Consider the following 111,180-nt stretch of genomic DNA (forward strand, 5'->3'; position numbering starts at 1 on the left):
GAACATGGCCATGAAGAAGCTGTCGGTGGCCAGCACGACGATGTCGAAACCGGCCCAGAAGGCCGGATCGGTGTGACCGAAATAGGTGTAGGGAATGACGGCGTGGTGCAGCAGCACCACCAGCGTGAGGAAGGTGCGGGCACGATCGAGCGACAGGTTGCGCGCCTTGGCCCTCGGCGCCGCGTGCACCTCTGCCCCGATCGTCGCTGAATGTGACATCGTCATCGTGGCCGCCCCGGTCGCGCTTCTATCCCCGCCGGACTTTGCCGCCGGGAACCGGATTCAGCAAGGGTCGTTTGACACGTCTGCAGGTCCCGACACCCTAGGAACCAGTTCCCTGCGACGAAGTTAGCGTTCGCCAAAAGGGCTTGAGGCCGTGGCAAGGCGGTACAATTTCGGAGCTGGCGATGACGATCCTGAAATGGGCGCTGATCTTCTTACTGGTCTCGATCGTGGCCGGCGTGCTCGGCTTCACCGGCATCTCGGCCGCTTCCGCCGACATCGCCCGCTTCCTGTTCTATGTGTTCGTCGCGATTTTCCTGGTGCTGCTGATCCTGGGGCTCACGATCTTCAGGGCGTAGCGGGGCTCGCGTCAGCCATCGCTGCCGTCATGGCCGGGCTCGTCCCGGCCATCCAGGCCATCCGCGCATGACCAAGAACGTGGATGCCCGGGCCTTCGCCTCGCCGAAGCGGCTTTGGCCGCGCAGGCGGGACAAGCCCGGGCATGACGAACTCTCAGCGGCTACCCCACTTCCTCGATCTTCACCTTGTCCGGGTAGAAGGCGAGGTGACCGGAAATCTCCGTCATCGCGGGGAAGGGCGCCTCATAGGTCCAGATCGCGTTGTCCAGCGTCTGGCCGTCGGCCTTGACGCTGTAATAGCTCGCATCCCCCTTGTAGGGGCAATGGGTGACGCGGTCGGTGCGCTCCAGCAGCGCCATGTTAGCGTCCTGTCGCGGCACATATTGCACCGCCGGATATTTCGCCTCTTTCAGCGTCAGCGCCTTGCTGGTCTCGGCGATCACGATATCGCCGGCCGTGACGCGGACGCGTCGGGGATTTGGGGTGATGGTGATGGGGTGGTCGGGCCCTGGAAGCTTCATGATTTGATGCCTTTTCGATCAGTCTGCCGCGCGCGGCACTTTGTCGTGGCTTTATCGCAATGGGATCACGGATATAGTGCCTCAAGGCGTGACGTAGAAGGCCGTTCACGCTAAGTTTGGCCCCGCCGGCAAGATCGGCTTTGCGGATCCGGACCCCGGCAGCGATTCGACGACAAGGCTGATTGCAGCCGAGACAGGAGCACGACCCGAATGCCAATGGACGCCCACGATATCGAGGCGATGATCAAGGCGGCGATCCCCGATGCCGAGGTGACCATCCGTGACCTCGCCGGGGACGGCGATCACTATGCCGCGACCGTGATCTCGGAATCCTTCCGCGGCAAGTCCCGCGTCCAGCAGCACCAGATCGTCTATCAGTCCCTGCGCGGCCAGATGGGCGGCGTGCTGCATGCCCTGGCGCTGCAAACAGGCGTCCCGGGCGCTTGATCTGATCGTGACGGGGGGATGACGATGGCTGCGGACAATCCGCGCGGCGCGATGTTCCGCGTCATCCTGCCGAACCAGCACAGCCGCGTCACCAATGCAGAGCTGTTCTTCGACCTGGTTTTCGTTTTCGCGATCACGCAGGTCTCGCACACGCTGCTGCACCATTTTACGCCGCTCGGTGCGGTGCACGTCGCGGTGCTGTTTCTCGCGGTATGGTGGGTGTGGGTCTACACCGCCTGGGTCACCAACTGGCTCGATCCCGAGCTGACGCCGGTCCGGATCCTGCTCTTCCTGATGATGCTGGGCGGCCTCGTGCTGTCGACGACGATCCCGACCGCGTTCGAGGGCCGGGGCCTGTGGTTTGCGATCGCCTACGCAACGATGCAGGTCGGGCGCACGGCCTTCTGGATGTTTGCAACGCCGCGGCATCGAATGGCGGTCCGGCACAATGCGATCCGCATCCTGACGTGGCTCTCGGTCTCCGCGATCTTCTGGATCCTCGGCGGCCTCGCCCATGACGAGGCGCGGCTATGGTTCTGGATCGGGGCGTTGTCGATCGAATACGTCTCGCCGGCGGTGCGCTTCTGGGTCCCGAAGCTGGGCTTCTCGTCGGTCGAGGCTTGGGCGGTCGAAGGCGGCCACATGGCCGAGCGCTGCTCGCTCTTCGTCATCATCGCGCTTGGCGAGGCCGTCGTCGTCAACGGCGCGACCTTTGCCGAGCTGGACTGGACCGCGGACAACATTTCGGCCTTCGTCTCCGCGCTGGTCGGCGCCATCGCGATGTGGTGGGTCTATTTCCACAAGGGCGCCGAGGCCGGCGCCGAGCGCATCTCGAAATCCGCCGAATCCGGTCGGTTGGCGCGGCTCGCCTATACCTATCTGCACATGCCGATCGTCGCCGGCATCATCCTGACCGCGGTCTCCGACGAGCTGGTGCTGAAGCATCCGGTCGGCCATTCCGATATCAGGACCATCGTCAGCACGATCGGCGGTCCCTTGCTGTTCCTGGTCGGCACCATCCTGTTCAAGCACGCGATCCGGGGCTTCCTCCAGCTCTCGCACGGGATTGGCATCATCCTGCTTCTGGTGCTGTCGTGGTTCGCCGCGGAGCTCTCGCCGCTATGGCTGTCGGTCGCCGCGACAGTGATCATGATCGTTGTCGCGGTATGGGAGTCGGTCTCGCTGGGATCGACGCCGGAAGAGGCCGAAGAGCATTGAGCCGGCGCCAATTGGCCCGGAGCCGTTACTCCGCCGCCTCCAGCGCGTGCACCGAGAACATCTTCGCCGCATCCGTCCAGCTCTCGCGCACTTTCCAGCCGGCGCCTTGCGCCAGCGCGGCAAAACGCTCGAGGCTGTATTTGTAGCTGTTCTCGGTGTGGATGCTCTCGCCCGCGCGGAACGAGAAGCTGGTGCCGAGCAGGCGCACGGTCTGGCTCTTTTTGCTGATCAGGTGCATCTCGATGCGGTGCCGCTCGCGATTGTAGATCGCGCGGTGGGTGAAGGCGGAGAGGTCGAAATTGCCGCCGAGCTCGCGATTGATCCGCACCAGCACATTGAGGTTGAAACGTGCGGTGACGCCGGCGGCATCATTATAGGCGTCGTGGAGCAGGCGCTCCTCCTTCTCGAGGTCGGCGCCGATGATCATCTGCGCACCCCGGCCCAGAATAGCGCGCGCGCTCTTCAGGAAGGCCTGCGCTTCATGCGGCTCGAAATTGCCGATGGTGGAGCCCGGGAAGAATCCGACCTTGGGCATGGTCGCCACTGCCTTGGGAAGCTCAAAGGGCGTGGTGAAGTCGGCCGCCACCGGGTAGATGCCGAGTGATGGAAAATCCCGCTTCAGGCCGTTCGCCTGCGCCTTCAGGAAATCGCCGGAGATGTCGACAGGCACATAGGCCGCGAACTTGCAGTGGTTGAGCAGCAGCCGGACCTTTGTGGTCGCGCCCGCGCCGAACTCCACGAGAGCCGCGTGCTCCGGAATGATTTTCGCGATCTCGCTGCCGCGCTCCTTCAGGATCGCAAGCTCCGTGCGCGTCGGGTAATATTCCGGCAGCCGTGTGATCGCTTCGAACAATTCCGATCCGGCCGCATCGTAGAAATATTTCGGCGACAGTTTTTTCGGCTGCTGCGAGAGGTCCCCGATGGCCTCGCGGGCAAAGGCGGTGGTCTGCTCGTCGGGAAGATGGGCTTCGGCCAAGGCGCTGGCGTGCACATTCATGATACTCTCCTGAACGCGCTGTCCGGCGCGCATTTGTCGTCGGATGAGAATTTTACTCGTAGTCGGCGAGCCGCAGTCCCGTGAATTGCCAGCGGTGGTGCGGATAAAAGAAGTTGCGATAGGTGATACGGCTGTGCCCTTCCGGGGTTGCAAGCGAAGAGCCGCGCAGCACCAGCTGGTTGACCATGAACTTGCCATTGTATTCGCCGAGGGCGCCTTCGATGGCGCGATAGCCGGGGTAGGGCGAATACGAGCTGCGGGTCCACTGCCAGGCGATGCCGAAGGCATCGTTGAGCTGGCCGGCGCGAGCCGCGACCTCCCACTCCATCTCGGTCGGCAGATGTTTTCCCGCCCAGCGCGCGAAGGCGTCGGCCTCGTAATAGCTGACGTGGCAGACCGGCGCGTCGGGATCGACCGGCTTGAGGCCGGCCAGCGTCATCACATGCCATTGGCCGTCGATCTCGCGCCAATGGCCGGGGGCGTCCCAGCCCTCGTTGTTCACGGCCGCAAAACCGTCCATCAGCCACAGCGTTGCGGTCCGGTAGCCGCCGTCGCGCATGAAGGCGAGCCATTCGCCATTGGTGACGAGATTGCGTGCGAGCTTGACCGGGCCGACGAGGGCACGATGGGCCGGCTTCTCGTTGTCGAAATGAAAACTGTCGTCGACATGACCGACGGTGTGGATGCCTTCGTTCAGCCTCAGCCAATCGTCGCCGGCCGGCGCCGCGGTCGGGAAGCGCCAGTCCGGATCATAGGCCGGCGGGATCGGATTCTGCGCGAAGGCGTGCAGGATGTCGGTGACCATCAACTCCTGATGCTGCTGCTCGTGGTTGAGGCCGACCTCGACCAGTGGCGCGATCTCGCGAAGCTTGTCCTCGCCCGCGTCGCCGAAGAATTTCACGACGGCAGCGTCGACATGTTTTCGATAGGCGCCGACCTGATCGGCGCTCGGACGGGTGATATCGCCGCGGTGATTGCGGGAATGGCGCGGGCCGGCGCTGACGTAATAGGAATTGAACAGGAAGGCGAAGTCGGGATGAAAGGGCTGGTAGCCCGCACAGTGCTCGCCGAGCACGAACTGCTCCCAGAACCAGGTGGTGTGCGCCCGGTGCCATTTCGTCGGGCTCGCGTCCGGCATGGACTGGATCTGCTGGTCCTCCGGCGACAGCGGCGCGGCCCGGCGCTCGGTCTCGTCGCGGACGGCGAGAAACGCGTCTTCCAGCCTCTGGGCAAGGCCGCCCAAATCGGCCGACGGTGACGGGGCGGGGGCCGTAGCGGAGCCTTGTTTCGTCACGTTTTTCTCCAGACAGGACAAGAGAACGTTGTTGGCGTTGTCGGGTTCCAAAACGCCGGGTTCGTCCTAGATAGGGGCTCCGTGACGGTATGAAAGTCCTCCCCGGCGATGATATTCGTGCCATCATGCAATGGGCCGCTGCTGCCGAGAGCGGTCCGCCCAGGGGCCGCTCGCCGCCATTTTACTTTGGATGCACAACGGTTTGGGCTACATATATGGGGAGGGATCGGGTTAAATCGGCTGAGCCAGCCCGAAGCAATTGGAGTGGGCTCCGCCCCATAAGGACACGGATATGAGCATCGAGGAATTCATCGCTAACGAAGTGAAGTCGAACGACGTGGTTCTGTTCATGAAGGGTACGCCGCAATTTCCGCAGTGCGGGTTCTCCGGCCAGGTCGTCCAGATCCTCGACCACATCGGCGTCGGTTATAAGGGCCTCAACGTTCTCGAATCCGCCGAACTGCGCAACGGCATCAAGGACTTTTCGAACTGGCCGACCATTCCGCAGCTCTATGTGAAGGGCGAGTTCGTCGGCGGCTGCGACATTGTCCGCGAGATGTTCCAGGCCGGTGAGTTGCAGCAGCTCTTCTCCGAAAAGGGCGTCGCTGTCGCGGCCTGATACGTGACCGGGCTGACGCGCCGGATCGGAGGCGCGGAGCTCAAGGTCATTGTTGCTGACATCACCACGCTGAGCGTTGACGCCATCGTCAACGCGGCCAACACGTCGCTCCTGGGTGGGGGCGGCGTCGATGGTGCGATCCATGACGCTGCCGGTCCCGAGCTTCTAGCCGAGTGCCGGAAGCTTGGAGGATGCCCGACCGGCGATGCCAAGATCACACGGGGCTACCTTCTCCCTGCGCGTCATGTGATCCATGCAGTCGGTCCGGTCTGGCACGGCGGCACTCGTGGTGAGGCTGAGGCGCTGCGCTCCTGCTACCGCCGTGCGCTTGAGCTCTGTGAGGCTAATCAGCTGACCTCCGTGGCGTTCTCCGCGATTTCGACCGGGGTTTACGGCTTTCCGGCCGACCAGGCCGCGACGATTGCGGTCCATGCGACCATTGAAGCCCTGCCGACCGCGCCGCTGGTCGTCGAGGTCATATTTTGTTGTTTCTCGGAAAAGAGCGCGGTTCTGCACGCGGACGCTTTGGCGCGGCACAGCAGCCCTTGTGCCTGATGGCGCTGCCGGTACACTCCGCCGGGCCATGTTCCGGGGAGGGGATATGATTTCACAGTCTGGACTGCGTGCGCTGGTCTGCGCCGCGCTTGTGTCGTTGGGTACGATGTCGTTCGCGCGGGCGGAGGGCACCTACGAGATTCCGGCCGGCGCGCATTTCAACAAGGACAAGCTCGCCAGGATCACCGAGTTATTCAAGAACGAGGTCGCGACCGGCAAGATCGCCGGCGCAAACGTGCTCATCAAGCAACATGGCAAGCCGGTCTACCACGAAGTCTTCGGCGTGCAGGACGTAGTCAGTAAGGCGCCGATCACCGACAAGACGATCTTCCGCCTGTTCTCGATGAGCAAGGCGATCGCTTCCGTGGTCGCAGTGAAGTTGATCGAGGAAGGTACGATCAAGCTCGACGATCCCGTCTCGAAATACATTCCGTCCTTCGCCAACGTGAAAGTCGGCGTCGAGAAGAAGGCCGAGGACGGCACCAAATCGCTCGAGCTCGTGCCGCCGAACCGGCCGATGACGGTGCACGATTTGATGACGCACACCTCGGGCGTCACCTACGGCTTCTACGGCGACAGTCTGGTCCGCAAGGCCTATCGCGAGGCCAACATCTATGCCGGCGATTTCGACCTCGCGGAGTTCGCCGAGCGCATCGCAAGACTGCCGCTGCACAACCAGCCGGGCGCGCTGTGGCAATACGGCCATTCCACCGATATCCTGGCCCGGGTCATGGAAGTCGCGGCCGGCAAGCCGCTCATCGAGATCGAACGGGAGAAGCTGCTCGATCCGCTCGGCATGGTCGATACCGGCTTCTTCGTCACCGATCCCGAGAAGCAGAAGCTGCTGGCGCAGCCGGTGCCGAACGACAGCGATTTCCGGGTCGGACGGATCAACGATCCGACGGTCGCCAAGAAAATCCAGTTTGCCAGCGGCGGTATGGTTACGACCATGGCGGATTATGAGCGCTTTACGCAGATGCTGCTCAACGGCGGCAGCCTCGACGGCAAGACGATTCTCAAGCCCGAGACGTTCAAGCTGATGGCGACCGACCAGATCGGACCCAAGTCGGGTGTCGATCGCGATTATTTCTACTTCCCCGGCGATGGTTTCGGCTTCGGTCTCGGACTTGCGGTCCGCACCGATCCCGGCAACGCAAAACCGCCGCCGCCCGGCGATCTCGGCGAATTGAAATGGGACGGCGCCTCCGGCTGCTATTTCGTGATCGACCCCAAGCAGGACATGTTCTTCGTGCTGCTGGAGCAGACCCCGACCGAGCGCCAGCGCGTGCAGCGAACATTGAAGCAGCTGGTTTATGAAGCGATGGAGAATTGACATGGTCGGGCGCCGCGCATTGATCGCGGCGCTCGTCCTTCTCGCCGGCGGCATCGTTGCAAAGGCAGGCTCGGAGAGACCTGAGGTTCGCACGCTCTCGCCCGCGGGGCTGGCGAAGGTTTCCGACTACATCCGCAACGAGGTCGCCACCGGCAAGATCCCCGGCGCCATCCTGCTGCTTCAGCAGCACGGCAAGCCGGTGTATTACCAGAATTTCGGCGTCCGCGACGTCGCGACCGAACTCTCGATGAGCGCAGACACGATCTTCCGCCTCTACTCGATGTCGAAGCCGATCACCTCCGTGATGGCGATGATGCTGGTCGAGGAGGGCAGGCTTTCGCTCGACGATCCCGCCTCGAAATACATTCCGGCCTTTTCCGGCATAAAGGTCGGTATCGAGAAAAAGGCCGAGGACGGCAAAGTCGCCCTGGCGCTGGAGCCGCTGGAGCGACCAATCACGATCAAGGATCTGCTGCGCCACACCTCAGGGCTGCCTTACGGCTATTACGGCGGCGGTATGGTGCGCGAGCTCTATGCGGACGCCAATCTCTTCAACAGCAATCTGACCAACGCCGAATTCGTCGCCAAGATCGCCACGCTGCCGCTGGTCGAGCAGCCCGGCACGGTGTGGGACTACGGCTATTCCACCGACGTGCTCGGCCGCATCGTCGAAATCATCACGGGAAAGACGCTGCTGCAGTTCGAGAAGGAGCGGCTGCTCGATCCGCTCGGCATGACCGAGACGGCTTTCTTCGTCGCCGATCCCGCCAAATTCCCGCGCATCGCCGAGCCGATACCGGAGGATCGCTACATCAATCCATCGACGCAGCTCCGCGACATCAGGCGGCCGGCGACATGGGAATCGGGCGGCGGCGGCATGGTCGGTACCGTCGGCGACTACGCCCGCTTCGCCCAGATGCTGCTCAACGGCGGCACGTATGAGGGCCGGCGCTATCTCAAGCCAGAGACCATCGCGCTGATGGCCTCGGATCATATCGGGTCGGAGACGAAGATCGCGCGCGACCAGAACTATTATCCGGGCGGATCTTCCGGCTTCGGTCTTGGCTTCGCCGTGCGCACCTCGGTTCCCCCTGGAACGGCGTGGCCGCTCGGCGAATATCGCTGGGACGGCGTCGGCGGCACGTTCTTCTTCATCGATCCCGAGGACGATCTGTTCGGAATCTTCATGGTGCAGACCCCGACGCAGCGCGGCCGGATTCAACTGGCACTGAAGACGCTGATCTACCAGGCGATGGGGCGGTAGCCTTTTCGTCTAGCCCCGCTGTGGTAGCCCGGATGGAGCGAAGCGCAATCCGGACCGCTGCCGATGTCGCCCCGGATTTCGCTGCGCTCCATCCGGGCTACGGGGCTACAGGACTTACGCTCCGCGCGCGATCTCGCGCACGTAGCCGATCGTCTCCTCGATCTGGCTCGCATTGACGTCGAGATGCGTGCAGGCGCGAATGCGGCCGTCCATCATCGCAAGCGTCACGCCGCGCTGGCGCAGTGCCGCGACCATCTTGTCGCCGGGAATGCCGGCTCCATCGGGCTTGAAGAACACCAGGTTGGTCTCGGGCTCCTGCACTTCGACGCCAGGGATCTGCGACAGACCGCGGGCGAGCGCGCGCGCGTTGGCGTGATCGTCGGCGAGCCGGTCGACGTGATGGTCGAGCGCGTAGATGCAGGCCGCCGCGCAAATTCCGGCCTGCCGCATCGAGCCGCCGAGCCGCTGCTTCCACTGCCAGACCGCATCGATGAAGGCGCGCGATCCCGCCAGCACACCGCCGATCGGCGCGCCCAAGCCTTTCGAGAAGTCGATCCAGGCCGAATCCCACCCCGTGGTCATGTCACGCGGGGAGATGCCGCTCGCGACAGTGGCGTTGAGCAGACGCGCGCCGTCCATGTGAGTGACGAGGCCATGTTGTTTCGCGATCGCGACGATCTCGTCGAGCGCGGCTTTCTTCCAGATTGTGCCGCCGCCGATATTGGCGGTCTGCTCGACGCTGACCACCGTCTGCGGCGGCTGATAGCGGGTGCGTGGATGCAGCGCTTTGCGGAACGTCTCCGGCGTGAACTGGCCGTCGGGTCCCTTCAGCTGCGTGACCTGGAAGCCGCCGATCGCAGCATGCGCGCCGCCTTCGCGCGCGATAATGTGGGCGCTCTCATGCGCGAGGATCTCGTCCCCGGGACGGCAATGCACCAGCGTCGCGGTGACGTTGCACATCGTGCCGGAGGGCATGTACACGGCGGCTTCCTTGCCGAGCAACTCGGCGACGCGCTCGCATAGCGCGTTCACGGTCGGATCATCGCCGACCTGCTCGTCGCCGACCTCCGCGCGCGCCATCGCCTCGCGCATCGCAGGTGTCGGCTTTGTCTGCGTGTCCGAGAGCAGATTGATGCGCACCGGCGGCGCCTTGGGGTCGATCGGGGGAGGGGTGTAGAGCATGCGACGCCTCCTGAAGGCAAACGGCCAATGAAGTGTGGCTCTTAAGCAAAAAGGCCCCGGCGAACCGGGGCCTTTCGATATTCAGATCTTAGCGCGAATAGAATTCGACGACCAGATGCGGCTCCATCTGCACCGGGAACGGCACGTCCGAGAGGTGCGGGATGCGAATATATTTGGCGGTCATCTTGCCGTGGTCGACTTCGAGATAGTCGGGGGTGTCACGCTCGGAGAGCTGGCTGGCTTCGAGGACGTGGGCGAGCTGCTTGGAGGCTTCCTTGACCTCGATCACGTCGCCGATCTTGACCAGATAGCTCGAGATGTTGACCTTGCGGCCGTTCACCTTGACGTGGCCGTGGTTGATGAACTGGCGCGCGGCGAAGATCGTCGAGACGAACTTGGCGCGGTACACAACCGCGTCGAGACGGCGCTCGAGCAGGCCGATCAGGTTCTCGCCGGTATCACCCTTGAGGCGGCTGGCCTCGACATAGATGCTGTGGAACTGACGCTCGGAGATGTTGGCGTAATAGCCCTTCAGCTTCTGCTTGGCGCGCAGCTGCACGCCGAAGTCGGAGAGCTTACCCTTGCGGCGCTGGCCGTGCTGGCCGGGGCCGTATTCGCGGCGGTTCACGGGGCTCTTCGGGCGGCCCCAGATGTTCTGGCCCATACGGCGATCGAGCTTGTACTTCGCCTCACTGCGCTTAGTCATCGCGTCCTCTTCAGGTACATGGTTTGAGGAAACGCGCCCTCCTGTGTGACGGGCTAGGCCGGCACTGACAGGTCCGATCCCAAAGCTTGAGGGACAGGACCACGGGTCGCGAAACGCATCGCGGGCCGAAATCGGCCCGCGAGCAAGCGGCTTTTAGGAGGATTTGGGGCTCGCTGTCAATGCGAATGGCCCGGAATCACGTCCCGACTGCCCGGATCGGCTTCGACCCGGCCGCCCGTAATTCGGCAGCAATTTCAGTGTTCAGGACCTGTTCCAGCCGGGTCAGGACCCGGGCGATCGGGGCGGCGTCGGTCACCCGGTGATCCCAGCGAATCACGACATGGATGGTCTGGTCGGGCCCGACCACCCCATAGCTGACGATGAAGGGGCCGGGCGTGATGGGGTGAAGCTCGCCGCCGCCATAGGCTGCCACCGAGCTCACCGCGAAGCTGCCGAACCAATTGCCGCGCTGCCGGCCGAATTTCAGCCCGATAGCCCAGGACAGCCGCCGCAGCGGCAGCGGCAGGCGGGTCACCCGCATGATCTTGCGGAACATGGGAATTTCGTCGATCGGGGCGGTCTTGGCGCGCCGGATCTCGGCGTCGACCGCAGCCAGCGTCATGGCCTCGGGAGCCACGATTCGCTGCGGGATCACGCATTCCTCGCCGCCCTCGACCCGGGCAATGGCCACCGACGCGACGCTCTTCGGCAGCTCGTAGAGCGACGGCCAGGGCCATTTGGCATAGACGGTACGCAGGACCGGCTCGTCCCTGGCGACGAGGGCAAAAGCCTTGACGAACATGGCCGCCCAGCCGGCTGGCGCCATCGCGCCCGCGCGGGCCTCCAGCAGGCGGCCGATATCGAGCGAACGGGACAGGGACACGAAGGGCACGCCCATCGAGGCGTGCATGAGGTCGACAATCAGGCGACGCGGCAGCGAAATGGTCTTGGACGTCCCGCGCATCGCTCTTTGGTTTCCCCTGATTAAAGTTTGTGCAGCGAGCGGAGTTCCCGCCCGCCGCCTGCTCTAGCACGAACCAACCCGCGTGGGGCCGGTCGGTTCGCCGCATCAGGGCGCCGGCGAGGCCAGCGGCTTGGTCTTGTCGACGACGTAAACTCCGAGCACTTTCATAGCCTTGTCGCCGTGGGCTTTGGCGTCATGCACGACACCTGCCGGGATCTGGTAGGAATCGCCGGCCTTCAGCGTCTTTTCCGGCTGCCCGTCGATGAGGAGATTGAGCTCGCCTTCGAGCACGTAGCCGGTCTCGATGCCAGGATGGGTATGGCGACCGGCCGCGCCGCCCGCCGGGACTTCCGCGATGGCCGTGATGGTGTTGTAGCCATCCGGAAATTCGACCTTCTGGAGCGGGGTGCGCTTGATGCCGGGCTGCTGGGCGAAGGCGGCAACGGCAAGGCCGGTGAAGGCAAGAGCGAGCAAAGTCTTTTTGAACATGGTTTTTCCTCCCTGGAACGACCGACCCTAGCAGCGCGGTGGTTCCCGGCAAAACTCCCGGCAAGACTCAATGGCTAGCCCTTGATTCCGTCGAACGCCGCCATGATGCCGCGCTGGAACAACGACCAGTCGAAGCCGAGCGCGATCGCGCGGTAGCCGCGGTCGACCAGAGCGTTGGCCTGGTCTGCGGTACGCGCCACGCCGCCAATCGGCACGCCGCTTCTGAGGATGCCCGCCTCGGCCCGCGCCACCAGCTCCAGCAATTCCGGATCGTCCATCTGGCCGCGCTTGTTGATGGAGGTGGCGAGATCGCCGGGGCCGATCACAGCGACGTCGATGCCGGGCGTCGCCATGATCTCGTCGATGCGGTTGACGGCGTCGACGTGCTCGATCGTGATCATGCAGATCATCTCGTCATCCGCGCTCGCCATATAGTCCGGCATCGACTGGCCCCAGCGGAATGGCGCATGGAACGGACCCCAGAGCCGATCGCCGCGTGGCGGATAGCGCACGCTGCGCACCGCTTTCTCAGCCTCCGCGCGATTGGTGATCATCGGGAAATTGATGCCGAAGGCGCCGATGTCCATCGGTGCCTTCGCAAGCCATGGCTCGTTCGCCGCGATCCGCACCAGCGGCGTGCACGGTGTGCCGGTGGTGGCCGCGATCATCGCATGTGCTTCGGTCAGTCCAATCGGGCCGTGCTCGAGATCGACGATGATCCAGTCGAGCGAGCGCGCCATGATCTGCACGGTCTGCACGCTCGGGATCGTCGCGATCGCACCGAAGGCGGGGCGACCCTCGCGCCAGAGCTGGCGGAGACGGTTGAGCGGCGTTGCGGAGACCGACATGGGAAGAACCTGCAGGAAACGACGACGGCGGAGCCTAGCAGCGCGCCGTCGAGGCGCAAGGTCAGGCTGGAATGCGGCCGCCGAAGAACGGCATCAGCACGGCCGAAAGGCCATGCACGCGGTTCGAGGTGAAGATCATCTCGGCGCCGGATTGCGCGATACCATCGGTGTGCGGGCCGAGCAGATCCGAGACGCGGCGGGCGATCGCGGGCGCCGGATCGATCCAGTCGACCGGCCAGGGGGCCAGCTTTCTCAGCCGGTCGAGCAGCAGCGGGTAATGCGTGCAGGCGAGCACCACGGTGTCGGTGCGTGCGCCTGCGTCGCCGGCATCGCCGACGAAACACGGGGCGAGCTCGGCGAGGATGGCGTCGTCGCTGACGGGAGAGCCGTTGAGCTCTGCTTCGGCCAGCGCCGCCAGCTCGGGCGAACCGACCAGTGTCACCTCGCAGCCTTGCGCGAAATCGCGGATCAGCGCCTTGGTGTATTCGCGCTTCACCGTGCCCTTGGTGCCGAGCACCGACACCCGCCGGCTCCTCGACTGCGCGCAGGCTGGCTTGATCGCCGGCACCGTGCCGACGAAGGGCAGGGAATAAGCGGCGCGCAGATGCGATAGGACCAAGGTGGACGCCGTGTTGCAGGCGATGACGACGAGGTCAGGATCGTGCGTGCCGATCAATTCCCCCATCAGCGGCACCACGCGGGCGATGATCGCGTCCTCGCTGTGGTGGCCGTAGGGGAAGAAGGCGTCATCCGCGACGTAGACGTAATGCGCATCGGAGCGCGCGGCCACGACCTCACGCAGGACCGTGAGCCCGCCAAGGCCGGAATCGAACACCAGAATCGTCGGGGAATTGGTCACGTGATCACTCTAGCCCGACATGGTTACCATTCGGTTTTTGGGGCGGTTTTGCGGCAGGGGCGCTTAAGGCTAATTTGCAGCGATTCGATTTCGCGATTGCCGCATGGGTTCCGGTATCAGCTGCCGTACTGCGGTGCGGATAGGGACAGGCCCGCAAAACTCCGGAGAGCCGACATGATCAGAAATACCAGTCACGGCTGGGGCAGCATTTCCCGATGGCTGCACTGGAGTCTGGCGCTGACCATCATCGGCATGATCGGCTTCGGGTGGTGGATGAACCACATCCCGGCGCGTCCCGACCGCTTCTTCTACCGCTCGATCCACGCCGATATCGGCTATGTGATCCTGCTGCTCACCGTGCTGCGCCTGGTGTGGCGCCTCGTCAACCCGACACCGACCATGCCGGCCGAGACCTCGCGCTGGCAGAAGGTCGCGGCCCATATCAGTCACGGCGCGCTCTACCTCGCCGTCATCGTGGTCACCATGTTCGGCTGGGCACATTCCGGTGCGCACGCACCTGATTATTCGGACTTCTTCGGCCTGTTTCACGTGCCGCAATTCACCGCTCCCGACCGCGCGGCGGCGGGCGCCTATGAAGACCGCCACATTCTCTTTGCCTATGTGCTGCTCGCCTTGATCGCGGTTCACGTGATCGCCGCCCTCTGGCACCATTTCATCCGCCGCGACCGCGTGGTAGCGCGGATGGTGACGGACGAGGCGTAGTCGCAACCGCACCTGTGCGTTCTCGTGGCACATCCTATGTTCTGCTTCATGTCTTCAGGAGGCCTCATGCTCACCGTCCATCATCTAGGCAAGTCGCAGTCCGAGCGAATCGTCTGGCTGTGCGAGGAGCTGGGAATTCCCTACGAGCTGAAGCGCTATACGCGCGATCCCGTCACGATGCTGGCTCCGGCCGAGTACAAGGCGCTGCATCCGGCTGGTACGGCGCCTGTGATCACCGACGGCGAGCTGGTGCTCGCGGAATCCGGCGCTGTCGTCGACTACATCGTTGCAAAATATGGCAACGGAGGACTCGTGCTCGGTCCCACTGATCCCGCCTTCGCGCAATTTCTGTATTGGCTTCATTTCGCCAATGGCACCCTGCAACCCGGCATAGACGAATGATGATCCTGAGCCGGCTCGATCTCGCCAAGGACAATCCGACCCTGCTCGCGATGAAGGGGCGTCTCGATCGGGCCTACGATCTACTCGACGCAAGGCTTCGCGAGGCTGAATATCTTGCGGGCAGCGCCTTCACGACTGCCGACATCATGACGGTGTTCTCACTCACCACCATGCGCTACTTCCAGCCCTACGATCTCCAGCGCTGTCCGAACGTGGTCGAATATCTCGGCCGCATCAGTGCGCGGACGGCCTATCGACGTGCGATGGAGAAGGGCGATCCGGGCATGGCGTTGCTGCTGAGCTGAGCGGCGACGCGCACTCGATCACGCGATCCTGTTCGTGGTGGCCGCCCGCTCGGACGCCAGCTGATTCTGCAACCGATCGATGTTCTGCAGCAGGCGCTGGCTGGTCAGCACCAGGAAGTAATAGCCGAACTGCGGATCCTGGAAGTAGATCTCGAGCAACCGGTCATAGGTAATCGTCAACACCTGCCCGTCTTCGATGCATTCAATCGTTCCGGTGCGCCGGTTGCCCGGCGTGAGGAAGCCGAGCTCACCCATCAGCGCGCCCGGCATGATCTCGATATTGATCTCCTTGACCAGGAACTTACCGGTGACCGTGAGGAGCATCTCCTTGGCTGGATCGCCGAGTTTGAAGAGCGTGTCGCCGCGGCGATATTTGCGTTCGGTCATGAACGGCTTGAGCCATTCGATCGACATGTCGCCTTCGGCCGCATGGCGCGCCTTCTTGACGAGTTTGAGCATCTGCCGCAGGCGCAAGGCGTTGATGGGTAGCAGCAGGAGATAGAGCAGGAAGGTCGAGACGTTGGCGGAGAGCGCGCCGAAGACGGCGAAGAACGCGCAGCCGATCATGTTGGCGACGCGCAGCGGCACCATCGTCCGCATCAGGAGGGTGGCGACGAAGAAGCCGGCGCCCACCGCGGCGAACATATTGGCCAGCGTGATGTTCTGGACGAAGATCTCCAGCATCCGATTGAAGATCGAATCGTAGGTGACGTTGTTCGGATCGAGGCCCATCTGGACCAGGATCTTCGCGATCCTGAGGTTATCCGTCGCCGCCTCGAGGATGCGGTCGAGGATCGACGAAATGTCTGCGCTGCCGGACGGCATGGTACTATCCCCGCGTAAGGCCTTCAGTCACGGTCGTATTCTCGACACCTATAGCCGAAATCGAACGACGACCGCTTGATGAAGCTTTCGGCCGCCGTGCCGCAAGAGGCAAATTTTAGCCTGATCGGGCGTTTCGGCAATTGCCTGTTTGACGGTGTGTATGGCCGTGGCGCGCCCGCGATTCGGGGTCCACCGGGTACGAGCCTCTGTGTGGTGGATCTCGGCTGCCGACGGGGCGGGGCGGGACCAGGCGTGGGCGTGGGGCGAGCCCCCGCCTTAGGGTTTGGCGGCGGGCTGCACGACCTGCTGCTCGACCAGGCCGAGGTGCCCGGGCAGCGAACCGGCGCGCAGCAGCATGGCGACGCTGTTTGCTTCCTCCAGGGTGAAATTGCCGGAGATCTGGCCCGAGCCGCCGGTGATGGGCTCGCGGATCACGGGGGCGGAGATCACCTTGCCGTCGAGCACGATGGCGAAGGGCTTTGCGATATTCTCCTCGGTGATGTGGGCAAAGCGCCGCGTGCCGCGGCCATTGAAGCGGAACGAGGCGATCGGCTCTTTCGTGGCACTCGCAAACCCAGGGCCCGCATAGCTGATGTCGTCGCCGTCGAGCGCGCTGTCCTTGGCGACCAGATAAAGGCTCTTGTCCTTGAAGCCGGGCAGGACTTCCGTGCCCGCCGGCGGCGTGCCGGATTGCGCATGCTCAGGCTGCATCGAGAGGTCGATCAGGCGGAAGCCGACCTTGACCCTTCGGGCGAAGACTGTGGTGACGCGCTCGGGCTCCATCACCCCGGGCAGGAAGATGCGGATGCGGTCGGTCCCATCGGGCTGGACGCTGGCGAGCTGGACGCCGGCCTCCTTCAGACGCTGCTCGATCATGGCGATGGAATCTTCGACGAGCTCGTGCAGCCGCGCGGCGGATGCTGCATCGGTCGGCGCGAGCCTGACCATTCCGTCGCTGCCGTTGGTCACGGCGAGTGCATGCGACGGCAATCCTTCCGCGGCTGACGCGAGCTTGCGTGCAAGCTGCTCGCGGCCCTTGACGTCGGCGATCTTCAACTCGACGCCGCCGTCGCGGATCGTAAGACCGGAGAAGGCGATCTTGCCCTCGCGCAGGGTCTTGTAGACGTCGTCGCGCAAATCCGTGACGACGCTCTCGCGCAGGCCATCGGTGTCCACCTTGTAGACGATGCGCGATCCGCCGAGCTTCTCCATCTTGTCGCTGATGAAGGCCGAGATCTTGGCGCGCATCTTGTCGATCTGGCCGTCCTCGGCGTGGGCCGCGCGGGGCAGAGCGAACGCCGGTGTCAAGATCGCCGCTGTCACGGCGAACGCGATGAACAGCCGGGTGGCGCAATCCCGCGGGGGCGTAGTCATGATCACCTCAAGTCTTGCGGCAGGACGCTGGCAACGGCTGGCAAGCATGCTGGCATGTGAGTCCGATGCCAGTTCTTGGTCCCCGGATCGGCCGCACAGGTTCAAAGGCTTTGCCGGAGCCCCATCGTCGCCGACGTTAGGTCATGGACGAACGCCAAATCATCGATCATTCTGCCCGTGCTCGGCCGGCCATCGGTCGAGGCCCGCGGGCCCAAAAAGTCAAAAGACAGGGCGTGGGGACATGCATCTGAGGGAGAACGGAATTCCATGGCGGGCATCCATGCGCTCGATCGGTTCATCGGCAACGACTATCCGGAGCTGGCAACGGACGCGGAGGTTCGAGCCTTCGAGCAAGTCCCTTACGCCGATCGCGTCGCGGCCGAGAGCACTTACGACGCCATCAGGCTGGGTGCGGCCCGTAACCCCGACGGGCCGGCGCTCCAGTTCCTGCAAAACGCCGATCCGGCCGACACGCCGGTCGTGGTCACGTACCGCGACTTCATCGCGCGCGTCACGCAGGCCGCCAACATGTTTCACGCGCTTGGTGTCGAGAAGGGCGACGTCGTCAGCTTCATGCTGCCGCTGGTGCCGGACGCCTTTGTAACGCTGTTCGGCGCAGAGGCCGCCGGCATCGCCAATCCCGTCAATCCGCTCCTGGAGCCGCACCAGATCGCGGAGATTCTGGAAGCGGCGAACACAAAAGTCCTGGTGGCGCTCGGGCCGATGCCGGGCACAGACATCTGGCAGAAAGTCGAGCAGATCAAGCCGCAGCTCAAGCATCTCAAGGCGATCGTACAGGTGTTCGGTGGCGGTGACCCGGGGAAGGGAGTCTTTGCCTTCAGCGACCTGATCAAGCAGCAGCCTTCGGACCGCCTTATCAGCGGGCGCAAGATTCTGGGCAACGACATCGCCGCCTATTTCCACACCGGTGGCACCACCGGCACGCCAAAGCTGGTGCGGCACACGCATGCCAACCAAGTCTATCAGGCCTGGGCGCTCAATCTGCTGCTGAAGTCGAAGCCGGGCGCCAACATGCTGTTCGGCATGCCGCTGTTTCACGTCGGGGGCTCGTTGACGCAGGTGCTGACGACGCTGTCGGCCGGCGGTTCGCTGGTAGTGCTGTCGCCGAGCGGATGGCGCAATCCGAGTGCGGTCAAGAACATCTGGCAGCTGGTCGAGCGCTTCAAGCCGGAGGCGCTGTCGAGCGTGCCGACGGTACTCGCCGCAACACTCGCGGTGCCGCCTGGCAACGCCGACATCTCCAGCCTGAAATATGCAGCCGGTGGCGGCTCGGCGATCCCGGTCGCGGTGGGGTCTGCGATCCAGGACAAGCTCAAATTGCCGGTCGTCGAGGTCTACGGCATGACCGAGACCTCGAGCGTGCACACGCTGGCCTATCCGTCACGGCCGATCCGGCTTGGTTCGGTCGGCCTTCCGATGCCTTACGCGCGCGGGCGCATCGTGCAGCTCGATGCCGATGGCCACCTGATCCGCGACTGCGCGCCGGACGAGATCGGCGTCGTCATCATGGCCGGGCCCGGCGTGTTCGGCGGCTATCTCAACGACGAACACAACAAGGGCGCCTTCGTCGACGAGGTCTGGGTCAATTCCGGCGATCTCGGCCGGCTCGATGCCGACGGCTATCTCTGGATTACCGGCCGCGCCAAGGATCTCGTGATCCGCGGCGGCCACAACATCGATCCGGCGCCGATCGAGGAGATCATGTTCCGCCATCCTGCCGTCGGCTTTGCCGCAGTGGTCGGTCAACCCGACGCCTATGCCGGCGAGCTGCCGGTGGGCTACGTGCAGCTGAAGCCGGGGGCGATCGTCGAACCGGGCGAGCTGGAGACATGGGTGCGCGAGCGTACGCCGGAGCGCGCGGCTGTCCCGGTGCAGGTCATCCCGATCGACCCGATGCCGGTGACGGGCGTCGGCAAAGTGTTCAAGCCGCAGCTGCGCTGGGACGCAGCCCAGCGCGTGTTTACGAAGGTGCTGACGCCGCTCGCCGAGCGCGGCATCGACTGCAAGGTCAGGGTCGGCGCTCACGGCAGCCACGGTTCGATCGCCACTGTGACGCTGGCGGGCCTGCCGGCGGATCAGCGCGAGGCGGTTGCGAGCGAGGTGCGCGCACTGCTTGCACCGTTCGTGATGCGCCACGAGGTGGTGCAAATGTAACGGACCCGACGGGCGGCTTTGGCGTCAGCCGAAAGCAGAGCGACGCTTCGCCGCATTATCCATCCCCCCGATAGAGCCCCTTATGTGACAAGTATCACATAGGAAGAATTGGTAATTGAGCGATGGTCCGAATAGTCTCGTGGAATTGCATCCGGGGGGACGCAAGTGATTCCGTTTCGGATATTTGCTTTGTTGATTTTGGCCATTGGCCTCGCCTGCGGACCGGCCCATGCGGACCGGCGGGTTGCGCTTGTCATCGGCAATTCCGCGTACAAGAGCGCGCCCAAGCTCGGCAATCCCGTCAACGACGCCACTCTGGTTGGCGGCATGTTCAAGAAGGCGGGATTTGATTCCGTCGACGTCAGGCTGGATCTCAGTGCCAGCGAGATGCGGCGCATGTTGCGTGAGTTCGCCGGCAGGACCCGCGATGCGGACATGGCGGTGATCTATTACGCCGGCCACGGCATCGAGCTGGAAGGCACCAACTATCTCATTCCGATCGACGCGACGCTGGAGACCGATGGCGACGTGCTCGACGAAACCATCCCGGTCGAGCGCGCGCTGTTCGCGGTCGAGCCGGCCAAGCAGCTGCGCCTGATCATCCTGGACGCCTGCCGCGACAACCCGTTTTCCAAGACCATGAAGCGGACGCTGGCCTCGCGCGCGATCGGACGCGGGCTTGCCAAGGTCGAGCCGACCAGCCCCAACACCATGATTGCGTTCGCGGCAAAGGCCGGTTCGACCGCGTCTGACGGCGATTCCAGGAACAGCCCGTTCGCCGTCGCTTTGGTCGAGCACCTTCCGAAGCCGGGCCTCGACCTGCGCAAGGCGTTCGGCTTCGTGCGCGACGACGTGCTCAAGAGCACCGGCTACAAGCAGGAGCCCTATGTCTATGGCTCCCTCGGCGGCGACGATGTGCCGCTGGTCGCGACCAAGCCTGCCGCGACCGGTCCGCAGGCCAATCCGCAGGATTCTATTCGCAGGGATTACGAACTCGCGCTGCAGCTTGCCACGCGCGACGGCTGGGAGGCCTTCCTGGCGCAATATCCCGAAGGTTTCTACGCCAATCTGGCCAAGGGCCAGATGAACAAGATCGCCGCTGAAGAGACGCGCGCGTCGGCCGAGCAAAAAGCGAATGCGGCCGAGCAGCAGAAGGCAAGGCTCATTGCCGAACGCGCCCAGAAGGCCGAGCAGGACAAGGCGGCCGCGGCCGCCAAGGCTGCCGAAGAGGCCCGGATCGCGGCCGAGAAGCAGAAGCAAATCGAGCAGGCGAAGGCGGACGCAGCGGAGCACCAGCGCAAGCTGGCCGAGGCTGCCGCAGCGAAAGCACAGGCAGAGAAGCAGGCCGCGGAGAGGGCCAAGGCCGAGCTTGCCGCCAAGCAGGCCGCAGAGAAGGCGGAGCAGGCTGCAAAGCCTGTGGCCGATCGGCAGATTCCTGAGGTCGAGCAAAAAGTTGCAGCCCTTTCACCGGCGCCGGCATCCACATTGTCGGCGGCTGATCTGACAAAATCCGTGCAGAGTGAATTGCGCCGCGTTGGCTGTCTGTCCGCCACCGCCGACGGCGACTGGAGCGCCGCCTCGCAGCGCTCGTTGACACTGTTCAACAAATATGCCGGTACACAGTTCGACGCCAAGCTCGCCAGCGTCGACGCGCTCGATGCGCTGAAAGCGAAGCCAGGCCGGGTTTGTCCGCTGGTTTGCAATTTCGGCTTCAAGGCGGATGGTGATCAATGCGCGAAGATCACCTGTCGCGCCGGCTATCGCGTCGGTGACGACAACGAGTGCGAAAAGATTCAGGAGAAGAAGCCGGTCGCCACGCGTGAGGATTCGCGGAGGCGGGATACGGACCGGAAGGACACAGAGTCCACGCCATCGAAGCCGCAAGCATCTGGGCAGATATTTTGCAATGCCGCTGGCTGCCGCCCTGTCGGCAAGGGATGCAGAATAGAACGCGCCAGCACCTCTGATGCGAGCTCAGTGATGTCTGGCCGGACGAAGGAAGTGTGCAATTAGGGTATCTCCTGAGTGGCCGCATAGGTCTGGGCGTTTTTCATGATTGTTCGAAGCCTATCGATATTGATGTGCGGTCTGTGGCTCGGGTGCGGCGCTGCCCTGGCCGACAAGCGCGTTGCGCTCGTCATCGGCAACTCCGCCTATAAAAACGCGCCGCGGCTCGCGAACCCGGTGAATGACGCCGGCCTAGTCGGCGGCATGTTCAGGAATGCGGGTTTCGATACGGTTGAGATCAGGCTGGATCTCAATGCCAGCGAAATGCGGCGATCGCTACGAGAGTTCGCGGCCAGGACGCGCGATGCCGACATGGCGGTGATCTACTATGCAGGCCACGGCATCGAACTGGACGGCAGCAACTATCTCGTTCCGACCGATGCCATGCTGGAAACCGACGGCGATGTCCTCGACGAGACGATCGCGCTTGATCGCGCGCTGTATGCTGTCGAACCAGCCAAACAACTCCGTCTCGTCATCCTCGATGCGTGCCGTGACAATCCCTTCGCCAAGACGATGAAGCGCACACTGGCCTCGCGCGCGATTGGGGGCGGCCTTGCCAAGGTCGAGCCGACCAGTCCGAACACGATGATCGCGTTTGCGGCCAAGGCGGGATCGACGGCGTCGGATGGCGACTCCCGCAACAGCCCGTTCGCGGTCGCGCTGACCGATCATCTGCCGAAGCCCGGGCTCGACTTGCGCAAGGCGTTCGGGTTTGTCCGTGACGACGTCTTGAAGAAGACCGGCAACAAGCAGGAGCCGTATGTCTATGGCTCTCTGGGTGGCAGCGATGTGCCGCTGGTGCCGGTGAGGCCGGCCGCCGTAGCCGGTCCGCAGGCAAATCCGCAGGACAGTGTGCGCAAAGACTACGAGCTTGCCCTTCAGGCCGGCCTGCGTGAAGCTTGGGAGGCATTCCTCCAGACCTATCCGGACGGCTTTTACGCCAACCTCGCCCGCGTGCAGTTGAAGAAGATTGCTGCCGAGGAGGATCGCACGGTGGCGACCGAGAAGGCGCGTCTGGCCGAACAGGAGAAGGCGAGGCTCGCGACCGAACGAGCCCAGAAGGCCGAGCAGGAGAAAGCCGCCGCCGCTGCCAAAGCCGCGGAAGAGGCGCGGATTGCGGCCGAGAAGGCCAAGCAGATCGAGCAGGCCAAGGCGGAGGCGGCCGAACGAGATCGCAAGGCGGCGGAAGCTGCCGCGGCCAAGTCGCTCGCGGAGAAGCGGGCGCTGGAGAAGGCGGCAGCTGAGGCGGCAGCGAAGCAGGTAGCGGACAAGCAGGCGGCTGATTCCGAAGGCAGGAAGGTCGCCGCGCTGTCGCCGCCGCCGCCAAGCGCTCCGCCACCCGGCGACCTCGCGAAATCCGTCCAGAACGAATTGCGCCGGGTCGGCTGTCTTTCGTCCGCCGCTGACGGCGACTGGAACGCTGCAACGCAGCGCTCGCTGACACTGTTCAACAAATATGCCGGCACCCAGTTCGACGCAAAGCTCGCGAGTGTCGACGCGCTCGATGCGCTGAAGGCGAAGCCGGGGCGGGTCTGCCCGCTGGTATGCAATTTCGGCTTCAAGGCCGACGGCGATCAATGCGCGAAGATCACCTGCCGCGCCGGCTATCACGTCGGCGACGACAACGAGTGCGAGAAGATTCAGGAGAAGAAGCCGGTCGCGGCGCGCGAGAATTCGAAGAGGCGCGACAGCGACCGCAGAGATGCTGAGTCTACGGCGCCAAAGTCACAAGCCTCCGGCCAGATGATCTGCAACGGCGCCGGATGCAGACCGGTCGCGAAGGGCTGTCGCCTTGGGCTCGTGCCCAATGCGAACGCCAGCTTAAAAATCACCGGTGAGGTCTGCAACTGAGGTCTAGGCAGCGGTGATGTCCGGCCGGACTAGACACGCCTGCGATTGAGGTGAGGAGACGACACGAGCCTTGCATGCCTCGCCGCAAGCGATCATCATCCCCAAAAAAATGGGGGAAACCGATGCCACAACTCTCTCGCCGCCGCCACCTTCAGCAATTGTCGGCCGTGTTCGGATCCGCGGCGCTGGCCGGGTGGTCAAGGCCGGCATCGGCTTCGGAGGCAGACATTCCTCCCGAGGGCATCGGCAAGGGCATCAAGCACATCACCTATAGCGACATCGGCGGACGGCCCGACAGCGTGCAGGTGATGTTCAACCGGCAGCACGTCTATGTCGGGCACATGTTCAGCGACGGCGTGACGATCCTGGACGCATCCGATCCGCGTGCGCTGAAGCCGGTCAATTTCTTCACCGCAGGACAATACACCCGCACCCACCATTTGCAGGTGGCGGAAGATTTGCTGCTGCTTGCGAACGGCGCCAACATCGTCGCGCTGCAGTCCTACGACAACATGCGCGGCTATTTCGAGAACACGCTGGTCGACAGCATCACCAAGGCAAAGAAATTCCGCTGTGGGCTGTCGATCCACGACATATCCAAGCCGAACGAGATGCGCGAGATCGCTTTTCTCGAAATGCCCGGCTTCGGCATCAACCGGCTGTGGTGGCCAGGCGGCCGCTATGCTTATGTGTCGGCACATCTCGACGGGTTTACCGATCACATCCTTTGCGTGGTCGATCTCAAGACCATCACGAAACCGGAGATCGTCGCGAAATGGTGGCTGCCGGGCATGAACCGCGCGGCTGGCGAGCCGGCGACGCCAAAGGGCAAGCGCTTTGCGCTCCATCACATGATCACGGCGGGTGATCGCGGCTATGCTGCCTGGCGCGATGGCGGCTTCACCATTCATGACATCAGCGATCCCACCAATCCAAAGCTGCTGTCCCACATCAACTGGTCACCGCCCTTCGCCGGCGGCACGCATACACCGCTGCCGCTGCCCAAGCGACAGCTCGCAATCGTCGCGGACGAAGCCAATGCGGATCAGTGCGCCAAAGGCCTGTTCCATACATTCGTTCTCGACGTGCGGGCGCCTGGAAACCCGGTGCCGATCGCAACCCTGCCGACCCCGCGCGAACGCGATTTCTGCTCGAACGGTACCTTCGGACCGCATAATCTGCACGAGAATCGCCCGGGCTCGTTCCAGAGCGAGGAGACGATCTTCGCGACCTACAACAATGCCGGCGTCAGGGTGTTCGACATCAGGGACGCCTTCGCACCGAAGGAGATCGCGTATTGGGTGCCGCCGCCACCGAAAAAGCTCATCGACCCCCGCCCGAAGGTCGCGCTCGCAGCCAAGACCTGCGACGCCTATGTCCGGCCGGACGGGCTGATGTTCGTCTCCGACTGGAACGCCGGCATGCACGTGCTGCAATATCAGGGATGAGCGGAGAAGTGCGTAGGGTGGGTTAGTCCTGCAGATGCGCAAAGCGCATCTGCTCGGCGTAACCCACCTCTTCTGTTTCCGTGGACAGAGACGGCGGTGGGTTACGCCTTCGGCTAACCCACCCTACGAATCCGACTAACCCGCCGGCATCCGCGTCTCCACCAGACGCGCCCAATACGATGCGCCGTGGCCGAGGATGTTGTCGTTGAAGATGTAGGCCGGGTGGTGGCACTCGTTGCCGTCGCCCATGCCGACCAGGATCATCGCGCCGGGGCGCGCTTCCAGCATGAATGAAAAGTCTTCGGCGCCCATCATGGGAATGAACTTGTCGTTGACGCGCTCGGCACCGACGATGTCGCGGGCGACGTCGGCGGCAAGACCGGCCTCGCGGGCATGGTTCATCGTCACCGGATACATCCGCGTGTATTTGGTCTCCGCCGAACCGCCATAGGCGCGCGCAACGCTGTCGGCGACCTCGCCGATACGGCGCTCGACGAGATCGCGCACTTCAGGGTCGAGCGTGCGCACGGTGCCGCCGAGCTCGGCGATCTCCGGGATGATGTTGAAGGCCGTGCCGGAGTGGAATTGCGTGATCGAGATGACGGCGGATTTCAGCGGATCGACGTTGCGCGCGACGATCGATTGCAGCGCGTTGACGATCTGCGCGCCGATCAGCACGCTGTCGATGGACTTGTGCGGACCCGCGCCGGCATGGCCGCCCTTGCCGTGGACCGTGATCTGAATGTTGTCGGAGGAGGCGAGCATCGCGCCTGGCGTGGTCGCGAAATGCCCTTCTGGCAGGCCCGGCATGTTGTGCATGCCATAGACCTCCTGGATGTTCCAGCGCGTCATCAGCCCGTCCTCGACCATCGCCTTGCCGCCGCCGCCGCCTTCTTCCGCAGGCTGAAAGATCACGACCGCGGTGCCGTCGAAGTTGCGCGTCTCGGCGAGATATTTGGCGGCGCCGAGCAGCATGGCGGTGTGGCCGTCATGGCCGCAGGCGTGCATCTTGCCGGGGACCTTGGAGGCGTAGGCGACGCCCGAGGTCTCCATGATCGGCAGCGCGTCCATGTCGGCGCGCAGGCCAATGGTCTTGCCCGAGGCGGATTTGCGGCCGCGGATCACACCGACGACACCGGTGCGGCCGATGCCCGTCACCACCTCGTCGCAGCCGAACTCGCGCAAGCGGTCGGCAACGATGCCGGCGGTGCGGTGGACGTCGTATTGCAGCTCCGGGTTCTCGTGGAAGTCATGGCGCCAGGCGGCCATTTCGTCGGAGAGGGCGGCAACGCGGTTGACGATGGGCATGGAGGCTCCGTCTCTGTTGTTGTTGCCGGATGAGCGAAGGGCCATCCGGGATCTTTTGTGAGAGAAGTCCCAGGTATCGCTGCGCTCACCCGGGCTACGAATGACGTTCAGCTTTCGCCGAACACGCGCTTGAAGATCGTGTCGACGTGCTTGAAGTGATAGCCGAGGTCGAACTGCTCCTCGATCTCGGCGTCGGTGAGATACTTCTTCACTTCAGCGTCCTTCTTCAGGAGCTGGAGGAAGTCGCCTTCGCCGCGCCAGACCGGCATGGCGTTGCGCTGCACGAGCTTGTAGGCGTCCTCGCGGCTCGCGCCCTTCTGGGTCAGCGCCAGCAGAACACGCTGCGAATGCACGAGGCCGCCGAGGCGGTCGAGGTTCTTCTGCATGTTGGCGGGATACACCAGCAGCTTGTCGATCAGGCCGGCGAGGCGGACCAGCGCAAAGTCGAGCGTCACGGTCGCATCGGGGCCCATCATGCGCTCGGCGGATGAGTGCGAGATGTCGCGCTCGTGCCAGAGCACGACGTTCTCCAGCGCCGGCGTCACATAGGCGCGCACCATGCGCGACAGGCCGGTGAGGTTTTCCGAGAGCACCGGATTGCGCTTGTGCGGCATCGCGGACGAACCCTTCTGCCCTTCGGAGAAGAACTCCTCGGCTTCCAGCACTTCGGTGCGCTGCATGTGGCGGACCTCCACCGCGAAACGCTCGACCGAGGCGGCGATCACGCCGAGCGTCGAGAAATACATCGCGTGGCGGTCGCGGGGGATGACCTGCGTCGAGATCGGCTCGGGGACGAGGCCCATGGCCTTTGCAACATGCTGTTCGACGCGCGGATCGATCTGGGCAAAAGTGCCGACCGCACCGGAGATGGCGCAGGTCGCGACTTCCTTCCGCGCCGCGACCAGGCGCTCCCTAGCGCGCGAGAATTCCGCATAGGCATAGGCGAGCTTGAGGCCGAAGGTCACGGGTTCGGCGTGGATGCCGTGGCTGCGGCCGATGGTCGGCGTCATCTTGTGCTCGAAGGCGCGCTTCTTCAGCGCAGCCAGCACCTTGTCGAGGTCGGCGAGCAGCAGGTCGGCGGCGCGGGTGAGCTGGACGTTGAGGCAGGTGTCGAGCACGTCTGAGGAGGTCATGCCCTGGTGCACGAAACGCGCCTCGGGGCCGACGATCTCGGCGAGGTGGGTGAGGAAGGCGATGACGTCGTGCTTGGTCTCGCGCTCGATCTCGTCGATGCGGGCGACGTCGAAGGTGGCGTTCCTGGCCTTGGCCCAGACCGTTTTGGCGGCGTCCTTGGGGATAGTCCCAAGCTCGGCGAGGGCGTCCGCCGCGTGCGCCTCGATCTCGAACCAGATCTTGAACCGGGTCTGGGGCTCCCAGATCGAGGCCATTTCCGGGCGGGTATAGCGGGGGATCATTGGACTGCTCCAGGAAGGTGGGCGGGCGACCCACGAGGGGCGACCTGCCAGAATGTTTTTTACGCCGTGATTTAGCAGAGGGGAGAGGGCGAAACAAACGGCGGCGACAAGGTAGCGGGGGATGTTGGGCTGGGCGGTGATCGGCCCGGCCACCCCGGGCGATGGGTGGCCCACGCCGAGGGGGGGCAGATATTAACTGTCAATCACGGATCATTGACTGACAGATATTGAAATCTGTCAGCGAGACGTGTATATCCGTTCTCGGACGCTCCGATTGGGCGTCTGGCGGCATCCCGGGAGCCCGACGTCCCAGACAGATGGGGATTGAGGGTCGCAATCGAACAACGGGGACCGCCAATTGATTGGAGACTTACGACAATGACGACCGAAATCATCAATTTGACCGGGACGATTGGGCATTGGCTCAATTTACTGGTGGCGCGCCAGATCGCGGCGCAGGCTGCAAAACTGCCTCATTAAGGCGAGAGCTTTCCGAAACGACCGGCACGGGCGCTTCGGAAGCAGCTCCGTCGCCGGGTAACTGAGCCCTCAACGGGAACATGGTGCTGGCATGAACGAAGCCGTTATCTTGACGCCGGAGCGGATCCTCGAAGTGACCGAGGACGTGCTGCGGCGTTACGGACTCGCCAAGGCCACCGTGGTCGACGTGGCCCGTGCGCTCGATGTGAGCCACGGCAGCGTCTACCGCCATTTTCCGAGCAAGGCCTCCCTGCGCGAGGCCGTCGCCAAACGCTGGCTGGACCGCATCGACGCGCCGTTACGCCAGCTGGCCGAAGAGCAGGGCCCGGCTCCGGCGCGGCTCGACCGCTGGCTGCGCACCCTGTTCGCCGCCAAGCGTTCGCGCGTGCTCGACGACCCCGAGATGTTCGACACCTATCTGACTCTGGCGCGCGAGGCGTGTGCAGCCGTCAAGTGTCACAAGGACACCATGATCGACCAGATTGCGGCGATCCTGACCGATGGCGTGAAGCAGGGCGTGTTCGAGGTGGGCGACGTCAAGACCACCGCACGCGCCATCTTCGATGCCACCGTCCGCTTCCACCATCCGGCCCACGCCGACGAATGGAAGGACGCCGATCTCTCGGCGCGTGTCGATGCGACGCTGGCGCTGCTATTGCGCGGGCTGAAGGCGTAGGCCGAACACCTCCACGCCGTCCCAAAGCCGTTCGATAGCCAGCATTGGCGCCGCTTAATTATCCTTCGACCTTGTGGGCGAGCGCACCATCGCGGAGCGAACGCGGATGGTGGGCCTTTTTCCGCCCACGAAGGGCGGTACCCGCCAACGGCACGACCGGCGGGCTTTCCGGATACGCATTGACTTCGATTTCGACCAGGTCCTTCGCCCGCTTTCGAAGCCTGTAGAATGCAAGCTCTTGCTCGAGCATGGGGCAGTGGAATCGAATCGTTGCTGTGTCTGGCAAGCGACAGAGTTCATCGATGAGCTCGCCGACAGTGATGAGCGCGGGATAGGTAGCTTCGCGGATAGCCTTACTCATGGCGGAACTCCTTCACTCCAGTACTAACCAGAGTTCGACGGCCTCCGTTCCAATCCGCATCGCAAGGCGGTCGAAATATCCTTGGATATGCCCGCATACGGAGGAGGGTTCTGGGCTCCTACCTCCAAGGAGGGGCGAGCATCTAGATTTTAGTCAGTCCACAACTGGCCGCCAACCGCACAAGCTGCGCATCCGTGCGCGCGCCGGTCTTGGTCTTGATCAGGTAGTGATAGTTCTGCACTGTCTTGACGCTGAGATTGAGATGCGCAGCGATCTGTTCGGTCGTGGCGCCGCCGGCGAACTGGCGCAGGATCTCGATCTCGCGTTCGCCCAGCTGATCCAGCGCAGAGCCCGCCGACAGGCTGTCCTCGGCCAGGATGTGCGCGATGTCGTCGCTCATGGCGCGTTCGCCGCGCGCAACGCTCCGGATCGCGGACACGACCGCGGACGGCTCGCTGCTCTTGGTGACGAAGCCGCTGGCACCGGCACTGAAAGCTGCCTTCACCAGCACGGCCTCGTTGTGCATGGTGAAAACGAGGATCCGCGCCCGCGGGCTGCGCGCGCGGATGTTGCGGATGGCTTCCAGCCCGCTCGCGCCCGGCATCGAGATATCAAGTACGACGACATCAGGATCGCGCGCCTTGAAGGCGCTGTAGGCATCCGCGGCGTTGTCGGCTTCCGCCACGACATGCAGATCGCCCTGGCTTTCCAGCACGCGCCGATAGCCTTGCCGTACGATCGGATGATCGTCGACCAGCAGCACGGAGATGCCTGTTGCCGTAATCTCGTTCATCCCGTCCTCACGCGGCGAGCGGGATGGTGGCGGCGACGCTGAGTCCGGCATGGGCGGGCAGGATCGACAATGATCCACCGGCCGCCGCGAGCCGTTCGCGGATGCCGGTGAGGCCGAAGCCGGCCGACTGCTCAACGCGTGCCGCGTCGCCGCCGCCATCGTCCTCGATACGGATCAGCAACGCATCGTCGTCGCCCGCGCGTCGCTCGACGCTGAGCGAAATCTCGCGTGCCGCGCCGTGGCGCAACGCGTTGGTCAGGCATTCCTGCGCGACGCGATAGGCGGTGGTCGCGGCCGGGCCGCTGATGTCGGTGAAGTCGCCCTTGAGATCGAGCTGGATCGTCGGCCGCGCGGAGCTCTGCGAGCGCCAGCTATCCACCAGATTCACAAGGCTCGCCTCCAGCCCAAGCTCGGCGGGCAGGGGATTGCGCAGGCGCTTCAGCGCGTCGCGCAGCGAGGCCATCAGATGATGCGTGGCCTGCGAGATCATCCGCGCGTCCTGCACGATGTCGTTGCGCTTGTCTTCTTTCGTGCTCGCCGTCTCGATGGTGTTGGCGAAGGCGAGGATGGCCGAGAGATTTTGTCCGAACTCGTCGTGCAGCTCGCGGGCGAGCGCGCGGCGTTCGTCGTCGCGGATCTCGATCAGGCGCCGCGTCAGCGCCGCGCGCTGCTCGGTCGCTTCCTCCAGCCGCCGGCCGAGCTCGTCGACGGCGCTGCCGATCATCGCCAGCTCCATCGAGCGGAAGCGCGGCAGTTTCGTGCGATACTGACCGCGCGCCATGCGCTGCAAGGCGGTCACGATCGTGCGCGCCGGCGCCAGCGCATGCGCGATCGCGAGCGAAGCCAGCAGCGCGATCGCCGCCGCCATCAAAAGCGCGACGTCGATTACGTTGAGGATGTATTCCCAAGCGAGCGAGATGGCAGCTGCGGCATCCGGCGTCGCGACCACCGTTCCGGCGGTCGCCGCGCGGGGACTGACCGGCCGTATCACCTCCGCATGGCTGCCAAGGAAGGTCGGCACAATTGACGCGAACCAGCGCGGAGGCGTCTTGCCGAGCCCCTCGCTCTGGCCGCAGAGCGGCTTCTCGAATGCGATAGCGGGTTGGAACTCCACGCAGACGCCGGGTGAGATCAGCTTCATCGTCTCCAGCGTGCGCCACTCCGGAACCGGCAGGAGCTGCTCGCGTGTTCTGCTGCTACGCAACAGGAATTCGTGCCAATACAGGGCCTGAAGCGCCTGGGCGACCCGCTGCGCCGAGGCCGCAGTCGCCCGGTCGACGCTGCGATAGGCGTCGAACGTCGCCCAGATGGTCGCCGCGCCAAGGCAGAGGGCGACGATGAGAAACAGACGGGCGACAAGCTGAAGCACAAGGCGCATGCGATCACCCCAAAGTTTGGTAAGGTCAGCCTAACAACGCCGCCGCGCCTTGCCAATTGCGAGGCACGGCAAGATGGCAGCTCGGGCAAATTTCCCAAGCCGGATTGGGCATGGCTCTTTGGACCGGGCGCGGCGGCTTTGATCTAATGGGCAGGAAATCGCGGCAGGCCAATCTTTAGAGGCCAGGAGCAGTGCAGCATGAGTTCGATGACGATTGGGCCGATCGCGGGGCCTGCTGCCGACCCATCCGAGCGCAGCGCGCTCCTGTTCTGGATGATCTTCACCGGGCTTTCGATCTTCGCCGTCGTGCTGCTGTGGCGGTTCGGCCTGATCCGTCTGATGCTGACCTCGGACCGGACCTACATTTCCAGCGTGATCGCACTGCTCTATGTGCTCACCTGCGGCCACTGCTTCCTGCGAACGCGGGCCATTGCCCGTGAGGGCGCGGCGGCCCGGCGCTGCCGGGCGGCGCTCGCGGCACCCGACGGCAGCAAAGTGCTCGATGCGAGCGCGACCGCATTGCCGCGCGGGCTGGTCCGCGACCATATCGACAGCCTTGTGACAAAGGCCGCCGCGCAGGACTACCGTCCGGTGGACCAGACGCTATTGCTGCGGACGCTTGCCGACCGGCTGCGCGGCTCCAATGGCTTCGGGGCCTTCGTCTCGGATACGCTGATGAAGCTCGGCCTGCTCGGCACCATCGTCGGCTTCATCATCATGCTGGCGCCGATCGCGGGGCTGGATGCCGCCGACAAGGTCGCGATGCGATCTTCGATGGGGCTGATGAGCGACGGCATGGCGGTCGCGATGTACACGACACTGGCGGGCCTGGTCGGTTCGATCCTGGTCCGCATCCAGTATTACATGCTGGATGCCGCGACCCAGCGGGTGTTCTCGGATGCGGTGGTGCTGACCGAGACCTATGTGACGCCGGTGCTGGAGCGCAAGGGTTTTGGAATCGAGGGGTCTGGAATCAAGGGCGCCGGAAGCCAGTCATGATGGATGATTTCGGCCTCTATCCGCGCGAGGAGCCGTTCGACCCGCTGGGCGTGATGCTGTTCAAAGCCCTCCAGGTGATCGCTTTCCTGTTCTTCCTCGCACTGCTCGCCGTCTCGCCGGACGCCAAGGACGGCAAGATCGATTCCAAGGCCGAGTTCATGATCACGCTGGACTGGCCGGACAGCCATCCCGACGATCTCGATCTGTTCGTGCAGGATCCCGTGGGCAATATCGCCTGGTATCGCCACCGCGAGGCCGGCTTCCTCACGCTCGACCGCGACGATCGCGGCGGAGCCAACGACTTCATCGTGGTCAACGGCAAGAAGATTGCCTCGCCGATCCGCGAGGAGATCGTCACCGTGCGCGGCATCGTCCCCGGCGAATACACCGTCAACGTCTCACATTTCGTGGCCACGACCGGCGAACCCGTCACGGCCAATGTGAAGGTGCAGAAGCTCAATCCGACGGCGCAAGTGGTCTTCGACAACAAGTTCACCCTCGACCACACCGGCGACGAGAAGACCGCGGTGCGGTTCCGGCTCGATGCCGAAGGCAAGGTCGTCAATGTGGATCAGCGGCCGAAATCGCTGTTGGAGACTTTTCGCAGCAATTGGCGCAACGGCGCCGATCTTGACCCGAACACCGGCGTGAGCAAGAACGCCGTGAGGGTGCGCCGTGACTAGCTTGCAGACGGTCATCCTCACGCTATCGATAGCCTATGCCGTCATCGGCGCGCTGCTGCTGGTCGTGCTGGTCTATGCGCGGCTGCACTGGTCGATCAAGGCCGTCGCGGTGATCGTGACCAGCGCGTTCTATGTCGTCAGCTTCACCGAGATGCGCGGGCTGCTCGGCTGGGCGAGCGCCGATCGGCTGCCGGTGAGCTTCAAGCTGCTGAAGGCCCGTATCGTCGAGCCGCATTCGCTGGAGGGCGATCCCGGCTCGATCTATCTCTGGGTCGAGCAGCTCGACGAGGACAATCGCCCGAGCGGCATACCGCGCGCCTTTCGTGTGCCCTACAATGACCGGCTGGCCGACAAGACCCACGCGGCGGAGAACGAGATCGCGCTGGGACATCCGCAAGGCGGCCGGGCCGCCGATTTCGGCGGCGGCGATGGCAGCCTCATCGACATGGTCCGGGAATATGTGACGCCTAAGACCATCATGGAGACGAGTGGCGGAGACTCCTCGACCGGCGAGTTCAGCGCTCCGCAGGCCGGCGCGCAGGGCGCCGTGTTCACCCCGATTCCGCCGCCCCGGATGCCGCCGAAGGACGAGCAATAGGCTCTTCACCATCGCGACAGGGCAGCGCTGGCAAACCGCGCGCCGCTGGCGCATGTTCTTGACCTCCCTCAATTTGGCCTCATCGGCTCCCAATAAGGTTCGAGGGTGGAGGGTGCGTGCTTCTCGCTGTTTTCTCGGATATCCACGGCAACCGGCAGGCGTTCGAGGCGTGCCTGAAAGTCGCGCGGGCGCGTGGCGCCGAGCGCTTCATCTTGCTTGGCGACTTCGTCGGCTATGGCGCCGATCCGGAATGGGTGGTGGATACCGCGATGGAGCTGGTTGCCCAGGGCGCCGTCGCCGTGCGCGGGAATCATGACCAGGCAGTGAATTCCTCGGCCGAGACCATGAATGCCGAGGCGCAAATCGCGATCGAATGGACCCGCGGCCGGCTCGACACCGCGCAGCGGCGGTTCCTGGCGGAATTGCCGATGCTGGTGGAGGACGGCGATCGCCTGTTCGTGCATTCGGAAGCCTCCAGTCCCCGAAGCTGGCACTATGTCCGATCGACGGCGGACGCCGCCAAAAGCCTGATCGCGACGCCAGCTCATGTCACGTTCTGCGGCCACATCCACCGCCCGGCGATCTACTCGATGTCGGTGACGGCGAAGATGTCGGGACTCGTGCCTAAGACCGACGTCTCCGTGCCTTTGCTGCGCGGGCGGCAATGGCTTGCTGTGCTTGGCTCGGTCGGCCAGCCGCGCGATAACGATCCATCCGCGGCTTTCGCGCTGTTCGACACGGTCTCGTGTCTGATCACCTATTGCCGCGCGCCCTACGATGTCGAGACGGCCGCAAGCCGGATCCGCGAGAACGGCCTGCCGCATTGGCTCGCCGACCGACTGTCGCAGGGACGCTAGAGGCCGATGCCGAAACCCCTCGTCAAATCGGGCGCAGAGATCGACGGCTACACGATCGGCGAATGCGTCCATGCCGGCGGCATGGCGACGCTGTGGACGGTCACCCATCCCGGCATCGACGTGCCGCTGCTGATGAAGATTCCGCGGGTATCGGAGGGCGAGGACCCCGCGGCGATCGTCTCCTTCGAAATGGAGATGATGATCCTGCCGCGGCTGGCCGGGCCGCACGTACCCTCATGTTTCGGCACCGGCGATTTCGCCCACCAGGCCTATGTCGTGATCGAGCGCATCTCCGGGACCACGCTCTACAAGCGGCTGCCCGACCTGCCGCTGCCGTATGACGAGGCGCGGCAGCTCGTCGCCAGGTTCGCGACGGGGCTCGCGGATTTGCATCGGCAGAACGTGATCCATCACGACATCAAGCCGAGCAGCATCATGTTCCGCGAGAGCGGCGAGGCGGTGCTGATCGACTACGGCTTGTCGCATCACAACCATCTGCCGGACCTGTTGCAGGAGGAATTCCGCCTGCCTTACGGTACTGCGCCCTATATGGCGCCGGAACGGCTGTCAGGGGTGCGAGACGATCCGCGCAGCGATCTGTTCTCGCTCGGCGTGCTGCTCTATTTCTTCACGACCGGCGAGCGGCCGTTCGGTGAGGGCGAGACTCTGCGTGCGATGCGGCGCCGGCTGTGGCGCGATCCGCACCCGCCGCGCTCGCTTCGCGCCGACTATCCGCCCTGGCTCCAGGAAGTGGTGCTGCGATGCCTCGAGATCGAGCCGGTGCGGCGCTATCCGACGGCGTCCCAGCTCGCCTTCGATCTCACCCACCCGGACCAGGTCAGGCTCACCACACGCTCGGAGCGGATGAAGCGCGATCCGCTAAGCGTCGCTTGGCGGCGCCGCTTCAACCAGGGCGTCATGCAGCCGCGCGCGAAATCGGATGTCGCAGCCCAGATCGCATCAAGCCCGATCCTCGCGGTCGCGCTCGACACCGTGGAAGGCGCCCCCGAGCTGAACGAAGCGTTGCGCGTCACCACCGAGCGCATTCTCGCCACGCTGCCGTCGGCGCGGCTCGCCTGTCTCAACGTGCTGAAGCTCAACCGCATCGCGATCGACAGGACGCTGGATGAGCAGGGCTCCAACAAGCATATCGACCGATTGGTGGCGCTCAGGCACTGGGCCACGCCGCTCAAGCTGGATGAAAGCCGGCTGTCGGCTCATGTGCTGGAAGCCGTCGATCCGGCCGCGGCCATCCTGGAGTTTTGCGAGATCAACCACGTCGACCACATCATTATCGGCGCGCGGCAGGGCTCGTTCAGGCGCACGCTGCTCGGCAGCGTTTCGGCCAAGGTGGCCTCGGAAGCGGCCTGCACCGTCACCGTGGTACGACCGCCGCGAATGGCTGCGGATGCGGGCGAGGTGGCCGGATAGGGCCGCGCTCCAAATCCTGGAAGGTTCAGGCCGCGTGAGCGGTATGGACGGAACGTTTGCGACGGATCGGCCAGGAGAATTGCGGGCCGGGCTCGCCGTGATCCGCGCTGCCGCCGAAGAACTGGATGATCTCGCGGCAGGGCTCGCAATTGAACAGGTTGCGCGACGCGGATGCCTTGGTCATTTCCTTCAGGCAGTTCGGGCAATGCGGCTTCATGAGCTTGGTCCAGAAAAAGAATTCAATGCCGGCGCGGTGACCGGAGCGGGTGATCCGGGTCCGTCTCGGGCCCGGTGTCGTCGCGCATCTCGCCTTCGGTGCGTTCGAGCCGACCGAAGAAAAAATCGAGGTCAGGATGCGGGCGCCGCGGGATGCGGCACCGGCGCTTCGGCTGACGTTTCACGAGCGCGATCTGCATGGGGTCAGGCCCGATACCAGTCGCGACGGGCGATGCGGGTCGAGCGAGCCGAGACCTTCACCGGTCCGGCCGATGGACCAAACACAACAAACGCACAAAAACCAAGCCACAACGCCACGCCAGTCCAAACCAGGGTCGTCGTCATGATGTGCTCCCGCGAAACAGGCAAGAATCACTAGCGGTGATTTGCGCGAATCAGGGAAGCCCGGAGGAGTACGGATTAAGGTTGCAAATTTAGGCATTGCGCGCCGCAACACCCGTAGAAGCCCACGTCTGCGGAGCTGTGCGGGCCCTCAGATCGCCTCGCCGCGTGCACCCGCGGCAGCGTTGCGGATCGCGGCGATGTTGGTCTTGTAGGCGTCCTGCGTGCCGCCCCTGAACACGGACGTGCCGGCGACGAAGGCATTGGCCCCGGCCGCAGCCAGCGGACCTGCGACGTCGGCGCCGACGCCGCCATCGACCTCGATGTCGATCGGGCGGCCCGCTGTCATTGCGCGGATGTCGCGGATCTTGCCGATCGCGGAGGGGATGAAGGCCTGGCCGCCGAAGCCGGGATTGACCGACATCACCAGCACGAGGTCGACCAGGTCCAGGACGTATTCGAGCGCGCTGATCGGCGTGCCCGGATTGAGCGAAACGCCGGCCTTCTTGCCAAGCGCGCGGATCGCCTGGAGCGAGCGGTGCAGATGGGGACCGGCCTCGGCATGCACGGTGATGTGGTCGCAGCCGGCTTTCGCGAAGGCCTCCAGATAGGGGTCGCAGGGCGAGATCATCAGATGCGCGTCGAAGATCTTCTTGGTGTGCGGGCGCATCGCCTTGATGACGTCGGGGCCATACGAGATGTTGGGAACGAAGTGCCCGTCCATGACGTCGAGATGGATCCAGTCGGCTCCCGCGGCGTCCACGGCGCGCACCTCCTCGCCGAGCCTGGAGAAATCCGAGGCCAGGATCGAGGGCGCGATTGCTAGGGGGCGGGGAGCGAAGGCTTGGGTCATGGTGGTTTCCCGTGGCGGCCGTGAAAGATGGACTCGCCTAACATGGGCCTCTCAGCCGGGCAATGCAGGGGCGGCGTGCTTCCTGTGGGCGGAAATTTCTGCCGCGACCGGCACGAATTGCCGGTGTTCCCGGGCCGTGCAAAGCGCGGTGAAAGCGGATTTCATTGAGCTTTTTGCGCTGGCACGGCGCTTGCTGACTTCACCTGAACAGAACATTGGCCGCGGCATGCCGCATCGGTTGGAGTTGTGCAATGTTGTTCGCTCTTGGGGCCGTATCGAGCGCGCTCGACGCGATCCAGTCGCTGACGAATTCGAAATCGTCCTCGTCGACGCAGAAGACGGGGTCCTCGCAAAAGCCGGCGACCAATCCGTTCGCGATCGACAGCGGCAGCAACAGCACGACCGGCGCGACCTCGCCGGTCAATGCGGGCAGAACCCCGCAGATCTCGCCGGAGACGATGAACGCGCTGTTCGCCGCGCAGAGCCAATCCTCGGAGAGTACGAGCAGCACAGCCAGCTCGACCTCGTCGAGCTCGACGTCCTCGTCCTCGACGCGCCGCGACGCCGCCTTGAAGGATCTGTTCTCGCAGATCGATGGGGACGGCGACGGCAAGATCACCAAGTCGGAATTCGAGAATGCGCTCGGCGCCGGCGGCACCAACCTCGCGCAGGCCGACGACGTTTTCTCGAAGCTGGATTCGAATACCGACGGCAGCGTCAGCCTCGATGAGATGTCGAAGGCACTGAAGAGCGGTCATCGCGGCCACCATCACGCGCAAGGTGCGGGCGATGCGTCCGGCAGCGGTTCGGATTCCTCCTCGCGATCCACCGGCGGCTCCACCTCGACCTCGACGACGGGCGCCGACGGCTCGACCACCACCACCGTCACCTACGCCGACGGCTTCAAGATGTCGACGACGGTCCCGGGCGCCTCCAGCTCGCGTAATTCAGCCTACGATCTGTTCGCACAGTTGATGCAGCGGCAAGGCGGGCAGGGACAAGGCGCCTCAGCGACTGTCGGTTCATCGATGTCGATGAGCGTGTAGCCCCGCTCACGGCTAACCGGCATATTCGTGAGTGATGTCACGAAAGACATACCGATCACGGATTTCGTGGTTGAAGAACGTACCCTTTGAGCGCGCATTCCTGAACGCCGCGGCGACCTCGGGCGGAACGTCCTCGTAGACATAGAGGCGTCCGCTGACGAAAGTCACCTTCAGTTCGCGCGTGTCGGGTGCATAGCGGAAAAAGCGGATCACGGAAGACGGCATGGCGGTGCACCTTGGCCCGTCAGGGTAACGCTGTGCCCGCCGTTTCGTTTCTAGCCAAACCGATCCTTCCACGCCGGCATCGCGCCGGCAAACGGCAGGGCCGTCGCATTGTAGACGCCGCGAGCGATCGCGCGTGCGACCACATTGGCTGCGACCGTGCCGAGTTCGGTAAGCCCGACCAGCGGTTCGATCGGCTTTTCGCCCGTTGCGGCGGCGAACAGCACGTCGCCGTCGGTCGGGGCATGCACCGGATAGATCGCACGGGCAAACCCGGTATGCGCGATCATCGCAAGCCGCTTGGCCTGTGCCTTGGTCAGCGTGGCATCGGTGACGACGAGGCCGATCGTGGTGTTCTCACGCGCGCTCGCTGCGGGGCCGCCCTTGATGCGCATCGCCAGCATGTCCGGCGTGAACGCGGACGGCAGACCGCGCCCGCCGAACTCGCCGTTCTCCTCGAATGGCGCGGCCCAGAACCAAGGCCCTTCGCCAACGGTCGTGCTGCCGACCGCGTTGACGACCATGATCGCTGCGACCTTGACGCCGTTGGCCAGGACCGCGGAGGCCGAGCCCAGTCCACCCTTGAAGGTCGCGGTGGTGGCACCAAGGCCGGCGCCGACGCTGCCCAGCGCGAAATCGTCGCTGGCGGCCAATGCTGCGGCGTAGCCGAGATCGCGATAGGGCGCGAAGCGTCCCCAGGCCTTGTCGCCACCGTTGAGCAGGTCGAAAACGATCGCGCCCGGCACGATCGGAATCACAGCCTCGCGAATCCGCAAGCCGCGGCCTTGTTCGGCGAGCCAGGCCTGGATGCCGCCGCCGGCGTCGATTCCAAAGGCGGAGCCGCCGGACAGCGCAATGGCGTCAACGCGATCGACGGTGCTGGCGAGGTCGAGCAACGCATCTTCGCGCGTACCGGGTCCGCCGCCGCGAACATCGATGGCCGCAACCGCGGGGGCGTCGAAGATGATCGCGGTCGTGCCAGTGGCGATTTTCGCATCTTCGGCGTGGCCGACGCGGACGCCGGCGATATCGGTGAGAAGGTTTTTCAAGGCGGCTCCGCGGGCTGAAAGGCGTTCGCTTCAGCGATATCGTAGGGATGCCGCACGCTCAACCCGCGAGCGCGGTCCTCAGCATCTTGGCGAGCTCGGACTTGCGGTAGGGCTTTGCCAGCAGCAGCACGCCGGAATCCAGCCGCCCGTGATGGACGATGGCGTTCTCGGTGTAGCCCGAAGTGAACAGCGTCTTCAAATCGGGGCGGCGGCGAGCCGCCTCATCGGCGAGCTGGCGGCCGTTCATGTTACCCGGCATGATGACGTCCGTGAACAGCAGGTCGATGTCCTTGTCGGCGTCGATGATGACGAGGGCCTCGGCCGCGTTGCCGGCTTCGAGTGCGGCATAGCCGAGGCTCTTGATCTGGGTCACGACATATTGGCGCACCAGCGCGTCGTCCTCGACGATCAGGATCTTCTCGTCGCCGCCGGTGACGGGCGCGTTCTGGAGCGCCTCGAATTCGGTCTCCTGCACGCCGCTCGAGCGCGGCAGGTAGATCTTCACGCTCGTGCCGTGGCCTTCCTCGCTGTAGATCTTGATGTGTCCGCCGGACTGCTTGACGAAGCCGAACACCATGCTGAGCCCGAGGCCGGTGCCCTTGCCGACCTCCTTGGTGGTGAAGAAGGGATCGAACACCCGGTCGATCAACTCCGGCGGGATTCCGGAGCCGGTGTCGCTGACGGCGATCATGACGTAATTGCCGGCCATCACGTCGGGATTCATGCTGGCATAGCCGTCGTCGAGGAAGATGTTGCGGGTTTCCAGCACCAGCGTGCCACCGTCGGGCATCGCATCGCGCGCGTTCAGCGCGAGATTGAGGATCGCGGTGGAAAGCTGGCCCGGGTCAATCAGTGCCGGCCACGCATCCTCGGTGAGTTGCGGCATGATGGTGATCTGCTCGCCGAGCGTGGGATGCAGGAGCTTTGCGGCCTCGAGCGTCAATGCGTTGACGTCGATTTCGCGCGGCTGGAGCGGCTGCTTGCGGGCGAAGGCGAGCAGATGCTTGGTCAGTTGCGCGCCGCGCTCGGCGGCGTCGTCGATCAGCTTGGTGATGGCGGCGAGCTCGGGACGGTCAGCGACGGCGTCCGCCAAAATGCCGATCGTGCCGGTGATGACGGTCAGCACATTGTTGAAGTCGTGCGCGACGCCGCCGGTCAATTGACCGATGGAATCCATCTTCTGGACGTGCCTGAACTGCGCCTCGGCGGCCTGCTTCTCGGTGAGGTCGCGGCCGATGAAGAAATGGCGCTTGACCGGCTCGGACCAGGTGCCCATCCAGTTCAGCGTGACCTCGTGACCGTCGTAGTGGTAGTAGCGCGCCTCGAAGCTGCGCTTGACCGCGCCGCGCCGCGCCGCGCGCATCTCGTCGCGCGTCTTCTGGAGGTCATCGGGATGAATGAACTCGGTCGCGCTGTGTCCGATCATGTCCTCCGGACTCAGGCCGAGAATGGTCTTCACGCTCGGGCTGACCTGGATGAAATTGCCAAAACCGTCGGTAACCAGGATCAGGTCCTGCGAGGTCTCAAAGATCCGCTGCCGCTCCTCGACCTCGCGGCGCAGTTTTTCCCGTGCCTGCTTCTCTTCCGTGATGTCGTGGGCGATCTTGGAAGCGCCGATGATCTGTCCGTTGGCTGATTTGAGCGGAGAAACATTCAGGACGACGTCGACCCGCCGGCCGTCCTTCCGGATCCGGACCGTCTCGTGCTGAGCGATCGTTTCGTTGCCGCCGACCCGGTTCAGGATGCCCCTGACCTCGGCCTTGCGATCCTCAGGCACGATGATGTCGATCGGTTGGCCGACGGCCTCCCCGGCGGCATAGCCGAACAGCTGTTCGGCGGCCTTGTTCCAGCCCGTGATGACACCGTCGAGCGTCTTCGTGATGATGGCATCATTGGCGGATTCGACGACGGCGCCGTACAGGGCAAGGCGCTTGCCATAATAGTCGCGATCCAATGCCGACTGCTGCCGCAGCCTGCCGACGAGACCCAGCGTATGCGCCTGAAGGCGGACATTTTCGATCAAAAGCACCGCGAGCACGAAGGTCGCCGCGCAGAGGCCGTAGAGGCGGCCAGCGTAGAAGCCGAGATCGAAGCGCGCGACGTTGACGATCGCCGACAGCGCGATGTCGAACAGCCATGCGCACATCACCACCATGAGCCAGACATCGATGACCGAATGCGGACGGCGGAACCACAGCGAGACCAGCGCTGCGAAGCTCAAGGACCAGACAAAGGACACCACGCCGATCATGATCTGCGTGTAACGGCCATCGCGCAGCAGGACCGGAAGCAGCCCGTGCTGGGCAGTGACGATCCAGGTCAAGACGATCATGACCGCGACGACGCCGACCACGCTGGCGCAGATCGCCTTGCTTGTCGAGCCCGCGATCCGGGCGCCGCCGTCGGCCTCCTTGAGCCAGGCATAGGCCAGCACGCAGAGCGGGAAGCCGCCGTGCCAGATCATGTAGAGCCAGACCGTGGTCTGCTGGTTTGCCCCCAGCAGCCCGGTCTGCGAAAAAAGTCCGGGGAAGGTGAGGGCATGGACCACGGCCGCGGCGGCGGTGAACAGATAGCCCGTCGCGAGCACGAGCAGCGCGCGGGTCCTGAGCACCGCAAACTGCGACAACAGCAGGACCGCGGTGACGATGTCCGCGACGACGAGGGCGGATTGATAGCTCGCGACGAAGGCTGGCACAGGCAGCAGCGGGATACCTGCAAAGGGCACGGCCACTGCGAACAGGATCGAGGAGACGCCGACGATCGCCAATGCTGCGCTGCGGTCTTTCGGGGTGGCCGGCAACGTCGAAAGGAATGTGTTCCGATCGGTTGTCGCGGACACGTGCAGCTCTCGCAGATCGGTCTTGAGCATTTTTGCCAATCTCATTTGGCCCAATCTATTTCCGCCCATGGTAGCGGGTTCTGGGCACGCATCATGACAAAACCCACTGCGACTCAACCGAAGGTTACAGCTTACTTAATTTTATGGGGAACGCGCACGGGGGATTGGGTAAGATGCGCTTTACTGGACGGTGCCATAATGCTCTCCCGCCGCTACGGGTTCCAGGTTTGAATCAGGCATTTTGATTTCAGGATCCGGGAGTTGTTCCCTATGCCCCGCGTTCTCATCATCGACGACCAGAAGGACGTCCGTGCGATGGTCGCGATCGTGCTGCGCGTCAACCGTTATGACGTCGTTGAGGCCGATAGCGGCGCAGCCGGGGTGAAAGCCTTCACCGAGGCCTGCTTCGACGCGGCAATCGTGGACATTTTCCTCGGCGATACCAACGGCGTCGAGGTCATCGCAACCCTGCGCGAGCTTGCACCGAGCCTCCCGGTCGTTGCCGTGTCGGGGATGACGGCGCTGGATTTCATGGAACAATCACCCCACCTCGCCAACGTGGTCTGCCTGCAAAAGCCGTTTCGGCCGAACGATCTTCTTCAAGCACTACGGAAGGCCCAAGCCGCGGCTGACAGCGCGCTGCCTGCAGCCGTCTGACCCTGCCGCAGGAAGAAACGCCCCGGGGCAAGCCGGGGCGCGATGATGATTGGACGAGGCCTTCAGGCCCCCCGGCACGCGTGCTTAGGTGCCGTTGCCGCTGATCGCGGCGTAGCCGCCCTTGGCGTCCCATTTGTAGACGACGTAGTCGAGCTGCTTGATGTCGCCCTTGGCGTCATACTCGATTGGCCCGATCACGGTGTCCCACTTGCCGGCCTTGATGGCCGCCATGACCTTCTTGGCGTCGGTGGTCCCGGCCTTCTTGGCCGCCTGCGACCAGACCTGCATCGCCGCGTAGGTGTAGAGCGTGTAGCCTTCAGGGTCGATGTTCTTGGCCTTGAAGGCCTCGACGATCTTCTTCGCGGTCGGCTTGTTGCGCGGATCGGGGCCGAAGGTGAACAGCGTACCTTCGCCGGCCGGGCCGGTGATGGAGGCATATTCCTTGTCGGCGAGGGCGTCGCCGGCCATCAGCACGGTCTTGAGGCCCTGGTCGCGCATCTGGCGCAGGATCAGGCCGCTCTCCTGATGGTAGCCTCCGACATAAACGAGATCGATGTTGTCGCGCTTCAGCCGCGAGACGATCGCGTTGAAGTCCTTGTCGCCCTTGTTGTAGGACTCGTACATCTTCTCGGTGACGCCAGCCTTGTTGAGCGCCTTCTTGGTCTCGTCCGCAAGACCCTTGCCGTAGGTGGTCTTGTCGTTGAGGATGGCGATATTCTTGCCCTTGTAGTTCTTCGCGATGTACTGGGCGGCGACCAGGCCCTGCTGGTCGTCGCGGCCGCAGACACGCGCTACGTTCCACAATCCGCTATCGGTGAACTTCGGATTGGTGGAGGCGGGAGTAATCTGGAGCACGTTGCCGTCAGCATAGGCTTCCGACGCGGGGATCGACGACGACGAGCAATAATGCCCGGCCACGAACGGGATTTTCGCGCCGGCGATCTTCTCGGCGATCGAGCGCGCCTGCTTCGGATCGCAGGCGTCGTCTTCGACGGACAGCGCGAGCTTCTTGCCATTGAGGCCGCCGGCGGCGTTGATGTCGGCGACGGCCATCTCGGCGCCGTTCTTCATCTGGCGGCCGAAGGCGGACTCGCCGCCGGTCATCGGACCTGCGACTGCGACGGTGACATCCTGCGCGAATGTCGCGCTCGACAGCGCGATCGATGCGCCGAATGCCAGACCGATGAGCTTCAGTGATTTCATGAGATACCTCGAGGGTGGTCGCCTGTGGAAGTTACCGGGCATGCCCGGTTCAAACCGGCGCCATTCTTGAATGAATTTGAGGAGAAGTCACCGGCAAAATACGGGCATTGGCAGAGATATCTCGCCTCATTCGGCCGCACGGGTTCGCTTTCGGGCGCCTCAACCGTGCCGGCCGCCTTCCAGGTAGGCGGCGCGAATCTCGGGGCGCTGCAACAACTCGGCACCGGTCCCGGCCAACGTGATCAGGCCATTGACCATGACATAACCACGATGGGCGAGTTTGAGCGCATGGTTGGCGTTCTGCTCGACGATCAGCACGGTCAGGCCGTCCTGCCGGTTCAGAGTGCGGATCGCATCGAAAATCTGGCGCGCGATCAGCGGCGCCAGACCGAGCGAGGGTTCGTCGAGCAGGAGCAGCCGAGGACGGCTCATCAAGGCGCGGCCGATGGCCAGCATCTGCTGCTCGCCGCCGGACAGGGTTCCGCCGCGCTGGGCGTAGCGTTCCTTCAGCCGCGGAAACAGCGCGAACACGCGTTCTAGCGTCGCCTCGCGTTCGGCGTCGGTGCATTCGGTGGCGTCCGCGCCCATCTGGAGATTTTCCGCCACGCTCATGCGCGGGAAGATGCGGCGGCCCTCCGGCGATTGCGCGATGCGCAAATGCGCGATCTCGTGGGTGGGCACTTCGGTGATGTCGCGGCCTTCGTACAGGATCTGGCCGGCGCGGGCGCGCGGCTTGCCGAAGATCGTCATCATCAGCGTCGACTTGCCGGCACCGTTGGCACCGATCAGCGCCACGATCTCGCCGGCAGTGATCTCGAGGTCGACGCCTTTCAGCGCTTCGATCTTGCCGTAGGCGGCGCGAAGGCCGCGGATCGCGAGCAGGGCAGTGGGCGACGTCACGACCCGCTCTCCATCACGGCCGCCGCCTCTTCCTCATCTGTGCCGAGATAGGCGGCGATCACCTTTGGATCGTCGCGAACCTCGCGCGGGGAGCCTTCAGAGATCTTCACCCCGTGGTCCATCACCACGATATGGTCGGAGATCTCCATCACGACAGACATGTCGTGCTCGATCAGCAGGATCGAGGTGCCGAGCTCGTTGCGGATCGACAGCAGCAACTCGCTCAGGGCGGCACTCTCGCGCGCATTGAGGCCGGCGGCGGGCTCGTCCAGGCACAAGAGCGCGGGCTCGGTGCACATCGCGCGTGCGATCTCGAGCCGTCGCTGGTCGCCATAGGCAAAATTACCGGCGGCATCGTCGGCGCGATCGAGCAAATTGACCCGCTTGAGCCAGTCGGTGGCGAGATCGATCGCGCGCTTCTCGGCGTCGCGGTAGACGGGCGCGCCAACGAGCCCGAGCAAGGTAAAGCCGGAGGCGCGCATCAGCGCGTTGTGCTGCGCCACCATCAGGTTTTCCAGCGCGGTCATGCCGGGAAACAGGCGGATGTTCTGGAAGGTGCGGGCGACCTTGGCCTGCTTGGCGATGCGGAAATCGTTCAGCCGCTCCAGCGCGATCACCTTGCCATCGTCATGGCTGAGGCGGATGGCGCCGCCGCTCGGCTTGTAGAATCCGGTGATGCAGTTGAACACCGTCGTCTTACCGGCGCCGTTGGGTCCGATCAGCGCGGTGATCTTCTTCCGCTCGGCAGCAAACGACAGGTCCTGCACCGCGACGATGCCGCCGAAGCGCATGGTGAGCCGGTCGACCTCGAGAATCTGGTCGCGGCTCATCCGTGCCCCTCCTTGACGAGTTCGGATGAGATCGCGTGTGCCTTGGTCAGATACACGGTCGGCGCGCGATGGCCGATCAGGCCGCGCGGCCGCCAGATCATGATCAGCACCATGGCCATGCCGAACACCAGCATGCGATAGCTCTCGAGGCTCCGGAATAGCTCGAAACCGCCGATCATGGCGAGCGCTGCGAGCGCGACACCAAGCTGCGAGCCCATGCCGCCGAGTACGACGATGGCGAGTACCAGTGCCGATTCCTGGAAGGTGAAGGATTCCGGGCTGATGAAGCCCTGGCGTGTCGCGAAGAACGCGCCGGCAAAGCCGCCGAACATCGCACCGGTCGCGAATGCCGTGAGCTTGGTCGTCGTGGTGTTGATGCCGAGCGCGCGGCAGGCGACCTCGTCCTCGCGCAGGGCTTCCCAGGCGCGGCCGATCGGCAGGCGGCGCAACCGGATCGTCACCCAGTTGGTGAGCAGCGCGAGCGCCAGGATCAGGTAGAACAGGAAGACGATGCGGTGGGTCGGCGAATATTCGATACCGAGCCTGGCGGCGAGCCCGTTGTCGCTGTTGTCGAGCGGGATGCCGAAGAAGGAGGGGCGGGGAATGCTGGAGACGCCGTTGGGACCGCCGGTCAGATCCTGCCAATTGATGATGACGAGGCGGATGATCTCGCCGAAGGCGAGCGTCACGATGGCGAGGTAATCGCCGCGCAGGCGCAGCACGGGAAAGCCGAGCAGCACGCCCCAGAATGCGGCGAGGACGCCCGCTAGCGGCAGGCAGATCCAGAACGACCAACCGAAATTGGTCGCGAGCAGCGCGTAAGAATAGGCGCCGACTGCATAGAAGGCGACGTAGCCGAGATCGAGCAGGCCGGCGAGGCCAACCACGACGTTCAGCCCCCAGCCCAGCATCACATAGGTGAGCACGAGGATGGCGAGATCGAGGATGTAGCGCTGGTCATAGAAGATCACGGGCACCAGCAGCGTGAAGATCAGGAGCGCCGGTGCGAGGTAGCGGCCGAGGAACGACATTCCGCTCTGCACCGCCGGCGGCACCAGCTTCTCGGCGCCGGTCGGACCGATCCATTGCTTGAGCAGCTCGAGCACGATCGAGCCGCCGAATACCGCGGCGACGAGGGAGGCGACCTCGCCGAAGCGCGTCCAATAGGTGAGCTGGCCGTCTGAACCGGCTTCGGTGCGGACGCCGACCATCAGCGAGAACAGCACCAGCGCGATCAGCGCGTTGAAGCCGGCGGTCTTCAGGAGAGCGGGGATGCCCGATGCAGCTTTGGCCGTATTGATCGAGGGTGTGTTCACGCGCGACCGTCAGACTTTTTCGACTTCGGGACGGCCGAGCAGGCCGGTCGGCATGAAGATCAGCACGACGATCAGGATCGAGAACGCGGCGACGTCCTTGTATTCGACCGAGAAATAGGCCGACCAGAACGTCTCGATCAGACCGATGGCGAGCCCCCCGAGCATGGCGCCGGGCAGCGAGCCGATGCCGCCGAGTACGGCCGCAGTGAACGCCTTGATGCCGGCGACGAAGCCCATGAAGAAATCGACCAGGCCGTAATAGAGCAGGTACATCAGGCCGGCCACTGCGGCGAGCGCAGCGCCGATCACGAAGGTCATGGAGATGGTGCGGTCGACGTTGACGCCGAGCAGCGCCGCCATGGTCTGGTCCTGCTCGCAGGCGCGCATGTCGCGCCCGAGCCGGGTGCGCGACACCAGCCAGGTGAAGATCGCCAGCAACACGATGGTGGTGATGACCACCACGATCTGGATGTTGGAGAGCTGGATGACGAAGCCATCGGCGCTCTCGTGCAGCGTATAGCCGCCGGTGATCACTGGCGGCACTGGCTTCACCCGCGCGCCTTGCGCCACCTGCGAATAGTTGGTCAGCACGAACGACATGCCGATCGCCGACAGCATCGGAGCGAGGCGGAAGGAGTGCCGCAGCGGACGGTAGGCAATGCGCTCGATGGTCCAGCCATACAGCGCTGTGACCGCCATCGAGACCAGGATCACGATCAAAAGGATCACCGGGACCGCAGTCAGGCCGGTCGAGACCAGGAGAAGGAAGGTGATCAGGGCGATGAAGCCGCCGATCATGAAGACATCGCCATGGGCGAAGTTGATCATGCCGACGATGCCGTAGACCATCGTGTAGCCGATCGCGATCAGCCCGTAGATCGAGCCGAGCACGAGGCCGTTGATGAACTGCTGGGCGAAATAATCCATAGGCTGCCGTACCCAAATCTGACGCGGCTCAAAGGGAACTCTTCGAGAGAGAGTGCTGGTTTCTTCTCGGGCTCCGGCAGCCCTTAAGCATTCTCGTTTTGTAACAGGAGGGAACTGGCGGCTGCAACCCGGCCCCGCCGCCGCATCAAGGCTTTTACAGAGATCATTTGCCGCTCCGGTTCCCCCGGGCAATGGGCGGAACCGGTTCCGCCGGCGCCCAATTGGATGCCCGTCGGGAGGCAGTTAAGGTAAACAAAGGGTTTAAATTGCCGCCACAGTCTGATGCGAGTTAGCTCCCGGCAAGGCCTTCCACCGAAGGCGCGGGCCAAGCGAAGCGGGAAGCGGCATGTTCGGAAACTGGCGTATCGGTTCGGTCAACGGCGCACTGCTGGCGGCCTATTTCATCCCGGCCTGGACCCTCGTTGCCTTCAACATCATGGTGGCGCCGGTGCACGGCCTCTATGAGCGGCCGAGCGTCGCAGTCGCTCTTTTCCTCAGCGACCATCTCCAGATGGCGGGCATGGACACGGTGCGCGCCGCCTGGCTGCTGGCCCTGGGGCGACTGACCGTGGTGGCGTTCTTTGCGATCTACCTTGCGCTGCTCTGCATCCCCCGCATCCGCAAGAACGGCGGCAGCGACGAAGCGCTCGGCATTGCGCTTGCGATCGGCAGCCTGATCTCGTTTGCGAGCATGATCATGGCTTCGAAGGTCGGCGAGATGGCCGCGCTGCGGCTGCACGCCACTGAGCTCCTGCTCCTGCTCGGTGCCGCCATCGTGGTGGTGATCGAACGGCCCGAGGCGGCGCCCAAGATCGTTCAGAAGACCGTCGAGGCGACCCCGCCGCTAGGTCTTGAGCAGGCCGAGCTCCTGCACAATCGCTGAGGCTTCCTTGACGGCGTGGTTCGCGGCCGGCACGCCGCAATAGATCGCTTGCTGCAGCAGAATTTCCTTGATGTCGTCGGGCGTGAAGCCGCCCTCGGCGAGCGCCGCGCGCACATGCAGGCGGAATTCGTCCCATTGGCCAAGCGCAACCATGGTGCCGATCACCAGCACCCGCCGCGTTCGCTCGTCGAAATGCGGCCGCGTCCAGATCTCGCCCCAGGCGTAGCGCGTGATCATGTCCTGGAAATCGGTGTTGAATGCATTGCGACCCGCGATCGACTTGTCGACCCAGGCATTGCCCAGCACTTTTCGGCGCACGTTCATGCCGGCATCGCGGCGTTTCTGGTCGTCCATGCTGTTCTCCTCCGGATCAGTCATTCCGGGCCGCCTCGGAGAGGCGAACCCGGAATCTCGAAGTGGGTGAAATGCGGATCGAGATTCCGGGCTCGATGCCTCGCATCGGCCCGGAATGACGATGGCGCGATCAGCGTTGCGTCAAAAAGCCCACGACCGCGTCGGTGAACGCGTGTGGCTGCTCGACATTGGAAATGTGGGCGGCGTCGATGATGGTCATGCTCGCGCCGGGAATGCTCGAGCGGATCAGTTCGCCCGCCGAAATCGGCGTCGCCATGTCGTGGCGGCCGGCGATCACCAGCGTCGGGCTCTTGATCTTCGGCAGCAGCGCGCGTTGATCGAGCGTCGACAGCGCCTCGCAGCAGGCGAGATAGCCTTCGACCGGCGAGGCCAGCAGCATCGCCTTCATCCTGGCGGTGATGTCGGGTGCGCGCTCGCGGAAATCCTGGGTGAGCCAGCCGGCAATAACGGCATCGGCGACGGCGGCGATGCCGCCCTTCTTCACGGCGTCGATGCGCTCCAGCCATTTGGTCGGCTCGGCATAGTAGCAGGAGGTGTTGGCGAGGATGAGCTTGCCGAAGCGCTCCGGCGCGTTCGCGCCCAGCCATTGCCCGACCATGCCGCCCATCGACAGGCCGCACCAGTGCACTTTCTCGATATTGAGGTCGTCGAGGATGGCCAGCACGTCGCGGCCGAAGCGCTCCATCGTATAGGGGCCGGGCGGAATGTTGGACTTGCCGTGGCCGCGGCGGTCGTAGCGAATGACGCGGAATATCTGCGTCAGCGCCTTCATCTGCGGCTCCCACATCTGCAGCGTGCAGCCGAGCGAGTTCGAGAGCATCAGCGTCGGCCCGCCGTCGCGGCCCTCGACGGAGACGTTGATCAGGCAACCGTCGGCATCGATCATGGGCATGCGGGCGTCTCCGTTTTATTTGCGCTCAGGACTGCTTTATTCGCGTTCGAGGCTGTCGAGCAGGCGGTCGATCAGGGCTTGGGAAGCGCCTTGATAGGCCATCGGCTCGAACAACGCCGCAATTTTTTCCAGCGAAAGATGCGCAGTGACCTGCGAATCGGCTGCGAGCACCTCGCGCAGATGCTTCTTCTCGGCGACCGCGCGCTTGCTCGCGGCCTCGATCAGATGATGCGCATCGCTCTTGCCGATCGTCTCGGCCAGCGCAAAGGTGACCGCTTCCGCCATGATCAGCCCGTGCGTCGCATCGAGATTGCTGCGCATGCGCGCCGCATCGACGTCCAGTCCTTCCGCGACGTCGACGATGGCGGCAAGCGCGCCGGAGGTGACCAGCATCAATTGCGGCAGCGTCGGCCATTCCGCGTGCCAGGGGCCAGCGCTGCGCTCATGGTCCTGCACCTGCGCAGCGAATATCGTCGCGGCGAGCTGCGGCGCCATGGTTGCGCAGCCGAGCGCGCTTGCGGCGGCCACCGGGTTGCGCTTGTGCGGCATGGTCGAGGAGCCGCCGCGGCCTTCGCCGGCAGGCTCGAACGCTTCGCCGACATCGGTCTGCATCATCAGTGAGACGTCGCGGGCGATCTTGCCGCAGCTGCCGGCGAGAATCGCGAAAGCTGATGCGGCTTCCGCGATGCGGTCGCGATGGGTGTGCCAGGGCGCTTCGGGCAGCGGCAGGTTCAGCTCCTGCGCCAGCCGTTCGGAAACCACGAGGCCCTTGTCGCCAAGTGCTGCAAGCGTGCCGGCCGCGCCGCCGAATTGCAGTGCGAGGCCCTCGCGGGAGAGCCGCCTCAAGCGGCAGCGGGCGCGGGCAAGGCTTGCTGCGTATTCGGCAGCCTTCAGCCCGAACGGCATCGGCAGGGCGTGCTGGAGCCAGGTTCGCGCCACCATTGCCGTGTTGCGGTGGGCTCGTGCCAGCGCGGCAAAGCCTTTAATGGCGCGGCCGAGATCGGCGTCCAGCGCAACGATGCCGGCGCGAAGCGTGAGCATGGTCGCGGTGTCGATGACGTCCTGGCTGGTCGCGCCCCAATGCACGTAGCGTGCGGCCTCTGCATCGGTCCTGGCGACATTGGCGGTCAACGTCTTGACCAGGGGGATCGCGAGATTGCCGGATCGCATGGCGGCCTCAGCCAGCGCGGCCATGTCAAAGGTATCGGCCTTGCAAGCGGCTTCGATCGGGCCCACCGCGGACGCGGGAATCACACTTGTGGCCGCCTCGGCTCGGGCCAGCGCTGCCTCGAAATCGAGCATGTTCTGGAGGGTCGACCGGTCGTCGCAGACCGCGCGCATGGCCACGCTCGACAGCATCGGCGCGAGCAGGGGGGAGAGGGATGTGCTCATGTTGTGCGACCTAACCACCATGGCCCGCCTGTGCCAATCCCAAGCCGCCGGCGCAAGCTTTTTGCAGTTGCGAATATGCATTGCACGTGACCGGGGGCCACCCTTTGCTTTTGCCGCCTCGCTGCGGTACTTGAGCTGCATTATAGTTGCGCGATCCGAGTTCGATATCCCGGGAGGCACCCAATGGCCATGACGATGAACGGCGAAGTCCAGCTTGCGGCGCCGCGCGAGGCCGTGTGGGCCAAGCTCAACGATGCCGAGGTGCTGAAGGCCTGCATTCCCGGCTGCGAGGAGCTGGAGAAGACCGACGATGGCGGCTTTCGTGCGACCGCGAAAATGAAGGTCGGCCCGGTGTCGGCGCGCTTCAAGGGCAAGGTCACGCTGTCCGATCTCGACCCGCCGAACGGCTACAAGATCTCCGGCGAAGGCGAGGGCGGGGTGGCCGGCTTCGCCAAGGGTGGTGCCGTGGTCAAGCTTGCGGAGAAGGACGGCGGCACGCTTTTGTCCTACGAGGTCGAGGCGCAGATCGGCGGCAAGTTGGCGCAGCTCGGTCAGCGCCTGATCAACGGCGCCGCCAAGAAACTGGCCGACGAATTTTTCGCGAACTTCGCCAAGGCGGTACAGGGCTGAAGGCCAATACCTCAAGCATGGCGCCTTTCGGCATATCGCGTTTTGTCATGGCGCCTTGCATTCCCGGTGATGTTGCCCCGGGGCATAATGGCCCATATGATGGGTTGGAATAATTATAAGAACCGCTTCGACGGGACCCGTCGGGGCGCTGATAGAGAGTGCTTATGGCAAAAATCTCCCTCATCGTGAACGGCAATCCTGTCACGGCCAATGTCGATCCCCGCACCCTGCTGGTGCAGTTCCTGCGCGAGAATCTGCGGCTCACCGGCACCCATGTTGGCTGCGACACCTCGCAGTGCGGCGCCTGCGTCGTGCATCTGGACGGCAAGGCCGTGAAGTCCTGCACCACGCTCGCGGTGATGGCCGATGGCCACGAGGTCAAGACGATCGAGGGGCTGGCCGCCGACGGCGCGCCGCTGCATCCGATGCAGGAGGCCTTCCGCGAACACCACGGCCTGCAGTGCGGCTTCTGCACGCCCGGCATGATCATGACCGCGATCGACATCGTCCATCGCAAGGGCAACGAGCTCGACGACCACACCATCCGCGAGGAGCTGGAAGGCAATCTCTGCCGCTGCACCGGCTACCAGAACATCGTCACCTCGATCTCCGCCGGCGCCAAGGCGATGGCGAAATCCGATCTCGCGTAAACCGCGCGCGCACTCTGCGATCAGGACATTCAGATGTACGATTTCAAATACCATCGCCCCGGGACCGTTCGGCAGGCCGCCAACCTCCTGGTGAAGAACGAAGACGCCAAGGTGATCGCCGGCGGCCACACGCTGATTCCCGTCATGAAGCAGCGCCTCGCCAGCCCGCCGCATCTGGTCGACCTCTCTCATATCGATGGGCTCAACACGATCGAGATGAAGGGCCGCGCGCTCGTGATCGGTGCCACCGCCCGGCATGCCGAGGTCGCAAGCTCCGCCATCGTCGGCGAGGCGATCCCGGCGCTCGCGAACCTTGCCGGCCAGATCGGCGATCCCGCCGTGCGCCACAAGGGCACGATCGGCGGCTCGCTCGCCAACAACGATCCGACCGCGGACTATCCGGCTGCGGTGTTGGCGCTCGGCGCCACCATCGTCACCAACAAGCGGCGCCTCAAGGCAGAAGAGTACTTCCAGGGCCTGTTCACGACGGCACTCGAGGCCGACGAGATCATCACCAAGGTAATGTTCCCGCTGCCGAAGAAGGCGGCCTATATTAAGTTCCGCAACCAGGCCTCGCGTTACGCGCTGGTCGGCGTGTTCGTGACGCGGCGTCCCTCCGATGTTCGGGTCGCGGTCACCGGCGCCGGCTCCGAAGGCGTGTTCCGTGTCACCGCGTTGGAGGAAGCCCTGAAGAAGCGCTTCGCCGCGAAGGCGCTTGACGGCATCGAGGTGCCGGCGGACGGCCTCAACAGCGACATCCATGGCAGCGCCGAATACCGCGCGCACCTCATCGGCGTGCTGACGCGGCGTGCCCTCGATGCCGCCAACGCCAAGGAGTGAGTGATCCTCACGCCTCGGCCCAAACTTGTCCCCGGTGAGGGCGTAGCGAGACTGGCTTTTTCATGACCTCAGCGGCCAACACGTCCGGTGCCTTGCCGGCATCGGTCGATTCGATGCTCGAACTCCTGACGTCGCGCGGCTATCTCGCCGAGCGATCGCTGGCCACGGTGACCTATCTGTCGCTGCGCATGGGCCGGCCGCTGTTTCTGGAAGGCGAGGCCGGCGTCGGCAAGACCGAGATCGCAAAAGTGCTGTCGGCGGCCCTTGGGCGGAAGCTGATCCGCCTGCAATGTTACGAAGGCCTCGACGTCTCTTCGGCAGTCTACGAGTGGAATAGCGCCGCGCAGATGATCGCGATCCGGATGGCGGAAGCCGCCGGCGACACCGATCGCGATCAATTGTCGTCCGACATTTTCGCCGATCGCTACATGATCAAGCGACCGCTGCTCCAGGCGCTCGAGCCCGACGTCGCCGGGCCGCCGGTGCTGCTGATCGACGAGCTCGACCGCGCCGACGAGGCGTTCGAAGCGTATCTGCTCGAAATCCTCAGCGACTTCCAGGTGACGATCCCCGAATTCGGCACCGTGAAGGCGCCGAGCCCGCCGATCGTCATTATCACCTCCAATCGCACCCGCGAGATCCACGACGCGCTGAAGCGGCGCTGTCTCTATCACTGGGTCGATTATCCCGACGCCGATCGCGAGCTCGCGATCGTCAAGTCGCGCGTGCCGGGCATCTCCGCAAAATTGTCGCAGCAGGTCGTGCGCTTCGTCCAGGCGCTGCGCAATCAGGATTTCTACAAGTCGCCGGGCGTCGCCGAGACCATCGATTGGGCCACCGCGCTGTCGGAGCTCGACGCCCGATCCCTGACCCCGCAAGTGGTCGGCGACACGCTGGGCGCGCTGCTCAAGTATCAGGACGACATCACGCGGATGCAGGGCGACACCTTGCAGAAGGTGCTGAAGGACGTGACGAGCGACTAGCCTCATTCCGGGGCGCGCGTGAGCGCGAACTCTGGTGCGCAATTGCGCACCTTAGAATCTCGCGCCACAATCTCTGGATTCCGGGTTCGTTGCTTCGCGACGCCCCGGAATGACGGAGCGAGGATGAACCATGGCCATCAACCACCTTGCGCCTGAGCAAACCGAGCAATTCGCCGACAACATTGTCGGCTTCGCCCGCGCGCTGCGTTCGGCCGGCATGCCGGTCGGGCCGGGTGCGGTCATCGATGCCATGAGCGCGCTTGAGGTGATCGACATCGGCAAACGCGTCGACGTCTTCACCACCCTGGAGGCGATCTTCGTCAAGCGCCACGAGCATGCGCTGATCTTCAAGCAGGCCTTCAACCTGTTCTTCCGCGCCTCGGAAGAGTGGAAGCACATGCTGGATTCGGTGCCGTTGCCGGAGCAAGCCAAGAAGAAGCCACAGGCCGGCTCGCGCCGTGTGCAGGAGGCGATGTCGCAACCGCGCATGACGGAGACGCCGCAGCACCAGGAGCAGGATTTGCGCCTGTCTGTCTCGGACAAGGAAATCCTTCAGAAAAAGGATTTTGCGCAGATGAGCGCGGCAGAGATCACCGAAGCGCTCCGCGCCGTCGAGCGGATGCGATTGCCGCAGGCCGAGCTTTTGACGCGCCGGCACCTGCCCGATCCCCGCGGCCTGCGCCTTGATCTCCGCCGCACGCTGCGCGCCTCGTTGCGCACCGGCGGCGACATCATCGACATCCATCGCCTCGGGCGGATCGAGAAACCGGCGCCGATCGTCGCGCTGCTCGACATCTCGGGTTCGATGAGCGAGTACACCCGCCTGTTCCTGCATTTCCTGCATGCCATAGGGGACGCGCGCAAACGTGTCTCGGTGTTCCTGTTCGGCACTCGCCTCACCAACGTGACCCGGGCGCTGCGCCAACGTGACCCCGACGAGGCGCTGGCGAGCTGCTCGGCCTCGGTCGAGGACTGGGCCGGCGGCACCCGGATCTCGGCTTCCCTGCACAATTTCAACAAATTGTGGGCGCGCCGCGTGCTGAGCCAGGGCGCCATCGTGCTGCTGATCTCCGACGGGCTGGAGCGGGAGGCCGATTCCAAGCTCGCCTTCGAGATGGACCGGCTGCACCGCTCCTGCCGGCGGCTGATCTGGCTCAACCCGCTGCTGCGGTTTGGCGGCTTCGAGGCCAAGGCCCAGGGCATCAAAATGATGCTGCCGCACGTTGACGAATTCCGCCCCGTACATAATTTGAGCTCGATCCAGGAGCTGATCACCACGCTCTCCCGGCCGCTGCCGCCGCATCACCGCAGCCTGATCCGCTCCGCAGCCTGAGAGGTAGCCATGCTCGATCGCGACGAGGATATTCTGAAGGCGGCGGAGGACTGGCAGAAGGCCGGCCGTGGCGTCGCGCTGGCCACCGTAGTGGAGACCTGGGGCTCGGCACCGCGTCCGGCGGGCTCGAGCCTCGTCATCAACGACGAGGGCACGTTCCTGGGGTCCGTCTCCGGCGGCTGCGTCGAGGGCGCCGTGGTCACCGAGGCCATGGATGTGATCCAGAGCGGCAAGCCCAGGATGCTGGAGTTTGGCGTTGCCGACGAGACTGCCTGGAATGTCGGGCTGTCCTGCGGCGGCACCATCCGCGTCTTCGTCGAGAAGGTCGGCTAGCCGTGAAGCTCGCAATCCTGCACGAACTCAATGCCGAGCGCGCCGCGCGCCGCCCGGTGATCCTGGTGACCGACACCGAGAGCGGCGAGCAGCGCCTGGTGAAGGCCGACGACTTCAGTAAGGATCCTTTGCGCGCCGAGCTCGACAAGCAGCTCCGCATGGGCAAAAGCGCCAGTGTCGAAGCCGGCGGCAAGAAGCTCTTCCTCAACGTCTACGCGCCGACCGCAAAGCTCGTCATCGTCGGCGCCGTTCATATCAGCCAGGCCCTGGCGCCGCTGGCGCGCTCGCTCGGCTACGACGTCACCGTAGTCGACCCGCGCACGGCCTTTGCGAGCCCGGAGCGCTTCCCCGACATTCCGCTGGTTGCGGAATGGCCCGACACGGCGCTGCCGTCGCTTAATGTCGATGCCTATACAGCTTTCGTCGCGGTAACGCACGATCCCAAGATCGACGACCCCGCGCTGCTGCACGCCTTCGAGCGCAACTGCTTCTATATCGGCGCGCTCGGCTCGCGGAAGACGCACGCCAAGCGCGGCGACCGGCTGCGGGCGCAGGGCGCCAAGGAGGCTGACATCGCGCGCATCCACGCGCCGATCGGGCTTGCGATCGGTGCGGTCTCGCCATCCGAGATCGCGGTGTCGATCATGGCCGAGATCACGGCGGTGCTTCGCCTGCCGCCCAAAGAAAAAGAAGAAGCTGCATGAAATTCGGCCCGGCGAGCCCCAGGGATGCGATCGGCGGGGTGACCGTCCACACCCTGCGTCAGGGACCGCTGGTGCTGAAGAAGGGCACGACGATCGGCCCAGCCGAGGTCGAGGCGCTGGAGCGCGCCGGCATCAAGGACGTCGTGGTGGTGCGGATGGAGGAGGGCGATGTCTCCGAGGACATCGCTGCCGCCAGCATCGCGCTTGCCGTTGGTGGCGATGGCATTCACGTCGAGCGTGCCTTCACCGGTCGCGCCAATCTGTTCGCCGCGCGCCCGGGCGTGCTGGTGATCGATCGCGCCGCGGTGGACCGCATCAACAATATCGACGAGGCCATTACCTTTGCCACGCTCTCCGCCTTCAAGCCGGTGGTCGAGGGCGAGATGGTTGGCACCGTCAAGATCATCCCGTTCGGCGTCGAAGGGAAGTTGCGTGATGCCGCGGTGAAGGCCGCGGGTCGCGACGTGCTGAAGATCGCGCCTTACGCGATCAAGCGTGTCGGCGTGGTCTCGACCCTGCTGCCCGGCCTGTCCTCCAAGGTGATCGACAAGACGTTGCGCGTCACCGCCGAGCGGCTGGCGCCGGCCGGGGCCGGCATCATCGCCGAGCGGCGGGTCCCGCATGAGGAGCAGGCGCTGTCGGTTGCGATCAAGGAATTGCTGGGTCTTGGCGCCGAGCTCGTCATCGTGTTCGGGGCATCCGCGATCGCTGATCGCCGCGACGTGATCCCTGCGGCGGTGACCGGAATCGGCGGCGAGATCGAGCATTTCGGCATGCCGGTCGATCCCGGCAATCTGCTGCTGATTGCCCGGGCCGGCACTGTGCCTGTGCTGGGTGCGCCCGGCTGTGCGCGCTCGCCGGTCGAGAACGGCTTTGACTGGGTGCTGATGCGGCTCCTGGCCGGCATCAAGGTGACGCGTTCCGAGCTGATGGGCATGGGCGTCGGCGGTCTCCTGATGGAGATCGTTACACGCCCGCAGCCGCGCGCAAAACCGGAGATCGAGGGCAACAACCAGGTCGCGGTCATCGTGCTCGCGGCGGGCCGCTCGACCCGGATGGGTGGGCCGAACAAGCTTCTAGCTGAGCTCGACGGCAAGAAGCTGGTGCGAATCGCGACCGAGCAGGCGCTGGCCTCCAAGGCGTCCGAGGTGATCGTCGTCACCGGCCATCAGACCGAGCTGATCGAGCAAGCCTTGCAAGGCCTGAAGGTGCGTTTCGTCAAAAATCCGGATTTTGCCGGCGGCATCGCAAGCTCGGTCAAGGCCGGGATCGCGGCCGTCCCCGAGACGTCCGACGGCGCTGTGGTCTGCCTCGGCGACATGCCGCTGATCGATGCCGGTCTGATCGATCGTCTCATCGACGCGTTCGCACCGGACCGCGGTAATCTCATCGTCGTGCCCGTCAGCGAGGGCCGCCGCGGCAATCCCGTGCTGTGGTCGCGCCGCTTCTTCAAGGAGTTGATGACGCTCGACGGCGATGTCGGCGCGCGCCATCTGATCGCCAAGCACACCGAGGCAGTCGCCGAAGTGCCGGTGGATGGCGAGAGCGCCTTTCTCGACATCGACACGCCGCAGGCGTTGGAAGCGGCACGGCGGGGATAGCTCTTGTAGGGTGGGTTAGCGAAGCGTAACCCACCACGCTTCACCGGTCGCGGAACGAAGTTGGTGGATTACGCTTCGCTAATCCACCCTACGAAGCGCCTCCCAGCCTGCCGATTTCAACGTCCCGTTCACCATCTGGAAACGACCGGCGCTTACAGTCCACTCCACCTGCCTTGGGGGGAGGGGTTTTTCCATGGCTTCGAACGTCGTCGCGCGCCGTTGCGCGATGTTTTTCTTTGTGCTGTCGGTCTGCGTCGCGGGCGCTCGCCATATCACGGATGCGCACGCCGCCGGTGCATTTGCGGTCGGCAAGTGTGGCGCCTATGGCCAGGCCTTTGATTACGGCGCCGAGCGCGAAGCGCGTGCCGCGGCGCAGAAGCAGTGCAAGGGCGATTGCACGACCGTGACGATGAAGCGCGCCTGCGCCGCGATGTCGGTCGATCTGTCCAATCCCTGCGGCGCCTATGGCTATGCCGTCAAGCCGAAGATCTCGGCCACGCTCAATGCCGCGACGCGCGAATGCTACAAATACGGCGGCAAGGAATGCGTGATCCGCGCATGGGCCTGCGACGCTAAGGGTTGATTCCTGTTGCGGTCATTCCGATGGTGCGTAGCATCGAATCCGGAATGACAGTCGGGGAGTTGCATGCAGTTCGATACCAAGATCGCCATCGTGATTCGCACCGATCTTCAAGTCTGGCAGAAGCTCAACGTCGCGGCCTTCCTCACCAGCGGCATCGCCGCAGCCTTTCCGGAATGCATTGGCGAGCCCTATGAGGACGCGTCGGGCACGAGATATCACGCTCTGATCGGCCAGCCCATCCTGATCTATGGCGCCGACGGTCCCGCATTGACGCGCGCGCTCGATCGGGCACTGACGCGTAGCGTCAAGCCGGCGGTCTACACCCAGGACATGTTCAAGACCACGCACGATGCTGCCAACCGCGAGGCGGTAAGGGCGGTGGCGCGCCCTGACCTCAACCTCGTCGGACTCGCGGTGCGCGCCGAGCGCAAGGTGATCGACAAGATCGTTGATGGGCTGAAGTTTCATAGTTGACGTGAACGCGCGCGGTCTTGCGCGCGCTTCCTTTTGCGATGCCTTATCCCGGCGGCATGCCCGCGAATTTCGGCAGGTCCGGGTCAAGACGATCCCAGTCATGTCCGCGCGCGGCGAAAGTGACCGCCTGCGGCTTGTAGCGGGCAGGCTCGTCGAGGCTAGCGGCGCGGATCGTAAAGACGTCGGGCTGTGTCGCGAAGGTCATGTACACAGGCACGCCGCACTGCGTGCAGAAACCGCGCGTCTTCACGTTGCCGCTGTTGGCGACCATGTCCCAATGCTTCGCCTCGCCGGTAAGCGTGACGCCGGCGCGTGCGAAGGTTACGTAGGAGCCGTGGCCGCTGCCGCTTTCGCGCTGGCAGTCCCGGCATTGGCAGTGATTGCTGAACAGGGGCTCACTAGCGATCGAATAGCGGATCGCGCCGCAGGCGCAGCCGCCGGTAAACGGATTGGTCATTGCGACAACTCCTTACTTATCTTCGCCGCTGATCTCGTCGAGCTGGCGGACGACCTTCTTCCAGCCGCCGCTCATGCCCGTGTAGGCGGATTCGTTCCTGGGTATGACGAAGCCCGCATGAACCAGACGGATCCGCGTGCCGGCCTCCACCGGGGTGAGGGACCACGTCACGATAGTGTCGAGCGGCGCGCCGTAGCCGGTGTTGCGCTCATCGCCGCCCTTCCACGCGTAGACGAGGCGCCGGTTCGGCATGACTTCGAGGACGCGGCAATGGATGACGCCATCCCAGGCGCCGCCCGGCGTAGTCTGATAGGTGAAGGTGTTGCCTTCGACAGGCTCGAAACCGCTCGGCGGCATCAGCCAGCGCGCGATCAGCTGGGCGCTGGTCAGCGCCTTCCAGATCGTCTCCGGCGCGTGAGGGAGCACCTCGTCGAGGACGATGTCTTTTGTCTCGGCTTTCAATTCAACAGCACTCACGGGTCGATCTCCTTCAAGAGGTCACGCAGGTTCTGGAAGCGCTCGCGCCAGAACACGCCGTAATGGTCCATCCAGGAGACCAGCGGTTCGAGGCCTTGCGGCGCGGCACGGTAATAGACGTTGCGGCCCTCGGCACGCTCGGCGACGAGGCCGGCCTGCTTGAGGGACTTCAAATGTTGCGAGATCGCGCCTTGCGTCACGCCGCTGCCGCGCGTGAGCTCGGCGACGCTGATCTCCTTGCTCTCGAAGACGCGCTCGAACACGGCGCGCCGGGTTGGATCGGCAAGGGCGCGCATCACTGTGGTGACGGGATTTGGGGCGGCTTCGATCATAGAAGTTAGATTAGTATACGCTAATGAATTAGTCAAGACTAATTTGTTGGCCACTAGGTCCGCAATGCTGTGCCTTGACTATGACTGACCAGTCAGTCATCTTGTGCGGATGATCAAGAAGCCCGCCAAAGCCACCACGCCCGCAACTCGCGCCAACGCGAAGGCCTCTGCACGTGCTGACAACGACCCGGCCCCCGCGTCGAGCCGTGCCACGCGTGCGGCGGAACGGCGTGCGGCGATCGTGGATGCCGCGATGGAGGAATTCATCGCGCGCGGCTTTGCCGCGACGCGGCTCGACGACATCGCGAAGCGCGCGGGTGTCGCCAAGGGCACCATCTACCTGCACTTCAGGGACAAGGAATCGATGTTCGAGGAGCTGGTGCGGACCGTGATCGTGCCTGTTGTGACGCGGTTGACGGCATTGCCGCCGCCGGCGGGCTCGGTGCGCGATCTCGTCGAGACGTTTGCCAGCAACTTCCTGAAGGAAGTCATCGGCACCAGGCGCGGCGATCTCGTGCGCCTGATCGTGGCCGAGGGACCGCGCTTTCCCTCCGTGGCCGATTTCTACTACCGCGAGGTCGTCTCACGCGGCATCGCCGCCATGCGCGCGCTGATCGAACTCGCCATCGCCCGCGGCGAGATACGCCAGAAGAACCTGGCGCATTACCCGCAGATCCTGGTCGCACCCGCGATGATCGCGGTGATCTGGCAGAGCCTGTTTGCGCGGCACGCGCCGCTCGACGCGCAGGACATGCTGCGCGTTCATCTCGATTTGATTTTTGGCGAACGGAGCACGACATGAGGTCGTCGCAGGTAATTTTCGGAGCTGCACTGATCATCGCGCTCGCAACCGGGCTTGCCGGGTGCCAGGAGAAACGTGAGCCCGGCTTCCAGGGCTGGGTCGAGGCCGACATGATCTTCGTCAGCCCGGACGAAGCGGGCCGCGTGACGAAGCTGAACATCCGCGAGGGCGACGAGGTCAAGGTCGGCGATCACCTCTATTCCGTCGACGACGATCTCCAGCTTGCCGATTTCAACCAGAACAAGGCGACGCTTGCCAACGCGCAGCAGACCTATGACCGCGCGGCTTCGCTGAGCAAGACCGGCTCGGGCACGCAGGCCAATCTCGACTCGGCCGTCTCCGCCTTGCGCGTCGCCGAGGCGCGGGTGGCGACCTCGGAGACGCGGATGGCGCGTCGCAAGGGCTTTGCGCCCGTTGCCGGTACCATCCAGCAGATCTATTTTCGCGAGGGCGAAATGGTGGCGGCGCAGCGGCCGGTGCTCTCGATCATGCCGCCCGGCAACATGAAGCTGCGCTTCTTCGTGCCGGAGACCGAGCTGCCGAAGCTTGCGATCGGCGATACCGTGCGGGTCGCGTGCGACAATTGCGCCGCCGATCTCACCGCAAAGATCTATTTCATCGCGACTTCGGCCGAATACACCCCGCCTGTCATCTACAGTCTCGAGGAGCGCAACAAGCTCGTCTATCTGATCCAGGCGCGGCCGTCGCGCCCCGATGCGCTGCGCGTCGGACAACCCATCGACGTCCATTTCAATCCAAAAACCCCCGTGGCGGACAAGCGATGAGCGGCGGCAATGGCATCGCGATCGACGTCAAGGGCCTGACCAAGTCGTTCGGTGGCCGCGAGGTCGTGCACGATTTGTCGATGCAGGTGAAGCGCGGTTCGATCTACGGCTTCCTCGGCCCGAACGGCTCGGGCAAGACGACGACCATCCGCATCCTCTGCGGCCTGCTCACGCCCGACAGCGGCGAGGGCACCTGCCTCGGCTACGACATCAGGCGCGATGCCGAAAAGATCAAGCGCCAGGTCGGTTACATGACCCAGCGCTTCAGCCTCTATCAGGATCTCTCTGTCCGCGAAAACCTCGAATTCGTCGCGCGCCTATACGGCCTTCGCGATGCACGCGGCGCCGCGCGCGACATGATCAAGCGGATCGGGCTCTCGGGGCGCGAGGAACAGCTCGCCGGCGAACTCTCCGGCGGCTGGAAGCAGCGGTTGGCGCTAGGTGCCTGCACATTGCCGAGTCCGAAACTGCTGCTCTTGGACGAACCGACCGCCGGCGTCGACCCGAAGGCGCGGCGCGATTTCTGGAACGAGATTCATGCACTCGCGGCCGACGGTCTCACAGTGCTGGTCTCGACCCACTACATGGACGAGGCCGAGCGCTGTCACGAGATCGCCTACATCGCCTATGGCCATCTGCTCGTGCATGGCACCGTGGAGGAGGTGATCGCGAAATCCGCGCTGACGACTTACACCGTGACGGGCGAGGACCTCAACGAGCTCACGGCTGCGCTCACTGGCAAGGCCGGAATCGACATGGTGGCGCCGTTCGGCACGTCGCTGCACGTCTCCGGCCGCGACGTCGCCGCCCTGGAAGCCAGCATCGCGCCATGGCGCGAGAAAAGCGGGCTGCGCTGGCACAAATCATCGCCGTCACTGGAAGACGTGTTCATCGAATTGATGAGCCGTTCCAAGGACAATTTCCAATGAGCGCCGTCGATCGTCCGGCTCCCGCACGCGAAATCCGCGAGCGCTTCGGCTTCCTGCGGCGCTCCTATGCGATGCTGATCAAGGAGTTCATCCAGCTCGGGCGCGACCGCGTGTCGTTTGCGATGATCGTGATGCTGCCGGTGATGCAGCTGCTCTTGTTCGGCTATGCCATCAACACCACGCCGCATAATCTGCCGAGCGCGGTGCTGCTCCAGGAGGATTCCGATCTCGCCCGCTCGATCCTGAAGGCGCTGGAGAATACGGCCTATTTCCGCTTCATCTACGAGGTGCACGACGTCGACGATTTCGACAATTTGCTGAAGTCCGGCAAGGTGCTGTTCGGCGTCGAGATCCCGCGCGGCTTCGAGCGGGCGGTACGGCGCGGCGACAGACCTGCGCTGCTGGTTGCGGCCGACGCGACCGATCCGGTCGCAGCGAGCGCGGCGATCGGCTCGCTTGGCATGGTCGTGCAGACCGCACTCAAACACGATCTCTACATCGGAAATCCCCCGGAGATGCCATTCGAGATCCGCGCCCACGCCCGCTACAACCCCGCCGCCGCGTCGAGCCTCAACATCGTGCCGGGCCTCGTCGGCACTATCCTCACCATGACCATGCTGATCTTCACCGCGCTCTCGGTCACGCGCGAGGTCGAGCGCGGCACGATGGAGAGCCTGCTGTCGATGCCGATCAGGCCGGTCGAGGTGATGTTCGGCAAGATCATCCCTTACGTGCTGGTGGGCTTCGTGCAGGCGTTCCTCATCATCGGCATCGGGGTCGGCCTGTTCGGCGTGCCGGTGCTCGGCAATCTGTTCCTGCTGGCGCTGCTCTCGACGCTGTTCATCACGACCAATCTGGCGATCGGGTACACCATCTCGACGCTGGTGCAGAATCAGCTCCAGGCGATGCAGATGTCGATGATGTTCTTCCTGCCGAGCATCTTGCTGTCCGGCTTCATGTTCCCGTTTGCCGGGATGCCGGCCTGGGCGCAATATGTCGGCGAATGCCTGCCGCTGACGCACTATCTCCGCATCGTCCGCGCCATCATGCTGAAGGGCGCGAGCATGCAAAATTTGCATTTCGACGCGCTGGCGCTGGCAGTCCTGATGCTGCTCGCCATGACCATCGCCGTGACGCGCTTCCGCCGCACGCTGGATTGAGGCAAGATGCCGCTGGAATCAAGGGGGCAGGATGGTCAGTTTTGCGAGCAGGAAGGCCCGGCAGCATGCCGTCATGTCCGAGGACTTCGAGCGCGAGCTGACGCGCGAAGTGCTGCGTACCGAGCTCGTACGGGTGAGGGCGCTGATCACGACGGGCTGCGTCATCGTCGTGTTCCTCACCGCGATCTATCTCGTCGATTCCTCCGTGGTGCAGCGGGTCTGGCGGGGCACGGAGGGGCTTGCCGAGGTTTATGGTCTCTTGACCGGCTTCATCCTGTTCGAGGTCTGGGTCCATAGCCAGATCAGGCGAAACCTCAAGCTCGACCGCGATCTGCCGGTGATCCGGCGCTATATCGGTGCGCTGATCGAGACCTCGCTGCCGACCGTCATCCTGATCCTGCAGATCCGCAGCATGGGTGCGAGCCAGGCGCTCGGCTTCGTCGTGCCGCTGATCTATTTCATTTTCGTCATCCTCTCGACCCTGCGGCTCGACTTCTGGCTGTCCACCTTCACCGGCTTCGTTGCTGCGGGTGAGCTGCTCACCGTGGCGCTGATCTTCGACCCCGTCAGCGGGAGCGGCGAGCCGCAGATCTATTTCCACGCGGTGCGAAGCACCATCATCCTGATCTGTGGCGTGCTTGCAGGCGCGGTCGGTGCGCAGCTCCGGCGCCAGTTCGCCGCGAGCATTGCGGCAGCGACCGCGCGCGACCGGGTGACCAACCTGTTCGGCCAGCACGTTTCCCCTCAGGTGGTGGAGCGGCTGATGGCGGCGGGGACGAGCGCCGCCGGCGACCTCCGCCGCGTCGCCGTGATGTTCGTCGATTTCCGAGGCTTCACCACGGGCGCGCAGTCGCGCACCCCGCAGGAGGTGGTCGATAGGCTCGACGGTGCCTTCGCCGTTCTCGTCGACATTCTCGACCGCGAGGGCGGCATCGTGAACAAGTTTCTGGGCGACGGCTTTCTTGCCCTGTTCGGCGCCCCGCTCGAGACCTCCGACGCCGCGCACCGCGCGGTCGCCGCGGGCCGCGAGATGCTGACCGCGATGGAGCGCATCAACGCGCAGACGAGCTGGCCGCTCAGAATCGGAATCGGCATCCATTTCGGCGAGGTCGTCGCCGGCAATATTGGCTCACCCCGGCGCAAGGAATACACCGTCATCGGAGACACCGTGAACTTCGCCTCCCGGCTGGAGGCGCTGAACAAGGAGTTCGGCTCGCAGCTCCTGATCTCCGCGGCCGTCCGCGAGGCGCTGGGCGAGGACGGCAGCGATGCCGTCGCGCTCGGCGAGGTCGAGGTACGCGGCTATCAGCAGAAGGTGGCGGTGTTTCAATTGGGATAGCGCGCCTTCAAATGCGGGTCGCGCTTCGTTGAAGTGGGTCGCGCTTCGCTGAAGGCGCGTGATGAACTATCACTGCTAGCCTGGTCTTGCATTGTAGAAGCCGCTTCTCGGCTTCACGCACGTCATCGCGATTGCTCCGATTGCACCGAATATTGGGGCATGACGAGCGATGTCGTCGGCTTGTAGACTGCCGGCGATGCGGCCGGTTGCGGCCGCGACTTGCATGAGGAAGCGAAAGATGCAGCGCCGCTACATCACCGTCGACGTGTTCACCGACCGTGCCTTCGGCGGCAACCAGCTCGCCGTGGTGCTCGATGCCGGCGGGTTGTCGACCGCGCAAATGCAGTCGGTCGCGACCGAGTTCAACTATTCCGAGACGACCTTCGTGCTGCCGCCGCGCGACAACGCGAATGATGCCGAGGTGCGCATCTTCACGCCTGTCAGGGAGCTTCCTTTCGCTGGCCATCCCAATGTCGGTACCGCCTTCGTGCTGGCGACGATCGCGAAGGAGCCGAAGCCGCGCCTGCGGTTCGAGGAGAAGGCGGGGCTGGTGCCGGTCGATATCTCGCGAGAGCAGGGCCGCGTGATCAGCACCGAGCTCACCGCACCGCAGCCTTTGGCGCGCCTGTCGCAATTGTCTGCCGCTGATGCCGCAAGCTGCATCTCGCTCAGTGCAGACGACATCAAGGTCGACCGTCACGCGCCGCAGGTCGTCAGTGTTGGAACGCCGTTTCTGGTGATTGAGCTGCACTCGCGCGATGCGCTCGAGCGGGCCAGGCCCGACGCGGCGGCCTTCGGCAAGGTGTTTCCGTGCGACGGCGCGTTCGCGGCGTGGTTCTATACGCGCGATGTGCCCGCAGCGGAGGCGCCGTGCGAGCGGCAGGCGCGCATGTTCATGCGCGGCGCCAGCGGCCTCGCCGAAGATCCCGCCACCGGCAGCGCCACGGTTGCCGCAGCCGCGCTGTTCGCCGAGCTCGATGCCACGCGCGACGGCGAGTTGAAGCTCACGGTTGGGCAGGGTTTTGACATGGGCCGGCCGAGCATCCTGCAGACGCGCGTGCGCAAGCAGGACGGCAAGATCGTCTCCGCTCATGTCGGCGGGCGTTGCGTGCAGATGATGGAAGGGACGTTTAGGCTGGCGGGAGAGGGATAGGCTTTCGCCATTCGCCGTTTTAGTTGTGCACTACGCACCGAAGTTAGAACCGTCATCCTGAGGCGCGAGCTCTTGCGAGCCTCGAAGGATGAACGGCCGAGGTGCGATCTCCGCGGCACGCCGTCGTCCTTCGAGGGCCGCTGAAGAAGCGGCCACCTCAGGATGACGGCTACGGATAGAGTCGTCGTCCTTCTGCTCAAGCGGACGGTACACGAACGACCGCTACACCTGCCGCCCCGCCAAATTCTTCACCGCCACGCCATCCCGATCCTCGATGATCTCCGCAATCATCTGGCGGTGGCAATGGGTGTGGTCACGCTCGTAGCAGAGCAGGCAGACGGGACCGGCTTTCTTCACCAGTGCCGAGAGCTCGTCCATCTGCTCGCGGGCCTCCGGCGTCTTCAGGTGCTTTGAGAAAATCTTCTCCAGCACATCGTATTGCCCGCTGCGGGCGGCGAGGCGGCCTTCCTTGGGCGTTCCGAGCGCCGCGAGGTGGACATAGGCGATGCCGCGTTCATCGAGGCCCGCGGACAACTGCTTCTTGGAAAAGCCGGGTCGGCGCGATGACGTCACCGCGCGCACGTCGACGACGAGCTTGACGCCGGATTGCTCCAGCTCGTCGAGTACGGCCTTTGGCGGCGTCTGCTCATAGCCGATGGTGAAGAGCTTTTTGGCCTTTGCCATGAGACACCTTTAGCGAAACACCTCAACTCACTCGTGCGATCAGTTCCATCGCGCCGGCCGGCGCGCGCACCTTGCCCTCGTGGATGACATAGGCGAACACGTTGCGCGGCTCCTTCTTTGGCTTGGCCTTGTCGACCTTCGGCAGGTCGTCGGGTTCACTTCCCTCGGCCCAGTCCTGAAAGCGCTTGGCCCAGGCATCGAGCTGTTTCGGTGGATAGCACGTCTTGATCTCGTCGTTGCCCTTTTGAAGCCGGGCATAGACGAAATCGCCGGCGACGTCGGCGATCGCTGGATATTTGCCGTGCTCGGCGAACACGACGGGCGTCTCGAATTCGCGGATCAGCGTGACGAAGTCCGGCGTGCAGAAACTGTCGTGACGGACCTCGACGACATGGCGCAGCGCGCGTCCCTCGAGCTTGCGCGGCAACAGCTCGAGGAATTTGCCGAAATCGGCGCCGTCGAATTTTTTGGTCGGCGCGAACTGCCACAGCACCGGCCCAAGATGATCGCCGAGTTCCAGCACGCCGGAATCATAGAAACGCTTGATGGAATCCCCGGCCTCGGCCAGCACGCGCCGGTTGGTGGCGAAGCGCGGCCCCTTGACCGAGAACACGAAACCATCAGGCACCTCGCTCGCCCATTTGCGAAAGCTCTCCGGTTTCTGCGAGCCGTAATAGGTGCCGTTGATCTCGATCGAGGTCAGCTTCGAGGCGGCGTAGGACAGCTCCTTGGCTTGCGTGAGCTTCTCCGGATAGAACACGCCGCGCCAAGGCTCGAAGGTCCAGCCGCCGATGCCGATGAAGATGTTGCCGGATTTTTTGGACGCGGTTTTTGCTTTGGCCACGGGAGGATCTCGGATGACGGGAGGAGGGCCTCCATCCTAATCAAACCAGTTGTGATTGGCCAGTTGCGACGTCCCGTCTAAGCTCGCGACGGGATCTGCGAAAAAATGGAGAACAAGATGCGGATGCTGATGGTGGGAGCGGCGCTCGTCATGATGACATCTGCTGCCATGATATCTTCAGTCATGGCCGACGATGACGATGCCAAGGGTGCGCAGAAGCTCGCCATGCAGGGCCGCGACGATTATTGGCATTGCCTGGCGCGGGAATATTCGCGCGACGGCAATCAGGGCCTGTCGGAACAGGACTTTGGCCGCTCCGTCGCCGGAGCCTGTCCGTCGGAGCGGCAATATTACCGGGTGGCACTGCTCGATTATCTCACCACGCAATATCCGGCTATCGAAGCCGGCGCCCATCTCGCGACCGCGAACAGGGCGGTGGAGGCGGCCCAGAAGGACATCGTGACGGCCTTCGTCAAGCACAAGCCGCCGCAGAAATAGCCCATTGAACCGGTGCGTCCGGCAAGCCCTTCCGGCAGCGCGCTCATCCATGGTATCACTGGGCGCATCTGGAACAGGGATGGGTTTCCATGTCGTCTGAGTCGGTGGGGGGCATTTTGGGCGTGATCGTCGCGGCGATCGTGCTTGCGGTCGCCGTCGTCTTTGGGCCGATCGGCCAGTACGGCAAGCCGCCCAAACCTGCGAAGGCCGAGCCGGCCGGGGCTGCGGCGCCGGCGGCCCCTGCCGCGCCCGTGCCGCGAGGGCCGGTGATCAAGGAAGTCCCGAACCAGTAAGGGTGTGAAAAAGGCCTCTTTCGCCCCTTGTAAAGCGGCGTTGCCGTTCCCATTTAGCTTCTAACGGCGACGTTGAGCGAAAAACTCCGGCGCTGGAACGACCTTGGAATAGCACAGGCTGCGCCGGATGTACGCGCGGCCCGCCGTTCCGGGGTCGTTGGCATTTTTGGGCCCCTTTTGGGCCGCTCCCCCAGAGAACCCCCGGCTTGCTAGCGCAAGTTCTTGGCAGCACAGGACGCGGCGGATATACGCTGCCGTCATGAATGAAGCGATCAGACCGGGCTCCGACATCCCACAGGCGGCCTCACCGGCGCCGGAATTGTCGGTCGTCGTCCCGACCTTCAACGAACGCGACAATGTCACGGTGCTGTACCGGCGGCTGGAGGCAGTGCTGGCCGGCATCGCCTGGGAGGTCGTGTTCGTCGACGATAATTCGCCTGACGGCACCTGGGACGTCGTGCGCGCGCTGGCCCAGCGCGACAGCCGCGTGCGCTGTGTCCGCCGCATTGGCCGCCGCGGCCTGTCGGGGGCCTGCATCGAGGGCATCCTGGCCTCCAGCGCGCCCTATGCGGCCGTGATCGACGCCGACCTTCAGCACGACGAGACGCAGCTGCCGAAGATGCTGTCGCTGCTCGCGAGCGGGCAGGCCGAGCTCGTGGTCGGCAGCCGCTACATCGAGGGCTACAAGAGCGAAGGCTTCAACAAGCAGCGCGCCGGCGCCAGTGCATTGGCGACCGAGGTCGCTAGGAAGATGCTGCGGGTCGAGATCGCCGATCCCATGAGCGGCTTCTTCATGGTTCGCCGCGACCGTTTCGAGCAGCTCGCGCCGAAACTTTCCGTGCATGGCTTCAAGATCCTGCTCGACCTCGTCGCGAGCGCGAACGGCAGCTTGCGCGCCATCGAAATTCCCTACACCTTCGGCGAGCGCCAGCACGGCGAAAGCAAGCTCGATTCCATGGTCGCGCTGGATTTTCTCGGCCTGGTGCTGGCGAAGTTCACCAATGATGCTGTCTCGTTACGCTTCCTGCTGTTCGCGATGGTCGGCGGGATCGGCCTCGTGGTGCATCTCACCACCCTGTTCATATCGCTCGAGCTGTTCAAGGAGCCGTTCGCGGAAGCGCAGGCCTCCGGCGCCATCGTCGCGATGACCAGCAATTTCGTCCTCAACAACTTCCTCACCTATCGCGACCAGCGGCTGAAGGGCTTTGCGCTGTTGCGCGGCCTGATCGCGTTCTACATCGTGTGCAGCGTCGGCCTGCTCGCCAATGTCGGGGTCGCCTTCTCGGTCTACGACCAGGAGCCGATCTGGTGGCTTGCGGGTGCGGCCGGGGCGCTGATGGGCGTGGTGTGGAACTACGCGATGTCCGGACTGTTCGTCTGGCGCAAGAAGTAACTCTCGATGGGCGGGGCTGACGCGCGGATCGTCCGCAATACGGTGCTGGTGATCCTTGCGCTGGTCGGCTTGCGGCTCGTCGCAGCCGCCTTCACGCCGATCACCTTCGACGAAGCCTATTACTGGATGTGGTCGCAGAACCTCGCCGGGGGATATTACGACCACCCGCCGATGGTTGCCTACGTCATCCGCGTCGGCACCATGATCGCGGGTAATACCGAACTCGGCGTGCGCCTGGTCTCGATCCTGCTCGCGCTCCCGATGAGCTACGCGGTCTATCGCTCCGCCGTGATCCTGATCGGCGGCACGCGGGTGGCGGCGACCAGCGCCATCCTGCTCAACGTGACGCTGCTGGCCTCGGTCGGCACGCTGATCGTCACGCCCGATGCACCGCTTCTGGTTGCCTCCAGCTTCGTGCTGTTCTTTCTCGCCAAGGTGCTGGAGAGCGGCCGCGGCGTCTGGTGGCTCGCGGTCGGCGCAGCCGTCGGCGCAGCGCTACTGTCGAAATACACCGCGATGTTCTTCGGGCTGGCGATCCTGATCTGGCTCGTGACCGTGCCGAAACTGCGGCACTGGTTTCTCTCGCCGTGGCCGTATCTCGGCGGCCTCGTTGCGCTCGCGCTGTTCTCGCCGGTGATTCTCTGGAATGCCGATCATCAATGGGTCTCGTTCGCAAAGCAGCTCGGGCGCGCCAGGATCGAGGATTTTCGTCCGGTCTTCATTGCCGAGCTGATCCCGACCCAGATCGCGTTCGCAACCCCGCTGGTGTTTATCCTCGGCGCGATGGGGCTGCACGCGCTGACCTGGCGCCGGGCCGGCGCGCTGGCCTCGCGCGTGCTGATCGAGACGATGTTCTGGACCATCGTCGTCTATTTCGTCTGGCATTCGCTGCATGCCCGCGTCGAGGCAAACTGGTTCGCGCCGGTCTATCCGCCTTTCGTCGTCGCCGCGGCCGCCGCCGCCAATCTCGTGCAGTGGAAGCCGCGCCAGCGTCGCCTGGTGGCTTTTTGCCTGCGCTGGGCCGCACCCACCGGGGTCGTGATGTTTGCCGCGCTGATCGTGCAGGCCAATACCGGCTGGCTGTCCGGCTATCGCCGCGATGCGACGGTGCGAAGCGTCGGCGTCGGCTGGCGCGAACTCGCTGCCGAAATTGAAGCGGTGCGCGCCCGCAATGGTGCCACCTGCGTGCTTGCGCCGGACTACGGCACGACCGGCTGGCTCGCCTTCTATCTGCCGCCCGGCAGCTGCGTGGTGCAGCAGAACCAGCGCATCCGCTGGGCCAACATGCCCGAGCCCGATCCAAAACTGCTTGCGGGCAAGCTGATCTATGTCGACGAGCTGCGCTCTGGCGGCCATCCCGCCGTCCACGACCTCTTTGCGAAGGTGACGCAGGTCGCGCAATTGCAGCGCAAGCGCGGCCCGCTCGTGATCGAGACCTACGGCATCGATCTGCTCGAAGGCGCCAAGGGCGACGTGCTGGACCGCTCGCCACCGCCGGAAGCGCGGTAGCTCTTCGTCGGGACGACGGCGAAGGTTCAGTCGATCATCTCGGCCTTGGTCGTGGTCTGGTTCGGCCTGTCTTGGTCGCGCCAGAACCAGACGGTCACGACGCCAGAGCGGCCGCGGACCTGCGTGAGCAGAGGGCCCGACAGAACGCCGTCGGGAGCGCCCTGGAAGTCGGCCGCATCCAGCAGCGTATCGCTGAGCGCGAGCTGCGCGCCGTTCTGGACGGCAACCTCCATCAACCGACTCGCGACGTTGACGGTGTCGCCCGTCGCCGTGATGTGCTGGTGGCTTTCGCCGAGGCGCGAGGCGACGATCGGGCCGAAATGCGCGCCGATCTTGAAGCCGAGCTGATCCCTGATCGCAGGCGGCAACGACGCGATCCAGCGTTCGACGCCGCGGTGCAGGTCGATCGCGCATTTCAGCGCGCGTGCGGCGTCGTCGGGCGTTGCGCCGGGCAGACCGAACAGGATCATGGCGCCGTCGCCGAGAAAGCCGCTGATCATGCCGCCGCAATCGACCGCGGTCTTCTCGATCAGCGCGTGAAACGCTTTCAGAATGTCCTGGAGTTCGCCCGGATCGATCCGCTCGCTGAGCGCCGTGAAGCCAGAGAGATCGATGAAGACCACGGCTGCGTCCTGCCGGACGGGTTTCGACAGGAAATTCGGATCGCGCGCCAGCCACTCCTGCACGGCCGGCGCCTGGAATTGCGCGAGCGACCGGCTCTTGGCCGCGAAATATTGCGTGCGGCGGCCTCCCGCCCACAATTGCACGCCGGCAAAGACCGCAACCGGCGGTACCGCTGCGGCGAGCGTGGTTGCGGCGTTCAGCCAGACGCCGTGGGTGAACGCGAACAGATTGAAGCCGGCCCAGGCGATCATCACCGCGGCCGCCGCGACGATGCCGAGCGCGCTGCGCCGCCAGGCGAGCAGGCCGACCAGCAGCATCGGCAACAGGATCGCGATCAGCGCGTCGGCGATGTGGACCTTGCGGTCGCGCACGATGCTGTCGCCGGCGACGAGGTGGGTGATCGCGGTGGAGACCACTTCGACGCCGGGCATCAGGGAATCGAATGGCGTCGGGTAGAAATCACCGCCGCCGGCGACCGAGGCGCCGATCACGACGATGCGGTTCTCGATCGCGGAGCGTTTGAGCGTGCCGTCGAAGACGCTCTGCGCGCTGACGGTGCGGATGGTCCGGCGCGGCCCGTAATAGGTAATCGGCAGCGCGAAGTCGCTATCGGTGGGCACCGCGCGGTCGCCGAGCATCAGATGGTCCGGCGCGATCGTCAACGACTTGTCGAGCGCCCGCGCCGCGACCCGCAACGGGAATGACAGCTCGACCTTGTCGCTGGTCCGGAACAGCATCGGCACCGAGAGCGGCGAACCCGATTGTCCGGTCGCAACGTTGACGACGCCGACCTCGGCATGATCGGCGAACGCCGGCAAGGGCAGCAGGAAGCGCTCGGCCTGCGGCAGGGCGGCGAGGGGGCCTTGGCCGCTAGTCTCCACGCTCTCGCTGGCGGACGGGAAGATCGCCGCGGCGGCAAGCACCATGGGACCCGTAGCCAGCGTATTTGCCAGTGTGGCGTCGCCGATCGCAGCGCTGCGGTCGACCAGGAGCAGGTCGATAGCGACGACCTTCGGCTTGAACTGCACGATGGTGTCGACGACGCGGGCGAGATCGGCGCGCGGCAGCGGATAGCTGCCGCCGCGCTTCACGACGGTGTCGTCGATCGCGACAATGGTGACGAGATCGGGCGGAACCTGCACGCCGCGGACCTGTGTCCGCCAATCCGTCAGCGTCGCCTCGAGGCGATCGAGAAAGCGCAGATGACCGTTGGCGTGGCCGGCATAGATGCTCGCGCCCCACAGCCCGGTCAGGACGAGTGCCACCAGGATCTGAACGCGTCGGCTACTCATGTGGTCGTGTTGCAATTTTTTCTATCGTCCAAATGCTGTTCGCCGAGCCCAGGTGACCCGAACTCATTGGCCTGGTCTTATTGACCTAGTCTTATTGACCTAGTCTTATTGGCCTAGTCTTATTGACCGAGCCTTGCCATCAGCGCGTCGACGCGCGGCTGGCCCCATGTCTTGACGGTCAACGGGCCTGTCGCTTCCACATCGACCCCTTGGCCGGGGCCTAAAACGACGCCGCGCCCACGGTTCCTGCGGCTCACGCCGACACGGCCGTCGGCGACGAAGACCGAGGTCTTGGCCTCTGCGACGTCGACCGCCCATTTCGTGCCGCGCACCGCGGCGATCGCTTGCGGCGTCAGCACCTTGAAGGGATTGCCGCCGGGCTTTTTGCGCACCTCGACCAACAGCGCTTTGCTGCTCAACTCCACGGAGTCTATATGTCCGTCGCGGTTTGCGTCCTTAAGTTCAAATCTGGCACCGCTTTCGGCAACGATCGTGATGCCGTTGTCGCAGCGCCAGGTCTGCGTACCGGCAGCGGATGGCGATGCTGTGCAGCCCGCATTGGCAGGCTGCGCGGCCGCGTACCCCATCGCCAAAGACGACCACAGCAGGACGAAAAACCCCGCGTGTGCGATCCCTCTCATGCCAGCCTCCGTTTGCGTGCCAGGCACAGTTCAAGGCGATGTTGATACGGTACCGTATCACACGCAGAGGCTGCTGAAAAGTGCCGGTTGACGTAGCTATTTTCTCGCTGCGGCCTTTTCCAGTGCGGTGCAATCAACTTTCAGTCAGGGCACCGGCTTCCCCTGCGCGGTGTGATGTGGCTGCTGACAACCGCGCTGCGGCTGCGGAGAAGAGGTGCTGTGCGCACCAGCCTCGCGCAACGTTTCCCCGCTATCTTCGGGGTATCGAAGACCACGAAAACGACTTGGTTGGATGGCCTTAGAGATGCGGCCGGAGACGGTCGCCGGCAACGCCAATCCCGCCGAGAATCATAGTTAACAGACGCCCTTAAGTCCGTAGTTCTGCGGGCTTTTTTCTCAAAATAGGACAACCCGAACGGGTTGCCCCACATCTGCCCAAACTTAATCCGCATTTAACTAAAAGTGGCCTTAATGACGCTCCGACCCTCTGCGAGATGCTGTTCCCGGATCGTGACCAGCGGCGCTTCGAAGGGGGACTGAGTGACACCGTTCTGGACGCAAGGCGAATGAGTACGAGTATCGCTGCGCAAGGCATCGCGGCACGAAGGTCCAAAGGATTCTCGAGCACTTCTTATCGGAAGCCTTTCCGGAAAATGACCATCCAAAACGTGCTTGGCGCCGCCGTGATCGGCTGCGTCGTACTTGGCGCCGGCTGGACCATCTACAGCAACATCTTTGCCGTCAGTGTCTATCCGTCCGTCGGCAGCCGCGGCTACGACGAGCCCGTGATCAAGCGCGCGCCCAGGGTCGCGCTGCGCGAGGCCGGTGAGGCCGTCAAGGAAGCCTTTGCGCTCTTGCCCGACCGCTTGCAGGTGGTAGCGCCGATCTCCCGCGAGATGTTCAACGATCGCTTTGCCGCGGCTGCGACCCAAGGCGTGACATCGAATGCGGCGAGCGCCGCACCCGCAACCAGGGTCGCCGAAGCCAAGGACGCGCCGAAGCCGAGCGTGATCGCAAGGGTCGCGGAGGTTCTGAAGCCAGGTCCCGCCAAGATCGCTGACGCTGCGAAGTCCAAGCGCGGCGCTGACGCGCCGGTGCAGCTTGCCTCGGCAGATCCGGCCGAGATCGTGCCGGCGCCTGAGGCGAAGCCAAAATCGATTGCCGATCGCGCCAAGGCTGCGGTGATGTCGATCACCGGACCGCGGCAGTCGATGGTGGACAAACTCTGGGGCAAGCGCGAGCCGTCCGGCGGGCTGCTCGCCTATGCCTCGGCCGACGCCAGTGTGACCGCGTCCATCGCGCCGAGGGAGCAGAACCCCATGCTCGGCGGTTCGGCACCCTATGAGCGCGACACGGCGGTCTACGACATCTCGGCCAAGACGGTTTACTTGCCCGACGGCACCAAGCTCGAGGCGCATTCCGGCCTCGGCTCCAACCTCGACGACCCCCGCTCCTCGCGCGTCCGCATGCGCGGCGTGACGCCGCCGCACATCTACACGCTGAAGCCGCGCGAGGCGCTGTTTCACGGTGTGCCCGCGCTGCGCCTGACCCCGATTGGCGGCGAGAGCGCGATCTACGGCCGCGACGGCCTGCTCGCGCACACCTTCATGCTCGGGCCGAATGGCGATTCAAACGGCTGCGTGTCATTTAAGGATTATTACGCGTTCCTCGACGCCTACCGTAACAAAGGCATCCGCAAGCTCGCGGTGCTGGCGCGGGTGGACTAGGCTCAGTCAATTCGAGATCACGCAAAAGGGCCGCTTGCAGCGGCCCTTTTCTGTTCCGCTTTGCGGGGTGCGTTTCAGCCCGGCCAGCACTGTCCGCCGCCGTCGATCCTCAGTACCTGGCCCGAGACGAAGGCGCCCATGGGACCGGCGAAGAACTCGACAACGCGCGCGACCTCGTCGACGGTTGCGATGCGGTCGAGCGTGTCGGTCTCGACCATTCGGTCGGGGTCCACCGCGCGCGTGCCGAGGAAGCGGCCGGTGCGGGTATCTCCGGGCGCGATGCAGTTGACGGCGATGTCGTAGGGACGGAGCTGGTCGGCCAGGCATCGCGTGTAATGGGTCACGCCGGCCTTCGACACCGCATAGATCGAGCCCTGGGTACGCCCCTTGAAAGCCGCGACCGAGCCAAGCGTGACGATGCGGCCGCGTCGGCGCTCCATCATGCCGCGCGCGACCGCCTGGCATGTCAGGATGGTGCTGAGCAGGTTGCGCTCCAGCACCGCGCGCACATCGGCCTCCTTGATGTTCACTGCATCGTTCGGATCGGGCTTGCCGCCGCCGGCCGCGATATCGCCGCCGGCATTATGCACGAGAATGTCGATCGGCCCGAGTGCCGCCTCGCTCTCCGCGATGACGCGCGCGATGTCCTCGCCCTTGGTGAGATCGCCGAGCACGCGCTGGCTGCGAACGCTGAATTCCCGGCCGATCTCAGCCGCGACCGCGGTGAGGGTGGTGCCCTCGCCATACTCGGCCGGCCCGTTCTCGCGCATGCCGTGGATGGCGACGTCAGCGCCGAGTGCGGCAAGCTTCTCTGCAAACGCGCGGCCGAGCCCGCGCCCCGCGCCGGTCACCAGCGCAACTTTGCCTGCCAGAATCTTGGTGGTGTCATGCGATGTCATGATCTTGTTCCTGTTGAGACTATCAGTCTGCTGCGAGATCGAGGCCGATCGCCAACGCCTGCACGAGGCACATCGGTGCGACAAGTGTGCGTAGCGCGGGCTCAGGCATGTCCTGGATCTCGAACACGACGCTCGCGCCCTCGACGATCGGGCTCAACAGGCTGTCGGTGATGGAGATCGTAGGTACGCCACGCGCGACGAGTTCAGGAAACAGCCGCGCCGTATCCGGATAGTAGTTTCGGAAGCTGATCGCGACCAGCGCGTCGTCTGATGTCGCCGCGTGCGACTGCTCGTGAATGCTGCCGCCAAGACCGTCGAGCAGGACGACGCGCCGTCCGAGCTTGCGCAGCACGTAGGCGAGGTGGATCGCAACCGGAAACGAGCCGCCGAGGCCGAGCAGATAGATGTCACGTGCCTTGGCGAGGATCGCGGTCGCGGCGTCGAGTTCGCGCGCATGAACGGATTGGCTGAGCGTGACCAGCGCCGATTGGGCTTCCGAGACGAAGCGCGACAATACCGCGGCCGGCTGGCGGCCGAGCACTGACTTCTCCTGGCTCTTCATGCGGGCGAGGCGCGACTTGTAGCTTGGCGCGACGCCGGCAACGAGACGGGAGCGGAACACCTGCTGCATCTCGGTGAAGCCGCCGAACCCGAGCGCATGGGCGAAGCGAACGATCGCCGACGGCGGCACCCCTGAGCGCTGCGCCACCTCCGCCACGGTGCCGAGTGCGACATCGGTCGGGTGATCGAGCACGAACTCCGCGATCTGCTGCAGCCGGCCGGACAGTGCCCGGTGCCGCTGCGCAATCGCGCCGCGTAGCTCGTCATAACTCATGGCGCCAGCCGTCTTGTTCATCGAGTCGGATCTCCGGATGGGTCGCCTCTTTAACGGCATTTCACAGGTTGGATCAAATATTCTACTTTACATAACAGATGGAATGAATATTCTAATCTCACAAAAAAGCAAAAGACTTCGAAAACGGGAGGACACGATGAGAGGGCGTCAGATCTCACGGCGAAGCGTTCTGAAGGGCAGCTTGATGGCGAGTGTCATCGGCGGGACCTGTAGCTTCTTTGGGCCGTGGCAGCAGAATCATGCGTGGGCGCAAGGCGCGAAACCGATCAAGCTCGGCCTGACTTGCGATGCCAGCGGTCAATACGGCAACAGCGGCCAGGATGATTTCCGCGGCATCAAGATGGCAATCGACGAGATCAACGCCAAAGGTGGCGTACTCGGGCGCCAGGTCACTTTCATCACCGCGGACACCGAGACGACGCCAGCCACCGGCAGCCGCGTCGCCGAACGCTTCATCACCCGCGAGGACTGCACCATCCTGATCGGCGCGCTGCATTCGGGCGTCGCCAACGCCATCACGCAGGTCGCCAGCAAATACGGTGTGATCTACATGAACACCAATTCCTCCGCGCCGAGCGAAGCCGGGGAGAACTGCTCACGCGTGAAATTCGTCTGGGACGGCAACGGCACCAATTTTTCCAAGGCGTCCGTCAAGAACGCGGTGGACTCCATCGGCAAGAACTGGATGCTGCTCACCAACGATTATGTCTGGGGTCACACGACGTCCGCCGCGACCAGGACTCAGGTCGAGAGCGCCGGCGGCAAGATCATCGACAATCTGCTGGTGCCGCAGAACACCCGCGATTTCACCGCCTATCTCCTTAAGATCCAACAAGCAAAACCCGATGTGGTGGCGACCGCGGTCGGCGGCGACGATATCAAGGCATTGCGCGAGCAGGTGGCGCAGCTCAAGCTCGACGGCAAGCCGGCCTGGATCAACAACCAGCAGGACTGGCCCGATGTGTGGGGCGCGCCCGACAGCCTGTTCGGCGTGTTCGGCACCACCTGGTATCACAAGCTGCCGCTGCCCGGCGTCGCCGAATTCGTCAAGAAGTGGCAGGCTGCCAACAAGGACGGCCCGATCCCGGTGCCGGGCAACGTCTCCTACAACGGCTACATGTCCACGCGCGAACTGCTCCGTGCGATCGAGCGGGCAGGGTCGACCAACAACGTCAAGATCATCAAGGAGCTCGAGAACCTGAAGGTCTCGGCGACCGATCGCATGCAACATTTCGACGCCTACATGGATCCGATGACGCACCAGATGCAGCAGACGATCTATCTGGCCCGGCGCAACGCCAAGCCGGCCGACAACACCGATCTGTTCGAGATCATCAGCTGGACGGAGCCGAAATCCGCCGCCGACGATGCGGCCCCCGGCAAGTGCAAGCTCACGCCCTACGAGCAGGTGCCGACCGTCGACTCCTAGAGACGGTGCGTCACATCGCGTACCGAGCGGCGCGCATCTCGCGCGCCGCGCGCCCGGACCATCGGCGTTCCGGGTGACACACGCCAGTTGCGAGAGCCAAAAACCTTGTTCGACCTTCTTCCGCATCTCCTCAACGGCCTGACGCTCGGCTTGTTGTTCGCGCTGATCGCACTCGGCTTCATGCTCATCGTCGGGCTGATGGAGCAGATCAACCTCGCGCACGGCTCTCTGTTCGCGCTCGGGGCTTATGTCGCCATGCAGCTCACGGGGCCGCGCCCGCCATTGCCGATGGAGCTTGCGAAAGCGTGGCTCGCGTTGCCGCTCGGCTGGCGCTATACCGCCACCTTGATCATCGCGCCTGTGATCGTGAGTCTGGTCGGCATGCTGATCGAGCTCTGCATGCGGCGCACTTATGGCAAGGATCCGCTGTACGGGCTGCTCCTGACCTTCGGCGCCGCGATGGTGATCGAGGAGATGATCCGCCTGGTCTGGGGCACGCGCGACTACGTGCTGCAGGTGCCGTCCGCCATCAATGGCGGCTTCCTCTTCGGCGACCTGATCTGGTCGACCTATCGCTTCTACGCGGCGGGCATCGCGGCCGGGATCATCGGCCTGGTCTGGCTATTGATCGAAAAGACCTCGTTCGGCGCGACGGTCAAGGCCGGCGCTCATGACAGCGAGATCGTCCGTGCACTCGGCATCAACCTGTCACGATTGCGGCTGCTGGTGTTTGTGTTCGGCACGATGCTGGCCGCGATCGCGGGCATCATCGTCGCGCCAATCTGGGGCATTCGCCCGCATATGGGCGTCGATGCCGTCATTCCTGCGTTCCTGGTGATCGTGCTCGGCGGCGTCGGCAGCTTTTGGGGCGCGGTCGTCGCGGGTCTTTTGGTCGGATTGTGCGTCGGCCTTGCCGGCGCCTACGCGTCCGAATGGTCGCTGTTGTCGATGTACATCTTGCTCGTTGCCGTCGTGACGTTCCGCGCGCGCGGCCTCTGGGGCAAGAAGAGCGTGCTCGAGGCCTAAAGGGAATGATTGTGGGATCAAAATCTTCACCGGACGCCGCGCGCCTCGTGACGCCAACGATGCTGGTGCTCTGGTTCGTGCTTGCAACGGTGCCGCTCTGGATCACGCGGATCGGGCTCTATCCCTATCTCGGGATCGAGATCCTGATCTGGTCGCTCTATGCGCTCGCGTTCAACCTGGTGCTGGGCACCGCCGGACTTCCGTCGTTCGGTCATGGTGCCTATTTCGGCATCGGCGCCTATGCGTTCGGTCTCTGCCAGTTCGAATTCGTTGCCAATCTCTGGATATGTCTGATTGCCGCGGCCGCGGTCGCGGGCCTCGCCGGCGTGCTGGTGGCGTTGTTCATCTCGCACAGACGCGGCATCTATTATGCCTTCATGACGATTGCGTTCGGTCAGATCTTCTGGACGCTGGCGATCAAATCGCACCGGATCACCGGCGGCGAAGACGGCCTACTCAAGATCAAGCGGTTGCCGGCCGATTTCGGGCTCGTGTCTTTCGATCTCACTGACAATGTCGCGTTCTACTATTTCGTGCTCGCCGTCTTTGCGATCGGCACCGCCGCATTGTGGCGGCTGGTGAATTCGCCCTATGGCCGCGTGGTCGCTGCGATCAGGCAGAGCGAAGTTCGCGCAAGCCATCTCGGGTATAACGTATGGCTCTACAAGGTCGCGGTCTTTGCGCTGTCGGCTGCCGTCTCGGGCCTTGCCGGCGGATTGTTCGCCATGGCGCAGCTCGCCGCATTCCCCGACGTTATGAGCCTGCATCAATCCGGCTACGTGGTGATGATGACTCTCGTCGGGGGCGGGCTTGTCAGCTTCTGGGGCCCAGTGATCGGGGTGTTTCTCTTCCTCACGGCCCGTGACGTGATCGGCGCGCTGACCAATGCCTGGATGCTCTATTTTGGTCTGCTGTTCATCGCGATCGTGCTGTTCCGCCCCGAAGGCATCGCCGGCGCGATATCGGCTGCCGTGCAGCAGCATTCAATCGGCGCCTTACGGCAGCGCGGTACCTCGGCGATGCGGCTGCTGTTCGGGAGCGGGCGATGAACATGATCGAGGCCTCAGCCGTTCATGTCCGCTTCGGCGATCGCGTCGTGCTGGAAAGCGTCGACCTCGCGGTCGCGGACGGCGAGTTTCACGGTGTGATGGGTCCGAACGGCGCCGGCAAGACCACATTCTTCAATGTCCTTACCGGCCGGGTGAAACCAAACCGCGGTCGAGTCCTGCTCGCCGGCGAGGATGTCACGGGCCTCAGCCCGCACCGCATCGCCACCAAGGGCATCGCCCGCTCGTTTCAGATCATGACACTGTTCGACGAGTTTTCCGCGCGTGACAACGTCATGATGGGCTTGCCCGAGTTTCGCGCCCGCGGCCACGATGTCGCACGCGCGGCGGCGGGCGACAGCCGGTTTGCCGCGAAGTCCTCCGAAGCGCTGGCGGCCGTCGGGCTTGCCGACAAGGGCGACATCCGCGCCAAGGACCTGTCCTATGGCGATCGGCGGGCGCTGGAGATCGCGGTCGCCTTGGCGCAGGCGCCCCGCGTGCTGTGCCTGGACGAGCCGACCTCCGGCCTCGGCTCCGATGGGGTGCAGCGGCTCGCTACCCTGATCGCTCGTCTGAAGGGGCGGCTGACTATCGTCGCCATTGAGCACGATATGGAGTTCCTGTTCTCGTTGGCTGACCGTATCTCGGTCATCCATTGGGGCCAGGTGGTGGCGCGCGGGACGCCACACGAACTGCAGCAGAACGAATGGGTTCGGCGCTCCAATCTCGGGAAATTCGCATGATCCTCGAAGTGGACGCGGTCGATACCTTCTACGGCGAGACCCAGGCGCTGTTCGGCGCATCGCTCGCCATCGAGCGCGCCAAGGTGTTTGCGCTGCTCGGCCCCAACGGCGCCGGCAAGACGACCATGCTCCGCTCGATTCTCGGCCTGACGCGCCCGCGCCGCGGCTCCGTTTGCTTCGACGGTCACGACGTCACGCGCAATCCCACCCACGAGATTGCGCGCGCCGGCATCGGCTGGGTACCCGACGACCGCCGGCTGTGCCCGACATTGACGGTCGCGCGCAACCTGTCGATCGCGCAAAAGCGTACGCGCTTTCGCCACTGGAGCATCAAGGAGGCCGCTGCGATCTTCTCGCCGCTCGAATATCTCATGGAGCGCGACTGCGAAAATCTGTCGGGTGGCGAAATGCAGATGGTGGCGATCGCCCGCGCGCTGGTCGGCTCGCCGGGACTGGTGTTGTTCGACGAGCCGAGCCAGGGACTGGCGCCGAAAATCGTCGGCGACGTGCTCGCGACGATCTTGCGCATGAAGGACGAGGGCATTGCCTCGCTGGTTGTGGAGCAGAACGCCGAGATCGCGCTATCGGTCGCAGATCATGCCGCGGTGATCGATCGCGGCCGGATCGTCTGGACCGGGGAGGCCGCGGCCTTGCGCGATGATCGCGGGCTTCGTCAGCGCTTGCTGGGAGTACAATAAGTGGCCGCACCGCTGCTCGTTCTCGACGACGTTCGGAAGGTTTATACGCGGGGCCGCGTGATCCGCCGACCGACATTCTCGCTACAGGCAAGCCTGTCGCTGGACGAGCCTGAAATCGTCGGTGTCGTCGGCCCGAATGGGGCCGGCAAGACGACCTTATTCGAAATGATGACGGGCTCGAACGCACCGACCTCGGGGCGCGTGCTGGTTGCGGGCACCGATATCCATGGCGTCAAATATCGCGAGCGCGACCGGCTCGCGATCCACTATCACCAGTCGTATCAGGTCCGGCGCTTTCGCAAGCGCATTCCGTCCGCCTTGCTGGCGCCGTCGCCGACCCGGACGCCGCTGGTTCATCTGTTCGATGAACCGCAGTTCAACCTGCAGGATGGCTATATCGGCTTCATGCTCGATTTCTTCCGCAAGCTGCGCGACGAGGGTCGGCTGGTCATTCTCTGCATGCATCCGACGGCGGCCTGGCACCTCGACATCCTCGCCGAGATCGCCGGGCGATTCCTGTTCGTGGCCGGCGGTGGGGTGACACCCATGGCGAATTTCGGCGCTCTCGTCGCAGATCCGCGCTGTCGCTCTTATCTCGGGCCGGAAATGACCAAGGCGGCGGATGCGATTTGTCACGGCGCCGTTCACAGCTCGACCTAAAAGGAGAATCCGTTGGCCTATTCGAACACCCAGCTTTTCATTGGCGGCAAATGGCGACCGGCCCATTCGGGCAAGGTGATCGAGGTGCGCAATCCCGCGACCGAAGAGGTGATCGGGACCGTCGCCCATGCCGGGCGGTCCGACCTCGACGAGGCGCTGGCCGCAGCTGGTGCCGGCTTCAAGATCTGGCGAAACGTTGCCCCCTTCGAGCGCTGCCGCATCATGCGCAAGGCCGCCGCGATCATGCGCGAGCGCAATGACGAGATCGCGCCGCTGCTCACGATGGAGCAGGGTAAGACTGTTGGCGAGGCCAAAATGGAGGCGATGGCCGCCGCCGATGTGATCGAGTGGTTTGCGGAAGAAGCCAAGCGCGCTTATGGCCGGCTGATCCCCGCGCGGGGGCCGGACATCTACCAGCTCGCGATCAAGGAGCCGGTCGGCCCCGTCGCGGCGTTCACGCCCTGGAATTTTCCGATCAATCAGGTCGTGCGCAAGCTCTCCGCCGCTCTCGGCGCCGGCTGCTCGATCATCGTCAAGGCCCCGGAGGAGACGCCGGCCTCGCCCGCACAGCTGATCCGCGCATTTGCGGACGCTGGCGTGCCGGACGGCGTCATCAACCTGGTCTACGGTGTGCCCTCGGAGATCTCCGAATATCTCATTCCGCATGCGGTGATCCGCAAGATCTCGTTCACGGGCTCGACCCATGTCGGCAAGCAGCTCAATGCGCTCGCTGGCCTGCACATGAAGCGCGCCACCATGGAGCTCGGCGGTCATGCGCCCGCGATCGTTTTCAAGGACGCCGACGTCGCATCGGCGGCGAAGATTCTGGCGGCAGCAAAATATCGCAATGCCGGGCAGGTTTGCATCTCGCCGACGCGGATGCTGGTGCAGGATGACGTGTTCCGTGAATTCGTCGACACCTTTGTCGACAGCGCCAAGACATTCAAGGTCGGCAACGGCCTCGATCCCGAATCCAAAATGGGCTCGCTCGCCAATCCGCGCCGCGTCACCGCCATCGAGGGCATGGTGCAGGATGCCGTCGGCAAAGGCGCAAAACTCGAGACCGGCGGCAAACGCGTCGGCAACAAGGGCCATTTCTTCGAGCCGACCGTGGTGAGCGACGTGCCAAAGGATGCGCGTGCCATGAACGAGGAGCCGTTCGGCCCGCTCGCGCTGATCTCGCGCTTCTCGTCGTTCGACGAGGTGGTCGAGGAGGCCAACCGGCTGCCGTTCGGGCTGGCGTCCTATGCCTTCACCAGCTCGGCGAAGACGGCGGCCGCGATCGGTTCGGCGGTCGAAGCCGGCATGATGTCGATCAACAATTTTGGTCTCGCGCTACCCGAAGTGCCGTTCGGCGGCATCAAGGATTCCGGCTACGGCTCGGAAGGCGGCACCGAGGCAATGGAGGGCTATTTCAATACCAAATTCATCAGCCAGAGCGGCGTGTGAACGCCGGACGATGCGCGATCAGCGTTTGACAAAGACGAGGCCGCAGGCGCGTGCCTCGTTGCGCTTGCCGGTGCCGCGGGTGCGATCGAACTGCGCATCGACCGTAAAGGCGTAGGGCGAGCCGGGCGCGAGGTTGTTGAGGGTGTAGGTGCTCGCCCCCGTCGTACCGCGCGCGCTCAAAGTCGTCTTGCCGTCCGCGGGGACCTGACCATCGATCTCCAGGCGGTTGACGGCGCCCTGGCTCTGAGCGTCAGCGTGAAACACGCCGTTCGCGACCGTGGCAGACAGGGCTCGGGTGAAGCCCTGCGCCTTGCCGGTCGGCGGGCAGTTCAACGTCACGTCCCAATTGCCGTCGAAGTCCTTGGTGCTACGGGGATTGCCGGTTGCCGGCGCGAGCGCCACTTTTTGCTTCAGGCCCTCAATCCGCGCCTTGGCAAGCGTGGCGAAGATGCAATTCGGAAATCTCGTGAGATGGTCCTCGTAGGCGCCAAGCGTGCCGATGCCGTCCGCGGCCTTCCAGTGCGCTTCTGCTGCCGCGCAAGGGTCAGCCCGGGGTGCGGCTTGCGGCGCCGCTGGCGCCACCGTGACCGACACCGGTCCGTTCAGGTAGAACTTGCCGATGATCGACAGCGACAGCTCCGGGAGTTGGGTCTTTCCGCTGGAATCGTAGACGTCGCTGCTGATGTCGCGAAAGACCTCGCCGATCTCTTGCGGCTCTTCGATGTGCTTCAGGAACGCCGTCGTATAGGGGCTGTTGCGACCGCTGCCATCGGCCGCGGTCTGCCCGGACTGGGTTGAGAACGACACGATCGTGCCGCGCGGTGCTTCGACTTTCGACAAGCCCCGCCCGATCGAGGCGGCGCGAGTCGCAGAGCGCTTCAGCATGTCGGCCAGTGGATTGTCGCGGCAGGAATCCAGAATGAGGATGCGCAGGTTCTTGGCCTGCTGCAGATCGTTCACGATGTCGTCCACCCGCACGAAGCGCTTCAGGTCGGCTTCGTCGCTCAGCACGGCATCGACAGGCATCAGATAGTTCACGCCGTTGTACTGCATCGCATGGCCGCTGTAGTAGAACATCGCGACGTCGGCCTTGCTCGCGGCGCGCGCGAAGCGGATGGTGAGGTCCTGCATGTCGGCCTGGCGCAGGTCGATGCCCTGGAGCACCTCGAAGCCGCTGCGCTTGAGCGAGGCGGCGACGTCTTCGGCATCGTGCGACGGATTGGGAAGCTTCGCCGTACTGGCATAGGCGCCATTGCCGATCACCAGCGCGACGCGGGTTTCCGCCGATGCAGGTGCAAGGAAAAGCCAGCAGGCCAGGAGGGTGAGGCAAAGTCCGGCCGGGCAAAATCTGGAAAGAGCACGCATGAATGCCTTCCAAGGAAATGTCGAAAAATATCCTTCCAGATTAGCGCATGCCGCGCCGACATCAATGCCCTGCCAGAGAAAACGCCCGGATTTCGGGGCCGTGACATCCTGTCACGCCGGGCTCGCCGCCATCGTCTTGCGCACAGCCATTTCGGTCGCAATCGCGTCCCGGACGGCCGGTCGCGCCTGCATGCGCGCGAGGTACGCCGACAACGATGGCCATTGCGCGATGTCGACGCCCGCCGGCCGGAGCAGCAGCAAAGCCCAGGTGAGGTGGGCATCCGCGACGGTGAAGCTGTTGCCGACGAGGAATTCGCGGTCCGCCAGATGCGTCGCAGGCATCGATAATGTCTGCGCTATCCTTGCACGCGGCTTGGCGAGCGAGGCGTCGTCCTTGTACCAGAAGGTTGGAAACAGGAATGCCTTGTGGATCTCGGCCCCCATGAAGCTCAGCCATTCCTGGAGACGGTAGCGGTCGGGATCTCCGAACGCGGGTGCAAGGCCCGCCTGCGGCTTCAGATCGGCGATGTATTGCAGCACCGCGGCGCTTTCGGTCAGCCGTTCGCCATTCTCCAGCACCAGGACCGGCACGGCGCCCTTCGGCGAAACGCCGAGGAAATCGCTGCCGTCGTCGACGACCTGCTTGGTCTGGAGACGGACCGGATGATAGCGGGCCTCGATGCCCGCTTCCATCAGCGCGATGCGGCTCGCAAGCGAGCAGGCCATCGGAGAGAAATAGAGTTGCAGCATCGCCCACGCTCCTTCAGGTCAGCGCCTCGGTTTGCGCGATGATCGCAAACCGGTCCGACAATTCGGCCAGAGCGACCTCGTGGATGAGCCTTGCGGAGAGCGCTCCACCGCGGCCGTCGGGAAGATCGCGCGTGGCACAGGCATCGGCTGCGATCGTTGTGCGCAGGCCGAGGTCGAGCGCGGCGCGGGCCGTCGAACTGATGCACATATGAGTCATGAAACCGGCCAGCACGATGTTGGTGCGGCCGGTTGCGGCCAGCCGGACCTGCAGGTCGGTGCCGGTAAAAGCGTTCGGCAGCGCCTTTTCGATCACGGCTTCGCCGGCGAGCGGCGCCACGTTCCTGACGATCGCGCCGCGCGCGGCCTCACGGTCGAACAGGCTGCCGGCACGTCCCTTGTGCGCGATATGGAGGATTGCAGCGCCGCTTGCCCTCGCGCGCGCGAGCAGGCGCGCGGCGGCGGCGATCGCGGGCTCCGCATCCGGTAAGGCGAGCGGGCCGGCGCAATATTCGTTCTGGATGTCGATCAGGACGAGGCAGGAATCGGCGAGCCTGGGCGGAGTGAGATCGGCGCCGGACAATTCGAGCAGGGTTTTTGGGGTGGTCATGCGGGTCGGGCCTTCCTGGCGGATATCTGATGCGCGACACTAGCGCGGCGGCAGCCTGCCAATGTGCAGGACTATTGCAGCATATGGCTGCAAATTTGCAGGAGCCGGTCGTGCCTGCTAGGCTCATCGCCATGAACTGGGACGATCTGCGCATCATCGCCGCGGTCAGGGACGAGGGCACCTATGCCGGCGCCAGCGCACGGCTGCGCATCGACGAGACCACCGTCGGCCGCAGGCTTGCACGGATCCAGCGCGATCTCGGCGTGCCGCTATTCGATGCGGTGGACGGCCAGCGCTGGCCGACGCGCCATTGCGAGGCGGTGCTGGCGCATGTCGAGGCGATGGCCGCACATGCCGCCAAGATCGGTCGCGTCGGCGAGAGTCTGTCAGGGCCGGTGGGACGCCTGCGTATCGCCTCCACCAACACGGTCGCCGAGGGGGTTCTGTCGCCGCGCGCGAGCGACTTCCTGCACGACAATCCCGGCCTGACGCTGCAATTCCTCACCTCGAGCGAGAACGTCAAGTTCTCGCGCTGGGAAGCCGATCTTGCTATCCGGCTGCGCAAGCCCGACAAGGGCGACTTCGCGATCTCCAGGCTCGGTGACGTCAAGCTCTATTATTTCGAGCCTGTTACGACCGAGGGCGAGCCGATGCTGTGCGCCTATCCCGACGAGCTCGGTGCCATTCCCGAGATGCAATTCCTGCGCACGAAGAAAGCCCGCGCGCGCTGCGTCACCGACAACGTTCGCGTCATCCGTAACCTGATCCGCGCACGTCAGGCCGCCGGGGTGTTGCCGGAGTACGTCTGCGCGGACTTGCTCGGCGATCGCCGCCTGTGCGCCACACTGCTGCCTGGGCGCCGCGACGTCTGGCTGCTGGTGCAGAACCATCTCAAGCGCGATCCGGCGACGCGGCTCACCATCGAATGGATCCGCCGCTGCTTCAGCGATCTCGCGCGCGGCTGATTGCGACCCGTGAACGCGATCCGCGCGCGGCGCGACCAAGCTATGGGATTGCGCGCGCGAGGGTTGCGTAATCTCGCAACGACTACGGGCTTGATCAGGGCAGGCGCATGACCACTCTCCAGGAAACCATCCACCCGCAGCCCAAGGTGCGGGAATGGAAGGCGATCGTCATCCTGATCCTCCTGATCCCGGTGCTGTGGTCGCCGCCGTTCCTGTTTCGCTTCTTTCTGTTCCAGCCGTTCAACATCCCGTCCGGCTCGATGACGCCGACGCTGGTGGTCGGCGACTACGTCTTTGCCGCAAAATATGCCTATGGCTATGGCCGCTATTCGTTTCCTTTCGCGCCGTCATGGATCTCTGGGCGTTTCCGGGCCACCGAGCCCGCGTATGGCGACATCGTCGTGTTCCGGACGCCAAAGGACACCTCAGTCGACTATGTCAAGCGCGTGGTCGGGCTGCCCGGTGATCGCATCCAGATGCGGCAGGGCCAGCTCATCCTCAACGACCGCCCGGTGACACGCGTTGCTCTGAAGGCGGTGGTTGCCGGCTCCACCTGCGGCGTGGATGACGGTGCGAAGGCCAAGCGCTGGCGCGAGAAGCTGCCGAACGGCGCGTCCTACGTCACGCAGGACTGCGTCGACAACGGCTACTACGACAACACCGACGTCTACACGGTGCCGCCGGGCCATTTCTTCGTGCTCGGGGACAATCGCGACAACTCGAGCGACAGCCGCGCGATGTCGTCGATCGGATTCGTGCCGATGGACAATCTGGTCGGCAAGGTGACGCGGATATTCTGGTCGCTCGACCAACACGGCGAGCCGCATCTGGAGCGGCTGGGGAAGGTGTGGTGAGGCCCCGCCCGCCATCCCGGGGGCAGTGCGCGGCGCCTGCATGACATGAGTTCGTATCCTGGATGGAGCGCAGCGTAATCCAGGAGAACTGCCTGCGCCGGACACCGTGCCCCGGATTGCGCGGCGCTCCATCCGGGCTAAGGGCTGTGATCATGGGGCGCGCGAAGCGATCCTGCGAAAACAAAAACCCCGGCATCGCTGCCGGGGTTTCGCATTTTGTCGTTTGCCGGAATGGCTGGACTTAGAAGTCCATGCCGCCCATGCCGCCGCCCGGGGGCATCGCCGGACCGGCGCCGCCCTTCTTGGGCAACTCGGCGACCATGGCTTCCGTGGTGATCAGGAGCGCCGCAACCGAGGCTGCGTTCTGGATCGCGGTACGGACCACCTTGGTCGGGTCGATGATGCCCTTCTTGACGAGATCGACATATTCGCCGGTCTGGGAGTCGAAGCCGTAGGCGTACGACTTGTTCTCGAGGACCTTGCCGACGATCACGGAGCCGTCTTCACCGGCGTTGATCGCGATCTGGCGAGCGGGCGCGGAGAGCGCCTTGCGCACGATCTCGACGCCGGTCTTCTGGTCGTCGTTCTTGGTGCGCAGGCCCTTGAGCTGCTCGGAGGCACGGAGCAGGGCGACGCCGCCGCCCGGAACGATACCTTCCTCGACCGCAGCGCGGGTCGCATGCATCGCGTCATCAACGCGATCCTTGCGCTCCTTCACCTCGACCTCGGTCGCGCCGCCGACGCGGATCACCGCGACGCCGCCCGCGAGCTTGGCAAGACGCTCCTGGAGCTTCTCACGGTCGTAGTCCGAGGTGGTCTCCTCGATCTGCGCCTTGATCTGCGCCACGCGCGCTTCGATGTCGGCCTTCTTGCCGGCGCCGTTGACGATCGTGGTGTTCTCCTTGTCGATCATCACCTTCTTGGCGCGACCGAGCATGTTGAGCGTGACGTTCTCGAGCTTGATGCCGAGATCTTCCGAGATCGCCTGGCCGCCGGTCAGGATCGCGATGTCCTGCAGCATGGCCTTGCGGCGATCGCCGAAGCCCGGAGCCTTGACGGCCGCGACCTTGAGGCCGCCACGCAGACGGTTCACGACCAGGGTCGCAAGCGCTTCGCCTTCGACGTCCTCGGCGACGATGACCAGCGGCTTGCCGGTCTGCACCACGGCCTCGAGCAGCGGGAGCAGCTCGTTCAGCGAGGAGAGCTTCTTCTCGTTGATGAGGATGTAGGCGTCGTCCATCTCAACGCGCATCTTGTCGGCGTTGGTGACGAAGTAGGGCGAGATGTAGCCGCGGTCGAACTGCATGCCCTCGACGACGTCGAGCTCGGTCTCGAGCGACTTGGCTTCCTCGACGGTGATGACACCCTCGTTGCCGACCTTCTTCATGGCGTCGGCGAGGAACTTGCCGATCTCCGCGTCACCGTTGGCCGAGATGGTCCCGACCTGGGCGATCTCGTCGTTCGAGGTGACCTTCTTGGAGTTCTTGACGAGGTCCGCAACGACGGCTTCGACCGCGAGGTCGATACCGCGCTTCAGGTCCATCGGATTCATGCCGGCGGCAACCGACTTGGCGCCTTCGCGCACGATCGCCTGGGCCAGCACGGTGGCGGTGGTGGTGCCGTCGCCGGCCGCGTCAGCGGACTTCGAAGCGACTTCGCGCACCATCTGCGCGCCCATGTTCTCGAACTTGTCCTCGAGCTCGATCTCCTTGGCGACGGTGACGCCGTCCTTGGTGATGCGGGGAGCGCCGAACGACTTGTCGAGCACGACGTTGCGGCCCTTCGGACCGAGCGTGACCTTCACCGCGTTGGCGAGAATGTCGACGCCGCGAAGCATCTTGTCGCGCGCATCGACGGAGAATTTGACTTCTTTAGCTGCCATCTGGATTTTTTCCTTAGGTGTTTAACTGGATAAGAGAGGGGCTCTTAGGCCGCCTTCTTCTTGGAAGCGGGGACGTCGAGGACGCCCATGATGTCGCTTTCCTTCATGATCAGCAGGTCGACGTTGTCGATCTTGACTTCGGTGCCGGACCACTTGCCGAACAGCACGCGGTCGCCGACCTTCAGATCGATCGGGATCAGCTTGCCAGCTTCGTCGCGGCCACCCGGGCCGACGGCGACGATCTCGCCCTGCGAGGGCTTTTCCTTCGCCGTGTCGGGAATGATGATGCCGCCAGCGGTCTTCTCTTCTGCGTCGATGCGCTTGACCACGACGCGGTCGTGAAGCGGACGGAAATTCATGCAGTTCTCCTAAGCTTTTGCACGAGTTGGGAATTTTGGATTGTTAGCAGTCTGTGCCGGCGAGTGCTAGCACAGGCACAGCTGAGATAAGGCAGGATTTTGGCGGGAGCAAGGGCTTGTAGCAGAAAAATAGCACTCGGAAGCGCTGCCTGCCAAAATCTCTTTCCATCGTTAATCGCGCTCGGCGCCCGTATTAGCACGGAGCCGCATCTGCTGCTAACGCATTGAATTTCAACAGCTTGTTAAACTTTTGTGCTTGAGATGGATTGTCAGTTTGCGTCACATTTCACTCATGTGAGCGCATCTCCACCGGGTGGCTCGTAGGGCGCGTACCGGAAAGCCACCCCTTGAATATGCGCTCCTGCAAAGGAGGTTGGCATGGTCTCGCGAGTTGGGGTTGTTTCCGACGACTTCCGGAAACAGGTGCTGGGTTACGGGCTGACGACGGCCGAAATTCTCTACCGGATGCCGGATCATCGCTCGCTGCTCCAGACCTATGTCTGGCAGAACTACGACATGTTTCCGAAATTTCCAGCGCTGACGGATTTCCTGGCGTTCTGGCAGAAGAAGCTCGACGGTCCGCTATTCTCGGTCACGGTCGCGCATTCCAAGCTGATCAAGCCGGCCGAGCTGCGCGCGGTGGACGGCGTGTTCAGGTTGCATTGAAGGCAGAGCTGTAGGGTGGGTTAGCGTCAGCGTAACCCACCATGCTTCAACAGTCGCGAAAGAAGCGGTGGGTTACGCTAGCGCTAACCCACCCTACGATTTCGCATTCTGTGCTAGCCTCTCCCCATCACAACAGGGGAGGCCGCCCATGGCCAAGAAGGCAAAATCGCGCAGCGCATCGCAAGTCGCGGTGAAGAAGCGGAGCGGAGCCAAGGCCGCGACCAGATCAGTGGCGCGCAAGGCGGTAAAGGCGAAAGCGCGCGCTGTGACTCCGAAAAAACCGGCGCGGCCCAAGCAGCGCATCGCCATCAGCCATCACCGCGAGGAAGACTTCAAGGCCGACGGCCTCCGTACCTACGCGAAGTATCGCGATCTCGGCATCGCCGCCGCGAGCCACGGCCTCGCGCAGGCGCACGTGATCCGGCTGCAAGGCCCTTGCAATCCGGACGAGGTGTCGAAGCTGCACTTCCACGACGTCGAATTCCAGATGGTCTACGTGCTCAAGGGCTGGGTGAAGACCTATATGGACGGAGAGGGCGAGACGCTGATGAAGGAAGGCAGCGCCTGGACCCAGCCGCCGAAGATCAAGCACATGATCCTGGACTATTCGGACGACGTCGAGCTGCTTGAGGTGATCCTGCCGGCGGAGTTCAGGACGGTGGAGTTGAAGGCGTAGGCGAGGCGGAGATCAGCCGCGGTCGTTGCAATAGCGTTTCCACATCGCGCGATAGGCATCGTCCACCGCTTGCGCGTATGAGACGGGGTTGCCGGCGGCGGCAGCCCTGATCTGCCCGGGCAGTTCGCCGCGCAACTTATCGAGCTCGCCGATCTGCAACCCACGGCTCGCTGCGATTTCGACATAGGCCTCGTCGCTCTCCGCGACCCACTCCGGCAGGCCCAGCGCGGTGAGGATGGAACCGGCAGCACGGCTTGGCAGGCTGTGATCGAGCTTCGCCACCACCGGCACGCCCATCTGCAAGGCTTCCCACGTGCTGACGCCGCCATTCTGCGGGAATGGATCGAGGCCAATATCGACGCGATTGAACGCTGCCAGATGTTCGTCTCGTGACGTGGCTCCGAGCAGATCGACGCGTTCGGCCGGCAGCCGGCAAGCGGCAAACCGCGCCAGCAGATTGTCGCGGACCAGCTGAGCGTCCAGCGCAGTATCCTTGATCAGCAGTCGCGAACCCGGCACCCGCTCGAGAATCCTGGACCAGACTTCCACCGCCTCGTTCGAAATCTTGCTGATGCGGTTGAAGACACCGAATGTGATGAAGCCGTTCGCAATCGCCGGCGTCGGCGCCCGAGCAATCCCGGCCGGCAGCGGCGCCAGCGTCACGAAGCACGGCAGGTCTACGATGGTCTCCGCAAACAGGTGCCGAACCGCGACAGGTATCGCGACCGGGTCCGAGAATAGATAATCGATCGTTGGCAACCCGGTGCCGGTACCGTGTCCCCAGCCATGCGCCTGGACAGGTGCCGGCTTGCGCGCAAACACACCGAGGCGGTTTCCGCTGGTATGGCCGGACAGATCGATCAGGATATCGATGCCGTCGCCGCGGATCTGAGCGGCAAGGCGATCGTCGGACCATTGTGAGGCGTCGCGCCAGCGATCGGCGATCCCCTGAAATTCGCGAGTCGTCGCATCCGTTTTCGCTGAACAAGCATAGCACACGATCTCGAACTGTGCCCGATCATGATGCTGCAGGACCGGCTTGAAAATGAACGCCGCCGAATGTGCGTGAAAATCCGACGAGACATAACCCAGCACCAGACGGCGATTTGGATCGCGGCTGTTCTCATGCGGTCCCGCCGCTGCTGAAGCGATCTTCGCACCGATCTGCTCCCACCATACGTGTCGCGCTTGCTGATGCTGCGCAACGCTGGCGTCGGCCACAAAATCGAGGGTGAATATCTTGCTCGAGATCGTGCTCTGATCAGGCTCGATGTCGGTAGCTCTGTCGAAACTGGCGAGGGCTTCGTCGACCCGGCCAAGTGCCGCGAGACATTGGCCGAGCAGGCTGTGGGCCTGAGCGAAGCCGGGATCGGTCGCGAGAGCCTTCTCGCAATCGGACAGTGCTTCGGCAACTTGCCGGGTCAGGAGCAAGATACTGGCCCGCCACAGCCATCCATTCGCGTCACCGGGTGCAAGCGCGATTGCTCGATTGCAATCCGCCATGGCTTCGTCAAATCGCTGAAGTTCTCGCAAAGCAACGGCGCGGGTCGACAACGCCGAGGCATAGTCAGGCTTGATCGATAGCGCGCGGTTTAAGCTTGCGATCGCCTCGTCATAGGCGCGCAAACGGCAGAGCGCCCAACCCCGGCCGTTATGGGCTTCGGAAAGTCTTCCGTCGATTGAGAGCGCCTTGTCGTAGCTCTCGAGCGCTTCCTGGTAAAGTTCGAGGGCCGCGCTCGCGTTCCCGAGATTGGATAGCGCTAAGGCGTAATTGGGTCGCAAGGCCAGGGCCTTCCGATAGCTCTCGCGGGCATCGTTGTGACGTTTTAGCCCGTTGAGCGCGACGCCCAAACTCATATGAGCTTCGGCAGATCGCGGATCCACGGCAACCGCTCGGCTCAGCAGAACTTGAGCTTGCTGATAGTTTTTGGCTTCGGACTCCAAAGCGCCGAGCAGATGCAGCGCGATGAATTGGTTGGGCGCGAGCTCCAGGAGTTCGCGATAGGCCGTCTTGGCCTCAGGGAGAAGTCCCGCCTTGTGCAGCTGGAGGGCGCGCGCGAGCAATGGCCCTATCTCGGCTTTTTGCCGTTTCTGAAGCCGGGCATTTTGAAATGCCCGATGGCCTGCGCTGTTGCTCATGAATCAATTCCACCCGAATCTCCCGACGAGATTAACATGGAAGGATTGTCACGATTGCGCTGCGCTCCATCGGAGCTGCGAGGGCGCCAGCCTCACACAAGCTTCACGAAGCCCGAGCGCGTTGATTTCCTCGCCGCGGATCGGACCGCTACCGCTCGAGATAGCCCAATTCCGCGCTCATGACCTTGCGAGCATATTCGCTGAAGGCATCGATCAACCGGGCGCGCGCGGCATAAGGTGGATAGAGCAGTGCGATCGTAACGGGGACAGTCGGGTTGAAGGGGCGCGTGATCAGAGCCGCGCCAGTGCTTTCGTCATGCGCGGCAATCGGGTTGATGATGCTGATGCCAAGGCCCGCCGCGACCAAGGCACAGACCGATGCGCCCAGATCGGTCTCCGCAACAATGCGGCGCGTGACGCCCGCCTGCGCGAAGATCGTATCGATGCGATCGTAGAGTGGACTCCCCGTGGCGAAGGAGATGAAGGGCTCGTCGGCGAAATCGGCAGGGCGCAGCGTCTTCTTCTGCGCAAGACGATGTGCCTTCGGCATGATCGCGACGCAACGGGTCTTGAGCACCGGCTCGACATGCACCCCCGCAACCTCGCCGTAGAGCATCGCCAATCCGGTGTCGCAAAGCCCGGAACTGACCCAGTCGTGCACGGCGCTCGTCGTGCCGGATCGGATCGAGATCATCACATGCGGATAGTCCACCTTGAAGCGTGCCGCGATGCGTGTCAGCAGCCCGCCGGCCAGGCGCGGCATCGCCGCAACGCTTAACCGACCCATGCCGAACGAGCGGATGCTGGTTGCGCTGGCCTCCAGTCCCGCCAAGCCGATGAAAGTCTTCTCGACCTCCTGGAAAAAGCGCGATCCGTCCACCGTCGGGCGGAGGCGGCCGCCACTGCGGTCGAACAGCGGGAATTGTGTGATCGCTTCCAGCTGTCCGATCAGGCGGCTGATCTGGGGTTGCGAGGTATGCATGCGCTGAGCCGCCTGCGTCATCGATCCCGTCACGAAGACTGCCCGAAAAGCCTCCACATGCTTCAGGCCCATGCGTCTGGTGGCCATATCAAATCCGTATAGGAGAGTATGAAACTGGAATTTCATCAGATCGAGCTTTTGGACGATAGTCCAGAGCATGAAGCCGTTCGCACGGAGCTGTCCTGTGGGTGCTCACCCACCGTGGACGGTGTCACGGACATTCGCGACAAGAGGGGACATATGAAAGCGACAATGATCAAGGCACTGGCCGCGGCGACTGTCGCTGGTGTTCTTCTTTCCAGCGAGGCCATGGCGCAGGGTGCGAGCCGCCTGGACAAGATCCGTGAGAGCGGCTCGATCACGTTGGGGTACCCCGAGACCTCGGTGCCCTTCGCCTATCTCGACGGTAACCAGAAGCCGATCGGTTACACCGTGGAAATCTGTGAACAGGTGGTGCAGGCGATCAAGACGGCCCTCAAGCTCCCCAAGCTCGAGATTCGCTATAACCCCATAACCTCGGCTACACGTATTCAGCTGCTCGCCAACGGCACGATCGACATCGAATGCGGCAACACGACCAACAACGTCGAGCGGCATAAACTCGTTGCCTTTGCTCCCACCACCTTCGTTGCGCAGGTCGTCCTCGTCGCGCGCAAGGATGGCGGCGTCGATGTCAACGACCCCGCTTCGTTTCGCGGCAAGGCTATCGCCGCCCAGGCCGGCGGCCAGACCTTCAAGGTGATTACGCTGATTAACGCCAAGGACAATCTCGGCATCACAGTGGTGCCGGCGAAGGACACCGCCGAGACCTTCCTGTTGGTGTCGACGGGCCGGGTGGCCGGCACCGCCAACGATGACGGTCTCGCCTTCGCCACGGTCGCCTCGTCCAGAACGCCGGATGAATTCCTGATCGGTAGCAAGAGTCTCGAGACGGCGCCCTATGGTATCGTCGAACCGAAGGATGATCCTGCTTTCAAGAAGATGGTCGACGATGCCGTGATCGACCTGATGAAGAACGGGCAGATTGCGGCGCTCTACGACAAATATTTCAATTCACCGATCCCACCGCATGGCCTAAACCTGAAATTTCCGATGAGCGCCGCCCTCAAGCGGACGCTGGCCAACCCGACCGATTCCGGCGACCCGGCAGTCTACGAATGACGCGACAAGCGCTCTAGAGGTCTCGCCATGGCACATCAACACGACAGGAGTCCGGCGGGCGCCGGGCTGCCACCCATCGACCTGCGCAGCGATACTGTCACCAAGCCGACCGAGGCGATGTATGCCCGCATGGCCTCTGCGCCGCTCGGCGATGACGGGCTGGACGGTGACCCCACGGTGCAGGAGCTGGAGGCCGTCGCAGCTGCGGCGTTGGGCAAGGACGCCGGCCTGTTTGTGCCGAGCTGCACCATGGCCAATCTGCTGGCGACGCTGGCGCAGTCGCAGCGCAGCGAACAGATCGTGCTGGAATCGAACGCCCATATGTACACTTCGGAACGAGGGGCGGCGACGTTTACGGGGCAGTTCTACCTCGCAATTGCCGGCACCGCCGGCGCAATGGACCTGAATTTGCTGGAGGACGCCCTGCAGGGGGAAGGGCTCAAGCTCCGGACGGCTCTTGTCGCAATGGAAACCTCGCACAACAACGCGAGCGGCGCCGTGCTGCCGCTGGATCATATGCAGGCCGTGCACGCCATGGCCTCGGCCCGCGGTGTCCCGGTGCATCTCGACGGCGCGCGGCTGTTCAACGCCGCCGTCGCCCTTGAAACAGCGCCGGCCGAGGTTGCGAGACATTGCGACACGGTTTCTCTGTGTCTGTCGAAGGGCCTGAGCGCACCCGCCGGTGCCGTGCTCGCCGGGCCACGCGCGGTGATCGACAGCAGCCGCAGGTTTCGTCGCATGCTTGGAGGCACGCAGCGCCAGATCGGCGTCCTCGCCGCTGCCGGCCTGGAGGCGGTTCAGGTCATGGGGACGCGTCTGGCGGAGGATCACCGGCGTGCGCGAGCCTTGAGTGATGCATTTAACGGGATGCATCCAAAGATCAGCGCGACAATCCCGCAGACGAATATCGTGCAGGTTGATGTCTCCCTTTCCGGGCGCGACAGCGCCGTGTGGTCGGGGGCTCTCGAAAGGGCGGGCCTGAGGGCGAGGCCCTGGGGCAAGCATCGCTTGCGCTGCGTGACCCATCGCCATATCGATGATGCGGATGTTGATCGCGCGGTCATGGCATTTCGCACCGTGGCTGCGGCTTTGGTCTAGAGCATCCGCCGATGTGAATCGGGTCTCTCGTAGCCCGGATGGAGCGAAGCGAAGTCCGGGGCCGCTGCTTGCGACCGATAGACTTTCGCGGATTGCGCTGCGCTCCATTCGGGCTACGAGATCGTTACTACGTCAGCACCCCCACCACCGCTCCCATCAAGCACGTCGTCAGCGTCCCCGACACGATCGACTTCAGCCCGAGCGCGTTGATTTCCTCGCGCCGTTCCGGCGCCATCACGCCGAGACCGCCGATCATGATGCCGAGGCTGGCGAAATTGGCGAAGCCGCACATCGCATAGAGCATGATCAGGCGCGAGCGCGGATCGAGCGTGCCGGGCGGCAGCTTCGAGAAATCGACATAGGCGATCAGCTCGTTGAGCACGGTTTTCGTGCCCATCAGGCTGCCGGCGGTGATCGCCTGGTCCCACGGCAATCCCATCAGCCAGCACACCGGCGCCATCACGAGGCCGAGCAGGCGCTGCAACGAGATCGCGGCGCCGCCGATATCAGGCAGCAGGCCGAGGACCGCATTGACGAGATGGACCAGCGCCACCAGCACCAGCAGCATGGCGACGATGTTGATCAGCAGCTCGATCCCGGCGCCGGTCCCTTTCACGATCGCGTCCATCGTGCCGGAGACTTCCGTATCGGGATCTTCCAGTGCGCCGCCGGTGCGCTTGTCGGATGTCTCGGGCACCATGATCAAGCTGACCAGGATCGCGGCCGGCGCACCCAGCACCGAGGCGATGACGAAATGCGCGGCTGCGTCAGGAATGAGGGGAGCAAGCAGCGTCGCATACAGCACCAGCACCGTGCCAGCGATGCCGGCCATGCCACCGGTCATCACCAGGAATAACTCGCTGCGGGTCATCTGCGCGAGATAAGGCCGCACGAACAGCGGCGCCTCAACCATGCCGAGAAAGATGTTGGCGGCGGTCGAGAGCCCGACCGCGCCGCCGACGCCGAGCGTGCGCTCCAGCAGCCAGGCCATGCCGCGCACGATCGGCGGCAGCACGCGCCAATAGAACAAGAGCGTCGTCAGCACGCTCATGACCAGCACGATCGGCAGCGCCTGGAACGCCAGGACGAAATCGGCACCCGGTGCTTTCAGGTCGAAGGGCAGGGGACCGCCGCCGACATAGCCGAACACGAAGGACGAGCCGGCGCGCGAGGCCGCCGAGATCGCGCCCACGGCTTCGTTGATGGCACCGAAGGCGCGCGCGACGACGGGCACCTTCAGGAGAACGATCGCGGTGACGAAGGTGGCGAGGAGGCCGATTGCCGCGTGGCGCAGCGAGGCCGCGCGGCGATTCTCGCTCAGTCCCAAGGCGATCAACAGCAATGCGAAAATGCCGAGTGCCGATTGCAGCTGCAGCATGATGTCCCCAAACCCCGATGATTATGGCCACCTCTGCGTTGCAAACGCAATGCCGGGAGATTGTCGGAGCATCCCGCTGTTGACAAGCAGGTCCCCGTCAGCCACCCGGTGCACGTCGACATCAGGAGCCGATAGTCCGAGCGTGACCGAAGAGGCGATGCCAGACCAGCCAATATCGGGAAACCCGCCGGTCAGTGCCCGCGCGCTCCTCTCCCATCGCGCCTTCCTGTTCTTTCTGCTCTCGCGCAGCCTGTCGCGTTTCTCCAGCCAGATCGCGGCGGTCGCGATCGGTTGGCAGATCTACGATCTCACCGGCTCGGCCTTCGACCTCGGGATGGTCGGCCTCGTGCAATTCCTGCCCACGGCCCTGCTGGTGTTCGTCGCCGGCCATGCCGCCGACCGCTACGAGCGCAAGCGCGTGGTCCAGCTCTGCCAGCTCGTGGAAGCCGCGACCGCGCTCTATCTCGGCGTCATCACCTACCTCGGCTTGGTCAGCGAAGTTCAGATTTTCCTGGCAACCTTCGTGCTCGGCATTGCCGGAGCCTTCGAAAGTCCGACCACCGCGGCGCTGCTGCCGGCGATCGCGCCGCAGGGCTCGCTGCAGCGCGCTACCGCCGTCTCCAGCGGTGCGGCGCAGGTCGCGACTATCACAGGGCCGGCACTCGGTGGTTTTGCCTACGCGGTCGCGCCGCATCTCGCCTACGCGGTGATGGTGCTGTTTTGGATCTTCGGGATGATTTTGACGGGATTCATCCGGCCGCGTCCGCAGGCGGTCGCGAAGGACATGGGGGGCGCCGACAATATTTTCGCTGGCGTCCGTTTCATCCGGCGCAATCCAGCGATCCTCGGCACCATCTCGCTCGATCTGTTCGCGGTGCTGTTCGGCGGCGTCACCGCGCTTCTGCCGATCTATGCCCGCGACATCCTCCAGACCGGTCCGGTCGGGCTCGGCATCCTGCGCGCCGCGCCTGCGGTCGGCGCGCTGCTGATGACCATGGTGCTGGCCCGTCACGCCATTTCGCGGCATGTGGGCCTGCGCATGTTTCAGGCCGTGATCGTGTTCGGCGTTGCAACGATCGTGTTCGCGCTGTCGTCCTGGATGTGGCTGTCGGTGCTCGCGCTCGCCGTTCTCGGCGCGGCCGATACAATCAGCGTCGTGATCCGCTTCTCGCTGGTGCAGCTCGCCACCCCCGACGAGATGCGGGGCCGGGTCGGTGCGGTGAACTTCCTCTTCATCAACGCCTCGAACCAGCTCGGCCAGTTCGAGAGCGGGGTTGCTGCCGCACTGTTCGGCGCCATGCCGGCAGCCGTGCTGGGCGGCGTCTGCACGGTCGCGGTCGCGCTGCTGTGGATGAAGCTGTTCCCGAGCCTACGGCAGGTGGAGAGTTTGGAGTAGCGGACGCTCTCGTGTCCCGGACGCGGTGCGGCACGAAGTGACGCGCCGCAGACCCGGGACCCAGAACGCCAGGAACGAGGTCGAGGAGGCGTGGGCCCCGGCTCAGCAGCGCGTCATTGCATGCCGCGCTGCGTCCGGGGCACGAGAGCGGCGATCAGCCCCGTCCCACGAACGGCATCTTGGTTGCCATCACAGTCATGGTCAGCACGTTGGCATCGAGCGGCAGACCGGCCATGTAAGCGACGGCATCGCCGACCGCTTTCGCGTCCATGCGCGGCTCCTGCTTCGACGTTCCGTCGGGCTGCAGCACGCCGGGGCCGTTGACCATGCGGTCGGTCATGGGTGTCGCGGCGTTGCCGATGTCGACCTGGCCGACCGCGATGTCGTACATGCGACCGTCGAGGTTGGACGCCTTGGTCAGGCCCGTGATGGCGTGCTTGGTCGAGGTGTAGGCGGCAGAGAACGGCCGCGGCGCATGCGCCGAGATCGAGCCATTGTTGATGATGCGGCCGCCGCGCGGGCTTTGGTCCTTCATGATGCGGAAGGCGTGCTGGGTGCACAGGAATGGGCCGGTGAGGTTGGTATTCACCACCGCCTGCCACTGCTCGAGGCTGAGATCCTCGAAATTCACTGGCGGTGCGCCCATGCCGGCATTGTTGAAGAGCACGTCGAGCCGGCCATAGGTCGCCTTCACCTTGTCGAACAGCGCGGCGATCTGGTCCGGCTTGGTCATGTCGGCGGTGACGCAGAGGCTCTTTCCGGCGGGGCCGAGCTTGGCGGTCTCCTCGAGCATCTCCATGCGGCGCCCGACCAGCACCACGGTGAAGCCTGTGTTCATCAGCGCCAGTGACGCCGCGCGCCCGACTCCGGTGCCGGCGCCCGTCACCACTGCGATCTTTTTCGCTTCACTCATCGTTTCCTGCCTTTTCTCTTAAGCTGTCAGGTTTTGGATTCTTTTTCGTTCTTGTAGGGCGGCCGCGGAATGTTCTGATGCGCGGCACGCAAGGCCGCTGACCAACGCGAGCGCAAATCGTGGAAATAGGGCTCGCCCGCCTCGATGCGGTGGTTGAGATCGGCCTCGCAGGCGTCGGCGCGCACCACCAGCACATCGATCGGCAGGCCGACGCCGAGATTCGAGCGCATGGTCGAGTCCATCGAGATCAGCCCGGTCTTCAGCGCCTCGTAGAGCTCGACGTCGTAATGCATGGCGCGGTCGAGCACCGGTTTGCCGTATTTGTGCTCGCCGATCTGCAAATAGGGAGTGTCGGTGGTGCATTCGATGAAATTGCCGGCGGTGTAGACCATGAACAGGCGCATGCGCGCGCCGCTGATCTGGCCGCCGAACAGGAAGGAGACGTCGAACGATACGTCCTCGGATTTGAGCGCCGGCCCCTCGGTCGCGTGCACGGCCCGGATCGCCCGGCCAATGCGCTGGGCGGCCTGGAACATGGTCGGCGCGTTCATCAGCGTCTCGATCTCACCCGTGTTGGGGTCTTCGAGCCCCTCGGTCAGCGTCGAGAGCACCGACTGGCTGACGGCGAGGTTGCCGGCGCTGGCGATCGCCATGATGCGGTCGCCGGGCTTGGAGAAGATGTGGAGCTTGCGGAAGGTCGAGACGTTGTCGAGGCCGGCATTGGTGCGGGTGTCGGCGATCATCACCAGACCGTCCCGAACCAGAATTCCGCAACAATAGGTCATTTCCGGTCCCCGAACGCGTTTGCGCCGAATTACTAGCCAATTTCAAGGGCCGCTCCAACCCCCGATTGCCGCGGGGCGGCAGGGTGGAAACCGACCGTGGGTGAGGGCCGCGCGCGGCGCGGCTCAGCTCTGCCGCTGAGACTGCGATTGCGACTGGCCGCCACGGCCGGCCTGCTCGACCTTGACCGCCACCGACAGCGTCTCCGCGCCGCCGCCATAGCGGGTGCCGCGCACGGGGGCTGCGCCGAGATAATCGAGCCCGATCGCGACGCGGACATGGGCGTCGGTGGCGCAGATGCTGTTGGCGGGATCGAAGCCGACCCAGCCAAGACCGTCGACATAGGCCTCCGCCCAGGCATGGCCCGCGTCCTGATGCACCGTGCCGTCTGAGCGCAAGAAGTGACCGGAGACGAAGCGAGCCGGCACGCCGCCGCTGCGGGCGCAGGCGATGAAGATGTGCGCGTAGTCCTGGCAGACGCCGCGCTTGAGCGTGAACGCTTCCGCCGCCGACGTGCCGCTGTTGGTGGGGTCCTCGTCGAAGGTCATGTGATCGCCGATTTGCGTCATCAGCGTATGCAGGAAGCCGAGCGTGTCGCTCTCGGCCTCGCTGCGCAGCTGGCGAGCGACCACATGCATCGCCGGATTGACCGTGGTGAGGTCAGTGGCGCGCAAGAACATGCCGGCCGGAAAGCGCTCGTCGGCGCCGCGAAGAACGCCGCCGGTGTCGTGGGTCTCGATCAGTCCCTCGGCGGTAATCTTGATGTCGCCGACGGGTCCGCAGGACAGCACATGGGTGACGTTGCCGAACGCGTCCTCGTGGGTGTCGAGCTTGGTGTCGGTCGACACGTCGATCTGCCACTCCGCCACATATTGCCCGTCATGGCTGCCGGGCGTCATGCGCAGGATCTGGATCACGCTCGTGGCCTGCGGCTCGTAGCGATAGGTCGTGGTGTGCAGGATTCGCAGGCGCATGGGGGACCGTGATTTCTAAATGGTCATTCCGGGGCGATGCGTCAGCATCGAACCCGGAATCTCGAGATTCCGGGTCTGGTCCTACGGACCATCCCGGAATGACCGAAGGTCAGATCAAATACTGCTTCGTGATGATTTCGCCCAGCCTGGAATTGTCCGAGATGAATTCCTGAATGAATTCATGCACGCCATGCTGGAAAATGTCGTTCATATTGCTGTGTTCCAGCCGGTTGCGGATGCCGCGGGCATGGCGCTGGGCCGGGCCCTGGCGGCCATAGGCGACCCCGATCTGATCGAGATTGCGCACGAGATTGCCGTAGCAGCTTGCGAGCGAACGCGGCAGCGAATCGTTGAGGATGAGCAAATCCGCGATCAGCCAGGGTTTCAGTGTCTCGCGATAGACCCAGTGATAGGCCGTCAGCGCCGAAACCGAGCGCAGGATCGAGGTCCACTGGTAGAAATCGAGCGGGCCGCCGACATGCTCCTCCTCGGGCAGCAGCACATGGTATTTCACGTCGAGAATGCGCGCGGTGTTGTCGGCGCGTTCGAGATGCAAGCCCATCCGCGAGAACCAGTAGGCGTCGTTGCGCAGCATGGTCCGGTAGGCCGAGCCGTCGAAACGCAGCGAAGTCTCCTGCACGAAGCGCAGGAACTTCGCGAGATCCTCGCGCGTCGAGGTCCCTCTGCTCCAGACCTCCTGTAATTCGATCCAGGCCGAGTTGATGGTGTCCCACATCTCGCTCGTCAGCGCTGTGCGCACCGAGCGCGAATTCAGCCGCGCCGCCTCGATGCAATTCCTGATCGAGGACGGGTTGTCCGCCGAGAACGAGAGATAATCGACGACGTTGCGCTCGTTTGCTTCTTCATACTGCTGATAGAAGCTCGCGGCGACGCCGGCGGTCAAAAGCGCCGAGTCCCATTCGTTGGTCTTGCCAATATAGGCGGCGGGAAGCGCGGTGACGCGCAGCGTCGCATCGATGGTGCGCGCGAGATACTCGGCCCGTTCGACGTAGCGGGCGAGCCAATAGAGGTTTTCGGCGGTACGCGACAGCATCTCTCTACTCGTCCAGGATCCAGGTATCTTTGGTGCCGCCGCCCTGGCTCGAATTCACCACCAGGGAGCCTTCCTTCAGGGCAACGCGTGTCAACCCGCCGGGCACGATCGTGGTGCTCTTGCTGCCGGTGAGCACGAACGGCCGCAGGTCCACGTGGCGCGGCGCAAGGCCGGATGCCGTGCAGGTCGGGCACGTCGAGAGCGCCAGCGTCGGCTGCGCAATGAAGCCCTCGGGCTCGCGCTTGAGCTTTTCGCGGAAGGCTTCGATCGTCGCCTTGGTCGCCGCAGGTCCGATCAGCATGCCGTAGCCGCCGGAGCCGTGCACCTCCTTCACGACGAGTTCGCTCAAGTTATCCAGCACATAGGCGAGGTCCTTCGGCTCGCGGCAGCGCCAGGTCTGTACGTTCTTCAGAATCGGCTCCTCGCCGAGGTAGAATTTTACGATGTCCGGCATGTAGGAGTAGATCGCCTTGTCGTCGGCGATGCCGGTGCCGACGGCGTTGGCGAGCGTGATGTTGCCGGCTGCATAGGCCGACATCAGTCCGGGCACGCCGAGCGCGGAGTCGGGGCGGAAGGTGAGAGGATCGAGGTAGTCGTCGTCGACCCGGCGGTAGATCACGTCGACCCGTTTCACGCCCTCGGTCGTCCGCATGAACACTTCGTTGTTCTTGACGATGAGGTCGCGGCCCTCGACCAGCTCGATACCGAGCTTGTCGGCGAGGAAGGAGTGCTCGTAATAGGCCGAGTTGTAGACGCCCGGCGTGAGCAACGCGACGGTCGGCTCGCCGGAGGCGCTTTGCGGCGCCACCGAGCGCAAGGCGGAGAGCAGCTCGTCCGGATAGCGTTCGACCGGCGCCACCCTGTGACGGGCGAACAGGTCCGGAAACAGCCGCATCATGATCTCGCGGTTTTCCAGCATGTAGGACACGCCCGAGGGCGTACGCGCATTGTCCTCCAGCACGATGAAGTCCTCGGAATCGACCCGGACGATGTCGATGCCGGCGATGTGCACGTAGACGTCGTGCGGCACCTGCTGTCCGTTCATCTCGGGACGGAAGACCGGGTTCTGAAAGATGAGATCGTCGGGCACGATCTCGGCGCGGAGGATATCGCGGCCGTGATAGATATCGCGCAGGAACATGTTGAGTGCGCGCACGCGCTGCTTCAGGCCCTTCTCCAGCAGCGACCATTCCTTGCCGGACATGATCCGCGGGATCACGTCGAACGGGATCAAGCGCTCCGTGGACTCGGAGTCCCCATAGACCGCGAAGGTAATGCCGATGCGGCGGAAGAGGAGCTCGGCCTCTTGGCGGCGATATTCGAGCGCCTCGGGAGGCGTCTCCTTGAGCCAGCGCGCCAGCTCCTGATAGGCGGGGCGAAGGTCCCCACCGGGAATGTTCATTTCATCAAACGCGACTGCCATAGATCCCGACTTGTCTCCGCAAGGCGTTGCGCCATTCGACAGGTCGCCAAGCCTTGGTGAAGACCGCAACGTCCTGGCCATGCGGCAAGAGTGCATGACTTTCATGCGGTAGCAAGGGCCGGGCCAGCGCGATAAGCATGGGGAGAGGACATTTGCCGGGGATGGCCGGCGGCTTGCCTGAAAAAATGGCTGAGGACTGCTTATTTCGGCAGCAAAACCGCGTGACTTCAACGCGTTACCTCGGCAAAGTCGGGCCGATAGGTGAGGGACTTGAGGTATGAGCGAGATCGTCACGGCGGGTATTCTGGTCATTGGGGACGAAATCCTGTCCGGCCGGACCAAGGACAAGAACATCGGCTTCATCGCCGAATACCTGACCAATATCGGCATCGACCTGAAGGAGGTCCGGGTCGTCTCCGACGACGAGCCCGACATCATTGCCGCGTTGGATGCACTGCGGCATCGATACACCTATGTCTTCACCACAGGCGGCATCGGGCCGACCCATGACGACATCACCGCTGATAGCGTCGCCAAGGCGTTCGGCGTCGGCATCGACCATCACCCGGAGGTGGTCGCCCGTTTCCGCGAGCGCTGGAGCGAGCAGGACCTCAACGAGGCCCGCCTGCGCATGGCCCGCATCCCTGACGGTGCCGAATTGATCCAGAGCGCGACCATCCTCGCTCCCGGCTTCAAGATCGGCAATGTCATCGTGATGGCGGGCGTGCCCTCGATCATGCAGGCGATGATGGACATCGTCTCGCCCAAGCTGAAATCGGGCGTGCGCATGCTCTCCGAATCGATCCGCGCCAATGCGCGGGAAGGCGACATCGGCGGCCCGCTGCGGGCGATTGCCGTCGAACATCCCGACACCATCATCGGCAGCTATCCCTTCATGGATGAAGAGCAGAAGCCGAACACCAATCTGGTGGTGCGCTCGCGCGATGCGGACAAGCTCGCAGCCGCAATGGCGGCCGTGAAGGAAATGCTGGCGGGATTGAACATCACCCGCTAGCAACCTAGCTGCCGGCAGGCGAAGCAGGAGACGACAATGGCTGGTGAAGCACCGGAACTAAGTGCGGAAGAACGGGCGGGCCGCCCCTTTCCGGTGTCGTGGGACCAGTTCCACCGGGATTGCCGGGCACTGACCTGGCGGCTCAACGAGGTTGGTCCGTTTCATGCGGTGATCGCGATCACCCGCGGCGGCCTGGTGCCGGCCGCGATCGTGGCGCGCGAGTTGGGTGTGCGCGTGATCGATACGGTCTGCATCGCCAGCTACGACCACGACAAGCAGGGCGACCTCAAAGTGCTGAAGGGCATCTCCGAAGACGTGATGAAGCTCGGCGGCGGCACCGGCAAGGGGCTCCTGATCGTCGACGATCTCGTCGACACCGGCAAGACCGGCAAGCTGGTGCGCGCGATGCTGCCCGACGCGCATTTCGCCACCGTCTACGCCAAGCCGAAGGGGCGTCCCCTGGTCGACACCTTCATCACGGAAGTCTCGCAGGACACCTGGATCTTCTTCCCCTGGGACACCGCGCTGTCCTATCACCCGCCGCTTCGCGACGGGGCGGCGTGATTATCGCCGCCATTGCGAGCGCAGCGAAGCAATCCAGAAATGTGTCCGCGGAAACAGTCTGGATTGCTTTGCTGCGCTCGCAATGACGGGCGGAGGCCGGCATGCCGCTGCAAAACCGCGTCACGCCGACCGGCGAGATCATCGCGACACCACATCGCGGGATGTTCACCGGCAACCGCGGCATCATCCATGACCCCGCAACGAAGACGCTGCTGAAGAAGCGCTGGTCGTCGCCGGCCTGGATCGTTTGCCTGTGTGAATTCCGCGGCTGGCGGCGGCCCGTGATGGCGCGGCGGAGCTGGACCGAGCTGTTCTTTCTCGACGAGGCCACGGCCTTTGCCGCAGGCCACCGTCCCTGCTTCTTCTGCCGCCGCGATGACGCCAAGCGCTTTCGCGTTGCGTGGGAGACGGGCAATGATGTAAGCAGCATCAGCGCCAAAGCGATGGATGCAGTGCTGCATCGGGAACGGCTCGATCGTGGCAAGAAGCGGCTGCACGCGCTGCCGATGCCGCTCGCGGAATTGCCCGACGGCGCGATGGTGCAACAGGGCGATGACTGCTTCCTCGTCGCGCAGCGCAAGGCGCTGCTGTGGTCACCCGCGGGCTACGTCCCGCATACGAGCGCCCTCGATCACCCGATGCTGTTGACGCCGCCTTCGACGCTGCGCGCGATCATCGCTGGATATCAGCTCCTACTGCATCCAAGCGCGCGCGGCTAGCGCATCGGCTTGCCGTCTTCATCCACCGTCGTCCGTGCATCGCGCAACGCCCATTCGCGGATCACCTGGCGGCACCGTGTCAGCTCGGCTTCGCTCGCAGCATTCGCATCCTTCGACGTACGCTCCACGACTGCTTTGCAATTGAGAAGCACGGAACGATCCTCTGCACGCGCAGGCAGCGCGAATGCTGCAAGCGCTGCAATGGTGAACGCCAGACGGATCACCGCCTTAACCCAGCTTCTCGCGGGCCAGCGCGGCACCGGCGCCGAGCGCCATCAGCTTGGCTTCGGCGATCTCGCGCCGCATCGGCGCCATGCCGCAATTGGTGGTGGCGATGATGTTGCTCTTGGGTACGAATTTCGACACCGCGTCGATCACCTGCACGACGTCCTCGGCGGTCTCGACCGTGTCGCTGGCGACGTCGATCACGCCGGCCTGCACGATCTTGCTCTTGAGCAGGGCAAGCAGGTCGAGCGGCACCTTCGAGTTGCGGCACTCGATCGCGACCTGCTGGATCGGGCTGGCGTCGATCGCGGGAAAGATCTGCTCGTATTGCCTCCATTGCGCGCCGAGCGTTTCCTTCCAGTCGGTGTTGGCCTTGATGCCGTAGCCGTAGCAGATGTGCACGGCGGTGGCGCAGGTCAGGCCCTGCGCGGCGCGCTCGAGCGCCTTGATGCCCCAGTCGTTGACCTCGTCCATGTAGACGTTGAAGGCGGGCTCGTCGAACTGCACGAGATCGACGCCGTCGGCCTGGAGCGCCTTGGCTTCCTCGTTCAGGAGTTCGGCGAATGCAAAGGCCATCTTGACGCGATCGCCATAGTAGCGATCGGCAATGGTGTCGATGATCGTCATCGGGCCGGGCAGGGTGAACTTGAGCTTCTTCTTGGTATGCGTCCGCGCAACGCGCGCCTCGTCTGCGTGGACGCGGCTCTTCAGCCGGAGCGGGGCCACGACCTGCGGCACCATCGCCTTGTAGCGATCCTTGCGGATGCCCATCTCGACCTTGTGGGCGAAGTCGATGCCCTCGATCTTCTCCAGGAAACCGTGGACGAAATGCTGCCGGGCCTGCTCGCCCTCGGTAACGATGTCGATGCCGGCGTCCTCCTGGACCTTGACGGCAAGCATCGTCGCATCGCGCTTGGCACGGACGAGCTCGTCGCCTTGCGACTTCCAGGGCGCCCAGAGCATGTTGGGTTCGGCGAGCCATTCCGGCTTCGGCAAGGAGCCGGCGATCGTGGTTGGAAACAGCATGGCGGCCCTCTCGGCGGGTTATGATTGCGCCCCTTCCTGCCATGTCTTAACGTCGAGGTACAGAACAACAAAAGTCGCCTGAAACCGGCGGCGCCGGACCGGAAACGCCATGATCGAATTCTTCTTCGACTGTTCCAGCCCCTGGACCTATCTTGCCTTCCACAACATCCAGCCGCTGGCCAGGGAGGTTGGCGTGGAGATCATCTGGCGGCCGATCCTGGTGGGCGGCATCTTCAATACGGTCAACCCAAGTGTCTATGCGCAGCGTGAGACACCGGTGCCGCTGAAGGCGCGCTACATGAAAAAGGATCTTTCCGACTGGTCCCGTTCGGCCGGTCTCGCGATCAAGATGCCGCCGACGGTGTTTCCGGTGAACAGCGTGAAAGCGATGCGCGGCTGCGTCTGGCTCGGACAGGAAA

Annotated in this window: 116 protein-coding genes and 1 pseudogene (2 of these 117 only partly in view); 61 read left to right on the plus strand and 56 right to left on the minus strand. The window is 64.1% G+C overall.

The window, feature by feature from the left end:
* A protein-coding gene (locus AC0L27_RS13195) for an acyltransferase family protein (protein WP_354254872.1) crosses the window boundary here: on the minus strand, positions 1-219 show its beginning. The gene continues 960 nt to the left of window position 1, outside the view; the window shows 219 of its 1,179 coding nt (coding positions 1-219); the start codon lies at positions 217-219; the stop codon falls past the left edge of the window.
* A 188-nt stretch (positions 220-407) separates the two neighbouring features.
* Between AC0L27_RS13195 and AC0L27_RS13200 the strand changes: the two genes are divergently transcribed.
* A complete protein-coding gene (locus AC0L27_RS13200; RefSeq protein ID WP_007602280.1) occupies positions 408-581 on the plus strand; it encodes a DUF1328 domain-containing protein in 174 nt (57 codons plus the stop codon).
* Between the two features lie 161 nt (positions 582-742).
* On the opposite strand, the gene AC0L27_RS13205 is transcribed toward AC0L27_RS13200, so the two are convergent.
* The gene (locus AC0L27_RS13205; RefSeq protein ID WP_473319395.1) at positions 743-1,102 is read right to left on the minus strand and encodes a DUF427 domain-containing protein; all 360 of its coding nucleotides are present in this window, start codon (positions 1,100-1,102) and stop codon (positions 743-745) included.
* A gap of 210 nt (positions 1,103-1,312) precedes the next feature.
* On the opposite strand from AC0L27_RS13205, the gene AC0L27_RS13210 reads away from it, so the two are divergent.
* Together AC0L27_RS13210 and AC0L27_RS13215 are read left to right on the plus strand one after the other, a co-directional pair.
* A complete protein-coding gene (locus AC0L27_RS13210) occupies positions 1,313-1,549 on the plus strand; it encodes a BolA family protein (protein WP_018316584.1) in 237 nt (78 codons plus the stop codon).
* 24 nt (positions 1,550-1,573) lie between these two features.
* Positions 1,574-2,767, plus strand: coding sequence for a low temperature requirement protein A (locus AC0L27_RS13215; RefSeq protein ID WP_354208672.1), 1,194 nt, complete (start codon positions 1,574-1,576; stop codon positions 2,765-2,767).
* 25 nt (positions 2,768-2,792) lie between these two features.
* Here AC0L27_RS13215 and egtD read toward each other — a convergent pair whose 3' ends face one another.
* On the minus strand, positions 2,793-3,764 hold the full coding sequence (egtD, locus tag AC0L27_RS13220) for an L-histidine N(alpha)-methyltransferase (protein ID WP_354208496.1): 972 nt from the start codon (positions 3,762-3,764) through the stop codon (positions 2,793-2,795).
* 52 nt (positions 3,765-3,816) lie between these two features.
* Positions 3,817-5,109, minus strand: coding sequence for an ergothioneine biosynthesis protein EgtB (egtB, locus tag AC0L27_RS13225; RefSeq protein ID WP_354254858.1), 1,293 nt, complete (start codon positions 5,107-5,109; stop codon positions 3,817-3,819).
* 241 nt (positions 5,110-5,350) lie between these two features.
* Between egtB and grxD the strand changes: the two genes are divergently transcribed.
* Genes grxD through AC0L27_RS13245 form a run of 4 tightly spaced genes read left to right on the plus strand, consistent with a single transcriptional unit; the run spans position 5,351 to position 8,829 of the window.
* Entirely contained in the window at positions 5,351-5,677 is a 327-nt protein-coding gene (grxD, locus tag AC0L27_RS13230) for a Grx4 family monothiol glutaredoxin (RefSeq protein ID WP_063995769.1), read from the plus strand.
* A gap of 3 nt (positions 5,678-5,680) precedes the next feature.
* Positions 5,681-6,232, plus strand: a complete 552-nt coding sequence (locus tag AC0L27_RS13235) for an O-acetyl-ADP-ribose deacetylase (protein ID WP_354254859.1) — start codon at positions 5,681-5,683, stop codon at positions 6,230-6,232.
* 46 nt (positions 6,233-6,278) lie between these two features.
* On the plus strand, positions 6,279-7,565 hold the full coding sequence (locus AC0L27_RS13240; protein WP_354208499.1) for a serine hydrolase domain-containing protein: 1,287 nt from the start codon (positions 6,279-6,281) through the stop codon (positions 7,563-7,565).
* A gap of 1 nt (position 7,566) precedes the next feature.
* Complete coding sequence (locus tag AC0L27_RS13245; protein WP_354208500.1) at positions 7,567-8,829, plus strand: serine hydrolase domain-containing protein; 1,263 nt, start codon at positions 7,567-7,569, stop codon at positions 8,827-8,829.
* A 114-nt stretch (positions 8,830-8,943) separates the two neighbouring features.
* On the opposite strand, the gene AC0L27_RS13250 is transcribed toward AC0L27_RS13245, so the two are convergent.
* The 6 genes from AC0L27_RS13250 to murI all read right to left on the minus strand — a co-directional run bounded on the left by AC0L27_RS13250 (position 8,944) and on the right by murI (position 13,877).
* Positions 8,944-10,011 carry a threonine aldolase family protein gene (locus tag AC0L27_RS13250; RefSeq protein ID WP_473319399.1) on the minus strand — a complete coding sequence of 356 codons (1,068 nt, stop codon included), beginning with the start codon at positions 10,009-10,011 and terminating at the stop codon, positions 8,944-8,946.
* 88 nt (positions 10,012-10,099) lie between these two features.
* Entirely contained in the window at positions 10,100-10,717 is a 618-nt protein-coding gene (gene rpsD, locus AC0L27_RS13255; RefSeq protein WP_007612106.1) for a 30S ribosomal protein S4, read from the minus strand.
* Between the two features lie 196 nt (positions 10,718-10,913).
* Positions 10,914-11,681, minus strand: a complete 768-nt coding sequence (locus AC0L27_RS13260; protein ID WP_354058271.1) for an acyltransferase — start codon at positions 11,679-11,681, stop codon at positions 10,914-10,916.
* Positions 11,682-11,786: 105 nt separating this feature from the next.
* Positions 11,787-12,170 (minus strand): cupin domain-containing protein, encoded by a 384-nt coding sequence (locus AC0L27_RS13265; protein WP_354208502.1) that lies wholly within the window; start codon positions 12,168-12,170, stop codon positions 11,787-11,789.
* 74 nt (positions 12,171-12,244) lie between these two features.
* A complete protein-coding gene (locus tag AC0L27_RS13270; RefSeq protein WP_354208503.1) occupies positions 12,245-13,018 on the minus strand; it encodes an HpcH/HpaI aldolase family protein in 774 nt (257 codons plus the stop codon).
* A gap of 61 nt (positions 13,019-13,079) precedes the next feature.
* The gene (gene murI, locus AC0L27_RS13275) at positions 13,080-13,877 is read right to left on the minus strand and encodes a glutamate racemase (protein ID WP_354208504.1); all 798 of its coding nucleotides are present in this window, start codon (positions 13,875-13,877) and stop codon (positions 13,080-13,082) included.
* A 174-nt stretch (positions 13,878-14,051) separates the two neighbouring features.
* Between murI and AC0L27_RS13280 the strand changes: the two genes are divergently transcribed.
* Together AC0L27_RS13280 and AC0L27_RS13285 are read left to right on the plus strand one after the other, a co-directional pair.
* Complete coding sequence (locus tag AC0L27_RS13280) at positions 14,052-14,600, plus strand: cytochrome b (protein WP_354208505.1); 549 nt, start codon at positions 14,052-14,054, stop codon at positions 14,598-14,600.
* Positions 14,601-14,666: 66 nt separating this feature from the next.
* Positions 14,667-15,307, plus strand: a pseudogene (locus tag AC0L27_RS13285) (glutathione S-transferase family protein).
* Between the two features lie 18 nt (positions 15,308-15,325).
* Here AC0L27_RS13285 and AC0L27_RS13290 read toward each other — a convergent pair.
* Together AC0L27_RS13290 and AC0L27_RS13295 are read right to left on the minus strand one after the other, a co-directional pair.
* On the minus strand, positions 15,326-16,132 hold the full coding sequence (locus AC0L27_RS13290; RefSeq protein ID WP_275170088.1) for a Crp/Fnr family transcriptional regulator: 807 nt from the start codon (positions 16,130-16,132) through the stop codon (positions 15,326-15,328).
* A gap of 276 nt (positions 16,133-16,408) precedes the next feature.
* Entirely contained in the window at positions 16,409-17,506 is a 1,098-nt protein-coding gene (locus AC0L27_RS13295) for a SecDF P1 head subdomain-containing protein (protein WP_354208507.1), read from the minus strand.
* A 267-nt stretch (positions 17,507-17,773) separates the two neighbouring features.
* On the opposite strand from AC0L27_RS13295, the gene AC0L27_RS13300 reads away from it, so the two are divergent.
* The 4 genes from AC0L27_RS13300 to AC0L27_RS13315 all read left to right on the plus strand — a co-directional run bounded on the left by AC0L27_RS13300 (position 17,774) and on the right by AC0L27_RS13315 (position 24,990).
* Positions 17,774-19,681, plus strand: coding sequence for an acyl-CoA synthetase (locus tag AC0L27_RS13300; protein ID WP_354208508.1), 1,908 nt, complete (start codon positions 17,774-17,776; stop codon positions 19,679-19,681).
* A gap of 165 nt (positions 19,682-19,846) precedes the next feature.
* On the plus strand, positions 19,847-21,694 hold the full coding sequence (locus AC0L27_RS13305) for a caspase family protein (RefSeq protein ID WP_354254860.1): 1,848 nt from the start codon (positions 19,847-19,849) through the stop codon (positions 21,692-21,694).
* 39 nt (positions 21,695-21,733) lie between these two features.
* Positions 21,734-23,542, plus strand: coding sequence for a caspase family protein (locus AC0L27_RS13310; protein WP_354208510.1), 1,809 nt, complete (start codon positions 21,734-21,736; stop codon positions 23,540-23,542).
* A gap of 122 nt (positions 23,543-23,664) precedes the next feature.
* Positions 23,665-24,990, plus strand: coding sequence for an LVIVD repeat-containing protein (locus tag AC0L27_RS13315; RefSeq protein ID WP_473319403.1), 1,326 nt, complete (start codon positions 23,665-23,667; stop codon positions 24,988-24,990).
* 135 nt (positions 24,991-25,125) lie between these two features.
* Here AC0L27_RS13315 and AC0L27_RS13320 read toward each other — a convergent pair whose 3' ends face one another.
* Together AC0L27_RS13320 and purB are read right to left on the minus strand one after the other, a co-directional pair.
* Positions 25,126-26,298, minus strand: a complete 1,173-nt coding sequence (locus AC0L27_RS13320; RefSeq protein ID WP_354208512.1) for a M20 aminoacylase family protein — start codon at positions 26,296-26,298, stop codon at positions 25,126-25,128.
* A gap of 107 nt (positions 26,299-26,405) precedes the next feature.
* Positions 26,406-27,713 (minus strand): adenylosuccinate lyase, encoded by a 1,308-nt coding sequence (gene purB, locus AC0L27_RS13325; protein ID WP_354208513.1) that lies wholly within the window; start codon positions 27,711-27,713, stop codon positions 26,406-26,408.
* A gap of 571 nt (positions 27,714-28,284) precedes the next feature.
* On the opposite strand from purB, the gene AC0L27_RS13330 reads away from it, so the two are divergent.
* Positions 28,285-28,869, plus strand: a complete 585-nt coding sequence (locus AC0L27_RS13330; protein WP_354208514.1) for a TetR/AcrR family transcriptional regulator — start codon at positions 28,285-28,287, stop codon at positions 28,867-28,869.
* A 58-nt stretch (positions 28,870-28,927) separates the two neighbouring features.
* Here AC0L27_RS13330 and AC0L27_RS13335 read toward each other — a convergent pair whose 3' ends face one another.
* The 3 genes from AC0L27_RS13335 to AC0L27_RS13345 all read right to left on the minus strand — a co-directional run bounded on the left by AC0L27_RS13335 (position 28,928) and on the right by AC0L27_RS13345 (position 31,401).
* Positions 28,928-29,230, minus strand: a complete 303-nt coding sequence (locus AC0L27_RS13335) for a hypothetical protein (RefSeq protein ID WP_275170097.1) — start codon at positions 29,228-29,230, stop codon at positions 28,928-28,930.
* A gap of 142 nt (positions 29,231-29,372) precedes the next feature.
* A complete protein-coding gene (locus tag AC0L27_RS13340; protein WP_085351047.1) occupies positions 29,373-30,023 on the minus strand; it encodes a response regulator in 651 nt (216 codons plus the stop codon).
* A gap of 7 nt (positions 30,024-30,030) precedes the next feature.
* The gene (locus tag AC0L27_RS13345; RefSeq protein ID WP_354208515.1) at positions 30,031-31,401 is read right to left on the minus strand and encodes a sensor histidine kinase; all 1,371 of its coding nucleotides are present in this window, start codon (positions 31,399-31,401) and stop codon (positions 30,031-30,033) included.
* A gap of 198 nt (positions 31,402-31,599) precedes the next feature.
* On the opposite strand from AC0L27_RS13345, the gene AC0L27_RS13350 reads away from it, so the two are divergent.
* From AC0L27_RS13350 to AC0L27_RS13370, 5 genes are all read left to right on the plus strand, one after another.
* Positions 31,600-32,400 carry a MotA/TolQ/ExbB proton channel family protein gene (locus AC0L27_RS13350; protein WP_354208516.1) on the plus strand — a complete coding sequence of 267 codons (801 nt, stop codon included), beginning with the start codon at positions 31,600-31,602 and terminating at the stop codon, positions 32,398-32,400.
* Positions 32,397-33,083 (plus strand): hypothetical protein, encoded by a 687-nt coding sequence (locus AC0L27_RS13355; protein ID WP_354208517.1) that lies wholly within the window; start codon positions 32,397-32,399, stop codon positions 33,081-33,083. Before AC0L27_RS13350 ends, AC0L27_RS13355 begins: the two co-directional genes overlap by 4 nt.
* Positions 33,076-33,681, plus strand: coding sequence for a hypothetical protein (locus tag AC0L27_RS13360; protein WP_354208518.1), 606 nt, complete (start codon positions 33,076-33,078; stop codon positions 33,679-33,681). The genes AC0L27_RS13355 and AC0L27_RS13360 overlap by 8 nt, the downstream gene beginning before the upstream one ends.
* Before the next feature lie 116 nt (positions 33,682-33,797).
* Entirely contained in the window at positions 33,798-34,538 is a 741-nt protein-coding gene (locus tag AC0L27_RS13365; RefSeq protein WP_275170102.1) for a metallophosphoesterase family protein, read from the plus strand.
* Positions 34,539-34,544: 6 nt separating this feature from the next.
* Positions 34,545-35,969: a protein kinase domain-containing protein gene (locus AC0L27_RS13370; RefSeq protein ID WP_473319409.1), complete on the plus strand. Its 1,425-nt coding sequence runs from the start codon at positions 34,545-34,547 to the stop codon at positions 35,967-35,969.
* Between the two features lie 25 nt (positions 35,970-35,994).
* Here AC0L27_RS13370 and AC0L27_RS13375 read toward each other — a convergent pair whose 3' ends face one another.
* The 4 genes from AC0L27_RS13375 to rpe form a co-directional block, all read right to left on the minus strand.
* Positions 35,995-36,186, minus strand: coding sequence for a hypothetical protein (locus AC0L27_RS13375; protein WP_007602380.1), 192 nt, complete (start codon positions 36,184-36,186; stop codon positions 35,995-35,997).
* A gap of 22 nt (positions 36,187-36,208) precedes the next feature.
* Complete coding sequence (locus AC0L27_RS13380; RefSeq protein WP_354208520.1) at positions 36,209-36,385, minus strand: hypothetical protein; 177 nt, start codon at positions 36,383-36,385, stop codon at positions 36,209-36,211.
* 4 nt (positions 36,386-36,389) lie between these two features.
* A complete protein-coding gene (locus tag AC0L27_RS13385; RefSeq protein WP_007602382.1) occupies positions 36,390-36,530 on the minus strand; it encodes a hypothetical protein in 141 nt (46 codons plus the stop codon).
* Between the two features lie 148 nt (positions 36,531-36,678).
* Positions 36,679-37,380 (minus strand): ribulose-phosphate 3-epimerase, encoded by a 702-nt coding sequence (rpe, locus tag AC0L27_RS13390; RefSeq protein ID WP_354128092.1) that lies wholly within the window; start codon positions 37,378-37,380, stop codon positions 36,679-36,681.
* A gap of 251 nt (positions 37,381-37,631) precedes the next feature.
* On the opposite strand from rpe, the gene AC0L27_RS13395 reads away from it, so the two are divergent.
* Positions 37,632-38,426, plus strand: a complete 795-nt coding sequence (locus tag AC0L27_RS13395; RefSeq protein WP_354208521.1) for an EF-hand domain-containing protein — start codon at positions 37,632-37,634, stop codon at positions 38,424-38,426.
* A gap of 12 nt (positions 38,427-38,438) precedes the next feature.
* On the opposite strand, the gene AC0L27_RS13400 is transcribed toward AC0L27_RS13395, so the two are convergent.
* From AC0L27_RS13400 to AC0L27_RS13410, 3 genes are read right to left on the minus strand one after another with little or no spacing between them, the layout of a single operon-like run.
* Positions 38,439-38,651 (minus strand): KTSC domain-containing protein, encoded by a 213-nt coding sequence (locus tag AC0L27_RS13400; protein ID WP_354208522.1) that lies wholly within the window; start codon positions 38,649-38,651, stop codon positions 38,439-38,441.
* Positions 38,652-38,701: 50 nt separating this feature from the next.
* Positions 38,702-39,697 (minus strand): P1 family peptidase, encoded by a 996-nt coding sequence (locus AC0L27_RS13405; protein ID WP_354208523.1) that lies wholly within the window; start codon positions 39,695-39,697, stop codon positions 38,702-38,704.
* A 58-nt stretch (positions 39,698-39,755) separates the two neighbouring features.
* On the minus strand, positions 39,756-42,566 hold the full coding sequence (locus AC0L27_RS13410; protein WP_354208524.1) for a PAS domain S-box protein: 2,811 nt from the start codon (positions 42,564-42,566) through the stop codon (positions 39,756-39,758).
* Between the two features lie 240 nt (positions 42,567-42,806).
* Between AC0L27_RS13410 and AC0L27_RS13415 the strand changes: the two genes are divergently transcribed.
* Positions 42,807-43,193, plus strand: coding sequence for a response regulator (locus tag AC0L27_RS13415; protein ID WP_354208525.1), 387 nt, complete (start codon positions 42,807-42,809; stop codon positions 43,191-43,193).
* A gap of 84 nt (positions 43,194-43,277) precedes the next feature.
* On the opposite strand, the gene AC0L27_RS13420 is transcribed toward AC0L27_RS13415, so the two are convergent.
* From AC0L27_RS13420 to AC0L27_RS13440, 5 genes are all read right to left on the minus strand, one after another.
* Complete coding sequence (locus tag AC0L27_RS13420) at positions 43,278-44,396, minus strand: branched-chain amino acid ABC transporter substrate-binding protein (RefSeq protein WP_275170111.1); 1,119 nt, start codon at positions 44,394-44,396, stop codon at positions 43,278-43,280.
* Between the two features lie 159 nt (positions 44,397-44,555).
* Positions 44,556-45,296: an ABC transporter ATP-binding protein gene (locus tag AC0L27_RS13425; RefSeq protein WP_354208526.1), complete on the minus strand. Its 741-nt coding sequence runs from the start codon at positions 45,294-45,296 to the stop codon at positions 44,556-44,558.
* The gene (locus AC0L27_RS13430) at positions 45,293-46,126 is read right to left on the minus strand and encodes an ABC transporter ATP-binding protein (protein ID WP_275170113.1); all 834 of its coding nucleotides are present in this window, start codon (positions 46,124-46,126) and stop codon (positions 45,293-45,295) included. The genes AC0L27_RS13425 and AC0L27_RS13430 overlap by 4 nt, the downstream gene beginning before the upstream one ends.
* Positions 46,123-47,442: a high-affinity branched-chain amino acid ABC transporter permease LivM gene (gene livM, locus AC0L27_RS13435; protein WP_354208527.1), complete on the minus strand. Its 1,320-nt coding sequence runs from the start codon at positions 47,440-47,442 to the stop codon at positions 46,123-46,125. Before livM ends, AC0L27_RS13430 begins: the two co-directional genes overlap by 4 nt.
* Positions 47,443-47,451: 9 nt before the next feature.
* Positions 47,452-48,369, minus strand: coding sequence for an ABC transporter permease subunit (locus tag AC0L27_RS13440; protein ID WP_354208528.1), 918 nt, complete (start codon positions 48,367-48,369; stop codon positions 47,452-47,454).
* A 346-nt stretch (positions 48,370-48,715) separates the two neighbouring features.
* On the opposite strand from AC0L27_RS13440, the gene AC0L27_RS13445 reads away from it, so the two are divergent.
* Positions 48,716-49,252 carry a hypothetical protein gene (locus tag AC0L27_RS13445; protein WP_007602413.1) on the plus strand — a complete coding sequence of 179 codons (537 nt, stop codon included), beginning with the start codon at positions 48,716-48,718 and terminating at the stop codon, positions 49,250-49,252.
* Here AC0L27_RS13445 and AC0L27_RS13450 read toward each other — a convergent pair.
* From AC0L27_RS13450 to AC0L27_RS13460, 3 genes are all read right to left on the minus strand, one after another.
* Complete coding sequence (locus AC0L27_RS13450) at positions 49,214-49,606, minus strand: carboxymuconolactone decarboxylase family protein (RefSeq protein ID WP_027567707.1); 393 nt, start codon at positions 49,604-49,606, stop codon at positions 49,214-49,216. The genes AC0L27_RS13445 and AC0L27_RS13450 overlap by 39 nt on opposite strands.
* A gap of 130 nt (positions 49,607-49,736) precedes the next feature.
* Positions 49,737-50,519, minus strand: a complete 783-nt coding sequence (gene pcaD / locus AC0L27_RS13455) for a 3-oxoadipate enol-lactonase (RefSeq protein ID WP_473319414.1) — start codon at positions 50,517-50,519, stop codon at positions 49,737-49,739.
* A gap of 36 nt (positions 50,520-50,555) precedes the next feature.
* Complete coding sequence (locus tag AC0L27_RS13460) at positions 50,556-51,911, minus strand: 3-carboxy-cis,cis-muconate cycloisomerase (RefSeq protein WP_354208530.1); 1,356 nt, start codon at positions 51,909-51,911, stop codon at positions 50,556-50,558.
* A gap of 183 nt (positions 51,912-52,094) precedes the next feature.
* Here AC0L27_RS13460 and AC0L27_RS13465 point away from each other — a divergent pair, with 183 nt between their 5' ends.
* The 10 genes from AC0L27_RS13465 to AC0L27_RS13510 all read left to right on the plus strand — a co-directional run bounded on the left by AC0L27_RS13465 (position 52,095) and on the right by AC0L27_RS13510 (position 60,042).
* Complete coding sequence (locus tag AC0L27_RS13465) at positions 52,095-52,541, plus strand: SRPBCC family protein (RefSeq protein ID WP_018455582.1); 447 nt, start codon at positions 52,095-52,097, stop codon at positions 52,539-52,541.
* Positions 52,542-52,705: 164 nt separating this feature from the next.
* Positions 52,706-53,191: a (2Fe-2S)-binding protein gene (locus tag AC0L27_RS13470; RefSeq protein ID WP_007602418.1), complete on the plus strand. Its 486-nt coding sequence runs from the start codon at positions 52,706-52,708 to the stop codon at positions 53,189-53,191.
* A 33-nt stretch (positions 53,192-53,224) separates the two neighbouring features.
* Complete coding sequence (locus tag AC0L27_RS13475; RefSeq protein ID WP_354208531.1) at positions 53,225-54,031, plus strand: FAD binding domain-containing protein; 807 nt, start codon at positions 53,225-53,227, stop codon at positions 54,029-54,031.
* Positions 54,032-54,093: 62 nt separating this feature from the next.
* Complete coding sequence (locus tag AC0L27_RS13480; protein WP_354208532.1) at positions 54,094-55,014, plus strand: AAA family ATPase; 921 nt, start codon at positions 54,094-54,096, stop codon at positions 55,012-55,014.
* Between the two features lie 130 nt (positions 55,015-55,144).
* Positions 55,145-56,347: a vWA domain-containing protein gene (locus AC0L27_RS13485; protein ID WP_354208533.1), complete on the plus strand. Its 1,203-nt coding sequence runs from the start codon at positions 55,145-55,147 to the stop codon at positions 56,345-56,347.
* Between the two features lie 9 nt (positions 56,348-56,356).
* Entirely contained in the window at positions 56,357-56,680 is a 324-nt protein-coding gene (locus AC0L27_RS13490) for an XdhC family protein (protein ID WP_007602422.1), read from the plus strand.
* A gap of 2 nt (positions 56,681-56,682) precedes the next feature.
* Positions 56,683-57,384, plus strand: coding sequence for an XdhC family protein (locus tag AC0L27_RS13495; RefSeq protein ID WP_354208534.1), 702 nt, complete (start codon positions 56,683-56,685; stop codon positions 57,382-57,384).
* Positions 57,381-58,985, plus strand: a complete 1,605-nt coding sequence (locus AC0L27_RS13500) for a molybdopterin-binding/glycosyltransferase family 2 protein (RefSeq protein ID WP_354208536.1) — start codon at positions 57,381-57,383, stop codon at positions 58,983-58,985. The genes AC0L27_RS13495 and AC0L27_RS13500 overlap by 4 nt, the downstream gene beginning before the upstream one ends.
* 193 nt (positions 58,986-59,178) lie before the next feature.
* On the plus strand, positions 59,179-59,568 hold the full coding sequence (locus AC0L27_RS13505) for a DUF4189 domain-containing protein (protein WP_354208537.1): 390 nt from the start codon (positions 59,179-59,181) through the stop codon (positions 59,566-59,568).
* Positions 59,569-59,631: 63 nt separating this feature from the next.
* Positions 59,632-60,042: a DUF2000 family protein gene (locus AC0L27_RS13510; RefSeq protein WP_354208538.1), complete on the plus strand. Its 411-nt coding sequence runs from the start codon at positions 59,632-59,634 to the stop codon at positions 60,040-60,042.
* A 43-nt stretch (positions 60,043-60,085) separates the two neighbouring features.
* Here AC0L27_RS13510 and AC0L27_RS13515 read toward each other — a convergent pair whose 3' ends face one another.
* From AC0L27_RS13515 to AC0L27_RS13525, 3 genes are read right to left on the minus strand one after another with little or no spacing between them, the layout of a single operon-like run.
* Positions 60,086-60,499, minus strand: coding sequence for a GFA family protein (locus AC0L27_RS13515; RefSeq protein WP_275170125.1), 414 nt, complete (start codon positions 60,497-60,499; stop codon positions 60,086-60,088).
* A 12-nt stretch (positions 60,500-60,511) separates the two neighbouring features.
* Positions 60,512-60,976, minus strand: coding sequence for an SRPBCC family protein (locus AC0L27_RS13520; protein WP_275170126.1), 465 nt, complete (start codon positions 60,974-60,976; stop codon positions 60,512-60,514).
* Positions 60,973-61,308: an ArsR/SmtB family transcription factor gene (locus AC0L27_RS13525; protein ID WP_007611986.1), complete on the minus strand. Its 336-nt coding sequence runs from the start codon at positions 61,306-61,308 to the stop codon at positions 60,973-60,975. Before AC0L27_RS13525 ends, AC0L27_RS13520 begins: the two co-directional genes overlap by 4 nt.
* A 109-nt stretch (positions 61,309-61,417) precedes the next feature.
* On the opposite strand from AC0L27_RS13525, the gene AC0L27_RS13530 reads away from it, so the two are divergent.
* The 6 genes from AC0L27_RS13530 (at position 61,418) to AC0L27_RS13555 (ending at position 67,476) form a co-directional block, all read left to right on the plus strand.
* A complete protein-coding gene (locus AC0L27_RS13530) occupies positions 61,418-62,110 on the plus strand; it encodes a TetR/AcrR family transcriptional regulator (RefSeq protein ID WP_354208539.1) in 693 nt (230 codons plus the stop codon).
* Positions 62,107-62,895: an HlyD family secretion protein gene (locus AC0L27_RS13535; protein ID WP_354208540.1), complete on the plus strand. Its 789-nt coding sequence runs from the start codon at positions 62,107-62,109 to the stop codon at positions 62,893-62,895. Before AC0L27_RS13530 ends, AC0L27_RS13535 begins: the two co-directional genes overlap by 4 nt.
* Entirely contained in the window at positions 62,892-63,824 is a 933-nt protein-coding gene (locus tag AC0L27_RS13540) for an ABC transporter ATP-binding protein (protein ID WP_354208541.1), read from the plus strand. Before AC0L27_RS13535 ends, AC0L27_RS13540 begins: the two co-directional genes overlap by 4 nt.
* The gene (locus AC0L27_RS13545) at positions 63,821-64,984 is read left to right on the plus strand and encodes an ABC transporter permease (protein WP_354208542.1); all 1,164 of its coding nucleotides are present in this window, start codon (positions 63,821-63,823) and stop codon (positions 64,982-64,984) included. Before AC0L27_RS13540 ends, AC0L27_RS13545 begins: the two co-directional genes overlap by 4 nt.
* Before the next feature lie 31 nt (positions 64,985-65,015).
* Complete coding sequence (locus tag AC0L27_RS13550; protein ID WP_354208544.1) at positions 65,016-66,323, plus strand: adenylate/guanylate cyclase domain-containing protein; 1,308 nt, start codon at positions 65,016-65,018, stop codon at positions 66,321-66,323.
* A 238-nt stretch (positions 66,324-66,561) separates the two neighbouring features.
* Positions 66,562-67,476, plus strand: a complete 915-nt coding sequence (locus tag AC0L27_RS13555; protein ID WP_354208545.1) for a PhzF family phenazine biosynthesis protein — start codon at positions 66,562-66,564, stop codon at positions 67,474-67,476.
* A 222-nt stretch (positions 67,477-67,698) separates the two neighbouring features.
* On the opposite strand, the gene AC0L27_RS13560 is transcribed toward AC0L27_RS13555, so the two are convergent.
* Complete coding sequence (locus AC0L27_RS13560) at positions 67,699-68,160, minus strand: DUF488 domain-containing protein (RefSeq protein WP_354208546.1); 462 nt, start codon at positions 68,158-68,160, stop codon at positions 67,699-67,701.
* Between the two features lie 22 nt (positions 68,161-68,182).
* Positions 68,183-69,004 carry a DUF72 domain-containing protein gene (locus tag AC0L27_RS13565; RefSeq protein ID WP_354208547.1) on the minus strand — a complete coding sequence of 274 codons (822 nt, stop codon included), beginning with the start codon at positions 69,002-69,004 and terminating at the stop codon, positions 68,183-68,185.
* 117 nt (positions 69,005-69,121) lie between these two features.
* On the opposite strand from AC0L27_RS13565, the gene AC0L27_RS13570 reads away from it, so the two are divergent.
* From AC0L27_RS13570 to AC0L27_RS13585, 4 genes are all read left to right on the plus strand, one after another.
* Positions 69,122-69,502: a hypothetical protein gene (locus AC0L27_RS13570; protein ID WP_354208548.1), complete on the plus strand. Its 381-nt coding sequence runs from the start codon at positions 69,122-69,124 to the stop codon at positions 69,500-69,502.
* Between the two features lie 89 nt (positions 69,503-69,591).
* Entirely contained in the window at positions 69,592-69,795 is a 204-nt protein-coding gene (locus AC0L27_RS13575) for a hypothetical protein (protein ID WP_354058373.1), read from the plus strand.
* Positions 69,796-70,054: 259 nt separating this feature from the next.
* Positions 70,055-71,188, plus strand: coding sequence for a glycosyltransferase family 2 protein (locus AC0L27_RS13580; protein ID WP_354208550.1), 1,134 nt, complete (start codon positions 70,055-70,057; stop codon positions 71,186-71,188).
* A 6-nt stretch (positions 71,189-71,194) separates the two neighbouring features.
* The gene (locus tag AC0L27_RS13585; RefSeq protein ID WP_354208552.1) at positions 71,195-72,697 is read left to right on the plus strand and encodes a glycosyltransferase family 39 protein; all 1,503 of its coding nucleotides are present in this window, start codon (positions 71,195-71,197) and stop codon (positions 72,695-72,697) included.
* A 26-nt stretch (positions 72,698-72,723) separates the two neighbouring features.
* Here the strand turns inward: AC0L27_RS13585 and AC0L27_RS13590 are convergent, their stop codons facing one another.
* Positions 72,724-74,613, minus strand: a complete 1,890-nt coding sequence (locus AC0L27_RS13590) for a CHASE2 domain-containing protein (protein ID WP_354208553.1) — start codon at positions 74,611-74,613, stop codon at positions 72,724-72,726.
* A 119-nt stretch (positions 74,614-74,732) separates the two neighbouring features.
* On the minus strand, positions 74,733-75,254 hold the full coding sequence (locus AC0L27_RS13595) for a FecR domain-containing protein (protein ID WP_354208554.1): 522 nt from the start codon (positions 75,252-75,254) through the stop codon (positions 74,733-74,735).
* Between the two features lie 653 nt (positions 75,255-75,907).
* On the opposite strand from AC0L27_RS13595, the gene AC0L27_RS13600 reads away from it, so the two are divergent.
* Positions 75,908-76,981, plus strand: coding sequence for a DUF2778 domain-containing protein (locus tag AC0L27_RS13600; RefSeq protein ID WP_473319426.1), 1,074 nt, complete (start codon positions 75,908-75,910; stop codon positions 76,979-76,981).
* Between the two features lie 74 nt (positions 76,982-77,055).
* On the opposite strand, the gene AC0L27_RS13605 is transcribed toward AC0L27_RS13600, so the two are convergent.
* Both AC0L27_RS13605 and AC0L27_RS13610 read right to left on the minus strand, forming a co-directional pair.
* Positions 77,056-77,880: an SDR family NAD(P)-dependent oxidoreductase gene (locus tag AC0L27_RS13605; RefSeq protein ID WP_473319427.1), complete on the minus strand. Its 825-nt coding sequence runs from the start codon at positions 77,878-77,880 to the stop codon at positions 77,056-77,058.
* 22 nt (positions 77,881-77,902) lie between these two features.
* Positions 77,903-78,736: a MurR/RpiR family transcriptional regulator gene (locus AC0L27_RS13610; RefSeq protein WP_275170140.1), complete on the minus strand. Its 834-nt coding sequence runs from the start codon at positions 78,734-78,736 to the stop codon at positions 77,903-77,905.
* A gap of 136 nt (positions 78,737-78,872) precedes the next feature.
* Between AC0L27_RS13610 and AC0L27_RS13615 the strand changes: the two genes are divergently transcribed.
* From AC0L27_RS13615 to AC0L27_RS13645, 7 genes are all read left to right on the plus strand, one after another.
* Positions 78,873-80,165 carry an ABC transporter substrate-binding protein gene (locus AC0L27_RS13615; RefSeq protein ID WP_354208557.1) on the plus strand — a complete coding sequence of 431 codons (1,293 nt, stop codon included), beginning with the start codon at positions 78,873-78,875 and terminating at the stop codon, positions 80,163-80,165.
* Positions 80,166-80,270: 105 nt separating this feature from the next.
* Positions 80,271-81,191 carry a branched-chain amino acid ABC transporter permease gene (locus tag AC0L27_RS13620; protein WP_473319429.1) on the plus strand — a complete coding sequence of 307 codons (921 nt, stop codon included), beginning with the start codon at positions 80,271-80,273 and terminating at the stop codon, positions 81,189-81,191.
* Between the two features lie 5 nt (positions 81,192-81,196).
* The gene (locus AC0L27_RS13625; protein ID WP_354208558.1) at positions 81,197-82,240 is read left to right on the plus strand and encodes a branched-chain amino acid ABC transporter permease; all 1,044 of its coding nucleotides are present in this window, start codon (positions 81,197-81,199) and stop codon (positions 82,238-82,240) included.
* Complete coding sequence (locus AC0L27_RS13630; RefSeq protein ID WP_275170144.1) at positions 82,237-82,980, plus strand: ABC transporter ATP-binding protein; 744 nt, start codon at positions 82,237-82,239, stop codon at positions 82,978-82,980. Before AC0L27_RS13625 ends, AC0L27_RS13630 begins: the two co-directional genes overlap by 4 nt.
* Positions 82,977-83,678 carry an ABC transporter ATP-binding protein gene (locus AC0L27_RS13635; RefSeq protein ID WP_275170145.1) on the plus strand — a complete coding sequence of 234 codons (702 nt, stop codon included), beginning with the start codon at positions 82,977-82,979 and terminating at the stop codon, positions 83,676-83,678. Before AC0L27_RS13630 ends, AC0L27_RS13635 begins: the two co-directional genes overlap by 4 nt.
* Complete coding sequence (locus AC0L27_RS13640; protein WP_275170146.1) at positions 83,679-84,338, plus strand: ATP-binding cassette domain-containing protein; 660 nt, start codon at positions 83,679-83,681, stop codon at positions 84,336-84,338.
* Positions 84,339-84,350: 12 nt separating this feature from the next.
* Positions 84,351-85,787, plus strand: a complete 1,437-nt coding sequence (locus AC0L27_RS13645) for an NAD-dependent succinate-semialdehyde dehydrogenase (protein WP_473319431.1) — start codon at positions 84,351-84,353, stop codon at positions 85,785-85,787.
* An 18-nt stretch (positions 85,788-85,805) separates the two neighbouring features.
* Here AC0L27_RS13645 and AC0L27_RS13650 read toward each other — a convergent pair whose 3' ends face one another.
* The 3 genes from AC0L27_RS13650 to AC0L27_RS13660 all read right to left on the minus strand — a co-directional run bounded on the left by AC0L27_RS13650 (position 85,806) and on the right by AC0L27_RS13660 (position 88,509).
* Complete coding sequence (locus tag AC0L27_RS13650; protein ID WP_354208560.1) at positions 85,806-87,152, minus strand: caspase family protein; 1,347 nt, start codon at positions 87,150-87,152, stop codon at positions 85,806-85,808.
* 111 nt (positions 87,153-87,263) lie between these two features.
* Positions 87,264-87,902, minus strand: a complete 639-nt coding sequence (locus AC0L27_RS13655) for a glutathione binding-like protein (RefSeq protein WP_354208561.1) — start codon at positions 87,900-87,902, stop codon at positions 87,264-87,266.
* A gap of 13 nt (positions 87,903-87,915) precedes the next feature.
* Entirely contained in the window at positions 87,916-88,509 is a 594-nt protein-coding gene (locus tag AC0L27_RS13660) for a cysteine hydrolase family protein (RefSeq protein WP_354208562.1), read from the minus strand.
* 131 nt (positions 88,510-88,640) lie between these two features.
* Between AC0L27_RS13660 and AC0L27_RS13665 the strand changes: the two genes are divergently transcribed.
* Both AC0L27_RS13665 and lepB read left to right on the plus strand, forming a co-directional pair.
* A complete protein-coding gene (locus AC0L27_RS13665; RefSeq protein ID WP_354208673.1) occupies positions 88,641-89,474 on the plus strand; it encodes a LysR family transcriptional regulator in 834 nt (277 codons plus the stop codon).
* A 107-nt stretch (positions 89,475-89,581) separates the two neighbouring features.
* The gene (gene lepB / locus AC0L27_RS13670) at positions 89,582-90,328 is read left to right on the plus strand and encodes a signal peptidase I (protein ID WP_354208563.1); all 747 of its coding nucleotides are present in this window, start codon (positions 89,582-89,584) and stop codon (positions 90,326-90,328) included.
* Between the two features lie 241 nt (positions 90,329-90,569).
* On the opposite strand, the gene groL is transcribed toward lepB, so the two are convergent.
* Positions 90,570-92,210: a chaperonin GroEL gene (gene groL / locus AC0L27_RS13675; RefSeq protein WP_007602475.1), complete on the minus strand. Its 1,641-nt coding sequence runs from the start codon at positions 92,208-92,210 to the stop codon at positions 90,570-90,572.
* A gap of 44 nt (positions 92,211-92,254) precedes the next feature.
* Positions 92,255-92,569: a co-chaperone GroES gene (locus AC0L27_RS13680; RefSeq protein WP_007611913.1), complete on the minus strand. Its 315-nt coding sequence runs from the start codon at positions 92,567-92,569 to the stop codon at positions 92,255-92,257.
* A 378-nt stretch (positions 92,570-92,947) separates the two neighbouring features.
* Between AC0L27_RS13680 and AC0L27_RS13685 the strand changes: the two genes are divergently transcribed.
* Both AC0L27_RS13685 and AC0L27_RS13690 read left to right on the plus strand, forming a co-directional pair.
* A complete protein-coding gene (locus AC0L27_RS13685; RefSeq protein WP_007602477.1) occupies positions 92,948-93,235 on the plus strand; it encodes an usg protein in 288 nt (95 codons plus the stop codon).
* A 148-nt stretch (positions 93,236-93,383) separates the two neighbouring features.
* On the plus strand, positions 93,384-93,911 hold the full coding sequence (locus AC0L27_RS13690) for a cupin domain-containing protein (RefSeq protein WP_354208564.1): 528 nt from the start codon (positions 93,384-93,386) through the stop codon (positions 93,909-93,911).
* Between the two features lie 12 nt (positions 93,912-93,923).
* Here the strand turns inward: AC0L27_RS13690 and AC0L27_RS13695 are convergent, their stop codons facing one another.
* Together AC0L27_RS13695 and AC0L27_RS13700 are read right to left on the minus strand one after the other, a co-directional pair.
* Positions 93,924-96,050, minus strand: a complete 2,127-nt coding sequence (locus tag AC0L27_RS13695) for an O-linked N-acetylglucosamine transferase, SPINDLY family protein (RefSeq protein ID WP_473319434.1) — start codon at positions 96,048-96,050, stop codon at positions 93,924-93,926.
* Positions 96,051-96,198: 148 nt separating this feature from the next.
* On the minus strand, positions 96,199-97,119 hold the full coding sequence (locus tag AC0L27_RS13700) for a LysR substrate-binding domain-containing protein (protein WP_354208566.1): 921 nt from the start codon (positions 97,117-97,119) through the stop codon (positions 96,199-96,201).
* A gap of 21 nt (positions 97,120-97,140) precedes the next feature.
* Here AC0L27_RS13700 and AC0L27_RS13705 point away from each other — a divergent pair, with 21 nt between their 5' ends.
* Both AC0L27_RS13705 and AC0L27_RS13710 read left to right on the plus strand, forming a co-directional pair.
* Positions 97,141-98,193, plus strand: coding sequence for an amino acid ABC transporter substrate-binding protein (locus AC0L27_RS13705; protein WP_354255073.1), 1,053 nt, complete (start codon positions 97,141-97,143; stop codon positions 98,191-98,193).
* Between the two features lie 27 nt (positions 98,194-98,220).
* Positions 98,221-99,291 (plus strand): threonine aldolase family protein, encoded by a 1,071-nt coding sequence (locus AC0L27_RS13710; protein ID WP_354208569.1) that lies wholly within the window; start codon positions 98,221-98,223, stop codon positions 99,289-99,291.
* Between the two features lie 127 nt (positions 99,292-99,418).
* Here the strand turns inward: AC0L27_RS13710 and AC0L27_RS13715 are convergent, their stop codons facing one another.
* Positions 99,419-100,669: a NupC/NupG family nucleoside CNT transporter gene (locus AC0L27_RS13715; RefSeq protein ID WP_354208570.1), complete on the minus strand. Its 1,251-nt coding sequence runs from the start codon at positions 100,667-100,669 to the stop codon at positions 99,419-99,421.
* 157 nt (positions 100,670-100,826) lie between these two features.
* Between AC0L27_RS13715 and AC0L27_RS13720 the strand changes: the two genes are divergently transcribed.
* Complete coding sequence (locus AC0L27_RS13720; protein WP_354208571.1) at positions 100,827-102,065, plus strand: MFS transporter; 1,239 nt, start codon at positions 100,827-100,829, stop codon at positions 102,063-102,065.
* A 154-nt stretch (positions 102,066-102,219) separates the two neighbouring features.
* On the opposite strand, the gene AC0L27_RS13725 is transcribed toward AC0L27_RS13720, so the two are convergent.
* The 5 genes from AC0L27_RS13725 to AC0L27_RS13745 form a co-directional block, all read right to left on the minus strand.
* Positions 102,220-102,978, minus strand: a complete 759-nt coding sequence (locus AC0L27_RS13725) for an SDR family oxidoreductase (RefSeq protein WP_275170160.1) — start codon at positions 102,976-102,978, stop codon at positions 102,220-102,222.
* 26 nt (positions 102,979-103,004) lie between these two features.
* Positions 103,005-103,763: a proteasome-type protease gene (locus AC0L27_RS13730; protein ID WP_027518752.1), complete on the minus strand. Its 759-nt coding sequence runs from the start codon at positions 103,761-103,763 to the stop codon at positions 103,005-103,007.
* Between the two features lie 123 nt (positions 103,764-103,886).
* A complete protein-coding gene (locus tag AC0L27_RS13735; RefSeq protein ID WP_275170161.1) occupies positions 103,887-104,735 on the minus strand; it encodes a transglutaminase family protein in 849 nt (282 codons plus the stop codon).
* Between the two features lie 109 nt (positions 104,736-104,844).
* The gene (locus AC0L27_RS13740; RefSeq protein WP_007611898.1) at positions 104,845-105,789 is read right to left on the minus strand and encodes an alpha-E domain-containing protein; all 945 of its coding nucleotides are present in this window, start codon (positions 105,787-105,789) and stop codon (positions 104,845-104,847) included.
* A gap of 4 nt (positions 105,790-105,793) precedes the next feature.
* On the minus strand, positions 105,794-107,212 hold the full coding sequence (locus AC0L27_RS13745; RefSeq protein ID WP_275170162.1) for a circularly permuted type 2 ATP-grasp protein: 1,419 nt from the start codon (positions 107,210-107,212) through the stop codon (positions 105,794-105,796).
* Between the two features lie 277 nt (positions 107,213-107,489).
* Between AC0L27_RS13745 and AC0L27_RS13750 the strand changes: the two genes are divergently transcribed.
* The 3 genes from AC0L27_RS13750 to AC0L27_RS13760 all read left to right on the plus strand — a co-directional run bounded on the left by AC0L27_RS13750 (position 107,490) and on the right by AC0L27_RS13760 (position 109,510).
* Entirely contained in the window at positions 107,490-108,227 is a 738-nt protein-coding gene (locus AC0L27_RS13750) for a competence/damage-inducible protein A (RefSeq protein WP_473319439.1), read from the plus strand.
* Positions 108,228-108,263: 36 nt separating this feature from the next.
* Entirely contained in the window at positions 108,264-108,791 is a 528-nt protein-coding gene (gpt, locus tag AC0L27_RS13755; RefSeq protein WP_007602504.1) for a xanthine phosphoribosyltransferase, read from the plus strand.
* 101 nt (positions 108,792-108,892) lie between these two features.
* On the plus strand, positions 108,893-109,510 hold the full coding sequence (locus tag AC0L27_RS13760; RefSeq protein WP_354208573.1) for a hypothetical protein: 618 nt from the start codon (positions 108,893-108,895) through the stop codon (positions 109,508-109,510).
* On the opposite strand, the gene AC0L27_RS13765 is transcribed toward AC0L27_RS13760, so the two are convergent.
* Positions 109,507-109,734 (minus strand): hypothetical protein, encoded by a 228-nt coding sequence (locus AC0L27_RS13765; RefSeq protein ID WP_354208574.1) that lies wholly within the window; start codon positions 109,732-109,734, stop codon positions 109,507-109,509. The genes AC0L27_RS13760 and AC0L27_RS13765 overlap by 4 nt on opposite strands.
* 4 nt (positions 109,735-109,738) lie before the next feature.
* The gene (locus AC0L27_RS13770; RefSeq protein ID WP_354255070.1) at positions 109,739-110,761 is read right to left on the minus strand and encodes a methionine synthase; all 1,023 of its coding nucleotides are present in this window, start codon (positions 110,759-110,761) and stop codon (positions 109,739-109,741) included.
* Positions 110,762-110,870: 109 nt separating this feature from the next.
* Here AC0L27_RS13770 and AC0L27_RS13775 point away from each other — a divergent pair, with 109 nt between their 5' ends.
* Positions 110,871-111,180, plus strand: the 5' portion of a protein-coding gene (locus AC0L27_RS13775) for a 2-hydroxychromene-2-carboxylate isomerase (RefSeq protein WP_354208576.1). It continues 299 nt past the right edge of the window; the window shows 310 of its 609 coding nt (coding positions 1-310); the start codon lies at positions 110,871-110,873; its stop codon lies beyond the right edge, outside the window.

This window comes from Bradyrhizobium sp. Ken51 (assembly GCF_055807435.1).

Coding starts and splice junctions, on each gene's coding strand:
- AC0L27_RS13200 (WP_007602280.1), top strand. CDS start 408: ATGACGATCCTGAAATGGGCGCTGATCTTCTTACTGGTCTCGATCGTG.
- AC0L27_RS13205 (WP_473319395.1), bottom strand. CDS start 1,102: ATGAAGCTTCCAGGGCCCGACCACCCCATCACCATCACCCCAAATCCC.
- AC0L27_RS13210 (WP_018316584.1), top strand. CDS start 1,313: ATGCCAATGGACGCCCACGATATCGAGGCGATGATCAAGGCGGCGATC.
- AC0L27_RS13215 (WP_354208672.1), top strand. CDS start 1,574: ATGGCTGCGGACAATCCGCGCGGCGCGATGTTCCGCGTCATCCTGCCG.
- egtD (WP_354208496.1), bottom strand. CDS start 3,764: ATGAATGTGCACGCCAGCGCCTTGGCCGAAGCCCATCTTCCCGACGAG.
- grxD (WP_063995769.1), top strand. CDS start 5,351: ATGAGCATCGAGGAATTCATCGCTAACGAAGTGAAGTCGAACGACGTG.
- AC0L27_RS13240 (WP_354208499.1), top strand. CDS start 6,279: ATGATTTCACAGTCTGGACTGCGTGCGCTGGTCTGCGCCGCGCTTGTG.
- AC0L27_RS13245 (WP_354208500.1), top strand. CDS start 7,567: ATGGTCGGGCGCCGCGCATTGATCGCGGCGCTCGTCCTTCTCGCCGGC.
- AC0L27_RS13250 (WP_473319399.1), bottom strand. CDS start 10,011: ATGCTCTACACCCCTCCCCCGATCGACCCCAAGGCGCCGCCGGTGCGC.
- rpsD (WP_007612106.1), bottom strand. CDS start 10,717: ATGACTAAGCGCAGTGAGGCGAAGTACAAGCTCGATCGCCGTATGGGC.
- AC0L27_RS13260 (WP_354058271.1), bottom strand. CDS start 11,681: ATGCGCGGGACGTCCAAGACCATTTCGCTGCCGCGTCGCCTGATTGTC.
- AC0L27_RS13265 (WP_354208502.1), bottom strand. CDS start 12,170: ATGTTCAAAAAGACTTTGCTCGCTCTTGCCTTCACCGGCCTTGCCGTT.
- AC0L27_RS13270 (WP_354208503.1), bottom strand. CDS start 13,018: ATGTCGGTCTCCGCAACGCCGCTCAACCGTCTCCGCCAGCTCTGGCGC.
- AC0L27_RS13280 (WP_354208505.1), top strand. CDS start 14,052: ATGATCAGAAATACCAGTCACGGCTGGGGCAGCATTTCCCGATGGCTG.
- AC0L27_RS13290 (WP_275170088.1), bottom strand. CDS start 16,132: ATGCCGTCCGGCAGCGCAGACATTTCGTCGATCCTCGACCGCATCCTC.
- AC0L27_RS13295 (WP_354208507.1), bottom strand. CDS start 17,506: ATGACTACGCCCCCGCGGGATTGCGCCACCCGGCTGTTCATCGCGTTC.
- AC0L27_RS13300 (WP_354208508.1), top strand. CDS start 17,774: ATGGCGGGCATCCATGCGCTCGATCGGTTCATCGGCAACGACTATCCG.
- AC0L27_RS13310 (WP_354208510.1), top strand. CDS start 21,734: ATGATTGTTCGAAGCCTATCGATATTGATGTGCGGTCTGTGGCTCGGG.
- AC0L27_RS13315 (WP_473319403.1), top strand. CDS start 23,665: ATGCCACAACTCTCTCGCCGCCGCCACCTTCAGCAATTGTCGGCCGTG.
- AC0L27_RS13320 (WP_354208512.1), bottom strand. CDS start 26,298: ATGCCCATCGTCAACCGCGTTGCCGCCCTCTCCGACGAAATGGCCGCC.
- purB (WP_354208513.1), bottom strand. CDS start 27,713: ATGATCCCCCGCTATACCCGCCCGGAAATGGCCTCGATCTGGGAGCCC.
- AC0L27_RS13330 (WP_354208514.1), top strand. CDS start 28,285: ATGAACGAAGCCGTTATCTTGACGCCGGAGCGGATCCTCGAAGTGACC.
- AC0L27_RS13335 (WP_275170097.1), bottom strand. CDS start 29,230: ATGAGTAAGGCTATCCGCGAAGCTACCTATCCCGCGCTCATCACTGTC.
- AC0L27_RS13340 (WP_085351047.1), bottom strand. CDS start 30,023: ATGAACGAGATTACGGCAACAGGCATCTCCGTGCTGCTGGTCGACGAT.
- AC0L27_RS13345 (WP_354208515.1), bottom strand. CDS start 31,401: ATGCGCCTTGTGCTTCAGCTTGTCGCCCGTCTGTTTCTCATCGTCGCC.
- AC0L27_RS13350 (WP_354208516.1), top strand. CDS start 31,600: ATGAGTTCGATGACGATTGGGCCGATCGCGGGGCCTGCTGCCGACCCA.
- AC0L27_RS13355 (WP_354208517.1), top strand. CDS start 32,397: ATGATGGATGATTTCGGCCTCTATCCGCGCGAGGAGCCGTTCGACCCG.
- AC0L27_RS13370 (WP_473319409.1), top strand. CDS start 34,545: ATGCCGAAACCCCTCGTCAAATCGGGCGCAGAGATCGACGGCTACACG.
- AC0L27_RS13375 (WP_007602380.1), bottom strand. CDS start 36,186: ATGAAGCCGCATTGCCCGAACTGCCTGAAGGAAATGACCAAGGCATCC.
- AC0L27_RS13380 (WP_354208520.1), bottom strand. CDS start 36,385: ATGCAGATCGCGCTCGTGAAACGTCAGCCGAAGCGCCGGTGCCGCATC.
- AC0L27_RS13385 (WP_007602382.1), bottom strand. CDS start 36,530: ATGACGACGACCCTGGTTTGGACTGGCGTGGCGTTGTGGCTTGGTTTT.
- rpe (WP_354128092.1), bottom strand. CDS start 37,380: ATGACCCAAGCCTTCGCTCCCCGCCCCCTAGCAATCGCGCCCTCGATC.
- AC0L27_RS13395 (WP_354208521.1), top strand. CDS start 37,632: ATGTTGTTCGCTCTTGGGGCCGTATCGAGCGCGCTCGACGCGATCCAG.
- AC0L27_RS13400 (WP_354208522.1), bottom strand. CDS start 38,651: ATGCCGTCTTCCGTGATCCGCTTTTTCCGCTATGCACCCGACACGCGC.
- AC0L27_RS13410 (WP_354208524.1), bottom strand. CDS start 42,566: ATGCTCAAGACCGATCTGCGAGAGCTGCACGTGTCCGCGACAACCGAT.
- AC0L27_RS13415 (WP_354208525.1), top strand. CDS start 42,807: ATGCCCCGCGTTCTCATCATCGACGACCAGAAGGACGTCCGTGCGATG.
- AC0L27_RS13420 (WP_275170111.1), bottom strand. CDS start 44,396: ATGAAATCACTGAAGCTCATCGGTCTGGCATTCGGCGCATCGATCGCG.
- AC0L27_RS13430 (WP_275170113.1), bottom strand. CDS start 46,126: ATGAGCCGCGACCAGATTCTCGAGGTCGACCGGCTCACCATGCGCTTC.
- AC0L27_RS13440 (WP_354208528.1), bottom strand. CDS start 48,369: ATGGATTATTTCGCCCAGCAGTTCATCAACGGCCTCGTGCTCGGCTCG.
- AC0L27_RS13445 (WP_007602413.1), top strand. CDS start 48,716: ATGTTCGGAAACTGGCGTATCGGTTCGGTCAACGGCGCACTGCTGGCG.
- AC0L27_RS13450 (WP_027567707.1), bottom strand. CDS start 49,606: ATGGACGACCAGAAACGCCGCGATGCCGGCATGAACGTGCGCCGAAAA.
- pcaD (WP_473319414.1), bottom strand. CDS start 50,519: ATGCCCATGATCGATGCCGACGGTTGCCTGATCAACGTCTCCGTCGAG.
- AC0L27_RS13460 (WP_354208530.1), bottom strand. CDS start 51,911: ATGAGCACATCCCTCTCCCCCCTGCTCGCGCCGATGCTGTCGAGCGTG.
- AC0L27_RS13465 (WP_018455582.1), top strand. CDS start 52,095: ATGGCCATGACGATGAACGGCGAAGTCCAGCTTGCGGCGCCGCGCGAG.
- AC0L27_RS13470 (WP_007602418.1), top strand. CDS start 52,706: ATGGCAAAAATCTCCCTCATCGTGAACGGCAATCCTGTCACGGCCAAT.
- AC0L27_RS13475 (WP_354208531.1), top strand. CDS start 53,225: ATGTACGATTTCAAATACCATCGCCCCGGGACCGTTCGGCAGGCCGCC.
- AC0L27_RS13480 (WP_354208532.1), top strand. CDS start 54,094: ATGACCTCAGCGGCCAACACGTCCGGTGCCTTGCCGGCATCGGTCGAT.
- AC0L27_RS13485 (WP_354208533.1), top strand. CDS start 55,145: ATGGCCATCAACCACCTTGCGCCTGAGCAAACCGAGCAATTCGCCGAC.
- AC0L27_RS13490 (WP_007602422.1), top strand. CDS start 56,357: ATGCTCGATCGCGACGAGGATATTCTGAAGGCGGCGGAGGACTGGCAG.
- AC0L27_RS13500 (WP_354208536.1), top strand. CDS start 57,381: ATGAAATTCGGCCCGGCGAGCCCCAGGGATGCGATCGGCGGGGTGACC.
- AC0L27_RS13505 (WP_354208537.1), top strand. CDS start 59,179: ATGGCTTCGAACGTCGTCGCGCGCCGTTGCGCGATGTTTTTCTTTGTG.
- AC0L27_RS13510 (WP_354208538.1), top strand. CDS start 59,632: ATGCAGTTCGATACCAAGATCGCCATCGTGATTCGCACCGATCTTCAA.
- AC0L27_RS13515 (WP_275170125.1), bottom strand. CDS start 60,499: ATGACCAATCCGTTTACCGGCGGCTGCGCCTGCGGCGCGATCCGCTAT.
- AC0L27_RS13525 (WP_007611986.1), bottom strand. CDS start 61,308: ATGATCGAAGCCGCCCCAAATCCCGTCACCACAGTGATGCGCGCCCTT.
- AC0L27_RS13530 (WP_354208539.1), top strand. CDS start 61,418: ATGATCAAGAAGCCCGCCAAAGCCACCACGCCCGCAACTCGCGCCAAC.
- AC0L27_RS13535 (WP_354208540.1), top strand. CDS start 62,107: ATGAGGTCGTCGCAGGTAATTTTCGGAGCTGCACTGATCATCGCGCTC.
- AC0L27_RS13540 (WP_354208541.1), top strand. CDS start 62,892: ATGAGCGGCGGCAATGGCATCGCGATCGACGTCAAGGGCCTGACCAAG.
- AC0L27_RS13545 (WP_354208542.1), top strand. CDS start 63,821: ATGAGCGCCGTCGATCGTCCGGCTCCCGCACGCGAAATCCGCGAGCGC.
- AC0L27_RS13550 (WP_354208544.1), top strand. CDS start 65,016: ATGGTCAGTTTTGCGAGCAGGAAGGCCCGGCAGCATGCCGTCATGTCC.
- AC0L27_RS13555 (WP_354208545.1), top strand. CDS start 66,562: ATGCAGCGCCGCTACATCACCGTCGACGTGTTCACCGACCGTGCCTTC.
- AC0L27_RS13560 (WP_354208546.1), bottom strand. CDS start 68,160: ATGGCAAAGGCCAAAAAGCTCTTCACCATCGGCTATGAGCAGACGCCG.
- AC0L27_RS13570 (WP_354208548.1), top strand. CDS start 69,122: ATGCGGATGCTGATGGTGGGAGCGGCGCTCGTCATGATGACATCTGCT.
- AC0L27_RS13575 (WP_354058373.1), top strand. CDS start 69,592: ATGTCGTCTGAGTCGGTGGGGGGCATTTTGGGCGTGATCGTCGCGGCG.
- AC0L27_RS13580 (WP_354208550.1), top strand. CDS start 70,055: ATGAATGAAGCGATCAGACCGGGCTCCGACATCCCACAGGCGGCCTCA.
- AC0L27_RS13585 (WP_354208552.1), top strand. CDS start 71,195: ATGGGCGGGGCTGACGCGCGGATCGTCCGCAATACGGTGCTGGTGATC.
- AC0L27_RS13590 (WP_354208553.1), bottom strand. CDS start 74,613: ATGAGTAGCCGACGCGTTCAGATCCTGGTGGCACTCGTCCTGACCGGG.
- AC0L27_RS13595 (WP_354208554.1), bottom strand. CDS start 75,254: ATGAGAGGGATCGCACACGCGGGGTTTTTCGTCCTGCTGTGGTCGTCT.
- AC0L27_RS13600 (WP_473319426.1), top strand. CDS start 75,908: ATGACCATCCAAAACGTGCTTGGCGCCGCCGTGATCGGCTGCGTCGTA.
- AC0L27_RS13605 (WP_473319427.1), bottom strand. CDS start 77,880: ATGACATCGCATGACACCACCAAGATTCTGGCAGGCAAAGTTGCGCTG.
- AC0L27_RS13610 (WP_275170140.1), bottom strand. CDS start 78,736: ATGAACAAGACGGCTGGCGCCATGAGTTATGACGAGCTACGCGGCGCG.
- AC0L27_RS13615 (WP_354208557.1), top strand. CDS start 78,873: ATGAGAGGGCGTCAGATCTCACGGCGAAGCGTTCTGAAGGGCAGCTTG.
- AC0L27_RS13625 (WP_354208558.1), top strand. CDS start 81,197: ATGATTGTGGGATCAAAATCTTCACCGGACGCCGCGCGCCTCGTGACG.
- AC0L27_RS13630 (WP_275170144.1), top strand. CDS start 82,237: ATGAACATGATCGAGGCCTCAGCCGTTCATGTCCGCTTCGGCGATCGC.
- AC0L27_RS13635 (WP_275170145.1), top strand. CDS start 82,977: ATGATCCTCGAAGTGGACGCGGTCGATACCTTCTACGGCGAGACCCAG.
- AC0L27_RS13650 (WP_354208560.1), bottom strand. CDS start 87,152: ATGCGTGCTCTTTCCAGATTTTGCCCGGCCGGACTTTGCCTCACCCTC.
- AC0L27_RS13655 (WP_354208561.1), bottom strand. CDS start 87,902: ATGCTGCAACTCTATTTCTCTCCGATGGCCTGCTCGCTTGCGAGCCGC.
- AC0L27_RS13660 (WP_354208562.1), bottom strand. CDS start 88,509: ATGACCACCCCAAAAACCCTGCTCGAATTGTCCGGCGCCGATCTCACT.
- AC0L27_RS13665 (WP_354208673.1), top strand. CDS start 88,641: ATGAACTGGGACGATCTGCGCATCATCGCCGCGGTCAGGGACGAGGGC.
- lepB (WP_354208563.1), top strand. CDS start 89,582: ATGACCACTCTCCAGGAAACCATCCACCCGCAGCCCAAGGTGCGGGAA.
- groL (WP_007602475.1), bottom strand. CDS start 92,210: ATGGCAGCTAAAGAAGTCAAATTCTCCGTCGATGCGCGCGACAAGATG.
- AC0L27_RS13680 (WP_007611913.1), bottom strand. CDS start 92,569: ATGAATTTCCGTCCGCTTCACGACCGCGTCGTGGTCAAGCGCATCGAC.
- AC0L27_RS13685 (WP_007602477.1), top strand. CDS start 92,948: ATGGTCTCGCGAGTTGGGGTTGTTTCCGACGACTTCCGGAAACAGGTG.
- AC0L27_RS13690 (WP_354208564.1), top strand. CDS start 93,384: ATGGCCAAGAAGGCAAAATCGCGCAGCGCATCGCAAGTCGCGGTGAAG.
- AC0L27_RS13695 (WP_473319434.1), bottom strand. CDS start 96,050: ATGAGCAACAGCGCAGGCCATCGGGCATTTCAAAATGCCCGGCTTCAG.
- AC0L27_RS13700 (WP_354208566.1), bottom strand. CDS start 97,119: ATGGCCACCAGACGCATGGGCCTGAAGCATGTGGAGGCTTTTCGGGCA.
- AC0L27_RS13705 (WP_354255073.1), top strand. CDS start 97,141: ATGAAACTGGAATTTCATCAGATCGAGCTTTTGGACGATAGTCCAGAG.
- AC0L27_RS13710 (WP_354208569.1), top strand. CDS start 98,221: ATGGCACATCAACACGACAGGAGTCCGGCGGGCGCCGGGCTGCCACCC.
- AC0L27_RS13715 (WP_354208570.1), bottom strand. CDS start 100,669: ATGCTGCAGCTGCAATCGGCACTCGGCATTTTCGCATTGCTGTTGATC.
- AC0L27_RS13720 (WP_354208571.1), top strand. CDS start 100,827: ATGCCAGACCAGCCAATATCGGGAAACCCGCCGGTCAGTGCCCGCGCG.
- AC0L27_RS13725 (WP_275170160.1), bottom strand. CDS start 102,978: ATGAGTGAAGCGAAAAAGATCGCAGTGGTGACGGGCGCCGGCACCGGA.
- AC0L27_RS13730 (WP_027518752.1), bottom strand. CDS start 103,763: ATGACCTATTGTTGCGGAATTCTGGTTCGGGACGGTCTGGTGATGATC.
- AC0L27_RS13735 (WP_275170161.1), bottom strand. CDS start 104,735: ATGCGCCTGCGAATCCTGCACACCACGACCTATCGCTACGAGCCGCAG.
- AC0L27_RS13740 (WP_007611898.1), bottom strand. CDS start 105,789: ATGCTGTCGCGTACCGCCGAAAACCTCTATTGGCTCGCCCGCTACGTC.
- AC0L27_RS13745 (WP_275170162.1), bottom strand. CDS start 107,212: ATGGCAGTCGCGTTTGATGAAATGAACATTCCCGGTGGGGACCTTCGC.
- AC0L27_RS13750 (WP_473319439.1), top strand. CDS start 107,490: ATGAGCGAGATCGTCACGGCGGGTATTCTGGTCATTGGGGACGAAATC.
- gpt (WP_007602504.1), top strand. CDS start 108,264: ATGGCTGGTGAAGCACCGGAACTAAGTGCGGAAGAACGGGCGGGCCGC.
- AC0L27_RS13760 (WP_354208573.1), top strand. CDS start 108,893: ATGCCGCTGCAAAACCGCGTCACGCCGACCGGCGAGATCATCGCGACA.
- AC0L27_RS13770 (WP_354255070.1), bottom strand. CDS start 110,761: ATGCTGTTTCCAACCACGATCGCCGGCTCCTTGCCGAAGCCGGAATGG.